At 53.9% G+C, this 115,343-nt stretch carries 104 protein-coding genes and 1 pseudogene (1 of these 105 only partly in view); 70 read left to right on the top strand and 35 right to left on the bottom strand.

Annotated elements, in window-relative coordinates; all coding sequences use genetic code 11:
- Nucleotides 1–10 carry the beginning of a cob(I)yrinic acid a,c-diamide adenosyltransferase gene (cobO, locus tag L3069_RS12010; RefSeq protein WP_023300262.1) on the bottom strand. 581 nt of this gene lie to the left of the window's left edge, so the window shows 10 of its 591 coding nt (coding positions 1–10); its start codon is at nucleotides 8–10; its stop codon lies off the left edge, out of view.
- The gene (locus L3069_RS12005; protein ID WP_022648324.1) at nucleotides 7–768 is read right to left on the bottom strand and encodes a YciK family oxidoreductase; all 762 of its coding nucleotides are present in this window, start codon (nucleotides 766–768) and stop codon (nucleotides 7–9) included. The genes cobO and L3069_RS12005 overlap by 4 nt, the downstream gene beginning before the upstream one ends.
- 252 nt (nucleotides 769–1,020) lie before the next feature.
- On the opposite strand from L3069_RS12005, the gene sohB reads away from it, so the two are divergent.
- Nucleotides 1,021–2,067: a protease SohB gene (gene sohB / locus L3069_RS12000; RefSeq protein ID WP_038416163.1), complete on the top strand. Its 1,047-nt coding sequence runs from the start codon at nucleotides 1,021–1,023 to the stop codon at nucleotides 2,065–2,067.
- A 35-nt stretch (nucleotides 2,068–2,102) separates the two neighbouring features.
- Here the strand turns inward: sohB and L3069_RS11995 are convergent, their stop codons facing one another.
- Nucleotides 2,103–2,354, bottom strand: coding sequence for a YciN family protein (locus L3069_RS11995; protein ID WP_003856804.1), 252 nt, complete (start codon nucleotides 2,352–2,354; stop codon nucleotides 2,103–2,105).
- Between the two features lie 398 nt (nucleotides 2,355–2,752).
- On the opposite strand from L3069_RS11995, the gene topA reads away from it, so the two are divergent.
- The 6 genes from topA (at nucleotide 2,753) to acnA (ending at nucleotide 10,238) form a co-directional block, all read left to right on the top strand.
- A complete protein-coding gene (gene topA / locus L3069_RS11990; protein ID WP_022648322.1) occupies nucleotides 2,753–5,350 on the top strand; it encodes a type I DNA topoisomerase in 2,598 nt (865 codons plus the stop codon).
- 186 nt (nucleotides 5,351–5,536) lie between these two features.
- The gene (cysB, locus tag L3069_RS11985; protein WP_006810844.1) at nucleotides 5,537–6,511 is read left to right on the top strand and encodes an HTH-type transcriptional regulator CysB; all 975 of its coding nucleotides are present in this window, start codon (nucleotides 5,537–5,539) and stop codon (nucleotides 6,509–6,511) included.
- A gap of 336 nt (nucleotides 6,512–6,847) precedes the next feature.
- Nucleotides 6,848–6,988: a YmiA family putative membrane protein gene (locus L3069_RS11980; RefSeq protein ID WP_096168876.1), complete on the top strand. Its 141-nt coding sequence runs from the start codon at nucleotides 6,848–6,850 to the stop codon at nucleotides 6,986–6,988.
- Nucleotides 6,989–6,996: 8 nt separating this feature from the next.
- Nucleotides 6,997–7,161 (top strand): hypothetical protein, encoded by a 165-nt coding sequence (locus L3069_RS11975; RefSeq protein ID WP_162181317.1) that lies wholly within the window; start codon nucleotides 6,997–6,999, stop codon nucleotides 7,159–7,161.
- 137 nt (nucleotides 7,162–7,298) lie between these two features.
- Nucleotides 7,299–7,397 carry a small membrane protein YmiC gene (ymiC, locus tag L3069_RS11970; RefSeq protein WP_038417037.1) on the top strand — a complete coding sequence of 33 codons (99 nt, stop codon included), beginning with the start codon at nucleotides 7,299–7,301 and terminating at the stop codon, nucleotides 7,395–7,397.
- Nucleotides 7,398–7,562: 165 nt separating this feature from the next.
- Complete coding sequence (acnA, locus tag L3069_RS11965; protein WP_023306390.1) at nucleotides 7,563–10,238, top strand: aconitate hydratase AcnA; 2,676 nt, start codon at nucleotides 7,563–7,565, stop codon at nucleotides 10,236–10,238.
- A gap of 36 nt (nucleotides 10,239–10,274) precedes the next feature.
- On the opposite strand, the gene ribA is transcribed toward acnA, so the two are convergent.
- Nucleotides 10,275–10,865: a GTP cyclohydrolase II gene (ribA, locus tag L3069_RS11960; RefSeq protein WP_013096372.1), complete on the bottom strand. Its 591-nt coding sequence runs from the start codon at nucleotides 10,863–10,865 to the stop codon at nucleotides 10,275–10,277.
- Nucleotides 10,866–11,062: 197 nt separating this feature from the next.
- Here ribA and pgpB point away from each other — a divergent pair, with 197 nt between their 5' ends.
- The 5 genes from pgpB (at nucleotide 11,063) to yciH (ending at nucleotide 14,713) form a co-directional block, all read left to right on the top strand.
- Nucleotides 11,063–11,830: a phosphatidylglycerophosphatase B gene (gene pgpB, locus L3069_RS11955; protein ID WP_032622464.1), complete on the top strand. Its 768-nt coding sequence runs from the start codon at nucleotides 11,063–11,065 to the stop codon at nucleotides 11,828–11,830.
- 148 nt (nucleotides 11,831–11,978) lie between these two features.
- Nucleotides 11,979–12,287, top strand: a complete 309-nt coding sequence (locus tag L3069_RS11950) for a LapA family protein (RefSeq protein ID WP_006810839.1) — start codon at nucleotides 11,979–11,981, stop codon at nucleotides 12,285–12,287.
- A gap of 6 nt (nucleotides 12,288–12,293) precedes the next feature.
- Nucleotides 12,294–13,463: a lipopolysaccharide assembly protein LapB gene (gene lapB / locus L3069_RS11945; RefSeq protein WP_038416162.1), complete on the top strand. Its 1,170-nt coding sequence runs from the start codon at nucleotides 12,294–12,296 to the stop codon at nucleotides 13,461–13,463.
- Nucleotides 13,464–13,647: 184 nt separating this feature from the next.
- The gene (gene pyrF / locus L3069_RS11940; RefSeq protein ID WP_038416161.1) at nucleotides 13,648–14,394 is read left to right on the top strand and encodes an orotidine-5'-phosphate decarboxylase; all 747 of its coding nucleotides are present in this window, start codon (nucleotides 13,648–13,650) and stop codon (nucleotides 14,392–14,394) included.
- On the top strand, nucleotides 14,387–14,713 hold the full coding sequence (gene yciH, locus L3069_RS11935; protein ID WP_038416160.1) for a stress response translation initiation inhibitor YciH: 327 nt from the start codon (nucleotides 14,387–14,389) through the stop codon (nucleotides 14,711–14,713). Before pyrF ends, yciH begins: the two co-directional genes overlap by 8 nt.
- Nucleotides 14,714–14,817: 104 nt before the next feature.
- Here the strand turns inward: yciH and osmB are convergent, their stop codons facing one another.
- The 3 genes from osmB to L3069_RS11920 all read right to left on the bottom strand — a co-directional run bounded on the left by osmB (nucleotide 14,818) and on the right by L3069_RS11920 (nucleotide 16,270).
- Nucleotides 14,818–15,036, bottom strand: a complete 219-nt coding sequence (gene osmB, locus L3069_RS11930; RefSeq protein ID WP_003856823.1) for an osmotically-inducible lipoprotein OsmB — start codon at nucleotides 15,034–15,036, stop codon at nucleotides 14,818–14,820.
- Between the two features lie 240 nt (nucleotides 15,037–15,276).
- Complete coding sequence (locus tag L3069_RS11925; protein ID WP_038416159.1) at nucleotides 15,277–16,050, bottom strand: DNA-binding transcriptional regulator YciT; 774 nt, start codon at nucleotides 16,048–16,050, stop codon at nucleotides 15,277–15,279.
- 37 nt (nucleotides 16,051–16,087) lie between these two features.
- Nucleotides 16,088–16,270 carry a hypothetical protein gene (locus L3069_RS11920; protein WP_022648315.1) on the bottom strand — a complete coding sequence of 61 codons (183 nt, stop codon included), beginning with the start codon at nucleotides 16,268–16,270 and terminating at the stop codon, nucleotides 16,088–16,090.
- A 191-nt stretch (nucleotides 16,271–16,461) separates the two neighbouring features.
- On the opposite strand from L3069_RS11920, the gene L3069_RS11915 reads away from it, so the two are divergent.
- Nucleotides 16,462–17,331, top strand: a complete 870-nt coding sequence (locus L3069_RS11915) for a crotonase/enoyl-CoA hydratase family protein (protein WP_022648314.1) — start codon at nucleotides 16,462–16,464, stop codon at nucleotides 17,329–17,331.
- Here the strand turns inward: L3069_RS11915 and pdeR are convergent.
- From pdeR to L3069_RS11890, 5 genes are all read right to left on the bottom strand, one after another.
- Entirely contained in the window at nucleotides 17,328–19,316 is a 1,989-nt protein-coding gene (pdeR, locus tag L3069_RS11910) for a cyclic di-GMP phosphodiesterase (RefSeq protein WP_100167836.1), read from the bottom strand. The two genes, L3069_RS11915 and pdeR, sit on opposite strands and share 4 nt — an antisense overlap.
- 206 nt (nucleotides 19,317–19,522) lie before the next feature.
- Complete coding sequence (locus L3069_RS11905) at nucleotides 19,523–21,457, bottom strand: exoribonuclease II (protein ID WP_038416157.1); 1,935 nt, start codon at nucleotides 21,455–21,457, stop codon at nucleotides 19,523–19,525.
- Nucleotides 21,458–21,545: 88 nt separating this feature from the next.
- The gene (locus tag L3069_RS11900; RefSeq protein ID WP_038416156.1) at nucleotides 21,546–22,532 is read right to left on the bottom strand and encodes a CMD domain-containing protein; all 987 of its coding nucleotides are present in this window, start codon (nucleotides 22,530–22,532) and stop codon (nucleotides 21,546–21,548) included.
- A gap of 153 nt (nucleotides 22,533–22,685) precedes the next feature.
- Nucleotides 22,686–23,474, bottom strand: a complete 789-nt coding sequence (gene fabI, locus L3069_RS11895; RefSeq protein WP_003856831.1) for an enoyl-ACP reductase FabI — start codon at nucleotides 23,472–23,474, stop codon at nucleotides 22,686–22,688.
- A 281-nt stretch (nucleotides 23,475–23,755) separates the two neighbouring features.
- Nucleotides 23,756–24,157 (bottom strand): RidA family protein, encoded by a 402-nt coding sequence (locus tag L3069_RS11890; protein WP_038416155.1) that lies wholly within the window; start codon nucleotides 24,155–24,157, stop codon nucleotides 23,756–23,758.
- Nucleotides 24,158–24,290: 133 nt separating this feature from the next.
- Between L3069_RS11890 and L3069_RS11885 the strand changes: the two genes are divergently transcribed.
- A complete protein-coding gene (locus L3069_RS11885; protein WP_022648309.1) occupies nucleotides 24,291–24,881 on the top strand; it encodes a TetR/AcrR family transcriptional regulator in 591 nt (196 codons plus the stop codon).
- Here L3069_RS11885 and sapF read toward each other — a convergent pair.
- The 6 genes from sapF to pspF all read right to left on the bottom strand — a co-directional run bounded on the left by sapF (nucleotide 24,878) and on the right by pspF (nucleotide 31,238).
- Nucleotides 24,878–25,684 carry a putrescine export ABC transporter ATP-binding protein SapF gene (sapF, locus tag L3069_RS11880; protein ID WP_003856838.1) on the bottom strand — a complete coding sequence of 269 codons (807 nt, stop codon included), beginning with the start codon at nucleotides 25,682–25,684 and terminating at the stop codon, nucleotides 24,878–24,880. The genes L3069_RS11885 and sapF overlap by 4 nt on opposite strands.
- A gap of 1 nt (nucleotide 25,685) precedes the next feature.
- Nucleotides 25,686–26,678 carry a putrescine export ABC transporter ATP-binding protein SapD gene (sapD, locus tag L3069_RS11875; RefSeq protein ID WP_003856840.1) on the bottom strand — a complete coding sequence of 331 codons (993 nt, stop codon included), beginning with the start codon at nucleotides 26,676–26,678 and terminating at the stop codon, nucleotides 25,686–25,688.
- Nucleotides 26,678–27,568, bottom strand: coding sequence for a putrescine export ABC transporter permease SapC (sapC, locus tag L3069_RS11870; protein WP_003856843.1), 891 nt, complete (start codon nucleotides 27,566–27,568; stop codon nucleotides 26,678–26,680). Before sapC ends, sapD begins: the two co-directional genes overlap by 1 nt.
- Nucleotides 27,555–28,520, bottom strand: coding sequence for a putrescine export ABC transporter permease SapB (gene sapB, locus L3069_RS11865; RefSeq protein WP_038416154.1), 966 nt, complete (start codon nucleotides 28,518–28,520; stop codon nucleotides 27,555–27,557). The genes sapC and sapB overlap by 14 nt, the downstream gene beginning before the upstream one ends.
- On the bottom strand, nucleotides 28,517–30,157 hold the full coding sequence (gene sapA, locus L3069_RS11860; RefSeq protein WP_022648307.1) for an ABC transporter substrate-binding protein SapA: 1,641 nt from the start codon (nucleotides 30,155–30,157) through the stop codon (nucleotides 28,517–28,519). The genes sapB and sapA overlap by 4 nt, the downstream gene beginning before the upstream one ends.
- A gap of 88 nt (nucleotides 30,158–30,245) precedes the next feature.
- On the bottom strand, nucleotides 30,246–31,238 hold the full coding sequence (pspF, locus tag L3069_RS11855; RefSeq protein ID WP_162882544.1) for a phage shock protein operon transcriptional activator: 993 nt from the start codon (nucleotides 31,236–31,238) through the stop codon (nucleotides 30,246–30,248).
- A 151-nt stretch (nucleotides 31,239–31,389) separates the two neighbouring features.
- On the opposite strand from pspF, the gene pspA reads away from it, so the two are divergent.
- The 15 genes from pspA to L3069_RS11780 all read left to right on the top strand — a co-directional run bounded on the left by pspA (nucleotide 31,390) and on the right by L3069_RS11780 (nucleotide 45,810).
- Complete coding sequence (gene pspA / locus L3069_RS11850) at nucleotides 31,390–32,058, top strand: phage shock protein PspA (RefSeq protein WP_022651342.1); 669 nt, start codon at nucleotides 31,390–31,392, stop codon at nucleotides 32,056–32,058.
- Between the two features lie 49 nt (nucleotides 32,059–32,107).
- A complete protein-coding gene (gene pspB, locus L3069_RS11845; RefSeq protein WP_022648304.1) occupies nucleotides 32,108–32,332 on the top strand; it encodes an envelope stress response membrane protein PspB in 225 nt (74 codons plus the stop codon).
- Entirely contained in the window at nucleotides 32,332–32,691 is a 360-nt protein-coding gene (gene pspC, locus L3069_RS11840; RefSeq protein WP_006810819.1) for an envelope stress response membrane protein PspC, read from the top strand. Before pspB ends, pspC begins: the two co-directional genes overlap by 1 nt.
- A 12-nt stretch (nucleotides 32,692–32,703) precedes the next feature.
- The gene (pspD, locus tag L3069_RS11835) at nucleotides 32,704–32,928 is read left to right on the top strand and encodes a phage shock protein PspD (RefSeq protein ID WP_006810818.1); all 225 of its coding nucleotides are present in this window, start codon (nucleotides 32,704–32,706) and stop codon (nucleotides 32,926–32,928) included.
- Nucleotides 32,929–33,112: 184 nt separating this feature from the next.
- The gene (locus tag L3069_RS11830) at nucleotides 33,113–34,810 is read left to right on the top strand and encodes a sugar phosphorylase (RefSeq protein WP_038416153.1); all 1,698 of its coding nucleotides are present in this window, start codon (nucleotides 33,113–33,115) and stop codon (nucleotides 34,808–34,810) included.
- A 13-nt stretch (nucleotides 34,811–34,823) separates the two neighbouring features.
- Nucleotides 34,824–36,116 (top strand): ABC transporter substrate-binding protein, encoded by a 1,293-nt coding sequence (locus L3069_RS11825; RefSeq protein WP_023300247.1) that lies wholly within the window; start codon nucleotides 34,824–34,826, stop codon nucleotides 36,114–36,116.
- Between the two features lie 21 nt (nucleotides 36,117–36,137).
- Nucleotides 36,138–37,019: a carbohydrate ABC transporter permease gene (locus L3069_RS11820; protein WP_022648300.1), complete on the top strand. Its 882-nt coding sequence runs from the start codon at nucleotides 36,138–36,140 to the stop codon at nucleotides 37,017–37,019.
- A complete protein-coding gene (locus tag L3069_RS11815) occupies nucleotides 37,006–37,848 on the top strand; it encodes a carbohydrate ABC transporter permease (protein ID WP_003856865.1) in 843 nt (280 codons plus the stop codon). The genes L3069_RS11820 and L3069_RS11815 overlap by 14 nt, the downstream gene beginning before the upstream one ends.
- A gap of 28 nt (nucleotides 37,849–37,876) precedes the next feature.
- On the top strand, nucleotides 37,877–38,929 hold the full coding sequence (locus L3069_RS11810) for a zinc-binding alcohol dehydrogenase (RefSeq protein ID WP_015570403.1): 1,053 nt from the start codon (nucleotides 37,877–37,879) through the stop codon (nucleotides 38,927–38,929).
- A 17-nt stretch (nucleotides 38,930–38,946) separates the two neighbouring features.
- Complete coding sequence (locus L3069_RS11805; protein WP_023300245.1) at nucleotides 38,947–39,735, top strand: sugar phosphate isomerase/epimerase; 789 nt, start codon at nucleotides 38,947–38,949, stop codon at nucleotides 39,733–39,735.
- Nucleotides 39,736–39,746: 11 nt separating this feature from the next.
- Nucleotides 39,747–40,805 carry a Gfo/Idh/MocA family protein gene (locus L3069_RS11800; RefSeq protein WP_088581801.1) on the top strand — a complete coding sequence of 353 codons (1,059 nt, stop codon included), beginning with the start codon at nucleotides 39,747–39,749 and terminating at the stop codon, nucleotides 40,803–40,805.
- The gene (locus L3069_RS11795; protein WP_038416152.1) at nucleotides 40,799–43,078 is read left to right on the top strand and encodes a glycoside hydrolase family 65 protein; all 2,280 of its coding nucleotides are present in this window, start codon (nucleotides 40,799–40,801) and stop codon (nucleotides 43,076–43,078) included. Before L3069_RS11800 ends, L3069_RS11795 begins: the two co-directional genes overlap by 7 nt.
- Nucleotides 43,068–43,733: a beta-phosphoglucomutase gene (pgmB, locus tag L3069_RS11790; RefSeq protein ID WP_038416151.1), complete on the top strand. Its 666-nt coding sequence runs from the start codon at nucleotides 43,068–43,070 to the stop codon at nucleotides 43,731–43,733. Before L3069_RS11795 ends, pgmB begins: the two co-directional genes overlap by 11 nt.
- A 13-nt stretch (nucleotides 43,734–43,746) precedes the next feature.
- Complete coding sequence (locus L3069_RS11785; RefSeq protein ID WP_022648294.1) at nucleotides 43,747–44,829, top strand: ABC transporter ATP-binding protein; 1,083 nt, start codon at nucleotides 43,747–43,749, stop codon at nucleotides 44,827–44,829.
- A gap of 66 nt (nucleotides 44,830–44,895) precedes the next feature.
- Nucleotides 44,896–45,810: an OmpG family monomeric porin gene (locus tag L3069_RS11780; protein ID WP_038416150.1), complete on the top strand. Its 915-nt coding sequence runs from the start codon at nucleotides 44,896–44,898 to the stop codon at nucleotides 45,808–45,810.
- A 33-nt stretch (nucleotides 45,811–45,843) separates the two neighbouring features.
- On the opposite strand, the gene L3069_RS11775 is transcribed toward L3069_RS11780, so the two are convergent.
- Entirely contained in the window at nucleotides 45,844–46,854 is a 1,011-nt protein-coding gene (locus L3069_RS11775; protein WP_058646460.1) for a LacI family DNA-binding transcriptional regulator, read from the bottom strand.
- A gap of 155 nt (nucleotides 46,855–47,009) precedes the next feature.
- Here L3069_RS11775 and L3069_RS11770 point away from each other — a divergent pair, with 155 nt between their 5' ends.
- From L3069_RS11770 to tyrR, 3 genes are all read left to right on the top strand, one after another.
- Nucleotides 47,010–48,407 carry a YcjX family protein gene (locus L3069_RS11770; protein ID WP_038416148.1) on the top strand — a complete coding sequence of 466 codons (1,398 nt, stop codon included), beginning with the start codon at nucleotides 47,010–47,012 and terminating at the stop codon, nucleotides 48,405–48,407.
- The gene (locus L3069_RS11765) at nucleotides 48,404–49,456 is read left to right on the top strand and encodes a YcjF family protein (RefSeq protein WP_023306373.1); all 1,053 of its coding nucleotides are present in this window, start codon (nucleotides 48,404–48,406) and stop codon (nucleotides 49,454–49,456) included. Before L3069_RS11770 ends, L3069_RS11765 begins: the two co-directional genes overlap by 4 nt.
- Nucleotides 49,457–49,567: 111 nt before the next feature.
- Nucleotides 49,568–51,109, top strand: coding sequence for a transcriptional regulator TyrR (gene tyrR, locus L3069_RS11760; protein ID WP_023300239.1), 1,542 nt, complete (start codon nucleotides 49,568–49,570; stop codon nucleotides 51,107–51,109).
- Between the two features lie 34 nt (nucleotides 51,110–51,143).
- On the opposite strand, the gene tpx is transcribed toward tyrR, so the two are convergent.
- Complete coding sequence (tpx, locus tag L3069_RS11755) at nucleotides 51,144–51,650, bottom strand: thiol peroxidase (RefSeq protein ID WP_003856889.1); 507 nt, start codon at nucleotides 51,648–51,650, stop codon at nucleotides 51,144–51,146.
- Between the two features lie 106 nt (nucleotides 51,651–51,756).
- Between tpx and ycjG the strand changes: the two genes are divergently transcribed.
- Nucleotides 51,757–52,722: an L-Ala-D/L-Glu epimerase gene (ycjG, locus tag L3069_RS11750; protein WP_038416147.1), complete on the top strand. Its 966-nt coding sequence runs from the start codon at nucleotides 51,757–51,759 to the stop codon at nucleotides 52,720–52,722.
- On the opposite strand, the gene mpaA is transcribed toward ycjG, so the two are convergent.
- A complete protein-coding gene (gene mpaA / locus L3069_RS11745; protein ID WP_022648287.1) occupies nucleotides 52,713–53,426 on the bottom strand; it encodes a murein tripeptide amidase MpaA in 714 nt (237 codons plus the stop codon). The two genes, ycjG and mpaA, sit on opposite strands and share 10 nt — an antisense overlap.
- Nucleotides 53,427–53,609: 183 nt before the next feature.
- On the opposite strand from mpaA, the gene L3069_RS11740 reads away from it, so the two are divergent.
- The 27 genes from L3069_RS11740 (at nucleotide 53,610) to dbpA (ending at nucleotide 90,074) form a co-directional block, all read left to right on the top strand.
- Nucleotides 53,610–55,226 (top strand): ABC transporter substrate-binding protein, encoded by a 1,617-nt coding sequence (locus tag L3069_RS11740; RefSeq protein WP_022648286.1) that lies wholly within the window; start codon nucleotides 53,610–53,612, stop codon nucleotides 55,224–55,226.
- A gap of 611 nt (nucleotides 55,227–55,837) precedes the next feature.
- Nucleotides 55,838–56,329 carry a type VI secretion system contractile sheath small subunit gene (gene tssB, locus L3069_RS11735; protein ID WP_023300236.1) on the top strand — a complete coding sequence of 164 codons (492 nt, stop codon included), beginning with the start codon at nucleotides 55,838–55,840 and terminating at the stop codon, nucleotides 56,327–56,329.
- A 34-nt stretch (nucleotides 56,330–56,363) separates the two neighbouring features.
- Entirely contained in the window at nucleotides 56,364–57,905 is a 1,542-nt protein-coding gene (gene tssC / locus L3069_RS11730; protein WP_072202206.1) for a type VI secretion system contractile sheath large subunit, read from the top strand.
- A 15-nt stretch (nucleotides 57,906–57,920) separates the two neighbouring features.
- Nucleotides 57,921–59,261, top strand: coding sequence for a type VI secretion system baseplate subunit TssK (gene tssK / locus L3069_RS11725; RefSeq protein WP_022648283.1), 1,341 nt, complete (start codon nucleotides 57,921–57,923; stop codon nucleotides 59,259–59,261).
- Nucleotides 59,258–59,947 (top strand): type VI secretion system protein TssL, short form, encoded by a 690-nt coding sequence (tssL, locus tag L3069_RS11720; protein WP_100167871.1) that lies wholly within the window; start codon nucleotides 59,258–59,260, stop codon nucleotides 59,945–59,947. The genes tssK and tssL overlap by 4 nt, the downstream gene beginning before the upstream one ends.
- The gene (locus tag L3069_RS11715; protein ID WP_038416146.1) at nucleotides 59,944–61,650 is read left to right on the top strand and encodes an OmpA family protein; all 1,707 of its coding nucleotides are present in this window, start codon (nucleotides 59,944–59,946) and stop codon (nucleotides 61,648–61,650) included. The genes tssL and L3069_RS11715 overlap by 4 nt, the downstream gene beginning before the upstream one ends.
- 5 nt (nucleotides 61,651–61,655) lie before the next feature.
- Nucleotides 61,656–62,147 carry a type VI secretion system effector Hcp gene (gene hcp, locus L3069_RS11710; RefSeq protein ID WP_009653685.1) on the top strand — a complete coding sequence of 164 codons (492 nt, stop codon included), beginning with the start codon at nucleotides 61,656–61,658 and terminating at the stop codon, nucleotides 62,145–62,147.
- A 172-nt stretch (nucleotides 62,148–62,319) separates the two neighbouring features.
- Nucleotides 62,320–64,965, top strand: coding sequence for a type VI secretion system ATPase TssH (gene tssH / locus L3069_RS11705; protein WP_038416144.1), 2,646 nt, complete (start codon nucleotides 62,320–62,322; stop codon nucleotides 64,963–64,965).
- On the top strand, nucleotides 64,962–67,334 hold the full coding sequence (locus L3069_RS11700; protein WP_038416143.1) for a type VI secretion system Vgr family protein: 2,373 nt from the start codon (nucleotides 64,962–64,964) through the stop codon (nucleotides 67,332–67,334). Before tssH ends, L3069_RS11700 begins: the two co-directional genes overlap by 4 nt.
- 15 nt (nucleotides 67,335–67,349) lie before the next feature.
- Nucleotides 67,350–67,616, top strand: a complete 267-nt coding sequence (locus L3069_RS11695) for a PAAR domain-containing protein (protein ID WP_038416142.1) — start codon at nucleotides 67,350–67,352, stop codon at nucleotides 67,614–67,616.
- A gap of 46 nt (nucleotides 67,617–67,662) precedes the next feature.
- Complete coding sequence (locus tag L3069_RS11690) at nucleotides 67,663–70,431, top strand: T6SS effector BTH_I2691 family protein (protein ID WP_038416141.1); 2,769 nt, start codon at nucleotides 67,663–67,665, stop codon at nucleotides 70,429–70,431.
- A complete protein-coding gene (locus L3069_RS11685) occupies nucleotides 70,428–71,387 on the top strand; it encodes a putative type VI secretion system effector (RefSeq protein WP_022648276.1) in 960 nt (319 codons plus the stop codon). The genes L3069_RS11690 and L3069_RS11685 overlap by 4 nt, the downstream gene beginning before the upstream one ends.
- Before the next feature lie 293 nt (nucleotides 71,388–71,680).
- Nucleotides 71,681–72,643 (top strand): putative type VI secretion system effector, encoded by a 963-nt coding sequence (locus tag L3069_RS11680; RefSeq protein ID WP_038416140.1) that lies wholly within the window; start codon nucleotides 71,681–71,683, stop codon nucleotides 72,641–72,643.
- A gap of 211 nt (nucleotides 72,644–72,854) precedes the next feature.
- Nucleotides 72,855–73,760 (top strand): DUF4123 domain-containing protein, encoded by a 906-nt coding sequence (locus tag L3069_RS11675; RefSeq protein WP_022648274.1) that lies wholly within the window; start codon nucleotides 72,855–72,857, stop codon nucleotides 73,758–73,760.
- A 51-nt stretch (nucleotides 73,761–73,811) separates the two neighbouring features.
- A complete protein-coding gene (locus L3069_RS11670) occupies nucleotides 73,812–74,987 on the top strand; it encodes a hypothetical protein (protein WP_038416139.1) in 1,176 nt (391 codons plus the stop codon).
- Nucleotides 74,988–75,135: 148 nt separating this feature from the next.
- Complete coding sequence (locus L3069_RS11665) at nucleotides 75,136–78,405, top strand: ImcF-related family protein (RefSeq protein ID WP_063135833.1); 3,270 nt, start codon at nucleotides 75,136–75,138, stop codon at nucleotides 78,403–78,405.
- Complete coding sequence (gene tssA / locus L3069_RS11660; protein WP_038416137.1) at nucleotides 78,405–80,006, top strand: type VI secretion system protein TssA; 1,602 nt, start codon at nucleotides 78,405–78,407, stop codon at nucleotides 80,004–80,006. Before L3069_RS11665 ends, tssA begins: the two co-directional genes overlap by 1 nt.
- A gap of 41 nt (nucleotides 80,007–80,047) precedes the next feature.
- Nucleotides 80,048–81,802 (top strand): type VI secretion system baseplate subunit TssF, encoded by a 1,755-nt coding sequence (gene tssF / locus L3069_RS11655; protein WP_038416136.1) that lies wholly within the window; start codon nucleotides 80,048–80,050, stop codon nucleotides 81,800–81,802.
- Entirely contained in the window at nucleotides 81,766–82,851 is a 1,086-nt protein-coding gene (tssG, locus tag L3069_RS11650) for a type VI secretion system baseplate subunit TssG (protein WP_038416135.1), read from the top strand. The genes tssF and tssG overlap by 37 nt, the downstream gene beginning before the upstream one ends.
- The gene (gene tssJ, locus L3069_RS11645) at nucleotides 82,829–83,374 is read left to right on the top strand and encodes a type VI secretion system lipoprotein TssJ (RefSeq protein ID WP_032624166.1); all 546 of its coding nucleotides are present in this window, start codon (nucleotides 82,829–82,831) and stop codon (nucleotides 83,372–83,374) included. Before tssG ends, tssJ begins: the two co-directional genes overlap by 23 nt.
- Nucleotides 83,374–83,829 carry a type VI secretion system baseplate subunit TssE gene (tssE, locus tag L3069_RS11640; RefSeq protein ID WP_022648267.1) on the top strand — a complete coding sequence of 152 codons (456 nt, stop codon included), beginning with the start codon at nucleotides 83,374–83,376 and terminating at the stop codon, nucleotides 83,827–83,829. The genes tssJ and tssE overlap by 1 nt, the downstream gene beginning before the upstream one ends.
- Nucleotides 83,830–83,852: 23 nt before the next feature.
- On the top strand, nucleotides 83,853–85,184 hold the full coding sequence (locus tag L3069_RS11635; RefSeq protein ID WP_023306366.1) for a VasL domain-containing protein: 1,332 nt from the start codon (nucleotides 83,853–83,855) through the stop codon (nucleotides 85,182–85,184).
- A 25-nt stretch (nucleotides 85,185–85,209) separates the two neighbouring features.
- Nucleotides 85,210–85,698, top strand: a complete 489-nt coding sequence (locus tag L3069_RS11630; protein ID WP_023306365.1) for a hypothetical protein — start codon at nucleotides 85,210–85,212, stop codon at nucleotides 85,696–85,698.
- 312 nt (nucleotides 85,699–86,010) lie between these two features.
- Nucleotides 86,011–87,141, top strand: coding sequence for a methyl-accepting chemotaxis protein (locus tag L3069_RS11625; protein WP_022648264.1), 1,131 nt, complete (start codon nucleotides 86,011–86,013; stop codon nucleotides 87,139–87,141).
- 90 nt (nucleotides 87,142–87,231) lie between these two features.
- Nucleotides 87,232–88,215 (top strand): zinc transporter ZntB, encoded by a 984-nt coding sequence (gene zntB / locus L3069_RS11620; RefSeq protein WP_032624170.1) that lies wholly within the window; start codon nucleotides 87,232–87,234, stop codon nucleotides 88,213–88,215.
- A gap of 281 nt (nucleotides 88,216–88,496) precedes the next feature.
- The gene (locus tag L3069_RS11615) at nucleotides 88,497–88,643 is read left to right on the top strand and encodes a hypothetical protein (RefSeq protein WP_369875049.1); all 147 of its coding nucleotides are present in this window, start codon (nucleotides 88,497–88,499) and stop codon (nucleotides 88,641–88,643) included.
- Nucleotides 88,644–88,700: 57 nt separating this feature from the next.
- Nucleotides 88,701–90,074: an ATP-dependent RNA helicase DbpA gene (gene dbpA / locus L3069_RS11610; protein ID WP_100167646.1), complete on the top strand. Its 1,374-nt coding sequence runs from the start codon at nucleotides 88,701–88,703 to the stop codon at nucleotides 90,072–90,074.
- 43 nt (nucleotides 90,075–90,117) lie between these two features.
- Here dbpA and ttcA read toward each other — a convergent pair whose 3' ends face one another.
- Both ttcA and L3069_RS11600 read right to left on the bottom strand, forming a co-directional pair.
- Nucleotides 90,118–91,053 (bottom strand): tRNA 2-thiocytidine(32) synthetase TtcA, encoded by a 936-nt coding sequence (gene ttcA, locus L3069_RS11605; protein ID WP_001186974.1) that lies wholly within the window; start codon nucleotides 91,051–91,053, stop codon nucleotides 90,118–90,120.
- 48 nt (nucleotides 91,054–91,101) lie between these two features.
- Nucleotides 91,102–91,287, bottom strand: a pseudogene (locus L3069_RS11600) (site-specific integrase); the annotation flags it as partial.
- An 81-nt stretch (nucleotides 91,288–91,368) separates the two neighbouring features.
- On the opposite strand from L3069_RS11600, the gene L3069_RS27390 reads away from it, so the two are divergent.
- From L3069_RS27390 to L3069_RS11590, 3 genes are all read left to right on the top strand, one after another.
- Complete coding sequence (locus L3069_RS27390) at nucleotides 91,369–91,500, top strand: hypothetical protein (protein WP_255409922.1); 132 nt, start codon at nucleotides 91,369–91,371, stop codon at nucleotides 91,498–91,500.
- A 204-nt stretch (nucleotides 91,501–91,704) separates the two neighbouring features.
- The gene (locus tag L3069_RS11595; RefSeq protein ID WP_022648260.1) at nucleotides 91,705–91,902 is read left to right on the top strand and encodes a hypothetical protein; all 198 of its coding nucleotides are present in this window, start codon (nucleotides 91,705–91,707) and stop codon (nucleotides 91,900–91,902) included.
- 3 nt (nucleotides 91,903–91,905) lie between these two features.
- On the top strand, nucleotides 91,906–92,328 hold the full coding sequence (locus tag L3069_RS11590; RefSeq protein WP_023300213.1) for a GFA family protein: 423 nt from the start codon (nucleotides 91,906–91,908) through the stop codon (nucleotides 92,326–92,328).
- Nucleotides 92,329–92,361: 33 nt separating this feature from the next.
- Here the strand turns inward: L3069_RS11590 and ompC are convergent, their stop codons facing one another.
- Entirely contained in the window at nucleotides 92,362–93,489 is a 1,128-nt protein-coding gene (gene ompC / locus L3069_RS11585; RefSeq protein ID WP_022648258.1) for a porin OmpC, read from the bottom strand.
- A gap of 387 nt (nucleotides 93,490–93,876) precedes the next feature.
- Nucleotides 93,877–97,401 (bottom strand): pyruvate:ferredoxin (flavodoxin) oxidoreductase, encoded by a 3,525-nt coding sequence (gene nifJ / locus L3069_RS11580; RefSeq protein WP_038416130.1) that lies wholly within the window; start codon nucleotides 97,399–97,401, stop codon nucleotides 93,877–93,879.
- Between the two features lie 271 nt (nucleotides 97,402–97,672).
- Here nifJ and L3069_RS11575 point away from each other — a divergent pair, with 271 nt between their 5' ends.
- Nucleotides 97,673–97,939, top strand: a complete 267-nt coding sequence (locus L3069_RS11575; protein WP_003856935.1) for a DUF333 domain-containing protein — start codon at nucleotides 97,673–97,675, stop codon at nucleotides 97,937–97,939.
- Between the two features lies 1 nt (nucleotide 97,940).
- On the opposite strand, the gene hslJ is transcribed toward L3069_RS11575, so the two are convergent.
- From hslJ to L3069_RS11555, 4 genes are all read right to left on the bottom strand, one after another.
- Nucleotides 97,941–98,378 carry a heat shock protein HslJ gene (hslJ, locus tag L3069_RS11570; RefSeq protein ID WP_023300211.1) on the bottom strand — a complete coding sequence of 146 codons (438 nt, stop codon included), beginning with the start codon at nucleotides 98,376–98,378 and terminating at the stop codon, nucleotides 97,941–97,943.
- A 124-nt stretch (nucleotides 98,379–98,502) separates the two neighbouring features.
- The gene (locus tag L3069_RS11565; RefSeq protein WP_038416129.1) at nucleotides 98,503–98,631 is read right to left on the bottom strand and encodes a DUF2474 domain-containing protein; all 129 of its coding nucleotides are present in this window, start codon (nucleotides 98,629–98,631) and stop codon (nucleotides 98,503–98,505) included.
- Nucleotides 98,631–99,641 carry a cytochrome d ubiquinol oxidase subunit II gene (cydB, locus tag L3069_RS11560; protein WP_038416128.1) on the bottom strand — a complete coding sequence of 337 codons (1,011 nt, stop codon included), beginning with the start codon at nucleotides 99,639–99,641 and terminating at the stop codon, nucleotides 98,631–98,633. The genes L3069_RS11565 and cydB overlap by 1 nt, the downstream gene beginning before the upstream one ends.
- A 5-nt stretch (nucleotides 99,642–99,646) precedes the next feature.
- Complete coding sequence (locus L3069_RS11555; protein ID WP_038416127.1) at nucleotides 99,647–101,041, bottom strand: cytochrome ubiquinol oxidase subunit I; 1,395 nt, start codon at nucleotides 101,039–101,041, stop codon at nucleotides 99,647–99,649.
- 393 nt (nucleotides 101,042–101,434) lie between these two features.
- On the opposite strand from L3069_RS11555, the gene L3069_RS11550 reads away from it, so the two are divergent.
- The 3 genes from L3069_RS11550 (at nucleotide 101,435) to patD (ending at nucleotide 104,694) form a co-directional block, all read left to right on the top strand.
- Nucleotides 101,435–101,623, top strand: coding sequence for a hypothetical protein (locus L3069_RS11550; protein ID WP_017693360.1), 189 nt, complete (start codon nucleotides 101,435–101,437; stop codon nucleotides 101,621–101,623).
- Nucleotides 101,624–101,705: 82 nt separating this feature from the next.
- Nucleotides 101,706–103,130, top strand: a complete 1,425-nt coding sequence (locus tag L3069_RS11545) for a PLP-dependent aminotransferase family protein (RefSeq protein WP_038416126.1) — start codon at nucleotides 101,706–101,708, stop codon at nucleotides 103,128–103,130.
- A gap of 139 nt (nucleotides 103,131–103,269) precedes the next feature.
- Nucleotides 103,270–104,694 (top strand): aminobutyraldehyde dehydrogenase, encoded by a 1,425-nt coding sequence (patD, locus tag L3069_RS11540; protein WP_100167647.1) that lies wholly within the window; start codon nucleotides 103,270–103,272, stop codon nucleotides 104,692–104,694.
- A 35-nt stretch (nucleotides 104,695–104,729) separates the two neighbouring features.
- On the opposite strand, the gene L3069_RS11535 is transcribed toward patD, so the two are convergent.
- Genes L3069_RS11535 through L3069_RS11525 form a run of 3 tightly spaced genes read right to left on the bottom strand, consistent with a single transcriptional unit; the run spans nucleotide 104,730 to nucleotide 105,623 of the window.
- Nucleotides 104,730–104,912 (bottom strand): DUF1869 domain-containing protein, encoded by a 183-nt coding sequence (locus tag L3069_RS11535; RefSeq protein ID WP_003856955.1) that lies wholly within the window; start codon nucleotides 104,910–104,912, stop codon nucleotides 104,730–104,732.
- Nucleotides 104,913–104,915: 3 nt separating this feature from the next.
- On the bottom strand, nucleotides 104,916–105,269 hold the full coding sequence (locus tag L3069_RS11530) for a DUF1971 domain-containing protein (RefSeq protein ID WP_003856958.1): 354 nt from the start codon (nucleotides 105,267–105,269) through the stop codon (nucleotides 104,916–104,918).
- A gap of 27 nt (nucleotides 105,270–105,296) precedes the next feature.
- The gene (locus tag L3069_RS11525; RefSeq protein ID WP_022648249.1) at nucleotides 105,297–105,623 is read right to left on the bottom strand and encodes a DUF1971 domain-containing protein; all 327 of its coding nucleotides are present in this window, start codon (nucleotides 105,621–105,623) and stop codon (nucleotides 105,297–105,299) included.
- 243 nt (nucleotides 105,624–105,866) lie between these two features.
- On the opposite strand from L3069_RS11525, the gene L3069_RS11520 reads away from it, so the two are divergent.
- Together L3069_RS11520 and L3069_RS11515 are read left to right on the top strand one after the other, a co-directional pair.
- Entirely contained in the window at nucleotides 105,867–106,040 is a 174-nt protein-coding gene (locus tag L3069_RS11520; protein WP_003856960.1) for a GhoT/OrtT family toxin, read from the top strand.
- An 86-nt stretch (nucleotides 106,041–106,126) separates the two neighbouring features.
- Entirely contained in the window at nucleotides 106,127–106,885 is a 759-nt protein-coding gene (locus tag L3069_RS11515) for an alpha/beta fold hydrolase (RefSeq protein WP_023306286.1), read from the top strand.
- A 33-nt stretch (nucleotides 106,886–106,918) separates the two neighbouring features.
- Here L3069_RS11515 and L3069_RS11510 read toward each other — a convergent pair whose 3' ends face one another.
- Genes L3069_RS11510 through L3069_RS11500 form a run of 3 tightly spaced genes read right to left on the bottom strand, consistent with a single transcriptional unit; the run spans nucleotide 106,919 to nucleotide 113,395 of the window.
- Nucleotides 106,919–109,093 carry a virulence factor SrfC family protein gene (locus tag L3069_RS11510; RefSeq protein ID WP_100167648.1) on the bottom strand — a complete coding sequence of 725 codons (2,175 nt, stop codon included), beginning with the start codon at nucleotides 109,091–109,093 and terminating at the stop codon, nucleotides 106,919–106,921.
- Nucleotides 109,090–112,071, bottom strand: coding sequence for a virulence factor SrfB (locus tag L3069_RS11505; RefSeq protein ID WP_038416123.1), 2,982 nt, complete (start codon nucleotides 112,069–112,071; stop codon nucleotides 109,090–109,092). The genes L3069_RS11510 and L3069_RS11505 overlap by 4 nt, the downstream gene beginning before the upstream one ends.
- A gap of 4 nt (nucleotides 112,072–112,075) precedes the next feature.
- Nucleotides 112,076–113,395: an SrfA family protein gene (locus L3069_RS11500; protein WP_038416122.1), complete on the bottom strand. Its 1,320-nt coding sequence runs from the start codon at nucleotides 113,393–113,395 to the stop codon at nucleotides 112,076–112,078.
- Nucleotides 113,396–113,677: 282 nt separating this feature from the next.
- On the opposite strand from L3069_RS11500, the gene L3069_RS11495 reads away from it, so the two are divergent.
- Nucleotides 113,678–115,276: an ABC transporter substrate-binding protein gene (locus L3069_RS11495; RefSeq protein ID WP_038416121.1), complete on the top strand. Its 1,599-nt coding sequence runs from the start codon at nucleotides 113,678–113,680 to the stop codon at nucleotides 115,274–115,276.
- Nucleotides 115,277–115,343 lie beyond the last annotated feature (67 nt).

Genomic DNA, 115,343 nt, shown 5'->3' with positions numbered 1-115,343 from the left:
CTTCACTCATTGCGATATCCCCGGTTTGCGGCCTGGCTGAGCATCGAATGTCATTCCGGTTTTACGACGGCTGTCGTCACCCATCAGCCACAGATAAAGAGGCATAATATCGGCCGGGGTTTTAAGCTTTTGCGGATCTTCTGTCGGGAACGCGCTGGCACGCATTTTAGTGCGCGTACCGCCAGGGTTAATACAGTTAACCCGCAGATGGCGGTTTTGATACTCTTCGGCCAGCACCTGCATCATTCCTTCGGTGGCAAATTTTGAGGCGGCGTAAGCCCCCCAGTTCGCACGACCCTGACGCCCCACGCTGGAGGAGGTAAACACCAGCGAACCGGAATCTGAGTTAAGTAATAAAGGAAGCAAGGCCTGGGTCAGGAAAAACGTCCCGTTGACGTTAACCTGCATCACCTGCTGCCAAATCTCCGGATCCTGTTCATCCATCGGGCGCACTTCGCCCAGTAACCCCGCGTTGTGCAGTACGCCGTCCAGACGCGAATAATGCGTACTAATGCGCTGGGCAAGGGCCTGACATGACGCTGACGTACAGGTCAGCAGATCGAGCGTATACCAGGGCGTGGGGGTACCGCCGGCGTTTTCGATTTCACGGGCAACGGCTTTGAGCTTTTCTTCATTACGTCCCAGCAGAATAAGGCTCGCACCGTATTCAGAATAAGTCAGCGCCGCTTCGCGACCAATCCCGTCGCTGGCACCGGTAACCAGAATGATGCGGTTCTGTAGAAGGTTTTTTTGTGGCTGATAATGCACGGTGGCTCCTCAGGCGCATTGGGCGTGACTTGCACCTTTATTTATGACTTTTCGGCTTTATGCCCGAAACCGCGTCAGAATTCAATCAGTCTACAGGACAGAACGCTGGGAAATTAACAATTTGCAAAGATTTAAACCAGAAACGTGGGATTCCTGAAGCCGCCTCGCAGAGCTAATGTCCAGAGCGAGACGCCTGCGCAGGGCTGTTGTACACTGGCGTGAAAGATTCGTGGTTAAATCAAGGTGGAACGCGTGGAATTACTTTCTCAGTATGGGTTGTTTTTGGCCAAAATCGCGACGGTGGTTATTGCTGTCGCGGTGATTGCCGTCCTGATTGTCAACCTGACGCAGCGTAAGCGTCAGCGTGGTGAGTTACGCATTACCCGCCTGAGCGAGCAGTATAAAGAGATGCGGGAAGAGATGTCTCTGGCGCTGCTTGACGATCATCAACAGAAGCTGTGGCTAAAAGCCCAGAAGAAAAAACATAAGCAGGACGCCAAAGCCGCGAAGGCGAAAGCTAAGCTCGCCACGCCACAGGCTGACGCAAAACCGCGCGTCTATGTGCTCGATTTTAAAGGTAGCATGGATGCGCATGAAGTCTCCTCTCTGCGTGAGGAAGTGACAGCGGTGCTGGCCGTGGCGACAGCCCAGGATCAGGTGGTGGTACGCCTTGAAAGCCCGGGCGGCGTAGTGCATGGGTATGGACTGGCGGCTTCGCAGTTACAACGTCTGCGGGATAAACAGATCCCGCTCACCGTGGCGGTAGATAAGGTCGCGGCGAGTGGCGGCTATATGATGGCGTGCGTGGCGGATAAAATCGTCGCAGCACCGTTCTCCATTATCGGCTCGATTGGGGTGGTTGCGCAGATCCCTAACTTCAATCGTTTCCTGAAAAATAAAGAGATCGACATCGAATTGCATACGGCGGGTCAGTACAAACGTACGCTGACGCTGCTCGGCGAAAATACCGAAGAGGGACGGCAGAAGTTCCGGGAAGATCTGAACGAAACCCACCATCTGTTCAAGGATTTCGTGCACCGCATGCGCCCAACGCTGGACATTGAGCAGGTGGCTACGGGCGAACACTGGTACGGCACGCAGGCGCAGGAGAAAGGGCTGGTGGATGAAGTGGGTACCAGCGACGACCTCCTGCTCAACCTGATGGAAGGCCGTGAGCTGGTGGGGGTGCGCTTCACCCGACGTAAGCGCCTGCTCGACCGTTTAACCAATAGTGCGGCAGAAAGCGCGGATCGCCTGCTGCTACGCTGGTTGCAGCGCGGACAAAAGCCGCTGCTGTAAAGAAAAACGCGAGGCAGATGCCTCGCGTTTTCGTTTTAATCGACCAGGTGGTACTTCTCTGAGAGGGTATGCGCCAGGTATTTAAACATGTTAAACACGGCGGTGCTTTTCGGGGTTGGTAACCCTTGTTCATCAAGGAAGTATTCACCGCTGAACACCAGCACGCCATTACGTTGTTCCACGCCAGTCGCTTCAATCCCCGCCAGGGTGTCTTCATGGTCGCGAATGAGTTTGTTTGCTTCGATAAGCAGTGAAGCTCGGTCAATGGGTTGGGTCGTATTCTGCATATTCCACTCCTTAAACAGTGACAATAGTCTACGCCTGGGTCGCTTCGGGGGCAAATTTTCCCTGCTATCCGCGGGTATAAGGAACAGGGGCTGGCTGGCGGGATTTGCTTTTGCATGCTAATAAAGTTGCGTAACGAATTTTATCAGGTACAGTGTGCGCTTTCGTCATTCTGGCAACAGAATTGCTTGACATTCGACCGGGAATTCGTCACGAATGAACTTTGATGTGAGAAAAATACCCGAAAACTCAATGACCTGGATGTCGCCATACTGACGTTCGGTAAGACAAAGGGGTTGATATCCCCTGACGACGTCGCAATATCAATGGCTCGTCGTCAGCGGAAGGGAAATCAACGTGCGGCGTATTCCTGGAAGAATTAAATTAGGTAAAGGTGAATATGGGTAAAGCTCTCGTCATCGTTGAGTCCCCGGCAAAAGCCAAAACGATCAATAAATATCTGGGCAATGACTACGTGGTTAAGTCCAGCGTTGGTCACATTCGCGATTTGCCGACAAGTGGCTCAGCCAGCAAAAAGAGCGCAGACTCTACCTCCACCAAAGGGGCTAAAAAGCCTAAAAAGGATGAACGTAGCGCGCTTGTCAACCGCATGGGTGTTAACCCATGGCACAACTGGGATGCACAATACGAAGTGCTGCCAGGCAAAGAAAAAGTCGTTAACGAGCTGAAACAGCTTGCTGAAAAAGCAGACCACATTTATCTCGCAACCGACCTTGACCGCGAAGGGGAGGCCATCGCATGGCACCTGCGGGAAGTGATTGGGGGTGATGACAAACGCTACAGCCGTGTAGTGTTTAACGAAATTACAAAGAATGCGATTCGTCAGGCGTTTGAAAAGCCGGGTGAACTGAATATCGACCGTGTTAACGCTCAGCAGGCGCGTCGCTTTATGGACCGCGTTGTAGGCTACATGGTTTCGCCGTTGCTGTGGAAAAAGGTCGCTCGCGGCCTGTCTGCGGGACGTGTGCAGTCTGTGGCTGTTCGTCTTGTTGTCGAACGTGAACGCGAGATCAAAGCGTTTGTCCCGGAAGAGTTCTGGGAAGTGGATGCGAATGTCACCACGCCGGGCGGCGATGCGCTGCCGTTGCAGGTGAGCCACCACAACGACAAACCGTTCCGTCCTGAAAATCGCGATCAGACCATGGCCGCCGTAGCGCTGCTGGAAAAAGCGCGTTATCAGGTGCTGGATCGTGAAGACAAACCGACCAGCAGCAAGCCTGGCGCACCGTTTATCACGTCAACGCTTCAGCAGGCGGCAAGTACGCGTCTGGGTTACGGCGTGAAGAAAACCATGATGATGGCCCAGCGTTTGTATGAAGCGGGTTACATCACCTACATGCGTACTGACTCCACCAACCTGAGCCAGGACGCTGTCAGCATGGTGCGTGGCTATATCGAGGACAACTTCGGTAAGAAATACCTGCCGGACAGTCCTAATCAGTACGCCAGCAAAGAGAATTCTCAGGAAGCGCACGAAGCGATCCGTCCTTCTGACGTTTCCGTTCTGGCGGAATCTCTTAAAGATATGGAAGCGGACGCCCAGAAGCTGTATCAGCTGATCTGGCGCCAGTTCGTGGCCTGCCAGATGACGCCAGCGAAATACGACTCCACTACGCTGACCGTTGGCGCGGGTGATTTCCGCCTGAAAGCGCGCGGCCGCATTCTGCGTTTCGACGGCTGGACAAAAGTGATGCCTGCGCTGCGTAAAGGTGATGAAGACAGAACGCTGCCTTCCGTCAACAAAGGCGACGAGCTGTCGCTGGTTGATCTGGTACCGGCTCAGCACTTCACCAAGCCGCCTGCGCGTTTCAGCGAAGCGTCGCTGGTAAAAGAGCTGGAAAAACGCGGCATCGGTCGCCCGTCTACCTATGCGTCAATCATTTCGACCATTCAGGATCGTGGATACGTTCGCGTTGAGAACCGTCGTTTCTATGCTGAAAAAATGGGTGAGATTGTTACCGACCGTCTGGAAGCTAACTTCCGTGAGTTGATGAACTATGACTTCACCGCGCAGATGGAGGACAGTCTCGATGAGGTTGCCAGCCATAAGGCCGAGTGGAAGAAAGTTCTCGACAGCTTCTTCAGCGATTTTACCAACCAGCTTGAGAAAGCTGAGAAAGATCCTGAAGAGGGCGGCATGCTGCCTAACCAGATGGTACTGACCAGCATCGACTGCCCAACCTGTGGCCGTAAAATGGGGATCCGTACCGCAACCACGGGCGTGTTCCTCGGCTGTTCTGGTTATGCGCTGTCGCCGAAAGAGCGTTGCAAAACCACTATCAACCTCGTGCCGGAGAACGAAGTTCTCAACGTGCTGGAAGGTGACGATGCGGAGACCAACGCACTGCGCGCCAAGCGCCGCTGTAAGAAATGCGGCACGGCGATGGACAGCTACCTGATCGATCCAAAACGTAAACTGCACGTTTGCGGTAATAACCCAACCTGCGACGGTTATGAGATCGAAGAAGGTGAGTTCCGCATTAAGGGCTATGACGGTCCGATCGTTGAGTGTGAGAAATGTGGTTCCGAAATGCACCTGAAAATGGGACGCTTCGGTAAGTACATGGCATGTACCAACGACGACTGTAAAAACACGCGTAAGATCCTGCGTAACGGTGAAGTTGCGCCGCCGAAGGAAGATCCGGTTCCGCTTCCTGAGCTGCCGTGCGAGAAGTCAGATGCGTATTTCGTGCTGCGTGACGGCGCTGCTGGGGTATTCCTGGCGGCCAACACCTTCCCGAAATCGCGCGAAACCCGTGCGCCGCTGGTAGAAGAGCTGTACCGCTTCCGCGACCGTCTGCCGGAGAAACTGCGTTACCTGGCCGATGCGCCACAGCAGGATCCGGAAGGCAATAAAACCGTGGTGCGCTTCAGCCGTAAAACGAAGCAGCAGTACGTGGCGGCAGAGAAAGAGGGTAAAGCGACCGGTTGGTCAGCCTTCTTTGTCGACGGGAAATGGGTTGAAGGTAAAAAATAATCTTCACTTACCGTAACTTACCTTTGAAAGGGCCGGACTTCCGGCCCTTTTTTATTACGTTGTTATTATTTTTTGTTCCGTACTATACAGCCTGGCTATAAATGATATAGTGGTTATAGTTAACCCGTTTCTTATTATCAAATCGTATTAAGCGATTGACGCATGCGCTAAATCGGATGGTCTGGCATGAAATTACAGCAGCTTCGCTATATCGTTGAGGTCGTCAATCATAACCTCAATGTCTCTTCCACCGCAGAAGGTCTTTATACCTCGCAGCCTGGCATCAGTAAGCAGGTGCGTATGCTGGAGGATGAATTAGGTATTCAGATATTTGCCCGCAGCGGTAAGCACCTGACCCAGGTCACGCCGGCAGGGCAGGAAATCATTCGCATCGCACGAGAAGTGCTTTCCAAAGTCGACGCCATTAAATCCGTCGCCGGGGAACATACCTGGCCGGATAAAGGCTCCCTTTATATTGCCACCACGCACACGCAGGCGCGTTATGCGCTTCCCGGGGTGATCAAAGGTTTCATCGAACGCTATCCCCGCGTTTCCCTGCATATGCATCAGGGCTCACCGACGCAAATCGCAGAGGCCGTGTCTAAAGGCAATGCCGATTTTGCCATCGCGACGGAAGCTCTTCATCTGTACGATGATCTGGTCATGCTCCCGTGCTACCACTGGAACCGCTCTATTGTCGTGACCCCCGATCATCCGCTGGCGGGGAAGGGCGAAGTGACAATCGAAGAGCTGGCGCAATACCCGCTGGTTACCTATACGTTCGGATTTACGGGCCGTTCTGAGCTAGACACCGCCTTTAACCGCGCCGGATTAACGCCACGGATCGTCTTCACTGCAACGGATGCGGACGTCATTAAAACGTACGTGCGTCTGGGTCTGGGCGTAGGCGTTATTGCCAGCATGGCGGTGGATCCTGTATCAGACCCGGATCTGGTGCGTCTGGACGCGCATGATATCTTCAGCCACAGCACCACCAAGATAGGTTTTCGTCGCAGCACGTTCCTTCGCAGCTATATGTATGATTTTATTCAGCGCTTCGCACCGCATTTAACGCGTGACGTGGTCGACACCGCCGTGGCATTACGCTCCAATGAAGACATCGAAGAGATGTTTAAAGACATCAAACTTCCTGCCAAATAATTACACCCGGTATCTTTCTCTTCTGGAAAGATACCGGTTTCCCCCTTTAAATCTAAATTAGAATTAACCTCATCTGCGCCTACTGTCATATATCGTCATAACCCATTTGATGAATAGGGTTTTACTGTCGCAAATTTGCGACAAAAGTAGAAACTAATTTACAGGTGTGCAAATTATTCTTTTCAATTATTTATTTCTGGTCAAAAGATTGAATTTTCCCAGGCTCAGATTCGTAAATTCACTGGCTTTTCGGCTAAAGTTTCTTTAGGATTTATCTCATCAGATGATTACTTGTGCCAATTGTTTGGTCTCTAAATGATAAGCGATATCGATTGTATGAGGTTAGCAATGCCGTCAGGAAGTGAAGAACCGCAAAGGGATCCCGCGCTTAAGCGTAAAGCCTGGCTGGCGGTCTTTCTCGGCTCTGCCCTGTTCTGGGTGGTTGTTGCTCTTCTCGTCTGGAAATATTGGGGTTGAATATGGTCATGACGGTGCGTACTGACGCGAGAAAAGAGATGTGTCAGCTTCGTGACAATGCTCACAAAGCGCGTAAGGCGCCAGCAACCAGCGTGCCAGCCTCCTGGCAACTGACGCCACAGCAGCAGGCCTTTATTGATGTGTTCGCAGAAGACGAACCCAAAAAACAATAATTTTGATTTTTGCGTAATGATGCAAATAGTCTGAATAAAGACTGTGCACTTTTGTACTCCTTAATAAATACACATCAGCAATATAGAACGAGGGCAGACCTCGCATCCTTAAATAATTAAAGTCTGGTGTCCCTATGATGAATAACATGACAACCGTAAAATACTGGTCATGGCTCGGCGTATTCTCAACGTCGATCCTCTTCTGGTGTCAGCTCCTCTGGCTGGCCTTACACTAAATCGTAAAACCTCGCCACGGCGGGGTTTTTTGTTTAATCCCTCGCGTTGGACCATTCCTAAATTTATCAATTTGGGTTGTTATCAAAACGTTACGACATCTTTGTGTTATCTTTAATTACAGCCCTGATGATTGTCAGGACATCCCTGTTTTTAAGGAGGAGCTTATGTCGTTAACCCTACGCGAAGCCAGTAAGGACACATTACAGGCGGAAAATAAAACCTGGCGCTACTACAGCTTACCGCTGGCTGCCAGGACGCTTGGGGACATTTCGCGGTTACCCAAGTCGTTGAAAGTACTACTGGAAAACCTCTTGCGCTGGCAAGATGGCGACTCGGTTACCGAGGAGGATATCCAGGCTCTGGCAGGGTGGCTGAAAAATGCTCACGCAGACAAAGAAATTGCCTACCGCCCGGCCAGGGTATTGATGCAGGATTTCACCGGCGTGCCGGCGGTTGTGGACTTGGCCGCCATGCGTGAAGCTGTTAAGCGTCTCGGGGGCGATACGGCTAAGGTGAACCCGCTCTCACCGGTAGACCTCGTCATCGACCACTCCGTCACCGTCGATCACTTCGGCGACGACGATGCTTTCGGTGAAAACGTCCGTCTGGAGATGGAACGTAACCATGAACGCTATGTCTTCCTCAAATGGGGTCAGCAGGCGTTCAGCCGTTTCAGCGTTGTTCCACCGGGTACCGGCATTTGTCACCAGGTCAACCTGGAATATCTCGGCAAAGCCGTCTGGAGTGAATTGCAGGATAAAGAGTGGGTGGCTTACCCGGATACGCTGGTGGGCACCGATTCACACACGACCATGATTAACGGCCTTGGCGTTCTGGGCTGGGGCGTCGGTGGTATTGAAGCGGAAGCGGCCATGCTCGGCCAGCCGGTATCGATGCTCATTCCCGATGTGGTGGGCTTTAAGTTGACCGGTAAATTGTCCGAAGGCATTACCGCCACGGATCTGGTTCTGACGGTCACCCAGATGCTGCGTAAGCATGGCGTGGTGGGTAAATTCGTTGAATTTTATGGTGATGGTCTGGATTCACTGCCGCTGGCGGACCGGGCCACCATCGCCAACATGGCGCCGGAATATGGTGCGACCTGCGGCTTTTTCCCGATTGATAGCGTTACGCTGGAGTATATGCGCCTCAGTGGTCGCAGCGAGGAGCAGGTGGCGCTCGTAGAGGCCTACACCAAAGCGCAGGGCATGTGGCGTAACCCGGGTGACGAGCCGGTATTTACCAGCACGCTGGAACTGGATATGGGCACCGTTGAGGCAAGCCTCGCAGGGCCGAAACGACCGCAGGACCGCGTCGCCCTGAGCAACGTTCCGAAAGCCTTTGCCGCCAGCAATGAGCTGGAGGTTAACGCCGCGCAAAAAGATCACCGTCCTGTGGACTATGTTCTGAACGGGCATCAGTATCAGCTCCCTGACGGCGCCGTGGTGATCGCCGCTATCACCTCCTGTACCAACACGTCCAACCCGAGTGTGTTAATGGCTGCCGGGCTGCTGGCAAAAAAAGCGGTAGAACTGGGACTCAAGCCACAGCCGTGGGTTAAGGCGTCCCTGGCGCCTGGTTCGAAAGTGGTTTCCGATTACCTGGCGCAGGCCAGACTCACGCCGTACCTCGACGAGTTGGGCTTTAACCTGGTGGGCTACGGCTGTACGACCTGCATCGGTAACTCTGGTCCACTGCCTGAGCCTATTGAAGTGGCGATCAAGCAGGGTGATTTGACCGTTGGCGCGGTACTTTCCGGTAACCGAAACTTTGAGGGGCGTATTCATCCGCTGGTGAAAACCAACTGGCTGGCCTCGCCGCCGCTGGTTGTAGCCTATGCTCTGGCCGGAAACATGAACATTAACCTGGCGACCGATCCGATTGGTCACGATCGCAAAAATGAACCTGTCTATCTGAAAGACATCTGGCCATCATCGCGTGAAATTGCGCGCGCGGTAGAGAAAGTTTCCACTGAGATGTTCCGCAAAGAGTATGCGGAAGTGTTCGAAGGTACAGCGGAATGGAAAGCGATCGACGTGGTGGGTTCCGATACCTATGACTGGCAGGATGATTCCACCTATATTCGCCTGTCGCCCTTCTTCGATGAGATGCTGGCGGAGCCTGCACCGCTGAAAGACATTCACGGCGCGCGCATTCTGGCGATGCTGGGCGATTCCGTCACCACTGACCATATCTCACCAGCGGGGAGCATCAAAGCGGACAGTCCGGCAGGTCGGTATCTGCAAAGCCGTGGCGTGGAACGTCGCGATTTTAACTCCTACGGTTCGCGCCGTGGTAACCACGAAGTGATGATGCGCGGGACATTTGCCAACATCCGCATTCGTAATGAAATGGTCCCGGGCGTGGAAGGGGGCATGACGCGCCACCTGCCAGATACAGAGGTCATTTCAATTTATGACGCAGCCATGAAGTATCAGCAGGAGGGTACGCCGCTGGCCGTTATTGCCGGTAAAGAGTACGGCTCTGGTTCCAGTCGCGACTGGGCGGCTAAAGGTCCACGTCTGCTCGGGGTTCGCGTGGTGATTGCCGAATCCTTTGAACGTATCCACCGCTCAAACCTGATCGGGATGGGGATCCTGCCGCTGGAGTTCCCGCAGGGCATAACGCGTAAAACGCTGGGTCTGACCGGGGAAGAGCAGATTGATATCAGCGGTCTGCAAAATCTGCAACCGGGTAAAACCGTTCCGGTGAAGTTAACGCGGGCAGATGGTACAACAGAAGTGCTGGATTGTCGGTGTCGTATTGATACGGCAACAGAGCTAACCTATTACCAGAATGACGGCATTTTACATTATGTGATTCGTAAAATGCTGGACTGATAATCTCGCCCGGCAGAAGTGCCGGGCGTTTTGCGTTTACTCGCTCAGCAGGTGCCCCATCTTTGCAGCTTTGGTATCGAGGTAGTGCGCGTTTTTCGGATTGCGGCCAACAATCAGCGGCACGCGTTCAACGATATTGATGCCCGCTTCAGTGAGGATCTCCACTTTTTTCGGGTTATTGGTCAACAGACGCACTTCGTCCACGCCCAGCAGCTTGAACATATCTGCGCAGAGGGTGAAATCGCGCTCGTCAGCAGCAAAGCCGAGCTGATGGTTTGCTTCGACGGTATCATAGCCCTGATCCTGCAACGCGTAGGCGCGGATTTTATTCAGCAGACCGATATTGCGTCCTTCCTGGCGGTGATACAGCAGCACGCCACGTCCTTCCTCTGCGATATGAGAAAGAGCGGCTTCGAGCTGGAAACCGCAGTCACAGCGCAGGCTGAAGAGCGCGTCACCGGTCAGACACTCAGAATGAACGCGGGACAGTACCGGCGTCTGCCCCGAAATGTCACCGTATACCAGGGCGACGTGATCTTGTCCGGTTGCCAGTTCTTCAAAACCCACCATCAGGAAATCGCCCCATGGGGTTGGCAGTTTGGCTTCTGCCACACGTTTAAGCTGCATGTGATTCTCCATACCAGGCTGACACGTTTCGTGCCTTTGCCCCATTTTGCTTTCTGTATTGGACTATTTTGCCACAAGCCCGGCTACTTCACCTAATCACCACCACGCTATACGGACGTTAAACGCACGATCCGACATATCCACCAGAAGGTGGAAATTCAGTTATGATTGTGGTGCTTAGTGAAAAAGGAGAGGACATGCTTTCAATTGCCAGACGCACGGCCGCAGGCGCCGCCGTATTGCTTGTTATACCCCTGATCGTTTGGTTCTCCGGCTGGATGTGGAAGCCCGGACAAAACGAGACGTGGCTGAAAGCCTTATACTGGATAACTGAGACGGTCACCCAGCCTTGGGGGATTATAACGCACGTGCTGCTCTGTGCCTGGTTCCTGTGGTGCCTGCGCTTTCGTCTTCGCGCGGCGCTGGTATTATTTGCCATTCTCGGAGGCGCCATTCTTGTCGGGCAGGGGGTGAAGTCGTGGGTGAAAGATCGCGTGCAGGAACCCCGTCCCTTTGTTATCTGGCTGGAAAAAACGCACCATATTCCGGTAGATGAGTTCTACACTTTAAAGCGTAAGGATCGCGGGGCGTTGGTGAAAGAACAGCTTGCGGAACAGCAGGATATCCCGACATTTTTACGCAAACACTGGCAAAAAGAGACCGGCTTTGCGTTTCCTTCAGGACATACGATGTTTGCTGCCAGCTGGGCGCTACTCGGCGTGGGGCTGCTTTGGCCACGTCGACGTACCCTCACGATTGCGATTTTGCTGGTCTGGGCGACAGGCGTAATGGGCAGCCGGATGCTGCTGGGGATGCACTGGCCGCGTGATTTGGTGGTGGCTACGCTGATTTCGTGGGTACTGGTTACGCTGGCGACCTGGCTTGCACAACGTTTTTGTGGGCCTCTGACGCCACCGCAGGAAGAGAAGGAAGAAATAGCCGAAAGGGAGTCAGGCGGAACCTGAAGCTTGATATTCCGCATTTTGACCATAAATCCATGAAGGGCGCATTACTTTTTCCGTTTCGCGCCCGCCACTAAAATGGTAGCTTATAAGGCTGATTGCCGTGAGTTGAACACGCTTTATACGCTCGAACCACATAACGGGAAGTCATGTGAAATATTTACTCATTTTCTTACTGGTGTTGGCGATTTTTGTCATTTCAGTCACATTGGGCGCGCAAAACGATCAACAGGTAAGTTTCAACTATCTGCTGGCGCAGGGCGAGTACCGGGTGTCGAGCCTGCTGGCTGTGTTATTCGCAGCGGGTTTTGTCATCGGCTGGCTTGTATGTGGCCTGTTCTGGCTTAAGGTTCGTGTTTCCCTTGTTCGCGCTGAACGTAAAATTAAACGACTTGAACATCAACTTACGCCTGCGACTGACATTCCGGCGAGCTCTGGTGTGCCGGTAGTCAAGGAATAATCGAATATGCTGGAGTTGTTGTTTCTGCTTTTGCCTGTCGCCGCAGCCTATGGCTGGTATATGGGCCGCAGAAGCGCGCAACAAACAAAACAGGATGAAGCAAACCGACTCTCCCGTGACTACGTTGCGGGGGTGAACTTCCTGCTGAGCAATCAGCAGGATAAAGCGGTCGATCTGTTCCTCGACATGCTCAAAGAGGATACCGGCACCGTAGAGGCGCATCTCACCCTGGGAAACCTGTTCCGCTCGCGCGGAGAGGTTGACCGTGCCATCCGTATCCACCAGACCCTGATGGAAAGCGCATCGTTGACCTATGAGCAACGGTTGCTGGCCGTGCAGCAGTTGGGCAGAGATTACATGGCGGCGGGCCTGTACGATCGCGCAGAAGATATGTTCTCTCAGCTGGTGGATGAGACCGATTTCCGTATCGGTGCGCTTCAGCAACTTCTGCAAATCTACCAGGCAACCAGCGACTGGCAAAAAGCGATTGATACCGCCGAACGGCTGGTCAAACTCGGCAAAGACAAACAGCGCATCGAAATTGCCCATTTTTACTGCGAGCTGGCCCTTCAGCAAATGGGTAGCGATGACATGGATAAGGCCATGGCATTGCTAAAAAAAGGCGCCGCGGCCGATCGCAACAGCGCCCGCATCTCGATAATGATGGGGCGGGTCTTTATGGCTAATGGTGATTACGCCAAAGCCGTGGAAAGCCTGCTTCGCGTTATCGATCAGGACAAAGAGCTGGTCAGCGAAACACTGGAAATGCTGCAAACCTGCTATCAGCAGTTAGGTAAGCAGGACGAGTGGGTTGCATTCCTGCGCCGCTGTGTTGAAGAAAACACCGGTGCCACAGCCGAGCTGATGCTGTCGGATGTCGTCGAAGAGCACGAAGGGAGTGATACCGCCCAGGTATACATTACCCGTCAGTTGCAGCGCCATCCGACGATGCGCGTCTTCCACAAGCTGATGGATTATCATCTTAACGATGCAGAAGAAGGGCGCGCTAAAGAGAGCCTGATGGTGCTGCGAGACATGGTCGGTGAACAGGTGCGGAGCAAGCCGCGCTATCGCTGCCAGAAATGCGGCTTCACCGCCTATTCGCTCTACTGGCATTGCCCTTCCTGCCGGGCCTGGTCCACCATCAAGCCAATTCGTGGTCTGGACGGGCAGTGATTTTTTAAAACACTCCATTTTAGTTACAACATACTAAAGTGTGCATTATTTCTTTCAGCACCGTGCGGTCTGTGGTTCAGCAGGAAAAGCATTCGATTCTGTTCATTTACCCCGAGGGCAGGTAGAATGCACGCCGTTTATCTGTTCCGCGCCGCTGCGCGCCCATAGACGAAAAGGGCTGGTCATGACGTCTGTTACTTCCTCCACTTCCCGCGTAGTTACCGATTCTCCTGTAGTTGTTGCTCTGGATTACAATAACCGTGACGCCGCACTGGCCTTTGTTGATGGTATTGATCCCCGGGATTGCCGTCTTAAAGTAGGCAAAGAGATGTTTACGCTGTTCGGTCCGCAAATCGTCCGCGATCTGCACCAGCGTGGTTTCGACGTTTTCCTCGACCTGAAATTCCACGATATTCCGAATACCACTGCCCACGCCGTTGCTGCGGCGGCTGAACTGGGTGTGTGGATGGTTAACGTTCATGCCTCCGGTGGGGCACGTATGATGACGGCTGCGCGCGAAGCGCTGGTGCCGTTTGGCAATGACGCTCCGCTTCTTATCGCCGTCACCGTGCTGACCAGTATGGATGAATCTGACCTTCGTGACCTGGGTGTGACGTTGTCACCTGCCGAACATGCGGAGCGTCTGGCGCGCCTCACGCAACAGTGTGGGCTTGATGGCGTGGTCTGTTCAGCTCAGGAGGCGGTTCGCTTCAAATCTGAGTTAGGCCGCGAATTTAAACTGGTGACGCCAGGTATCCGTCCGGCAGGCAGCGAGTCAGGGGATCAGCGACGCATCATGACGCCAGAGCAGGCGCTGAGCGCGGGGGTAGACTATATGGTAATTGGTCGCCCGGTGACGCAATCCGCTCATCCGGCAGAGACTCTGAAAGCGATTAATGCATCACTGAAAAAGGGGGGGCATAATGCGTGATGCCAACACTCGTCTGGTCTATTCAACAGATACCGGGCGCATTGAAGAGCCAAAAGAGAAAGCTGAACGTCCGAAAGGCGATGGAATCGTGCGTATTCAGCGCCAGACCAGTGGCAGAAAAGGGAAAGGCGTTTGCCTTGTCACCGGCATTGATCTGGATGATGCAGAGCTGGTAAAGCTCGCCGCTGAGCTTAAAAAGAAATGCGGATGCGGTGGGGCACTAAAAGACGGCATAATTGAGATTCAGGGCGATAAACGGGATTTAATTAAAACGCTCCTGGAAGCCAAAGGTATGAAAGTCAAACTGGCGGGCGGTTAAAATAAATGAGCCACGGACATTGCCGTGGCTCTTTTTTTTACGTGCGTAAGTCAGACCTGAAAATACAAAATATATTATTATACCGGTGAGAGCCGTTATGGTGATTATTTGCCCACCTGGTGACCGATAATACCACCTACGGCAGCACCACCTAATGTACCCAGCGTACTACCATCCGTTAATACTGCACCACCAAGCGCACCAGCACCGGCACCAATCGCGGTGTTACGGTCACGTTTAGACCAGTTAGAGCAAGCGCTCAGAGACATTGCTACAGTGATTGCCAGAACAGCGGCGGCTAATTTTTTGCTGGTAAAGGTCATAATACTTTCTCCTGAATTATCGATTCACGGAAAGGAATGCACTTTAAGTATAGACAATATCCATACTTAAATTCTGTTCCCGTGAAAGCTGGTCGCGCAGGCGTTACATCATCACGCAGGTGATAGTCACTTCCTGTTATATCGCTAAAATTAATTTTACGTGTTTAGAACAGTTTCAACAGGTAAAAACTCTTAAAGGAAGGGTCGGAATACTCTCAGAGAAAGGTTTAAGTGCGCCCATTATTCGGGCGCAGCAGGATAATCAGGCCGTTTTTTCACAATATCGACAGTCAGGCCGTCTTGTTCTAATTGCTGGCGATATTCATCGCGTAAACGCTCATCCGTGATCACACGGCTGAAGCGCGAAGCCGGACCCATCGTATAAGGGTGTACGGCGCCAAACTTAGAGCTATCGGTCAGCACAATCGCTTCACACTCTTTGGCGAGTACGGCGTTCACCACGTCTGAACGCATCATGTCGCGACCGGTAAAACCGGTGTCGGGCTGCCAGCCGTCAATGCCAATGAATGCCTTACTGAAGTGAACCTGCTGAACATATTGACGCGTTAATGGCCCCACCATGCTTTCGCTTTTCTTCTGGTAAATGCCGCCCAGCAGAATGACCTCGCAGCGAGTTTCCTTCAACAGATGGGCGATATAGCTGCTTACGGTAATGATGGTAACGTCTTTTTGATCGGCAAGCGTGCGCGCCAGAAGGGCGTTACTGCTGCCATTTTCAATAAAGACGGTCTCACCGTTATTCACTAAGGATGCAGCAAACTCCGCCAGTTCCCGCTTGAGCGCAAAATTGTTCATCATGCGGGTTTCAACGTCGTCGCTGTCCAGTGGAACGGCATATCCGTGCGCACGCCGCAGGTAGCTCTGTTTTTCCAGAAGATTCAGATCCTGACGAATGGTGACTTCAGAAACGCCGGTAGCTTTAGCGAGATCGACTACGCTTACGCGTCCCTGATCGATCACCATCTGCAAAATGATTTGTTGTCGGGAATTCATAGCATCCATTTAAAAGGCAAGGGCGAAAACGACGTGGTTACACTTCCCACGGGGCTTTTGGTTGAGTGGATTCTGATGCGTTATCAGTGCCGTTCTCAGCCAGCAGTTCAGACTTGAGGATCTCAAGATTACGGATAGCAGAGTGATAATCGCCCGCGACAAGAATATCCAGCACAGTATCAATACGCTGTGCCACGGCTGTTGCATCAATGTTAGACATAAGCTCACCCTGAAGCGAAAAGTTAATATTATCAATGATGCAGAAAATTGATTCAAAAGAGAAGGTAAAAAATGCAATAACCAAAGTTCATAAATGAAAGTGACAAATTTAACCCCCGTATGCTGCGGGTTGTAGGGGTGGATTAGTCTAAAACTGCGCGCAACGCGCTTTTTTATAAGAGGAATTCGACTATGACAGTTATCAACCAGACAACCTGCACACTGTTTACTGATGCTGAACGATTCACTCAACTGGCGGCTTATTATGAGGCCGAACGGCGCACGGTGTGGATGATGTTACGTGCCACGCCACGGCCTTGCTTCAATCATGCGCTGATCGAGGAGATCATGAATCTCTCCTGGCTGGTTCGCCAGTCCGGATATGTCGTTGATTTTTGGGTCACCGGATCGCTGGTCCCTGACATCTACAATACCGGCGGTGATTTACAATTCTTCGTTGAGTGCATCAAAAACAACCGACGCGAAGCGTTACGCGCCTATGCCCGGGCCTGTGTGGACTGCGTTCATGCCGCCTCACGAGGGTTCGATACCGGTGCTGTCACGCTGGCGATGGTGGAAGGAAGCGCGTTAGGGGGCGGGTTTGAAGCCGCGCTGGCGCATCATTTCATTCTGGCCCAGCGCGATGCCCGATTAGGCTTTCCGGAAATCGCGTTCAATCTGTTCCCTGGCATGGGCGGTTATTCACTGGTGGCGCGTCGTGCCGGCATGAAAATGGCAGAGGCGCTGATCTATAAAGGTGAGTCGCATACGGCGGAATGGTATGAACAGCACGGTCTTGTGGATCTCTTATTCGAGCCGTTACAGAGCTATGTTTCGGTACGGACGTTTATCGACACGCTACAGCCGAAGCTGAATGGCGTAAGGGCCATGCTGCGCGCGCGTACGCGTGTTCTGCCACTTCCGCGAAGCGAGTTGATGGACATTACCGAGGATTGGGTGGATGCCGCCTTCTGTCTTGAACCGAAGGATATCGCCTACATGGAGCGGCTGGTTATGCTGCAAAATCGCCATCAGGCGACGGGCTTACGCAAAGCCAGCTAACGGACATTCCTGGCCTGATAGCGCTTTAGCCATCGCTCGAATGCGGCTGCGGGCATGGGCTTAGCAAAAAGAAAACCCTGCCGTTCGTTGACGCCATTCTTCGTCAGAAAGGCGTCTTCTTTTGCACTCTCCACCCCTTCAGCAATGACCTGCAGATTCAACGCCTGTGCCACGGCGACTATCGCGCGCACGAGCGACTGTGAAATGGACTGCTTATGGATATCCCGGACGAAGGACTGGTCAAGCTTGATGGCGTCGATAGGGAAGCGCGCCAGCTGCGACAGGGAAGAGTACCCCGTACCAAAGTCATCAAGGTGAATTTGCGCCCCCAGGCGGCTAAATTGCTGGATCACTGACAGGGCCAGCTCTTCATTTTCGATGAGACAGCTTTCGGTCAATTCCACGTCAATCGGGCAGTATTCAAAATTCAGGTCTTTCAGCGCCTGCTTCAGGTCACTGAAGATGGTCTGGTCCGCCAGCTGACGGGCGGAGACGTTGACCGCAACGCGCAGGTTGATCCCTTTGTCGCGCCATTTTGCCACCTGGCGCACCACATCGAGCATAACCCAGCGGCCAAGGGGCACTATCAGCCCTGACTCTTCCGCATAGGAGATAAATTCCATCGGCGGGATCAGGCCACGCTCTGGTGACTGCCAGCGCACCAGCGCCTCCAGACTTCTGACTTCGCCGCGCCAGGTCATTTTTGGCTGGTAATGAATTAACAGCTGATCGTTATCCAGCGCTTTACGCAGGTTGGTATCCAGCCACAGATATTCAAATACGCGCTGGTTCATCTCTGGCGAGAAGACGCAGAATTTACCCCGGCCATTTTCCTTGGCGGTGTACATGGCGGTGTCGGCATTGCGAATGACGCTTTCCCGATCGTTACCGTGCTGGGGCGCAAGCGCGATACCAAGCGAGCAGCCAGTGTAAACCTCTATCTGCCCGATGCGGAAAGGCTGCCGCAGTCGGGTCAGAATGCGCGACGCCATAGCTTCCAGCGCGCCCTGCGAGGTATCGGTGGCCATCACGATAAACTCATCCCCACCCAGGCGCGCCAGGGTTTGTCCGTCGTCCAGGCAACTCAGGATCGCCAGCGCAACGGCCTGTAGCAGCTGGTCGCCAAACATATGCCCATAGGCATCGTTCACTTTTTTAAAGTTATCCAGATCGAGATAAACCACGCCCACCTGCGTTTCACCCCGGGAGGTGATGGCGTCGGAGATCAGCTCATGGATGGCATTTCGGTTAGGCAAACCGGTAATCGTATCCGTATTGGCGAGAACGCGCAGGCGCTCCTGGGCCCGGCGCTCTTCCGTGATGTCGGTACCTGAACAGATGAGGAAAATTTCATTTTTCCCGCTGCCGCTGTGAACGAATTTATTTCTGAAGAGAAACAGGCGTTGCCCCTTGCGGGTCTTGATCCAGCGTTCGACTTCGTAGGAGCTGCCGTTACGAAAAAAACCGGTGATGTTGCGTTTTGAGGCCGCGGCTTCGCTGCGGCTCATGAACAGTTTAAACACGTTTTGCCCGATGACTTCCTGTTCCTTCAGGCCCGTATATTCTTCACTTAAACGGTTGAAGCGCTGAATATTCCCGTTCTGGTCGAGGATGACAATTACGGAGTTAGCTTCGGACACCACCTGTTCGGCGAAGGAGAGTCCCTGCGCCAGATCGCGCGCCACGGAAGGCGTGTCGTTCCATGCTGATGCCGTTCCCGCCCACTCATTTTTGTTAATTTTACGACCGACAAGATGGACGGGAACGTCCACACCATACAAGGGAAGGGTCATGGCAATGCTGGACGTGATAACGGTGAGCTGGCGAATCAGAGCGGCCTGCTCATCGTCCAGCGCAACCACCTGAACGATTTCAGCGCTTTCACTGGCAGCAAGATGCAGAGCATTGCTGTCTGCTGTTAGTCGCCACCAGGGGCTATGCGTACCCATGTAACGAAACAGCAAATTCTGCTCCAGATCGTCCATCCCGTTTTCTCCCGCGGCTGCTGAGTAGCGCACAAATTATTCATTTGCAGTCGACTATGACGGCTCTTTTTACTGTAGATAATTCTGGCGAAATGTGGCGGTAGGAAACAGAAAAGTGTGAGAAAAAACGATGATTTTGCGAGAGATAATACTGGGGAGAACTCCCGGCCATCCCTGAACGGAACGGCCGGGAGTCTACGCGGTTATCAGGCGACAGGGCGCGCGATAATGCTGCGGGTTTCCATGCGGACTTCAGCGATGTTTACATCAATCACGTCAGTGACTTTGTAAACCGTTTCGCCTTTAATTTGCACGGTCCCGTTTTCCTGGCTACAAACCAGTTCGTCGCGAACGGCATGCAGGAACGGGGCAGGAATAAAGGCAACGGCGCCATTATCCACCAGACGCACGCGCATACCGCCGCGGCTGATGTCAATGATTTCAGCCGGGAAACGGGTGTCAGTCCCTGCCTTATCATTCAGGAAACGCGCGTACAACCAGTCGCCTACATCACGCTCCGCCATACGGTTCAGACGGCGACGCTCTGCCATCTGCAACGTAGTCTCATCCTGTGGCCGGGCAACAGATTCCACTTTGATGATCGCTTTCAGCAGACGATGGTTAACCATGTCGCCGTACTTACGGATCGGGGAGGTCCAGGTGGCGTAAGCCTCAAGACCGAGACCGAAGTGCGGGCCTGGCTCCGTGCTGATTTCCGCAAAGGACTGGAAGCGGCGAATGCGGCTGTCAAGGAAACCTGACGGCTGTGCGTCCAGCTCGCGGCGCAGCTTGCAGAAGCCTGGCAGGGTCAGCACCTCTTCCGGATCGACGTGGACGTCATGGGTTTTGAGCAGGGCGGCCAGCGCTTCGGTGTTAGCCGGGTCAAAGCCGGTGTGCACGTTGTAAATGCCAAAGCCTAACTTGTCGCGCAGCACGCGTGCGGCGCAAATGTTGGCGGAGATCATCGCTTCTTCAACGATACGGTTGGCAATACGGCGTGGCTCGGCGACGATGTTGAGCACTTCGCCTTTTTCCCCCAGCACAAAGCGGTAGTCCGGGCGGTCCTTAAATACCAGGGCGTGGGTCTGGCGCCACTCACTGCGGCTCTGGCAGACGCGATGCAGCAGACGAATTTGCGCAGCGATATTATCGGATTCAGGCTTCCAGCTGCCGGTATTTTCCAGCCAGTCGGACACGTTGTCATAAGCCAGTTTGGCTTTGGATTCGATGGTGGCGGCGAAGAATTCGATATCTTCTTCAATGGTACCGTCAGCCGCGATGGTCATGCGGCAGGCCAGTACCGGACGCACTTCATGGGGACGCAGGGAGCAGAGATCGTCGGAAAGCTCGCGCGGCAGCATCGGGATGTTGAAGCCCGGCAGGTAGTTGGTGAACGAACGCACTTTGGCCATTTCGTCCAGCTTGCTGCCTTCGACAATCCATGCGGTAGGGTCGGCGATGGCAACGGTCAGATGCATTTTGCCATCCGCTGCCTCTTCGGCATACAGCGCATCGTCCATATCCTCGGTGCTGGCGCTGTCGATGGTGACAAAGTCCAGCGCTGTCAGATCGCGACGCTCAAGACCTTCGTCCTGCATTTTGGTCGCTACGCCATCCGGCGCTTCTTTTTCGAGGTTGTGGCGCGCCAGCGTCACCCACCATGGGACGAAATGGTCGTCGCCAAAGGTGATGAACTGGGTCAGCTCGGCGTAGAAACCGCGATCGCCTTTTAAAGGATGACGGCGCATTTCGGCAACCGCCCAGTCACCCTCGACAAAGTCATGCTCAACGCCACGCGCGGCGCGGCAAGGGATGGCATCTTTCAGGAGAGGATGATCCGGTACGATAGAAAGACGATCATCTTTTTTATGCACTTTCCCGACAAAGCGGGTCAGGAAAGGTTCGATCAGTGCTTCCGGCTCGGCAGACTCTCGTTCCTTTTCGGTATGAATAACGGCCGAAATGCGGTCGCCATGCATCACTTTCTTCATCTGAGGAGGCGGAATGAAGTAGCTCTTCTGTCCGTCAACTTCAAGAAAGCCAAAGCCCTTTTCCGTGGCTTTTACGACCCCTTCTGCACGGGGCGTCTGGGAATGTAGTTGCTGTTTAAGCTGCGCTAGCAGCGGGTTGTCCTGAAACATAATGTTCTATTTTCGTAGCCATTGAGCGGCTGACAGTTTTACGCGATTCTCACTGCTACAGCAAGCGCTCTTTAGGTAAAGCGTGTGGTTATTCCTCTTTGCCAAGCGCCACGCGAAGACGGTCCAGCCAGCCATTAAAAGCGCCGTGGGTTAACAGGTTAATTGCCTTGCCCGGCGGGATACCGGCCTCCGTGAGAGGCGTTAACTGGGCGGCGCTAAAACGATCGGGAGACGTAAGCAGCAGCGCATGGGCGGCTGAGAGCGATGCAGATGGCTGGGCTTCGCTTTGTGGGTGGTTAACCAGTATCTCGCCCGTCAGATTCAGCAGCATCGGCTCATGACAGAGAACCGGCGTGAGCGCTGAAAGCGCAGGTTCGGCCTGCCAGCGTGAGAGCGCCTCAAGTTGAACCGCACTGGCATATTTTAGTTCGACTACGGGCTGGGTGGCTGTCCATCGGGTAAAGCTCAGCGGTAGTGTATGGGGCTGAATGTGGTGTCCCGGTAGCCAGCGTACCGGATGGCCAAGCAGCGCCTGAAACACTGCAACCGCCCGCGCCTGAAAACCAGTAAAGCCGATGATCTGGTTGATAAGCACAATGTCATACGTTGTCAGTCCCACCTCATCAAGCTGAGTTTGCGCTTTATCGTCAATGACGTCCGGAGAGCTCGCCAGCTGGCGGGCATACTGAGTGATTTCTGCAAGGCGTCGATTGCTTTCCCGGGAAGAGTCGGGGCCCGGAAGGGGGGCGAGGAGCGCCGCGTAGTGGTTACAGAGCCGCTGGACGCCACACACCTGGGAAACCGTCAACGCCGTGCTCAGTCTGTCGTAGGCGCTAAGCGTGTGCAGACGGTTTACGGGAGTATCGAGCGGGAATAAGAGGCGGCACAAGGTTCGGGCTGGCGTAAGCCACCCACAACAGCTTGCGGCAATGTCGTCAGGCAGGGCTAAATCGAGCAAAAAACGATCGTCGACGTTAGCGGCTTCAGGCACCAGCGGCAGAACGTCCGTCTGCGAATGATTCGACTGGGTTTCGTGATACCAGTGGCCTTTGCCGGAAAAACGGCGTTGTTCCATGGGCGTTCCTTGATCTCAAAATGGCGATCAATATCCTGGCGTAAGGCGGATGAGGGGAAAAATATTGTTAGGTGATAACAAATAGCAGAACGGAATAACGAAGTGCGGGGAGGGGAGAAAACTCTCTTCCCAGGCGGGAAGAGAGTAACAGACTTATTTGATTTCCAGCTCGTTCATGGCAGCGATGTTGAAGCCGCCGTCCACGTGAACCACTTCGCCGGAGATACCTGCGGAAAGGTCAGAGCACAGGAATGCCGCAGAGTTACCCACATCTTCGATGGTAACGGTACGACGAATCGGGGTAACCGCTTCGCAATGTGCCAGCATTTTACGGAAATCTTTGATACCGGAAGCGGCCAGAGTACGGATTGGACCCGCAGAAATTGCGTTAACACGCACGCCTTCAGGACCCATTGCGTTCGCCATATAGCGCACGTTGGCTTCCAGAGACGCTTTCGCCAGACCCATAACGTTGTAGTTAGGAATAGCGCGTTCTGCGCCCAGGTAGGACAGGGTCAGCAGGGCGGCGCCCGGGTTCAGCATCGCGCGGCAGGATTTTGCCATCGCAACGAAGCTGTAGGAGCTGATGTCATGGGCGATTTTGAAGCCATCACGGGTAACCGCGTTCACGTAATCGCCGTCCAGCTGGTCGCCCGGAGCGAAGCCGATGGAGTGAACGAAACCGTCGAATTTCGGCCATGCTTTAGCCAGTTCAGCAAACATGCCATCAATGCTTTCGTCTTGTGCAACGTCACATTCCAGAACAATGCTGGAACCCAGCTGCGCGGCAAATTCTTCAACACGGCCTTTCAGCTTGTCGTTCTGGTAGGTGAACGCCAGCTCAGCGCCTTCGCGATGCATAGCCTGTGCGATGCCGTATGCGATGGACAGTTTGCTGGCAACGCCAGTTACCAGAATGCGCTTACCGGAAAGAAAACCCATAGCTTTAATCCTTATATTCATTGCTTATTTTGCCTTGTAATTCATAGCGTTACAGGCAGTATTTCAAAATCATTCGAAATTAGCTCGAAATTATAGCCCACTCACAGCCCCTTGTGTCACGATATTTCTCGCTCACGTGCCGTGACTGGGCGCACGAAAGACGTTGAACTGACTCTTTATCAGGCTATTTCGTGTGTATTCCAGCAGTATATCACCGGGGGCTGGGTTCGCCTCATCCAACCAGAGGTTGGCCAGAAGCTTCACGCTAAGACGGCCGGATATTAATTCGCTGGCGAGGGGATTCGGGCAATAACCTTAATTTCAAAATCAAATCCGGCCAGCCAGTTAACGCCGATAGCCGTCCAGTTTGGGTAAGGTGGCTGCGGAAACGCCAGTTTTTTCACCTCCATGATGACGGGGAACTGGTTTTCTGGATCGGTATGAAACGTCGTGACATCAATCAGATCGTCAAAAGTGCATCCTGCGGCGGCCAAAGTCGCGTGTAAATTATCGAATGCCAACTGCACCTGAGCGGCGAAATCAGGCTCAGGCGTGCCATCGCTGCGGCTGCCGACCTGACCGGAAACAAATAACAGATCGCCAGAGCGAATGGCAGCCGAATAGCCATGCTCATCATAAAGGGCATGTCGATTGGCAGGGAAGACAGGATTACGTGGATGCATGGCATTTCCTTTTCTGTCAGAGGCGTTGTTGTGGTTACTTAAGAGAAGTAACATACGCAATGTATGTGAAAAAAATGTAATTCACATACGCCGCGTATGTCAAATTAAAAATATCGCTTTTATAGGAAGTTCTATGGCTACAAAACGTCGTGCTGAAACAGCTCAGGAAAATCGCGAAAAATTGATTCATGCGGCGCGAAAGGCGTTTGCTGAGAAAGGCTTTGCTGCAGCGTCGATGGATGAACTGACGGCAAGCGTGGGGTTAACGCGCGGTGCGCTGTATCATAATTTCAGAGATAAGAAAGGGTTACTGGCGGCGGTGGTCGCGCAGATAGACAGCGAAATGGCGGGCAACGCGAAAGCCGTTGCCGCGGCCACAGACGATGATTGGGAGAGACTGCTGGCGGAAGGCATCGCCTACATCAACATGGCGCTCGTTCCGGAAGTTCAGCGTATCGTGCTTCTTGACGGTCCGGCCGTTCTGGGCGATCCGGCGCAATGGCCCAGCCAGAACAGCTGTCTTGAGTCGACCCGCCAGACCATCGAAAAATTAATCGAACGCAACGTGCTTAAAAAAATGGATGCGAAAGTCGCAGCCCATCTGTTGAACGGCGTTGCGCTGAATGCTGCCTTGATGATTGCCGCGAGTGACGAGCCGCAGAAGACGCTGCCGCATGCCATCGAGGTGTTTACTCTGCTGGCAAGCGGGTTACGCAACGGCTAACGATCTTTCCGCCACGCATCGGCCGTCAATGCTTCACCAAAGTGTCCGGCAATCAGGCGTTTTGTCAGGTCGTGGAGCGGGGAGGCCAGCACGTCAGCGGTACTGCCGCGCTCAACGACTTCACCCTGGTGCATCACCAGCACCTGATCGCTGATGTGCTTCATCATGCCCAGGTGCTGAGTCACGTAGATATACGATATCCCCTGCTTTTCCTGTAGCTCCAGCATCAGGTTGATGAGTTGCGAACGCATCGACATGTCCAGCGACGCCAGCGCTTCGTCGGCGATAATGACCTTCGGGCGCAGGATCAGCGCGCGGGCCAGTCCGAGACGCTGTTTTTGGCCCGGGGCCAGCATGTGGGGGTAATAGCTGACATGGTCGGGCAGGAGACCTACCAGACGCAGGGTTTCGACAATACGTTTGCGACGCGCTTCCGGCTCCAGGTCGGTATTCAACCGCAGCGGGAAATCCAGGATCTGCGAAATACGCTGGCGCGGGTTGAGGGACGTTGACGGATCCTGAAAAATCATCCGAATGCGCTGGCTGCGGAAAGAGTAGTCACCAAATTCCAGAGGATGATCGTCAATCAGTATTTCACCGCCGCTTGGCTCAACCATACCCGCGAGCATTTTTGCCAGGGTCGATTTGCCCGAGCCGTTTTCACCGATAATCGCCAGCGTCTGCTTTTCGCGCAGCGTAAAACTCAGCGGTTTAACCGCCTCGACGGTCTGACGGTGAAACAGGCCGGTGCGATAGCGAAAGGTCTTACTCAGGTTACGCACTTCCAGTAAGGTTTCGACCATTTCACTCTCTCTCCATGTTCAGCGGGAAATGACAGGCAAACAGATGATTTTTCGGCCCTGTCAGGCGCGGTGTTTCAATGCATTTACGCTGAGCATACGGGCAACGCGGACCCAGACGGCAGCCAATGGGTAGCGATTCCAGCAGCGGTATCGCGCCAGGCAGAGTATTCAGACGGCTCTTGTGTGGCATTGCGCTGCCAAAATCAGGGATCGCCCTGATCAGCGCCTGCGTGTAGGGATGATGCGGCGTCGTCACCAGGTCTTCACTTGGCGCGGTTTCTACCGTTTGTCCGCAATACATCACGTCAATTTTATCCGCCCACTTGCTCAACATTTGCAGGTCATGGCTGATCAGCAAAATGGTGGTGTTGTTATTCTGGTTCAGACGCGTGAGCAGGCGGAAAATCTGCGCCTGAGTCGTTGGCTCCATCGCGTTCGTCGGTTCGTCCGCAATCAGCAGACGCGGCTGATTGGCCAGGGCGATAGCAATCATCACTTTCTGGCATTCACCGTCGGTCAGTTCGTAGGGGAAACTGCGCATCGCGTCTTTATGGTCTTTGATCCCCACACGATGCAATAGCTCAATGGCACGGCGTTTACGCCAGCCGAAACGCTGCCACCAGCGGCCTTTATAGGTCCAGCCGGGGATATTCTGCATTAGCTGTTTCCCGACGCGCTCGGACGGATCGAGACAGGATTGCGGCTCCTGAAAAATCATCGAGACGTTATGGCCCACCAGTTTACGGCGTTCGCGCGGGGAGAGACGCAACAGATCGATGTCGTCGAAACGCATACGGTCGGCGGTCACCCGCCAGTTGTCCTTCGCCACGCCGCAAATGGCTTTGGCGATTAGACTCTTACCGGAACCCGATTCGCCCACCAGCCCGCGTATTTCGCCCTCTGCGAGCGTAATACTGATGCGATCCACCGCTTTAACCCAGCCTTCGCCCGTTTTAATTTCGATCGTGAGGTTGCGGATATCAAGTAACGGCATTATTGCACCCCCGCATTGATTGCCCGGCGGATCCCGTCGCCAAGCAGGTTAACGAGCAGAACGCTCACCATGATGGCCGCGCCCGGCAGCATGACCGTCCACGGCGCAACGTAAATCAGCTCCAGCGCATCGCCGAGCATTGCGCCCCATTCCGGGGAGGGGAGCTGCGCGCCCAGGTCCAGGAAGCCCAGCGCTGCGATATCCAGAATCGCCATCGACAGGGCGCGGGTGATCTCCGTCACCAGCCCGGCGGCAATGTTAGGCAGCACGGCAAACCACAAAATATTAAACGTGGTGGCACCGTCCAGACGGGCGGCGACGACATATTCTTTCTCCAGTTCGTCGTGAACCAGGCTGTAAACCGATCGCACCATGCGGGGCAGAATGGCCAGCCAGACGGCAAACATCGCATGTGTGAGGTGCGGCCCCGCGAAGGCCACGACGATAATCGCCAGCAACAGCGAAGGAATCGAGAGCAAGGTATCAAGAATATGATTAAGCACGGCAGACCGCAGCCCGTGGGTTGAGCCGGCAAAAATGCCCAGCGCAAGGCCGCATATCGCGGCGGCAAGGGTGACCACGAACGCGCCGCCTACCGTAGGTGCGGCGCCGCTCAGTAAACGACTTAGCACGTCGCGTCCGAGATCATCAGTCCCCAGGAAGAACGAAACCTCCCCGTAACGCGACCACGATGGCGGTAAAAGCTGATAACCAAGGAACTGCTGATCGATGCCATACGGCGCAAACCACGAACCCAAAACACACAGCAACACGAGGCCAATGCAGCCGTAAAAGCCGATCATCGCCGTGGTGTCGCCGTAGAAATTACGCCACACGGTGCGTAGCGCACCAGGCGTGCGCTTTTCGCTGTAGACGTTATCGTAAGGCATACCATTCCTTATGCTTCAACGGGTTGGCCATGGCACCCAAAATATCGGAAATAACGTTAACAATAATGACCAGCGAGCCAATCACCATCACGCCGGCGGAGATCGCCGCGTAATCCTGCTGGCGAATGGCGTTGATCATCCAGCGCCCAAGGCCCGGCCAGCTGAAAACCATCTCGGTGATCATCGCCAGCGTCAGCATGGTTGAGAATTGCAGCCCAAGCCGTGGGATTACCGGCGGCAACGCATTGTGCAGCACATGGCGACGTAGAATCGTCAGGCGAGACAGTCCGCGTGTGGCGGCGGCTTTCACATAGTTTTGATCGAAGACTTCGATAGTGCTGATGCGCATCAGGCGGATCACTTCGGTCGTCGGTGCGACGGCCAGCGTGAGCACTGGCAGCACCATATGGCGCAGGGCGCTCACGATCATTTCGTCGCGCCAGACTGAATCGGAAAGCCAGGCGTCAACGATGGCGAAGCCGCTCACCGTTTGCACGTTATACAGCAGGTCGAAACGGCCAGACACCGGAAGCCAGCCTAACGTCAGTGAGAAGAAGAGGGTAAGCAGCAGCGCCAGCCAGAAAACAGGGATGGAAAAGCCAATTAAGGCAAGCGCGCTGATGAATTTATCCTGCCATTTATTGCGATAAATTCCCGCCAGCATCCCCACCGGGATCCCCGCCATGAGGGCAAAGCCAAAGGCGAGTATACACAGCTCCATGGTGGCCGGGAAAACCATCTTCAGCTGCTCAGAGATGAGCTGTCCGTTGATGCTGGACACGCCAAAATCCCAGTGCAACAGGCCGTTAAACCAGAACAGCCAGGCGTCCCAGAGGGATGAGCCCTGAAGCGGGGCGTGCGGTGTAAAGTAGCTAAGGCTAAAGCCGACAAAGGTCAGGAAGAACAGGGTGACCAGCAGTAACAGCAGCCGCCGCAAGGTAAATATAATCATGGTTTTTTCACCTCTTGTTCTTTCTCACGAGTCACGCCCGCGAAGGAGGCGTTACCAAACGGGCTGAGTACCAGCCCTTTTATATCGTAACGGTAGGCCTGAAGGCGCAGGGAAGAGGCAAGCGGCAACACGGGAAGCTCTCTGGCCAGAATATTTTGCGCTTCATCGTAGGCCTCAATGCGTGAAGCAAGCTGTTGAGATGAGAGGGCTTTTTGCAGCACAGCATCAAATTCCCGGTTACACCAGTGCGCGTAGTTGGTCTGGGAGTTGATCGCCGCACAGCTCAGCAGCGGACGGAAGAAGCTGTCCGGGTCGTTACTGTCGGTAGACCAGCCAGCCAGCGTTAAGTCGTGATTCATGTCCATCAGACGCGCCTCCTGGAAACGGCCTTCGACAGGAACGATGATCACCTTCACGCCCACCTGGGCCATATCTGCCTGCAACAGTTCGGCGGTTTTCAGCGGGCTAGGGTTCCACGCCTGAGAGCTGGTGGGTACCCACAGCTGAAGCGTCAGGTTTTCTGCCCCCAGTGCTTTAAGCTGTTCGCGCGCTTTCGCCGGATTATATTCCGTGATCTTCGCCTCGCCGTCATAGGCCCAGGAGGCGCGGGGCAGAATAGAGGCGGCGGTTTCCGCGGTGCCGTAATAAATCGACTGCATCAGACGCTGATTGTTGATCGCTAACGCCAGCGCATGGCGCACGGCCGGATTATTCAGCGGTGGCTTATCGGTGTTAAACGCCAGATAGGCGATGTTCATTCCCGGGCGTAGGGTCAGGCGCAGGCGGGGGTCGTCGCGCAAAATAGTCAACTGGCTGGCCGCAGGCCACGCAAGGACGTCGCACTCACCGGTCAGCAGTTTGGAGAGGCGGCCTGTTCCACCTGAACCCAGATCGACAATAACCTGCGGCATCAGCGGTTTGCCGCGCCAGAAATGATCGTGTCGTTGCAGGCGAATGTATTGTCCGGCGCGGTACTCAGCTAACTGGAAGGGTCCTGTGCCCACAGGCTCACGATCGAGACGTTCCTGACGATCCTTTTTCGTCAGCTGATCCGCGTATTCGGCTGACATGACGGACGCGTAGTGCGTCGCCAGGTGCCAGAGGAATGAGGCGTCCGGGCGCGTCAGGCGAAACTCAACCGTGCGGTTATCCAGCTTACGAACGCTTTTGACCGTGTCCGCGAATTGCAGACTGTCGAAGTAGGGGAAGTTTCCGCCGTTGACGTTATGCCACGGATGGTTGCGGTTAAAGATGCGCTGGAAGGTGAAAACCACGTCATCCGCGTTGAGCTTGCGGGTTGGGGTAAACCACGGGGTGTGCTGAAAAGCCACATCATCGCGTAGACGGAAGCGGTACGTGGCGCCGTTATCAAGCACTTCCCAACTTTCAGCAAGCTCCGGAACCAGCCGATAGGTATAAGGATCGACGTCGAGCAGGCGATCGTAAATCTGTGCGGCCAGCGTATCAACAATCACGCCGCTCCCCGCCTTTTGCGGGTTAAAGGTATCAACTTGCCCGCTGACGCAATAGACGAAACCACTATCACGAATATCAGGAGGCGCAGTACGATCGGGCGCAGCAAAGGCCAAATTGCTGAACAGACCGAGTGCAAACAGGGATGATAAAACCAGGCGCATAGTTTTTAAGGTTTTTAGATTCGATCTGCAAAGTGTATCGCACTTACGCCTGCTTCGTAAAAATGTCTGGGGGTAAGTGCTGATAATGTCAGCGCATTTGATGTTTTTTGAGCAATGCCCTTAACTGATGGTAGGTCAGACCCAGCAGTTCAGCTGCCCGTTTCTGGTTATATTTCGCCTCTTTCAGGCTCCGTTCCAGCAGTTGCTGCTCCTGCTGATGCTGGAACTGGCGTAAATCGAGCGGCAACGCCGGATCATGCTGGCGCGCCGCCGGAGCAAGGGGCTGTTTAACCTCGCGCCGAAACGGATCGAGAATAATGTTGTCCAGTTCGGTCTCGCTGCTGCCATGACGGTAAACAGACCGTTCCACCACGTTTTTCAGTTCACGGATATTCCCCGGCCAGTGGTAACCGAGCAGGGTCTCGGTGGCCTGTTCGCTGAAGCCCGGAAAGAGCGGCAGTCCCAGTTCCCGGCACATCTGAATGGCAAATTGATCGGCCAGCAGCATGATATCGCTGCGTCGCTCACGCAGCGGCGGCAACTGGACGACATCGAAAGCCAGCCGGTCCAGCAGGTCGGCGCGGAATTTATCTTCTGCCACCATCGCGGGCAGATCGGCGTTAGTGGCGCACACCAGGCGAACGTTAACCTGAAGCGGCTGACTTCCGCCAACGCGTTCCAGTTCGCCATACTCAATGACGCGCAGCAGCTTTTCCTGCACCAGCATTGGCGCGGTCGCCAGCTCGTCGAGAAAGAGCGTTCCGCCGTCGGCACGTTCAAAACGACCGGGGTGCCGTTTTTGTGCGCCAGTAAACGCGCCGGCTTCATGACCGAAAAGCTCCGTGTCGAGCAGATTTTCATTCAGCGCCGCGCAGTTAAGCGAAATAAAAGGCCCGTCCCAGCGGCCAGACAGAAAGTGCAGACGGTTAGCGATAAGTTCTTTACCCGTTCCGCGCTCACCGATAATGAGCACCGGTTTATTCAGCGGCGCCAGGCGCGATACCTGCTCAAGCACTTCCAGGAAGCTGTTTGCCTCGCCAAGCAAATTGTCTTTATATTCAGCCATGATGAAATTAACCACTCCTTAGTGATATTCACCAGGTGAGAATAGCCGCTGGATGGATAAATATCAATCACACCCAGTAAAATCAATAAGATAAAAAGTTGGCATGGGATTTGTATTAACTACTCAGCAGGGCATCGCCCGATAACAGAACTATGAGGATTGAATTATGGGTATTTTTTCTCGTTTTGCCGACATCGTGAACGCCAACATCAACTCGCTGCTGGAGAAAGCAGAAGATCCGCAGAAGCTGGTGCGCCTGATGATTCAGGAGATGGAAGACACGCTGGTTGAAGTACGCTCCACCTCCGCCCGCGCGCTGGCAGAGAAGAAGCAGTTAACGCGTCGTATCGAGCAGGCGACTGCCCAGCTTAACGAGTGGCAGGAAAAAGCTGAACTGGCGCTGCGCAAAGATAAAGAAGATCTGGCCCGCGCTGCGCTGATTGAGAAGCAGAAGCTGACCGATATGGTGGCCACGCTGGAACATGAAGTGACGCTGGTGGATGATACTCTGACGCGTATGAAGAAAGAGATTGGTGAGCTTGAAAACAAACTCAGCGAAACCCGTGCACGTCAACAGGCGCTGGCGCTGCGCCACCAGGCTGCAAGTTCGTCCCGCGACGTGCGTCGCCAGCTGGACAGCGGCAAACTGGATGAAGCGATGGCGCGTTTCGAATCGTTCGAACGTCGTATCGACCACATGGAAGCGGAAGCCGAAAGCCACAGCATCGGTAAGCAGAAAACCCTGGATCAGCAGTTTGCTGACCTGAAAGCCGATGATGAAATTAGCGAGCAGCTGGCGGCGCTGAAAGCCAAAATGAAACAAGACAACCAATAATAAATCCTGCGGCACCTGAGCGTGCCGCATCGCAAGACAAGGAGTACACATGAGCGCGCTTTTTCTGGCAATACCCCTGACAATTTTCGTGCTGTTTGTTCTGCCCATCTGGTTATGGCTGCACTACAGCAACCGCTCTTCTCGCGGGGAGCTGTCGCAAAGCGAGCAACAGCGGCTGGCGCAGCTCTCTTCTGAGGCAAACAAAATGCGCGAACGTATTCAGGCGCTGGAAGCCATCCTGGATGCGGAACACCCGAACTGGAGGGAGCGTTAATGGCTGGACTAAATCTGAATAAAAAACTGTGGCGCATCCCGCAGCAGGGCATGGTTCGGGGCGTTTGCGCCGGGCTGGCACACTATCTGGATGTCCCGGTAAAACTGGTACGTGTGGTCACCGTATTGTCGATTTTCTTTGGCCTGGCCTTTATTACACTGGTGGCTTACATCATTCTGTCGTTTGTACTTGATCCGATGCCGGAAGGTGAGCTGGATGCGGAAAACACGCCAACCAGCAGCGATCTTCTTAACGCGGTGGATGAACAGCTGAGCGCAGGGGAGAAGCGATTGCGCGAGATGGAACGTTATGTCACCTCCGATACCTTTACGCTGAGAAGTCGTTTCCGTCAGCTTTAAGAGAGAACTTACATGAAACAAAACTGGCAACAGGCCGGTCAGAAGGTAAAACCCGGCCTGAAAATCGCAGGTAAACTGGTTCTGATGACGGCGTTACGTTATGGTCCGGCTGGTGTGGCGGGCTGGGCGATCAAGTCTGTTGCCCGTAAGCCGGTCAGAATGTTGCTGGCGGTCGCCCTGGAGCCGCTGTTACAAAAACTGGCAAAACGCGTTTCACGTCGCTACTTTTCACGCTAATCCCGCTCATATAAGCCCTTTCTCGCGCTGAGAGAGGGCATGAATTCCCCCTCTGCTTTTTCTCTTTCTTTGCGGCAGCTCACATTACTGCGTTGCGCTGCTTTGAGAATGCCTTTTTCAGCCCCCAGGTCCGTTGACAGATATTTTTCATGGGAGTAGATTGCCACTCCGTGGGACCGCTACCATGGAAAATAATGTGAACGCAAAAATTAAATACCTTATCAATCATATTTACGGTGAATCATTTTCAGATGCACACCTTGACGTGTTATTAACTAAGCTTCAACAGGCGGCGGTTAATATTACGGAGAAGCGTAAGTCAGGCTGGGATGAAAAAGATGTTGTTCTGATTACCTATGCCGATCAGATCTCCGCGAAAGGGGAGAAAGCATTGCCGGTATTTACCCGGTTCTATAATGAGTGGCTTTCTCGTACTTTTTCTCATGTCCATCTTTTACCTTTCTATCCTTGGTCATCAGATGATGGTTTTTCCGTTATTGATTATCATACCGTTGCACCTGAAACGGGAAACTGGCGCGATGTCGCGGAATTAAAACAGTCAGCCAGCTTAATGTTTGATTTCGTTTGCAATCATATGTCAGCGAAAAGCGAATGGTTTGCTAATTATCTGGCGCAGAAGCCTGGTTATGAAGATTTCTTTATTTCTGTCGACCCGGAAACCGATTTATCCGCGGTGACGCGCCCACGCGCTTTACCGCTGTTGACGCCGTTTACGCTTAATGATGGCAGCGTTCGTCATTTATGGACTACATTCAGCGATGACCAGATCGATCTCAATTTCGCCTCGCCGCAGGTGCTGATTGCAATGGTTGACGTTCTGCTCCATTACCTCATGGAAGGGGCGCGTTATATTCGTCTGGATGCGGTCGGGTTTATGTGGAAAATCCCGGGAACAACCTGCATCCATCTGGAACAAACCCATTGCCTTATCCAGCTGTTCCGCGCCATTACGGACGCCGTGGCACCTGGAACGGTGATCATTACTGAGACAAATGTTCCGCACAAAGACAACATCTCTTACTTCGGTGATGGTGAAAACGAAGCCCAGATGGTCTATCAGTTTTCCTTACCTCCGCTGGTGCTGCATGCCGTTCATCGTCAGGATGTGAAAGCACTTTGCCAATGGGCGGGGTCGCTGGCACTGCCTTCTTCACACACTACATGGTTTAATTTCCTGGCCTCGCATGATGGTATCGGTTTGAATCCGCTGCGCGGCATTCTTCCGGAATCAGAGATCCTCTCGTTGGTCGAAAATCTTCAGCAGGAAGGCGCGCTGGTCAACTGGAAAAATAATCCTGACGGAACGCGAAGCCCTTATGAAATTAATGTCACCTATCTTGATGCGTTAAGTTTACAAGACAGTTCAGATGAGGAACGTATTGCACGGTTCCTCCTCGCGCATGCTGTGTTGTTAAGTTTCCCAGGCGTCCCGGCTGTTTATATTCAGAGCATTCTTGGTTCGCGGAACGATTATGAAGGCGTCGAACGCCTCGGATATAACCGCGCGATTAACCGGAAAAAATACACGGCGGGGCAGCTTGATAGCGAACTGAATAATAAGAAGAGTATTCGCTATCAAATTTATTCTCATTTGAGTGAGCTTATCGCTATTCGTCGCGGCGAGAGGGCGTTCCATCCGGATAGTCAGGCTGCTTTCGACGCAGTGGGTAAACAAATTCTTAAAATTATTCGTGTTGCTGAAAATGGCGAGCGAATTACAGCATTATTTAATTTTAGCAATAAAATGCAGACCGTTTATGAACAAACGCTTTCTGGTAAGGAGTTATTATCAGGACAGGATATTAGCGGTACGGAGCTGATCCTCAATCCATGGCAGGTAATGTGGATTAAAGAAAACTAAAAAGGACCCTAAAATGAAAATGCCAAAAATTGTGCTGTTATCAGCACTGGTTTCGTGCGCCCTGTTATCAGGCTGTAAGGACGATAAAGCATCTCAGGTCACCATTGAGTTTATGCACTCGTCGGTAGAACAGGAGCGTCAGGCCGTTATCACGAAATTGATTGAAAAATTCGAAAAAGAGAACCCGACTATAACGGTGAAACAGGTACCCGTTGAGGAAGATGCCTATAACACCAAGGTTATTACTCTGGCACGTACCGGTGCGCTACCGGAGGTGATAGAGATCAGTCATGACTACGCCAAAGTCATGGATAAAGAGCAATTGCTGGATCGTGACGCCATCGGCCGCGCCGTCAAGGCGGTGGGCGAGGAGACATTTTACGACGGTATTTTACGCGTTGTTCGCACGGAAGATGGCAGCGCATGGACGGGGGTGCCGGTTAGCGCCTGGCTGTCCGGCGTCTGGTATCACAAAGATGCGCTCGCGGCAGCGGGGATCGAGGAACCGCACAACTGGGAACAACTGCTGAAAGCCAGTCAGGCGCTCAACGATCCGGCTAAAAAACATTACGGTATCGCGCTTCCAACCGCAGAAAGCGTCATGACGGAGCAGGCTTTCTCGCAATTTGCTTTGTCAGGAGGGGCCAACGTCTTTGATGCAAACGGCAGCGTGAAAATCGATACCCCTGAGATGTCGAAAGCGCTGGAGTTTTATAGGGCACTGGCCGCGAACACCATGCCGGGCTCGAATGATGTCATGGAGATCAAAGACGCCTTCATGAACGGTTCTGCGCCTATGGCCGTTTACTCTACCTATATCCTGCCCGCGGTCTTCAAAGATGGCAATCCGGCCAACCTGGGGTTCGTTGTCCCGACGGAAAAATCATCAGCCGTGTACGGCATGATCACTTCTTTGACGATCACTACCGGCCAGACCGAAGAGGAAACGCAGGCCGCCGAGAAATTTGTCACCTGGATGGAGCAGGCTCAGAACGCCTCTGATTGGGTCATGATGTCTCCGGGCGCCGCGCTACCGGTCAATAAACTCGTGGTGGGCACTGATTCCTGGAAAAACAACGACGTTATCAAGGCCTTTGGTCAACTGCCTTACGAGCTGATTGCGCAGTTCCCGAACGTCCAGGTGTTTGGTGCCGTGGGCGACAAGAACTTTACCCGCATGGGAGATGTTACCGGGTCCGGCATTATCAGTTCCATGGTGCATAACGTGACGGTGGGACAAAAAGATCTCAATGCGACGTTAAGCAACAGCCAGAAGAAACTGACTGACCTGATATCACAACGATAGGAGCGCTTTGCGAAGGGAATTATGAAGACGTTGTTTTCTGGTCGTTCAGATATGCCTTTCGCCATGCTGCTGTTGGCCCCCAGCCTGATTTTGCTGGGGGGCCTGGTGGCCTGGCCAATGATTTCTAACATTGAAATCAGTTTTTTACGTTTACCGCTGAATCCGCGTATTGATGCGGTGTTCGTCGGTCTGGATAACTACATTCGCATCCTGGGCGATGCTGCGTTCTGGCACTCCCTGTGGATGACGTTCTGGTATACGGCGCTGGTGGTGATCGGCAGCACCGGACTGGGGCTGGCCGTAGCGATCTTCTTTAACCGTGAATTCCGCATGCGGAAAACGGCACGTTCACTGGTGATACTGTCCTATGTGACGCCGTCTATTTCACTGGTATTTGCCTGGAAATACATGTTCAACAACGGCTACGGAATTGTGAACTATCTTGGCGTTGATCTGCTGCATCTCTACGATCAGGCGCCGCTGTGGTTCGATAACCCTGGCAGCAGTTTTGTCCTGGTCGTGCTGTTCGCCATCTGGCGTTACTTCCCGTATGCCTTTATCTCGTTCCTCGCGATTCTACAGACCATTGATAAATCCTTGTACGAAGCGGCAGAGATGGACGGGGCGAATGCCTGGCAGCGTTTTCGTATCGTGACGTTGCCCGCCATCATGCCGGTGCTGGCCACGGTGGTCACGCTGCGCACCATTTGGATGTTCTACATGTTTGCGGATGTTTATCTGCTCACCACCAAGGTCGACATTCTGGGCGTATATCTCTACAAAACCGCCTTTGCGTTCAATGACCTGGGTAAAGCAGCCGCCATTTCCGTTGTGCTGTTTGTGATCATCTTCGCTGTCATTCTGCTGACCAGAAAAAGGGTAAACCTCAATGGCAACAAATAAACGCGTTCTGGGCCGTATCGGTTTTTATCTGGGACTGGCGGTATTCCTGATTATCACGCTGTTTCCGTTTTTTGTGATGCTGATGACATCGTTCAAAAGCGCGAAAGAGGCGATCTCACTGCACCCGACTATCCTGCCGCAGGAGTGGACGTTACAGCACTACATCGACATCTTTAACCCGCTGATTTTCCCGTTTGTGGATTATTTCCGTAACAGCATGGTGGTGTCACTGACCTCCTCTGTCATTGCGGTGTTTCTCGGTACGCTGGGCGCTTATGCGTTATCCAAACTGCGCTTTAAAGGGCGCACGACGATCAATGCGAGCTTCTACACCGTCTATATGTTCTCCGGGATCCTGCTGGTAGTGCCGCTGTTCAAAATCATCACCGCGCTCGGCATTTATGACACCGAGCTGGCGCTGATCATCACCATGGTGACGCAGACGTTGCCGACTGCGGTCTTTATGCTGCGCAGCTATTTCGACACTATCCCGGACGAAATCGAAGAAGCCGCGATGATGGACGGCCTGAACCGCCTGCAAATCATCTTCCGCATCACCGTGCCGCTGGCGATCTCGGGTCTGGTGTCAGTCTTCGTTTACTGCTTCATGGTGGCGTGGAATGACTACCTGTTCGCCTCCATTTTCCTGTCCAGCGCCAGCAACTTCACGTTGCCGGTGGGGCTGAACACGCTCTTCAGTACGCCAGATTACATCTGGGGTCGCATGATGGCGGCATCGCTGGTGACCGCACTGCCCGTTGTCATTATGTATGCCCTGTCTGAACGTTTTATTAAAAGTGGTTTGACCGCCGGCGGCGTAAAGGGCTGAGGCGGCCGATTTTAACAAGGAGTGAGTCATGAAAAAATTAGTTGCGACAGCGCCTCGTGTAGCGGCGCTGGTGGAATACGAAGATCGTCCTGTTGCAGCACATGAAGTGAAGATTCGTGCCCGTTATGGCGCCCCGAAACACGGCACCGAAGTTGTGGATTTCCGCGCGGCAAGCCCGTTCATTGATGAAGAGTTTAACGCCGAGTGGCAGATGTTTACCCCACGTGAAGAGGGGGCAGCACGCGGCATCGAATTTGGTAAATTCCAGCTGGGAAACATGATCGTCGGCGACATCATCGAATGTGGTGCGGACGTAACGGAATACCAGATCGGCGACAGCGTTTGCTGCTACGGTCCATTGCAGGAAACGGTCATCGTCAACGCGGTGAACAACTATAAGCTGCGCAAAATGCCGCAGGGCGCATCCTGGAAAAACGCCGTTTGTTACGATCCGGCTCAGTTCGCCATGAGCGGCGTGCGTGATGCTAACGTCCGCGTAGGGGATTTCGTTGTAGTTGTCGGGCTGGGCGCTATTGGCCAGATTGCGATTCAGCTGGCGAAAAAAGCTGGCGCGTCAGTGGTTATTGGTGTCGATCCTATTGAACATCGCTGTGAGATCGCCCGCCGTCACGGTGCGGACCACTGCCTGAACCCAATCGGTACCGATGTCGGTCTTGAAATTAAGAAACTGACCGGCAAGCAGGGCGCGGATGTGATCATCGAAACCAGCGGCTTTGCAGATGCGCTGCAATCTGCGCTGCGCGGACTCGCCTACGGCGGCACGATCTCTTACGTGGCTTTCGCCAAACCTTTTGCGGCAGGCTTCAACCTGGGCCGCGAAGCACACTTCAACAACGCGAAGATTGTCTTCTCCCGCGCATGCAGTGAACCCAACCCGGATTATCCACGCTGGAGTCGCAAGCGTATTGAAGAGACCTGCTGGGAATTGCTGATGAACGGTTATCTCAATTGTGAAGATCTGATCGACCCGGTCGTCACCTTCACCACCAGCCCGGAAAGCTACATGAAGTATGTCGATCAGCACCCGGAACTCAGTATCAAAATGGGCGTTACTTTTTAAGCTAAGGACAGCAAATCATGAAAATCGCAACACAAAACCAGGCCTTTTTCCCGACCACTATCATGGAAAAATTCAAATACATCAAAGCGATGGGATTTGATGGCTACGAAATAGATGGCCGGCTGCTGGTTGAACATCTCGACGAAGTGAAAGCCGCTATCAAAGCCACCGGTCTGCCGGTTACGACGGCGTGTGGCGGATACGATGGCTGGATCGGGGATTTCATCGAAGAACGCCGCCTGAACGGTCTCCAGCAGATTGAACGCATTCTGGAAGCGCTGGCAGAAGTGGGCGGCAAAGGGATTATCGTCCCGGCTGCCTGGGGGATGTTTACCTTCCGTCTGCCGCCAATGACTTCGCCACGTAGCCTGGATGGCGATCGCAAAGCGGTCAGCGCTTCCCTGCGCTGGCTGGATGAGGTAGCAGCGCGCACCGGTACTACCGTCTACCTGGAGCCGCTGAACCGCTATCAGGATCATATGATCAACACCCTGGCCGACGCGCGTCGTTATATCGAAGAGAACGGCCTGAAGCACGTGCAGATCATCGGTGATTTCTACCACATGAACATTGAAGAAGACTCACTGACGGAAGCGCTGCATCACAACCGCGACCTGCTGGGTCATGTGCACATTGCTGATAACCACCGCTATCAGCCGGGCAGCGGCAGCCTCGATTTCGCCAGCCTGTTCGGTCAGCTGCGTGCTGATAACTATCAGGGTTATGTGGTGTACGAGTGCCGGGTTCGTGCCGACGATCCGGCTCAAGCCTATCAGGACTCACTCAATTACCTGCGTGAATGCTAAGGATGACGAGCGTGATGAGTGCTTCTACACCTTTGCCTCTGCGCGTCGCCATCATTGGCGCCGGGCAGGTTGCAGACAAAGTGCATGCCTCGTATTACGCCACGCGCAGTGATGTTCAAATGGTGGCTGTCATGGACAGCCGCCTTGAGCAGGCACAGGCGTTCGCGGAACGTTATGCCATTCCATCGGCATGGCAGGACGCTCACGAGATGTTGCAGAAAGTAAAACCGGATGTGGTGAGCGTCTGTTCGCCTAACCGGTTCCATTTTGAACATGTGATGGCGGCTCTCGAAGCGGGTTGCCATGTGATGTGTGAAAAGCCGCCGGCAATGACGCCGGAACAGGCCGACCAGATGCGCATCGCGGCGCGCAAGGCAGGAAAAGTCCTTGCGTATGATTTTCATCATCGCTTTGCCCTGGACACCCAGCTCCTGCGCGATGCGGTAATGAACGGCACACTCGGTGAAATTTACTTCACTTCCGCGCAGGCGCTGCGTCGCTGCGGTGTGCCGGGGTGGGGCGTTTTCACCAATAAATCGCTCCAGGGTGGCGGGCCGCTTATCGATATCGGCATTCATATGCTGGATGCTGCGATGTACGTGTTGGGCTTCCCGGCTGTGAAGCGGGTAACCGCACACAGCTTCCAGAGACTGGGGAACCGGAAACACACCGGTCAGTTTGGCGAATGGGATCCTACGCAGTTTACCGTGGAAGATGCCCTGTTTGGCACGATTGAATTCTGCAACGGCGGCGTTCTGCGTCTGGACACCTCCTTTGCGCTTAACATCCGCGAGCAGTCCATCATGAACGTCTCTTTCTGCGGTGATAAGGCAGGCGCAACGCTGTTCCCGGCGCATATCTATAACGACGAAGCCGGTGTTTTAGAAACCCTTATCCATCGTGAAGAGGCGGACGATCAGCGCCATCTGCGCAGTATGGATGCCTTCGTGCGTCATGTGCTCGGAGAGCACGTTATGATCGCTGACGCAGAACAGGGTCTGGTTATACAACAGCTTGTTGCCGCGCTTTATGAATCAGCAGAAACAGGGGAAAGCGTGACATTATGCTGAACGTGTCTGTATTAAACGATCCGGGCTTTTGTCCTCACAGCCTGAACAAATATGCCTCTGTCATGACATGCGGGAATGGCTACATGGGCATTCGCGCTACGCATGAAGAAGATTACACCCAGCAGACCAGAGGCATGTATCTCGCGGGGCTTTATCATTGCGCGGGTCGCAACGAGACTACTGAGCTGGTCAATCTGCCGGATATCACCGGTATTGATGTTGAGCTTGATGGCGTCAATTTCACGCTCCTGTCAGGCGAAATTCTTGAATGGCAGCGCGAGCTGGCCTTTGCTAACGGCGAACTGCATCGCAACGTTGTCTGGCGTGCACCCGACGGGAAACGTTATCGGCTGGAGAGCCGTCGTTTTGTTTCGCTGGACCAGTTGCCCTTAGTGGCAATGCAGTTCTCGATCACACCGCTTGATGGCGACGCTCAGGCCGTGCTGAAAACCGGCATAGATGCGACACAAACGAACAGCGGCAGACAGCATCTGGATGAAATCTCGGTCAGGATCTTTGACCAGCACTACATGCAGGGCGTGTATGAAACGCAGGACCGTGCATCTGAGGTTGTGGTTTCGGCGTATTGCCAGCTCTCGACGAAAAGCGACAGCTGTTTCACCGCCAAAAACCGCCGTCTCAGCGTGCATCATTCGCTGACGATTGTTCGGGGTGACACTGTCACGCTTGAGAAGATCGTCTGGGTGGCTCATCGTAGCGAGAAAGCGCTGTCGCAGGAGTCATTCGCGCGCAACGCGCTGGCCGATCTTAAAGTCTGTGCGGCAAGAGGTTATGAGGCGTTGCTTGAAAGCTCAGCGTATGCCTGGAAAGATGTCTGGCGCGACGCACGTGTGGAAGTGACTTCCACAGAGCAACAGGATCAGCAGGCGCTGGATTACGCCGTCTGGCATCTGACGACAATGACGCCTGCTCATGATGAGCGAAGCAGTATTGCGGCGAAAGGGCTGACGGGTGAGGGGTACAAGGGGCACGTCTTCTGGGATACCGAAATTTTCCTGCTGCCGTTCCATCTGTTTACCCGCCCGCAGATTGCCCGCAGCCTGCTACGCTATCGTTGGCTTAATCTGGCAGGCGCACGGGAAAAAGCGCGCCGTAACGGTTGGCCGGGTGCATTGTTCCCGTGGGAAAGTGCGGCCAGCGGACAGGAAGAGACGCCAGAATTCGCGGCCATTAACATCCGCACCGGGGTTCGCCAGAAGGTGGCTTCCGCACTCGCTGAACATCACATCGTGGCTGATATCGCCTGGGCCGTGGTCGCTTACTGGCAGGCAACACACGACGATGCCTTTATGCGAAATGAGGGGCTGACGCTACTGATGGAAACCGCTTCGTTCTGGATGGGACGCGCGACGGAAATCAATGGTCGTCTTGAGATCCATGACGTGATCGGACCGGATGAATACACCGAGCATGTCAACAACAACGCCTACACCAACTATCTGGCCTGGCACAACGTTGCCTGCGCGCGTCAGTTTATGGCGATGTTTGGCCGTGAAGATGCGCGTTTTACGGAGAATGCCGGGAAGTTCCTGGCGCGCCTGTGGCTGCCAGAGGCCGACGCAGACGGTGTGATCCCGCAGGATGATACCTTCATGGCAAAACCTGCCATCGATCTGAGCCGCTATAAAGCCAAAGCGGGTAAGCAAACCATTCTGCTTGATTACTCTCGCGCGGAAGTGAACGAGATGCAGATCCTGAAGCAGGCCGATGTGGTGATGCTTAACTACCTGCTGCCGGAACGGTTTACGCCGCAGCAATGTGCCGCCAATCTGGCGTTCTACGAGCCACGCACGATTCATGATTCATCCCTGAGTAAAGCCATTCACGGCATTGTGCTCGCACGCTGCGGTGACACCGAGGGGGCGTATGCCTTCTGGCGTGACGGTATCGCCATCGACCTGGGGGACGACCCACACAGCAGTGATGACGGTATTCATGCCGCCGCCACCGGTGCGATCTGGTTGGGCGCTATTCAGGGGTTTGCTGGCCTGCACATTAGCGAAGGGGAGCTGCATCTTGCACCGAAACTGCCTGTTCACTGGCACAAACTCGCCTTCCCGCTGCGGTGGCGGGACGCAACAATGCACATTACCTGTGAAAATGACCAGTTAACCATTGAGACTACCGCACCTGTCACGTTGACGCTGTGGGGTAAAACGCTGCACGTATCAGGGCGAAAAGTCTGCGCGCATAAGGACTTTCTTGCACCTGTTAATGGGACCGCTACCACGGAGGGGCGCCATGACGCTTAACGCTGTTGTATTCGATCTGGACGGGGTGATCACCGATACCGCGCATCTTCACTTTCTGGCCTGGCGCGCCGTGGCGGAGGAGATTGGTATTACCTTCGATGAAGTATTTAACGAACAGCTGAAGGGAATAAGCCGAATGGACTCCCTCCAGCGCATTCTGAAACATGGCGGGAAAGAGGGGATGTTCAGTGACGAGCAGCGCCTGGCGCTGGCGACGAAAAAAAACGCGCTTTACGTCCAGTCGCTGGCATCACTGACGCAGGATTCGCTGCTCCCGGGTATTCGCGACGTGCTGGCGGATATTCGCGCCGCGAAGGTCAAAATTGGGCTGGCATCCGTATCGCTTAATGCCCCTGGGATTTTGCACGCGTTGGGTATTCATCAGGCTTTCGATTTTTGCGCCGATGCTTCGCGCATTTGCCGCTCAAAGCCGGACCCGGAGATCTTCTTTGCAGCCTGTAAAGGACTGAACGTGCGTCCTGAAGAGGCCATTGGTATCGAAGATGCCGCCGCAGGGGTAGATGCGATCAACGCCGCAGGAATGCTGTCGGTCGGGATTGGGCCTGGCCTGAACCATGCGGGATTACAACTTCATTCAACGCAGGAACTGACCTGGGAACGCCTGACGGCGTTCTGGGCATCCCGGGCGTATTGATAAGGAATTAATAATGGCTCAACTGTCTCTGAAACACATTCAGAAAATCTATGATAACCAGGTCCACGTGGTTAAGGATTTCAATCTCGAGATTGAAGATAAAGAATTTATCGTCTTCGTCGGTCCATCGGGCTGTGGGAAATCCACGACGCTGCGAATGATTGCCGGCCTTGAGGAGATCAGCGCAGGTGAACTGATTATTGACGGGGTTTGTATGAATGATGTTCCCGCCAAGTCCCGTGATATCGCAATGGTCTTCCAGAACTATGCGCTCTATCCGCATATGACGGTCTACGACAACATGGCGTTTGGCCTGAAGATGCAAAAAATAGCACCTTCCATCATCGAAGAACGTGTTAGCTGGGCGGCCCAGATCCTGGGTTTACGCGACTATCTCCAGCGTAAACCTGGCGCATTGTCAGGTGGTCAGCGTCAGCGCGTGGCGTTAGGCAGGGCGATAGTGCGTGAAGCAGGGGTCTTCCTGATGGATGAACCGCTGTCAAACCTCGATGCCAAGCTTCGTGTACAGATGCGCGCTGAAATCAGCAAGCTGCACCAGAAGCTCAACACCACCATGATTTACGTGACGCACGATCAGACGGAAGCCATGACGATGGCGACCCGTATTGTGATTTTAAAAGACGGCATCATTCAGCAGGTGGGCGCGCCGAAGCAGGTTTACAACGAGCCGGCGAATATGTTCGTTGCAGGCTTTATTGGTTCACCTGCGATGAACTTCATTCGTGGCGCGATCGACGACCGATACTTCGTGACGGAAACGCTGCGTCTGGAGATCCCGGAGGAGAAGCTGGCCGTACTGAATGCGCAAGGTTACCAGCGCAAAGCGGTCGTCTTTGGGATCCGTCCGGAAGACATTCTCACGCTACAGCGCAGCGGTGAAAACATCGCGGCGAAGATCAGCGTCGCTGAGCTGACTGGGGCAGAATTTATGCTTTATGCCAACGTGGGCGGGCATGAACTGGTTGTCCGTGCGGGAGCGGCGGATGATTACGTTGCAGGAGATAATATCGGCATCCAGTTCGATATGAGTAAGTGCCATTTCTTCGATGCTGATACTGAAGCAGCTATTAGATAAGAAAGGTATTCGCCGGAAATGAAAGTTTCCGGTTTTTTTGTATGTTAATTATAAAGGAATATTTTAATGAGTACTCTACTAAGAAGTGCTGCGCTCGTTCTGTGCGCAGGGGTAAGCTGCGCGCAAGCAACAGAGTCAACCAAACAGTGGGAATTTAATATTGGTGCCATGTATGAAATTGAAAACGTCGAAGGTCAGGGCGACGATAAAGATGGATTATATGAACCTTCCGTGTGGTTTAACGCCACGTATGATGCGTGGACAATTTCACTGGCGATGTATCAGGAAGGCCCGGTTGATTACAGCAGCATGACGCGCGGCACCTATTTCGATCGTCCTGAATTTGAATTACGGTATCGCTTCATTGGCACAGAGGATTTTACGCTGGGTCTTACGGGCGGTTTCCGTAATTATGGATATCATTTTAAAGATGAGCACGGTGCGAAAGACGATAGTGCTAATATGCAGCGCTATAAAATTCAGCCTGACTGGGATGTGAAATTAACAGATGACTGGCGTTTTGGCGGTTGGTTTGCCATGTACCAGTTTGCGAATGACCTGGGAAAAACCGGTTATTCTGACAGCCGCGTCGAAACGGAAACCGGATTTACCTGGACAATAAACGAAACCGTCTCTGCAAAAGTTAACTACTATTTAGAGCGTGGCTTCAATATGGACAGTTCACGTAATAACGGTGAATTCTCCACCCAGGAGATTCGTGCCTATCTGCCTGTTTCATTAGGCCAGACAACGCTTACACCTTACACCCGTCTGGGGCTCGATCGCTGGTCAAACTGGGACTGGCAGGACGATCCAACTCGTGAAGGGCATGACTTCAACCGACTGGGTCTGCTCTATGCTTATGACTTTGCGAATGGCCTTTCCATGACGCTCGAGTATGCCTACGAATGGGAAAATCATGACGAAGGCGAGAGCGACCGCTTCCACTATGCGGGTGTCGGCGTCAATTACGCGTTCTGATGACGTTATACCAGGGGCGTTTGCCCCTGGTTTTTAGCGTAACGAAGCTGCATCTGAAAAATGTGTTTCAACCAATACCTTATGCGGCGCAGGTTTATCCGCAATGCACCTGAACAACAAATCGCAGCTCTCTTCGCCCAGCTTTTTCGTGGGGATATCAAAGCCGCCTGGTGCAGGGGTTAAAATGAGAGATAGCATCGGGTCGCTGTATCCTGCCATTGCGACCTGTTCCGGGATCGCCAGATTTAGCGCATCCGCGGCACGATAAAGACTCAGCAATTTCATGCTGTCAGTCGCAAAAACCGCATCGGGCGGGTTGTCTGAGGAGAGTAGCTGGCAGGCCGCCCGAAGCGCGCTTTCATGGGTATAGCCGCCATCGATAACCCAGGTCGGGTTAATTTCGATACCGTGTTTCTCAAGGCTGAATTTATAACCCGCCAGGCGATCGATAGAGACGTGATAATCGAGCGGGGCATGCAGACAGGCAATTTTGGTGCGGCCATGCGTGATAAACGAGTCTGTTAATATGGCGCTGTCGCGGAAATTATCCGTGTCGACAGAATAGATATTCTGGTAATTTCCTTCCACTTTACCAATGACGACCACGGGCACACCGTATTCATCCAGCGTCGAGAAAAACGACTCGTTCGCCGGCGAGCTTAGCATGATGATGCCTTTGATCATCTTCTGCTTTATTTTACCCACGCATTTTTGCAGATCATCTTCACTGCTTTTGGACGTTTGTAAAATAACATCAAAACCTTCTTCTTCTGCTTTTGCCGTAATGGCATGCAGTACATCTGAGAAAAAGGGATTTCCTGCAGTGGTCTTGGTTGAGCGGGTCGAAATAACCATAATGGCGTCGAAGCCAGAAGAGGTGAGTGCGCGGGCAAGTTTATTAGGTTGGTAATTTAACTCATCTATCGCCTTCAACACCTTTTCACGCGCTTCAGGAGAAATATTCGTTTGTTTATTCAGAACGCGTGACACGGTTGATTTCGAAACGCCAGCAACGCGGGCAATATCATAGATGGTGGGTGACATACACCTTACTCACTCCAGACGGACAGCAATTGCGTCCATCTTACTGGAGAGAAAACGGCAATAGCAATAATTAAGAATTGATAATCAACGATCTGCCCCAATTTACTGTATTCTGAAGTGACTTTGTTCAGGGTTCCAGACAATGAAGGACGGCGATGAAGCGACTTAAAAACGAATTCAATTCTCTGGTGAACCGTGGCCTTGATCGCCATCTGCGTCTTGCCGTAACCGGGCTGAGCCGCAGCGGTAAGACGGCATTCATTACGGCGATGGTCAATCAGCTGTTGAACCTGCATGCTGGGGCGCGCCTGCCACTGCTTAGCGCGGTGCGCGAGGAGCGATTGTTAGGCGTAAAACGCGTACCGCAACGTGATTTTGGCATCCCCCGTTTCACCTATGATGAAGGTCTGGCACAGTTATACGGGGAGCCTCCCGCCTGGCCCACCCCGACGCGTGGCGTGAGCGAAATTCGCCTTGCGCTTCGTTTTCGCTCGAATGAATCCCTGATGCGTCACTTTAAAGAAACGTCCACGCTGTATCTCGAAATTGTGGATTATCCGGGAGAATGGCTGCTCGATTTACCGATGCTGGCGCAGGATTACCTGAGCTGGTCCCGGCAGATGACCGGTCTGTTGCAGGGGCAGCGGGCAGAGTGGTCGACCAAATGGCGCCAGCTTTGCGAAGGGCTGGATCCGCTGGCACCGGCGGATGAAAACCGTCTGGCCGTCATAGCTCAGGCCTGGACGGATTACCTGCATCAGTGCAAGCAGGAGGGGCTGCATTTTATTCAGCCGGGCCGTTTTGTTCTGCCGGGAGATCTAGCCGGTGCTCCCGCGCTACAGTTTTTCCCGTGGCCGGACGTTGACCGCATCGGCGAATCGAAGCTGGCACAGGCAGACAAGACCACCAATGCCGGTATGCTCCGCGAGCGATACAATTATTACTGTGAGAAGGTGGTTAAGAGTTTTTATAAAAATCATTTTTTACGCTTTGACCGCCAGATCGTGCTGGTGGACTGCCTGCAACCCCTCAACAGCGGGCCGCAGGCGTTCAATGATATGCGGCTGGCGCTGACGCAGCTGATGCAAAGTTTTCATTATGGCCAGCGTACGCTGTTTCGCCGTTTATTCTCGCCGGTCATCGACAAGCTGCTGTTTGCCGCCACAAAAGCTGATCATGTGACGGTCGATCAGCACGCCAACATGGTATCCCTGCTGCAACAGCTGGTGCAGGATGCCTGGCAGAACGCGGCGTTCGAAGGGATTAGTATGGATTGTCTGGGTCTGGCGTCCGTACAGGCTACGCAGAGTGGGTTGATTGACGTGAATGGCGAGAAAATTCCGGCCCTGCGGGGCAACCGACTCAGCGACGGTGAGCCGCTCACGGTCTATCCGGGCGAAGTTCCCCCACGTCTGCCGGGCCAGGCTTTCTGGCAAAGCCAGGGTTTTCAGTTCGAAGACTTCCGTCCGCAGAGCATGAACGTTGACCAGCCATTGCCGCATATCCGTCTGGATGCCGCGCTGGAGTTTTTAATTGGAGATAAATTACGATGACGGAACCGTTAAAGCCCCGCATTGATTTTACCGGCCAGCTTGAGCAGTCCCCGCATGAGGCGTTTAAAACAGCGCAAACCTTCAGCGGTCCGCAGGCCGACAACTTTGCTCCCGTGCTGGCAGAGGAGCCGTTGGTTGAAGAGGGGCAGGCGGAAGCGGTCGTTGATGCGGCACTGCGCCCGAAACGCAGCCTGTGGCGTAAGATGGTGACCGCCGGGTTAGCCCTTTTTGGTGTGAGCGTAATTGGTCAGGGCGTGCAGTGGGGCGTCAATGCCTGGCAAACCCAGGACTGGGTAGCGCTGGGGGGATGCGCCGCCGGGGCGTTGATCGTTGGTGCGGGCGTCGGCTCGGTCGTGACCGAGTGGCGTCGCCTCTGGCGTCTGCGTCAGCGTGCGCACGAACGCGATGAAGCGCGGGATCTGCTGCACAGTCACGGCACCGGAAAAGGGCGTGCTTTTTGTGAAAAACTTGCGGCTCAGGCCGGGATAGATCACTCTCACCCGGCGCTTCAGCGCTGGTATGCGGCGATCCACGAAACCCAGAATGACCAGGAAGTGGTCACGCTCTATGCGCACATTGTTCAGCCGGTACTGGATGCGCAGGCTCGTCGTGAGATCAGCCGCTCGGCGGCGGAATCCACCCTGATGATTGCCGTCAGTCCGCTGGCGATGGTGGACATGGCCTTTATCGCCTGGCGCAACCTGCGCCTGATCAACCGCATCGCCAGACTGTATGGCATTGAGCTTGGCTATTACAGCCGACTGCGCCTGTTCAAACTGGTGTTGCTGAATATCGCCTTCGCCGGGGCAAGCGAACTGGTGCGGGAGGTCGGGATGGACTGGATGTCGCAGGATCTTGCGGCGCGTCTCTCTGCCCGGGCGGCGCAGGGGATTGGTGCCGGTCTGCTGACGGCACGCTTAGGAATAAAAGCGATGGAGGTTTGTCGTCCACTCCCCTGGATCGATGGCGATAAGCCGCGGCTGGGGGATTTCCGTCGCGAATTGATTGGTCAGCTTAAAGAGACGCTCAATAAAAAACCTGCTCAGTGAGGTTTCGTTTACTAATCGTGCGGGCTGTCAATATTTGTTGACAGCCACCTTCCCGAATACCGTGATCTGACATATCATTTTACTGTTATTGGCTTAAACGGTGAATTTCCCATGCGTCTGGAAGTCTTTTGTGAGGACCGTCTCGGTCTGACCCGCGAGTTACTCGATCTTCTTGTTTTACGTAGCATTGATTTACGTGGCATAGAGATCGACCCTGTCGGGCGAATTTACCTCAATTTTGCCGAAATTGAATTTAATACATTCAGTAGCCTGATGGCCGAAATCCGCCGTATCGCTGGCGTTACGGATGTACGCACCATCCCCTGGATGCCATCCGAGCGGGAACACCTTGCGCTGAGCGCACTGCTGGAAGCAATGCCGGAGCCGTTTCTCTCTCTCGATCTGAAAAACAAAGTCGAGCGCGTTAACCAGGCCAGTTGCCAGCTGTTTGCGCAGACTCAGGAAAAGCTTATCGGTCATCACGCCACGCAATTGATCCCAGGTTTTAATTTCCAGCGCTGGCTGGACAGCAACCCGCAAAATACCCATAGCGAGCACGTCGTCATCAATGGACAGAATTTCCTGATGGAGATCACGCCGGTCTACCTGAAAGGGGAAAATGCCGCGCGGGTGCTCACCGGCGCGGTAATCATGCTGCGCTCCACGGTGCGCATGGGACGCCAGTTACAGAACCTTTCCAGCCAGGACGTCGGCGCATTCAGCCAGATTATTGCGGTGAGCCCGAAGATGCGTCACGTGCTCGACCAGGCGCGCAAGCTGGCAAATCTTACGGCACCGCTGCTGATTACCGGGGATACCGGTACGGGGAAAGATCTGCTGGCGCATGCTGTGCATATGGCCAGCCCGCGTGCGGCAAAACCGTATCTGGCGCTGAACTGCGCGTCTATTCCTGAAGATGCGGTGGAAAGTGAACTGTTCGGGCATGCGCCGGAAGGCAAAAAAGGCTTCTTTGAACAGGCGAATGGCGGCTCGGTGTTGCTGGACGAGATTGGTGAAATGTCGCCACGCATGCAGGCGAAACTGCTGCGTTTTCTCAATGACGGTACGTTCCGCCGCGTGGGGGAAGATCATGAAGTGCACGTGGATGTACGCGTCATCTGCGCCACCCAGAAAAACCTGGTGGAGCTGGTGCAGAAAGGAGTATTCCGCGAAGATCTCTACTATCGTCTCAACGTTCTGACGCTCAATATTCCGCCGCTGCGCGATTGCCCGCAGGACATCATGCCGTTGACGGAACTGTTCGTCGCCCGTTTTGCCGACGAGCAGGGCGTGCCGCGTCCGAAGCTCTCTGCCGACCTGGGTACCGTGCTGACGCGTTACGGCTGGCCGGGCAATATTCGTCAGCTAAAAAATGCGGTCTATCGCGCATTAACTCAGCTTGAAGGGTATGAACTGCGTCCTCAGGATATTCTGTTGCCGGATTACGATGCCGGGACGGTCTCGGTAGGCGAAGAGGCAATGGAAGGCTCGCTGGATGACATCACCAGCCGTTTCGAGCGTTCGGTGTTAACGCAGCTTTATCGCAGCTATCCGAGCACGCGCAAGCTGGCTAAACGTCTTGGGGTGTCACATACCGCGATTGCGAATAAGCTGCGCGAGTATGGGTTAAATCAGAAGAAGGGTGACGAATAAATAAAAAAGCCTCTTTGCAGAGGCTTTTTTACGTTTAGGCTTTAAGTGCCTCAAGTGCAGCGGTGTAATCCGGTTCGGTAGTGATTTCGTTAACCAGCTCACTGAAAACAACGTTGTCGTTTTCATCGATCACCAGCACCGCACGAGCAGCCAGACCCTTCAGCGCGCCTTCGGAAATGGCAACACCGTATTTTTCCAGGAAATCCGGGCTGCGCAGAGTGGAAAGGGTGATGACGTTGCTCAGGCCTTCAGCGCCGCAGAAACGGGACTGGGCAAACGGCAGGTCAGCAGAAATGCACAGCACTACGGTGTTGTCCATTTCGGTCGCCAGCTGGTTGAATTTACGCACTGATGCAGCACAAACGCCCGTATCGATGCTTGGGAAAATGTTCAGGACTTTACGTTTGCCAGCAAACTGGCTCAGCGTGACGTCAGACAGATCTTTAGCCACCAGAGTAAAAGGCTGTGCTTTGCTGCCAGACTGTGGGATGGAACCTGCAACAGCAACCGGGTTGCCCTGGAAATGAACGAGTTGTGACATAGATATCTTCCTGTTTACAAATAGTTAACGTCGTGGCTAGTGTATGTCATCCGCAGTTAGCACGGCAAACCAATTTTCTGCCTTTCCGGCCTGCAAGGAGTCAGTGATGAGAAGCGTTAAGGTCTATGAAGAAGCCTGGCCATTGCACACCCCGTTTGTGATCTCGCGCGGCAGCCGTAATGAGGCCTGCGTGGTCGTGGTTGAATGTGAAGAGGACGGCGTAAAAGGCGTCGGGGAATGTACCCCTTATCCTCGCTACGGAGAAAGCCTGGCGTCAGTCATGGCGCAAATTATGACGGTGGTGCCCGAGTTGCAGGCGGGCCTGACGCGTGAGGCTCTTCAGCAGAGGTTGCCGGCCGGCGCGGCACGTAACGCGATTGACTGCGCACTCTGGAGTCTGGAAGCGGCGAAACAACAAAAACCGCTACCTTCGCTGCTGGACGTTACGCTGCCGCAATCGATCGTCACCGCGCAAACGGTAGTCATCGGTGAACCAGAGCAAATGGCCGCCAGCGCTCAGGCGTTGTATGCCACCGGTGCAACCTTATTAAAGGTGAAGCTCGACGATCGTCTGATTAGCGAACGCATGGTCGCCATTCGTGCGGCGGTACCTGATGCCACCCTTATCGTCGATGCGAACGAATCATGGCACAGCGAAGGGCTGGCAGCCCGTTGTCAGCTGCTTGCCGATCTGGGCGTTGCCATGCTGGAGCAGCCTCTCCCGGCAGAAGACGATGCCGCGCTGGCGAATTTTATTCATCCGCTTCCCGTCTGTGCAGACGAAAGCTGTCATACCCGTGAGAGCCTGTCAGCCCTCAAGGGCCGCTACGAGATGGTGAACATCAAGCTGGATAAAACGGGTGGGTTAACCGAGGCCCTGTCACTGGCAAAGGATGCGCAGGCGCAAGGCTTTTCCCTGATGCTGGGCTGTATGTTGTGCACGTCCAGAGCGATCGGTGCTGCACTCCCGCTGGTGAACAGCGTGCGTTTTGCCGATCTGGATGGCCCAACCTGGCTGGCGGTTGACGTTTCACCCGCCCTGAGTTTTACCTCCGGCGTACTTCATCTTTGAGGCTGCCAGCGCAGAAGATCTGTCATCGCTCTGAGGTATTTTTCACTCGCTTCATCCGAGGAAATAGGCGGAAACTCTGCAGTGATACAGTGAAGACTGAGGTCCGCGCACCAGCTGCCAAACGACCCGGGCGTTTCATACCCGACGCTGGTTACCAGAGGTAGAGCAAACGCATCCGCCAGCCACTGCCCGAGCGCTGTATGACGAGGATCTTCAATACAGGCGAGGGGATCGTGGAAAGAGACAACCCAGGCCGGGTGGATCTTATGAATAAGCTGGCACAGAGCCTGGGTTTCGGGCTCGGAACCCGGTTTTTCTCCCGTAAGCAGGACCACATCTCGTTCCTGCGCCGAACTGTTCCAGCGATACACCGTTTCACCGGCACGCCAGTTTGCTGCCGGAAAGTTCCTGTTAAGGTCAACGCCTCGTGCATTCGCCCGTAATCCAAGCTGGCATCCGTCCGGGTTGACGGTCAAAATCACATGATGTCGTCGTAAATCGGGGGCCAGCGTACGTAGCGCGCACGAAAGCGTCACGATGGACGAGTTTTCATCGCCATGTGTGCCCGCAATGATTAAGCCGCTAGTGCGATCGGGCTCGGGAGCCGGAAACCAGATCAGTGGGGCGCCTAAAAATGAGCGGCCATAATGTTCAGTCCCGGGCGGGAAGGCGCCGCGTTCCGTTCTTGGTCGGGTGGTTGCCATAATAAACCCTGATGATGAAGTCGCTTCTGGCAGTGTTGTGCAAAACCCGCGCTTAATCAAATAGTTTCCGTCTGTGTGTAAAATTGCCTGACATCAACTTTCCTGAGGAAGCATTTGCATTTCTCCGTTTCGAAACAAATAATTACGCATCTGCCTGTTACCTGACATCATTAAGGGGATCGTATGAAGCATCCTGTTTCGCTTCTTTGCACTGCGCTGTGGCTGTGCGGGTTTTCTTCACTTTCATATGCCGCGGAGGTTCCCAGGGGAACGGAGCTGGCGCAAAAGCAGGAGCTGGTTCGACACATTAAAGATGAACCCGCCTCGCTCGATCCGGCAAAAGCGGTGGGTTTACCCGAGATACAGGTGATCCGCGACCTTTATGAAGGGCTGGTGAATCAGAACGAAAAAGGGGAGCTGGTTCCCGGCGTGGCGACGCGCTGGCAGAGCAACGATAACCGTGTCTGGACGTTTACGTTGCGGGATAACGCGAAGTGGTCTGACGGTACCCCTGTTACGGCACAAGATTTTGTCTACAGCTGGCGTCGTCTGGTTGATCCTAAAACTACGTCACCTTTCGCCTGGTTTGCAGCGCTGGCGGGTATTAATAATGCGCAGGCCATTATTGATGGTAAAGCTGCACCGGAAACGCTCGGCGTGACGGCAGTCGATGCTAAAACTCTGCGCGTGCAGCTGGATAAACCGCTGCCATGGTTCAGCAACCTCACGGCTAGCTTTGCGTTCTATCCTGTTCAAAAGGCAAACGTGGAAAGCGGTAAAGAATGGACGCGCCCTGGCGCGCTCATCGGCAACGGTGCGTATGTGCTGAAAGATCGCGTGGTGAATGAAAAACTGGTGGTTGAGCCGAATACTCACTACTGGGATAACGCCAACACGGTGCTTAAAAAAGTCACCTTTGTGCCAATCAACCAGGAGTCCTCAGCGACCAAACGCTATCTGGCGGGCGATATCGATATTACAGAATCGTTTCCGAAAAACATGTACCAGAAGCTGCTTAAAGATATTCCGGGACAGGTTTATACACCGCCACAGCTTGGGACCTATTACTACGCGTTTAACACACAAAAAGGCCCAACTGCGGATGCCCGCGTACGTCTGGCGCTCAGCATGACTATCGACAGACGTATTATGGCTGAAAAAGTCCTGGGAACCGGTGAGAAACCGGCCTGGCATTTCACTCCCGATGTCACTGCCGGTTTTACACCGGAAATCTCGCCATTTGAGCAGATGTCGCAGCAGGAGCTAAATGCTCAGGCGAAAACGTTATTACAGGCGGCAGGCTATGGTCCCCAGCGCCCGCTGAAATTAACGCTGCTGTACAACACGTCTGAAAACCACCAGAAAATCGCCATTGCCGTCGCATCTATGTGGAAGAAAAATCTGGGTGTTGACGTTAAGTTGCAGAATCAGGAATGGAAGACCTACATCGACAGCCGCAATACCGGGAATTTCGACGTGATCCGTGCGTCGTGGGTAGGGGATTACAATGAGCCGTCGACATTCCTGTCGCTGCTGACGTCCTCTCACACCGGCAACATCTCACGGTTCAACGACCCTGCTTACGATAAGATTATTCATCAGGCGACGCTCGAAACCACTGAAAAAGCGCGTAATGCAGACTACAACATGGCCGAGAAGATCCTCGCCGAGAAAGCGCCGATAGCCCCTATTTATCAATACACCAATGGCCGCCTCATTAAGCCCTGGGTTAAAGGGTATCCGATAAATAACCCAGAGGATGTTGCGTACAGTCGTACAATGTATATTGAAAAGCATTAAAAAACAGGAAAGGCGCTTAAGTGGTTTTGGCAAATAGCTATACATCGCTTAAGCGCCTGAACACACGGTTCATGGTACCTACAGGCTAGTTATTATCAAAATTCCTTTCATAAAAAATCATTTATTCTTTTGATGAATGCTTCGAACGACATCTCTTTTCCAGTTTATTGAAAAGCGTGCAAGCATTTATACATCCTCCATGTAATAGCTTAATTCCTGCTATTTAAAACCTGACTTTTGTCCGATTTAGGATTTTTCCATATTCAGGAGGTTTATTGAATAAGATGATATGTCTCTGCGATTTTGCAGCTGATGCTTAAATCAGCATTGATATAAATCAATTATTCAACGACAGGTGGCAATGAATTCAATATTCTCTATCAAGGCAGACGTTCCTGCTAATCTATTGTGAATAAATGGTTAATACTTTCTGCGTGCCACTTATATCTGGAATTTATAAATACTACTGATTAGTGGAAAATTCTTAAGAAAAATCCATATACAGATCTTTGATCTGAAAAGTTGATCATGAATGGGCTTTTGCTCTAATATGGTTTTGTAAAGACCCGTCACTCACTTAACTCGTATTTCTTGCAAAGAAAGGGACTGCTATGGCCGATTCATTTCAGAATGAGGTGCCCAAGGCACGCATAAATTTAAAACTGGCGTTGCATACAGGCGGCGCGCAGAAGAAAGTCGAACTGCCGCTTAAACTTCTCACTGTCGGTGATTTCAGTAATGGAAAAGAGAATCGTCCATTGTCCGAAAGGAAGAAAATCAACGTCAACAAAAATAACTTTAATAGCGTACTTTCGGAATTTAACCCGGAGGTTAATCTGACGGTGCCTAACACCATGGCTGTCGATGGTTCTGAGGAAAGTATAAAACTGAATTTCTCCGATATTAAGGATTTCGAACCTGAACAGGTTGCCCGCCAGATCCCCCAGCTCCGCGCCATGCTGGCCATGCGTAATTTATTACGCGACCTCAAATCCAATCTTCTTGATAACGCCACTTTCAGAAAAGAACTCGAGAAAATTCTTAAGGACCCGGCGCTGTCTCAGGAATTACGCGACGAAATGAGTGCACTGGCCCCGAAATAAGCGGCATGTGTAATTTAATGGATTAACCGGGAATATGCTGATGTCTGTGAATAGTGAAACCGCCTCCGCGCAGGGGCAGACCATCGTACTGGAAAAAGAGGGCGTTTACGCCTCCCTGTTTGAAAAAATCAACCTGACTCCGGCCTCGAGCCTGGGTGATATCAATGCGTTTCTGGATGATGCCGCGCTTTCTGACGCGCCGGCGGGTGAACGCCTGACGGCGGCGATGCAGGTGTTTATGGACTGCATCCGCAAATCCGGTCAGCCCGTGGAGAAGCTCGACAAAACGCTGATTGACCACCATATCGCCGAACTGGATTTCCAGATCAGCCGTCAGCTGGATGCCGTAATGCATCACCAGGCGTTCCAGAAGGTGGAGTCCCTGTGGCGCGGCCTGAAGCAGCTGGTGGACAACACCGACTACCGCCAGAATGTGAAAACCGAAATTCTGGACGTCTCCAAGGACGACCTGCGCCAGGATTTTGAGGATGCACCGGAACTGATCCAGAGCGGCCTCTACTGGCACACCTATACCGCCGAATACGACACCCCGGGCGGCGAGCCGATTGGCTCAGTGATTTCATCCTATGAATTTGACGCCAGTCCGCAGGATGTGGCGCTGCTGCGCAACATCTCGAAAGTGTCTGCCGCCGCACACATGCCGTTTATTGGCTCTGTCGGCCCGAAATTCTTCCTGAAAGACTCTATGGAAGAGGTTGCTGCGATTAAGGATATCGGCAACTACTTCGACCGCGCTGAATACATCAAGTGGAAATCCTTCCGCGATACTGACGACGCCCGCTACATCGGCCTCGTGATGCCACGCGTGCTGGGGCGTCTGCCGTATGGCCCGGACACCGTACCGGTGCGCAGCTTTAACTACGTTGAGCAGGTGAAAGGCCCGGATCATGAGAAATACCTGTGGACCAGCGCGTCGTTCTCCTTCGCGTCAAACATGGTGAAGAGCTTCATCAATAACGGCTGGTGCGTGCAGATCCGTGGCCCGCAGGCGGGCGGGGCGGTGAAAGATCTGCCTATTCATCTGTACGATTTGGGTACCGGCAACCAGGTGAAAATCCCGTCTGAGGTGATGATCCCGGAGACCCGCGAGTTTGAGTTCGCCAACCTCGGCTTTATTCCGCTCTCGTATTACAAAAACCGCGACTATGCCTGCTTCTTCTCGGCGAACTCCGCGCAGAAACCGGCGCTGTACGACACCGCAGATGCCACGGCCAACAGCCGCATCAACGCCCGTCTGCCATACATCTTCCTGCTGTCGCGTATTGCGCACTATCTGAAGCTCATCCAGCGCGAGAACATCGGCACCACCAAGGACCGCCGTCTGCTGGAGCTGGAGCTGAATACCTGGGTGCGTAGTCTGGTGACGGAAATGACCGATCCGGGCGATGAGTTGCAGGCATCTCATCCGCTGCGTGACGCGAAGGTGGTGGTGGAAGATATCGAAGACAACCCGGGCTTCTTCCGCGTGAAGCTGTTTGCGGTGCCGCACTTCCAGGTGGAAGGCATGGATGTGAACCTGTCTCTGGTGAGCCAGATGCCGAAAGCGAAAGCGTAACGTAAGGCAGGAAGCATGAAAACGGAACAACCGTTATGGGGCAGGGGCCAGATGGTCTCTCCCCAGCACTTCCAGCAACAGGCCGCGTATGCGGCCTGGTCTGCGGAATGCATCGCCCGGTTAGGTCTCTCCCATCCCTGGGGAGTGATTGAAGCCACTTTCGAACCGGATGCACTGAAACTGGGCCGCCTGCAGGCCCGCCATCTGCACATCCGTTTCCCCGACGGGACGCTTATCGACACGGATAATGCTGACGATCTGCCACCGGTTCTCGCGCTGGAGAGTGAATCAAATGAGGTGGTAGTGATGCTCGCGCTTCCGCTGCTGCGCGCGAATGGTGGCAACTGTCTTAAGCCCGATGAGGTAGCCGGGCGTCCTGTTCGCTATCGCCAGCGCTGGCAGGATATCCGCAATACCTTCGGGGACGATACCCGCCAGATTGCGGTAATGCGTCCTGAACTGACGCTGCGGTTTGCACATCAGAACAACAGCGATTACCTGACCTGTCCGGTTGCCCGCCTGCAGCAGGATCTGCAGGGGGCGTGGCAGCCTGATGAGACGTTTCTCCCCCCGCTCCTGGCCATCGAGGGCAGCCGCTGGCTGTTAACCCAGCTCGAACAGCTGATGATCCAGCTACGTGTACGCCTGAGCCGACTGATGGCCATGCGACGGGAAAGTAATGAGCGCATGGCAGACTTTGCCGTGGCCGACGTGTCGCTGTTCTGGTTGCTGAATGCCCTCAACAGCGCTGAGCCCGTGCTGGGGCAGTTTCAGCGCCATCCGCAAAGTCCGCCTGAACGCCTGTATCCGGAGCTAGCCCGCCTGGCGGGCAGCCTGCTGACCTTCTCGCTGGAGCACCAGGTGAGTGCGATCCCGGTCTGGCAGCACGAGCAACTGAATAACGTATTTCCGCCGCTGTTTGATTTACTGGGGGACCTTCTGGAAGCCAGTCTGCCATCGCGGGTGGTGGCGATTGAGCTTGAGCACGATGCCCGGCTGCACTTCTGGCAGGCCCGTCTGCATGATCCGCGTCTGCGTGAAGGGGCGGATTACTACCTCTCCGTGCGTTCAATGGTGCCGGTGGCTCAGCTGCAGGAGCAGTTCCCGCGCCAGTGCAAGGTTGGCAGCCCCGATCATGTCAGAAGTATCGTCAATTCATCGCGGGTGGGCGTGCCGCTGACCCCGCTGCGCCATGTGCCGGCAGCCATTCCGTTACGTCTGGAAAATCAGTATTTCAGTCTTGATGTCTCTCATCCTCAGGCCACTGAAATGCTCCAGGGCGGCACCTGCATGTTTTACGTTCCGGGCATGCTCGGCGAGCCTGAACTCGAACTCTTTGCGGTGCTGAGAACATGAGTGAGCGTAAACGCGGCGCTGCCGCGGCCATTGATATTGATGCCCTGCTGCAGGATACCTGGCTGCAGGTGATCAGCCTGCGTCACGGTCCGAAATTTCAGGATGGAGAAGGGCGCACGCTGTGGGAGCGTTGCATTGCTGATGTCGAACGTGTGCAGCGTGAGCTGAAAGCGGGCGAACTTGATGAAGCCAGCTGCCGGCATATTCTCACCGCACAATGTGCGCTGCTGGATGAGGCGGTTAAGAGTCGCTGTGTGGAGGATGATGCCTGCGTGCAGTGGTATGACATTCCCCTGCAGGGGCACTTCCTTGGCACCATGGACGCCGGTGACACGCTGTGCGATCGGATGCGCGATGTGCTGCGTGAACCGGCTCCTGACCACGCTGTCGTGACCTGCTTCCAGCGGGTCATGATGCTCGGATTCCTCGGCAACTTCCGCTCCCTGAACGATCCTGAGCGGCAGAAACTCATGAATGCACTTAATGAACATGTTGCGCCGTTCAGCTATTCACAACCCCATCCCGTTCTGGCGGAAAGCCATGCCGGACGGGGGATAGGGGGTTGGCTTGCTTCATGGCCCATGCGCATTGGCCTGAGTGTGGTGGTGGTCACCGCATTATGGTGGGGACTGGATTGCTGGCTGGATCAGACACTGCTTACCCTGCTGCCGGGAGCCGTGAAATGAGCCCTGCACAACAGCGCGGGCTTGCGCTCTGGGCTGCCCTGCTGAGTGCAGTGGTCTGCCTGTGGTTTCTGCCAGCATCCCGGCTGGTTTCCGTTCTCGTCCTGCTGGCGGTACTGGGGCTAATCATGGCGTTCTGGGCTGTCGCCTGCCGTCGCGTGCAGCACGATTTCACCCTGTGTCTGGAGGACCTGCCTGAAACCAGTTATTGCCAGCCCGTGGTACTGGTCTGTGGCGATCTGCCGCTTGCCTGGCCGCATCAGTCACCGGTACTTACTGTCACGCAGGGCTGCTGGATCCGTGTGGAGGATCATCTGGAACTGGAGCAGGCCGCCCGTCAGGTACTGTGGTTGCGCCCCGACTGGGGACGTCAGCTGTCAGTGATGGTCAGTGTTTGTCCGCAGCAGCACCCTGACAGTGAACGCCTTACCAGTCGTTTGCTTGCCCTGCGCTGGCAGATTAGTCGGTTGCGTAAAGCAACCGGCCATTCTGTGCCACTGGTTCTGAATGGACAGGTCGGCAGTGCGATGATGAATGACATGCTCTGGCAGACGGCGATCCTGGGGGAAGGGGTAAAGGTCTGGAGTGGGACTTCAGCGCCTGGCTCAGTTGCTGAATGGGTTAATACTGGCGGAACGCCTGCGATGCATCAACAGGTGCTTATGAACAGCCTGATGAGCTGGTTCCAACAGCACGTCCACGCTGTCCTTATGGATGAAAACCCCGATATTCCTGTCATTGAACCTGTTGCGGTTCTGTGGGGATTGGGCCCGATCCTGGCCGGAAGCATGGCCACCTCTGTCTGGACAGCGTGGTTGTCCCGCCATACTGCGATGCAGCAGGTGTCTGGCTGGCAGCCGGCGGGAACGGACAGTACGGTTATTTCCCTGTTCCCGAATTTTGTCCTCCCTTTACTGCCAGAAGGACGAGGCCTGACACCGCATGGACGAACCTGGCGCGGTGCGCTCGGAATCTTCACGTTGGCGACCATTGCTGCACTGCTCAGCAGTGGCTGGAACAACCGCCAGCTGCTGCAACGCGTTAGCTTCGATATTGTCCGTTACAACAGCATCGCCATGGATGATTACGGTCCTAAAGCCAGCGCCGTACAGGTGCTGCGCGAGGATGCGGCGCTGCTGGATGAGCATGCACGCAATGGTGTACCGGCCCGGCTGGGTCTGGGGCTTTATCGGGGGGAACGTCTGCGAATACCGGTGCTGGAAGCGATCCGCTCATATGTGCCACCACCTCCTCCACCAAAGCCTGTGGAAAAGGTCGCGCCGAAAATCATCCGCCTCGACAGCATGTCGCTGTTCGATACCGGCAAATGGGCGCTGAAACCCGCCTCAACAAAGCTGCTGGTGAACTCACTTGTGGGGATCAAGGCGAAACCCGGCTGGCTGATTGTGGTCGCGGGCCATACCGACAGCACCGGGGATGACCAGTCCAATCAGGTGCTGTCCCTGAAGCGTGCGGAGTCGGTGCGCGACTGGATGCGGGACACCGGCGACGTGCCGGAGAGCTGTTTTGCGGTGCAGGGCTACGGTGAAAGCCGACCTGTCGCCACCAACGACACGGCGGAAGGCCGGGCGCTGAACCGCCGTGTCGAAATCAGTCTGGTGCCGCAGGCGAACGCCTGCCAGCTGCCGGGCAACACCCCCGCGTCATCGCAGGATGATGGCGCTGATAACAACTTAACGGAGTAATTAACATGGCAATACCAGTCTATCTGTGGCTGAAGGACGACGGCGGCGCGGACATCAAAGGGTCTGTGGACGTTCAGGATCGTGAAGGCAGCATCGAGGTGGTGGCCCAGGAGCACAACCTGTACATCCCGACCGACAATAACACCGGCAAGCTGACCGGTACCCGTATCCACACCCCGTTCCTGTTCACCAAGGAAATCGATTCGTCCAGCCCGTACCTGTACAAGGCGGTGACCACCGGCCAGACCCTGAAGTCTGCGGAATTTAAGTGGTACAGAATCAATGACGCGGGCCAGGAAGTGGAGTACTTCAACACGAAGCTTGAGAACGTGAAGCTGGTGAAAGTGAATCCGAAGATGCACGACATCAAGGATCCGGCGTTCGAGAAGCACAACCACCTCGAGCAGATTGAACTGCGCTACGAAAAAATCACCTGGACCTACAAGGACGGCAACATCATTCATTCCGATTCCTGGAACGAACGCGCCACCGCGTAAGTCGCATGCGGACAGGGCCCTGTCCGCAGTTTTTTGCACAGCGTCTGTATGCACGGACGCTGTGCAAAGAAAAACACAATCTGCCTGCCCGACCTGATGCGCTTTGGGTTCCTGAATAACAGGGAACAGCGACGGGCGGTAGCGTGTCCGGAACTGATAAAGAGAGAGTCTCATGGAAAATCCCGCCATCCTGTTACGCCGTCTTAACCCTTACTGTGCCCGCGCGATGGAAGGGGCCGCTTCCCTGTGCCAGACCCGCGCCCATGCGGAAATCCTGCCCGAGCACTGGCTGCTGAAGCTGCTGGAGCAGGGTGAGGGCGACCTGACGGTGCTGGCGCGGCGCTACGAATGGGATATGGATACGATATGGCAGGATATGCTGGGTTTTCTGGACAGCCTGCCACGTTCGGTGCGCAGCCGTCCGCAGCTGTCGGACAATGTCCGGGCACTGATGCAGGACGCCTGGCTGCGAGCCTCGCTGTCGGGGGAAGAGCACATCCGCAGCATTCACCTCCTGATGGCCCTGGTGGACAAACCGAAACTGGTGCGCTGCGACGGCCTGTGGCCGCTGCTGACGCTGGCGCAGAGCCAGCTTGAGCACCTGCGGGGGCTTCTGGATGTGCAGTCGGACGAACGCCCGGAGGTGCAGCAGGAAGCGGAGCTTAGGCAGGGCGATGAGGTGGAGTTTGTCGGCCGTCCGGTGAATGCGGATATAAAAGGAGAGCTGAACCCGGCGTTGCAGAATGCGCTGGACAGGTTCACCCTCGACGTCACCGCCCGCGCCCGTGAGGGCAGAATCGACCCGGTCTATGGCCGCGACAATGAAATCCGCCAGATGGTGGACATTCTTTCCCGGCGCCGCAAGAACAACCCGATTCTGGTGGGCGAACCGGGAGTCGGCAAGACCGCGCTCGTGGAAGGACTGGCGCTGCGCATCGCCGAAGGCAATGTGCCGGACGCGCTGAAGCCGGTCTCGGTACGCACCCTTGACCTCGGCCTGTTACAGGCGGGTGCAGGCGTGAAGGGTGAGTTTGAACAGCGCCTGAAAAACATCATCGACGCGGTGCAGCAGTCACCCCTGCCGGTTCTGCTCTTCATTGACGAGGCGCACACCATTATCGGTGCGGGCAACCAGGCGGGGGGCGCCGATGCGGCCAACCTGCTGAAACCGGCACTGGCCCGCGGTGAGCTCAGAACCATCGCCGCCACCACCTGGAGCGAATACAAGCAGTACTTTGAGCGCGACGCCGCGCTGGAGCGTCGTTTCCAGATGGTGAAAGTTGACGAACCGGACGACGACACCGCCTGCCTGATGCTGCGGGGACTCAAGTCACGCTACGCGCAGCATCACGGTGTGCATATTACGGATGAGGCGGTTAAAGCCGCCGTCACGCTCTCCAGACGCTATCTGACCGGACGCCAGCTGCCGGACAAGGCGGTTGACCTGCTGGACACCGCTTCGGCCCGTGTCCGCATGAGCCTGGATACGGTGCCGGAGCCGCTGACCAGGATGAAGGCGCAGCTCACGGCACTAGCCATGGAGAAACAGGCGCTGCTGGAGGATATCGCGGTGGGCAATACCGCCCACGGCGAGCGTCTGGCCGCCATCGGAGAGGAAGAAGTCGGCATCATTTTGCAGCTCGATGAACGGGAAACCCGGTACGGCCAGGAACTGAAACTCACGGAAGAACTGCTTGCCTGCCGCACGGATATCTCCCGTCAGGGGGAAATTGCGGACCTTCAGATGCAGCTTACTGCCGTGCAGCAGAATACCCCGCTGCTGGGGCTGGATGTGGACGCGCGTACCGTCGCCACCGTTATCGCCGACTGGACCGGCGTACCGCTCTCTTCCCTGATGAAGGACGAGCAGACGGAACTGCTGAGTCTTGAGCACAGTCTGGCGAAACGCGTTGTCGGTCAGGACAGTGCGCTGAATGCCATTGCGCAGCGCCTGCGCGCCAGCAAAACCGGTCTGGCACCGGAGAACGGCCCGCAGGGCGTGTTCCTGCTTGTGGGCCCGAGCGGCACCGGCAAGACCGAAACCGCCCTGGCGCTGGCCGATGAACTGTTCGGCGGCGAGAAGTCCCTTATTACTATCAACCTCTCGGAATACCAGGAGCCACACACCGTCTCGCAGCTCAAGGGCTCACCGCCGGGCTACGTGGGTTACGGTCAGGGCGGCATTCTGACCGAAGCCGTCCGTAAGCGCCCGTACAGCGTGGTGTTGCTGGATGAAGTGGAAAAGGCACACCGGGACGTGATGAACCTGTTCTACCAGGTGTTTGACCGGGGCTTCATGCGCGACGGCGAGGGGCGGGAAATTGACTTCCGCAACACGGTGATACTGATGACCTCGAACCTTGGCAGCGACCTTATCATGCAGATGCTGGATGAAAATCCGGTCGCCACCGAAGGCGACCTGCATGAACTGCTGCGTCCTGTCCTGCGGGACCACTTCCAGCCCGCGCTGCTGGCGCGCTTCCAGACGGTGATTTACCGTCAGCTGGCACAGGCAGCGATGCGTACGATTGTCGGCATGAAGCTCGGCCAGGTGAGTCAGCGCCTGGCCCGGCATTACGGCATGAAAACCGCTATAGCAGACAGCCTGTCTGATGCGCTGACCGATGCCTGCCTGCTGCCGGACACCGGGGCGCGCAATATCGACAGCCTGCTGAACCAGCAGATTCTGCCGGTCCTGAGCCAGCAGCTGCTGAGCCAGATGGCGGCGGGAAGGAAGCCGCATACCCTGACGCTTGGCTGGGATGAGGAAGAGGGCATAGTGCTCGAGTTTGACCGGACAGAAGGTGAGCATGCATGAGCAGTAATCTTCCCTTACGATTCAGCCACAGCCATCACCTGCTTTCGGTGAAGGGCTGCGATGCAGGGCTTGATGTGCTGGCTTTTGAGGGCGATGAAGCCCTGAGCACACCGTTCAGCTACCGTACTGAATTCACCAGCGCGGATCATGCCATCAGCAAAGAGATGATGCTGATGAAAGCGGCTTCCCTGACGCTTCAGGCCCCGGTAGACCATGGTTACGGTATCAAAATACAGCAGCCGGTGCGGGTGATTCAGGGCGTGGTGACCGGTTTTGAACGCCTCAGCACGTCAAAAGATGAAACCCGCTACGCCCTGACGCTTGAGCCGCGTCTGGCGCTGCTCGACCGCTCGCACCAGAACGCGATTTACCAGGACATGTCGGTTCCGCAAATCGTGGAAAAAATCCTGCGCGAACGTCACGGCATGCGCGGCCAGGACTTCCTGTTCTCACTGAGTAAAGAGTATCCACGCCGTGAGCAGGTGATGCAGTACGCTGAGGACGACCTGCACTTTATTACCCGCCTGCTGGGTGAGGTCGGTATCTGGTTCCGCTTCACCACCGACACGCGCCTCAACATTGACGTGGTGGAGTTTTACGACAGCCAGCAGGGGTATGAGAAAGGCCTGACGCTGCCGTCGGTACCGCCGTCAGGGCAGCACTCGCAGGGTGTGGACGCGGTGTGGGATATGGAGAGCCGTCATAAGGTGGTCCAGAAGGAGGTCAGCACCCGCGATTACAACTACCGTCAGGCCACGGAGGACATGAACAACCGGGTTGACGCGACCGGCGGGGATACCACCACGTACGGTGATGCCTACCACTGGGCGGATAACTACCTGACGCCGGGCAGCGCGTATGACCGCAACCCGGCAGCGGAGTCCGGGGCGTTTTACGCCCGCATCCGTCATGAGCGCTACCTGAATGGCCAGACGCAGACCGTTGCTTTCACCAGCTGCCCGGCCCTTTCACCGGGTATGCGGCTGAAAGTCACCGGCGGGTACGAAGTGGCGGAGGTGTTTACCCAGGGCGTGGTGGTCACGGCGATGCACAGCCATGCCCGGCGTGATGCAGACTTTTGCGTCAGGTTTGACGGTATCCCGGACAGTGCGGACTTTTGCTTCCGCCCGGCGCCAGGCCGCCGCCCGTTGATGGCCGGCACCTTACCGGCCCGCGTCACCAGCACCACCGAAAATGACACCTACGGGCATATCGACAAGGACGGTCGCTACCGCGTCAATATGCTGTTTGACCGTGAGAACTGGGAGACGGGGTTCGAGAGCCTGTGGGTCCGTCAGTCCCGCCCGTATGCGGGGGACACCTACGGCCTGCACCTGCCGCTGCAGGCAGGCACCGAGGTGGCGATTGGTTTTGAGGACGGCAACCCGGACCGGCCGTACATTGCCGGTGTGCTGCACGACTCGGCGCACGGCGACCACGTTACCATCCGGAACTACAAACGCAACGTCCTGCGGACCCCGGCGAACAACAAAATTCGCCTGGATGATGAACGCGGAAAAGAGCATATCAAGGTCAGCACAGAGTACGGCGGCAAGAGCCAACTGAACCTCGGCCATCTGGTCGACAGCGAAAAACAACAGCGGGGGGAGGGTTTTGAACTCAGAACCGACAGCTGGGGTGCCATCCGGGCGCAGAAAGGACTATTCATCTCGGCGGACGGGCAGGCGAAAGCGCAAGGACTGCAGCGTGAAATGCAAGCTGCGCTCAAAGAACTTGACGCTGCCAGAGAGGTGACTTCTGGATTACGTCACGCTGCTCAAGCAGCCCAGGCGGAATTAGCCGATCTTGAGAAACAAACAACATTAATGAATCAGACGCTTAGCGATCTTAAGCAGCAAGCATTACTTCTGTCTGCCCCTTCAGGAATTGCGCAGGTCACCCCCGCGAGCGTACAAGTTTCGGCGGGGGAAAATCTAATTGTTACTGCTGGTCAACATGCAGACATTAGCATTGCCAAAAAATTAACTCTGGCGGTGGGCGATATTCTGAGCTTATTTGCACACAAACTGGGAATAAAAATGTATGCCTCGGAGGGCAAAGTAGATATTCAGGCACAGTCGGACGCGCTGAATTTATTTGCTAAAGAAAAGCTTTCGGTCGCCAGTTCAGACAACAGCGTTGTCATATCAGCCAAAAAAGAAATCCTTTTGGTTTGTGGGGGGACATTTATACGGTTAAGTGATGCGGGGGTTGAAGTTGGTACTGGCAAAAACGTCACGTTGAAATGTATTGCGGTTCAACAGCAGTCTGCGGCGACGTTAAATTCAACGCTTTCGCTACCTTCTGGCTGCAAACCTGGGGTAATTTCTGCAGCCCAACAGCAAGGGGCTGTGGTGATGCTTAGCTAATACTTGAGGAAAAAGATGACTACAAAATTAGCCGTTTTAGGTGACAGGACGAGTAATGGGAAAATAATTTCTGCAACTGCGAATTATTTTAGTGATGGAAAACAGGTGGCACAAAATAATGACAAAGCCATCTGTACTGTCTGTAGGGGAACATTTCCCATCCTGGCCACTGCAATTGGTATCGTCAGTAATGGCATACTTCTGGTACAGGATCAGGACCGTGTGCTTTGTCTATGTCCCGGCCATAAAGTGATCGCAGGCTCTAATTTTTTCACTGGCTAAATAAGAATTTTTTATCTACAGGCTTAATTAAAAAAAGGATGTGAATATGGCATGCCAGGGGTTATGCACAACGAAAGGCCTGACAGTACTGCCCGTGCGCTATGCTGTTGTGCCAGAAAATATTAATGCCAGTTTACCGGGATGGGCGAATGATGCGCGCATAACAGGGGTAACGCTCGCCAGTAATGAAAAGTACACACTCCGCGCGCTTCGCCAGGGCTACCTTTACGTTTTTTATGAAAAAGGAAAACATGGCATCAATTACTGGCAGTGCTACAGCGTTGCGCCAGACGGCTCACTGTGGCTGCAACAGGTGGCGTCTAATCCTGTACCGGTGGATAAAGCGCTGTGCGAAACGGGCGAGCATATCGCGCAAAACGTCGAGTTCATGAGCATTGAATCCCCGGATAAGTGCGGCAATGTGTGGTTTGCGTTCAGTCAGTATCCGTGGGAGCAGGAAACGCTCGATCGGTATCGCATCAGGCCAGAAGAGCGCAGTGAGAGAATGCAGAAAGTGATGCCTTCGGTGGCGGGAGCTCAGCGCACAAAAACAGGGACCGACGTTACCGGGGCAAGCCTGAATCAGGTACTGGACTATCAGGTGCCTTCTGTTTCTGGTCTTCTGCCTGGTCCGGATGAGGCGAAAGTGGTAAACATCAGCCGTGCATCGTCACTCTGGGATCCGACAGTGGATGATCCCTGGCGGGTCAATAATGATGTGGTGAAACTGCAGTCCAGTCTGTATCCGTGGGCAAAAAACCGCAGTGGCATGGCAGCCGCGACGGTCACGGCCATGGAAAACCGAAGTGAGGGGATGACGCCGTTGCTGCTTCCACTCTGGGATCCGGTGGGGATTGTTCATGAGCTTAACGGCTGGAGCCAGGATGTGCTGGGGCGCCAGGCGCAGTTCCTGCAGGAGCGTGAGCTTGAGTTCGCCACCAAAACAAACCTCGATGCAGTCAGAACGCTGCTGGAAAGCAATGCCGAATCTCTGGAGGACGCGATGCGGAGACGAAGAACTGATGGTCCCATGCTGACAGACGAATATCTGGATTCGCGTCTGCAGGCGCTTGAGAAAAGGTATCAGGGTAAGCCTGATGTGCTGGCACAAATCAGGGCTGATGACAGGTTAGTGAGAAATTGGCATGCGCAGAACGTGACGGCATCATACCCGGAGAGTGTGCTGATGAGTCCACCCGAACCGCTGGCTGCTCACCAGCGACGGGTTGCCGCGATACAGGCTCAGGTCGATAAGGAACTGGCGTTAAATCTGCCTGAACCCTCGCAGGATTTCAGTGGAGTCCGGGCCCGGAGCTGGGCTCCCTATCAGAAAAAGCTCAACGCAACCCGACAGGCGAACTTTGATACCTGCTACACGAGCCTGGTTGATTCGGTTAATGCTATCTTCCAGAAGCGTATCGTCAGCGTGGTGAACTGGCTCAGTGCACCGGTACTGCTGGCAACGCTGGATGATTTCCACTGCGAGGCACAGCGGGCAGGGCTGTTCTACCAGTCAGCGGTGGGGATGTCCATGCACGGGATCAACAGCTGTCCGGCAGGGGCGGCAAAGATAGACGGCTGGTGGAATGAGTACAGCACTAAAAATCGCGGGAATCTGCTGTGGCGGCATGTGGCGGCCAATAACCCGCAGCTAATCAGTGAGCTGGAGCCGTATCTGGCGACGGTGAAAGGGAAAAAGGACGAGGACGTGACGCCTCTGACGGCGACCGCCATGACGGCAGCCCTGATGCAGCAGGTCAGCAATATGAAAAAGCTGGAGGGATATTACCAGAAATCGATGAACAGTGTCGTGAAGGGGCTGAGGGAAAATGCCAGCAAACTGGAAGTACAGCTCTTCAACACGGATGCGTTTATCGTCACGGTGGGAGACAGGGTAAGCCGAATTCTGCGGGTGGATAAGGCAGGCGAGAAGCTGGCGACCACGGCGTTCAGGCTGATATTTATGATAAGGGCGGGAATACCTTCAGAAAAAGTTCACTCGTTAGTGAATGCGTATCTGAAAGATGCCCCGGTGTTACGTCAGACGGTGCTGGCAGGTATACGGCGCAGCGGACGTTTTATGGCGAGCGGGAATGAAGTCGCCGAGATTAAACAGAGAATGAGCAGCAGGCTGGAAGAGCACTTTGCATCAGAAAAGGGCAAGGCCGAATATCGGCTGGCGGGAATAAACAGTCTGTTGCTGGTGCTGAATGCGATGGATTTTATCTACCTGTGCGGACAGGTAAGGGATGAGAAGAAGCCGCTGGCGAGCCTGCTGGCCAGCGGGCTGGCGATGGTGAGTCAGGGGACGTCGGTTATTTTGCCGGCAATAGAAAAAGGTCTGGAAGCGCGTGAGCTTACGGTGGCCTGGGTCAAGGGGGTTGGGGCGGCAGCGGGTGGAACTGCGTCTTTAATTTCGGTGTTTGCTGATGGTGCAAGTACTTACGAAGAGTTGCAAAGCAATCGTTTTTTACTTTCCTCTGTATTGCTTATTAAAACAACAGTTGATGTCCTGGCAGTCACAAAATCAGTCGGTCTTCTGCTGGAACAGTTTAGTCAACCGATAGTTAAAAAAGTAGCTGGGAAAATTACAGGTTTTTTGGCTTGGGAAATTTTAGGGATCCGAATACTTGCAGTACTGATGACCTGGGAAGTGATGGTAGCGATAACTTTGTTACAGGTGGTTGTGACCTGGATATCGGACGATGAGCTTCAGATATGGTGCAGGAAATGTGTATTTGGAACAGCACCGTTCAACCGCAGTGTGGCAGACCAGAATAAAGCCTTGGAAGGGGCGATAAAGGATATTTCATGAATTCAAAAGAGCAGCATCAGATATGCTCCCGTTTTGTTGAGCCAGAAAAATTAGCAGACCTGCGTACAAAGCGAGAGATTGAGATGATGAACGGCAGGCCGTGGACACGTGAGCTTCCGCCGCCGCCGGTATTGCCGCCTTATGGTCCTCTGGAGAAAATATCAGGGAAACTGCAGTCTTTCCGTAGCGAATATTTTCGGGAGTATTTTGATGCAGTTGCCTACCGGACCAGCACGTTGCCGGAGATATCAGATGGCCAGCGCGGAGCTGCCGCCGCTGCAGCGATAGTTGCAGGGAGCCCGGGTGTCGGGGCTGTAATGATGGCTGAAAGCGAGTCTTCGAATGATTCGGCGGAATATGTGCAGGGGATGATTAATGGCCAGCCGTTTCGCGGCTGGGTGGGTGTCACCCGGCTTCAGACTGGCGATGATGTGGACATGATTGTTGAGTGGCAGCATGACCATTATGAGGTCTATGCCATTGCGTTACCGGAAGAGCGGATAGTGTCAGTATGTCCGAAATGTGATATGGGGCATATTGCGCATATGCTGTGGCGCATTAAAAATATGTTCATTCTAATCACCATATTGATGGTGGCTTTTGTTTCTGTATGTGTATTTATCTCTATCTCAAAAGGAAATCCAAATGGTGTCTCTTTATTTGAGAGGTTTTATCTTTTCCTGGTAATGGCTTTTGTGGTGTCCTCTGTAATTTCGGGGTTGATTGCATTCTTTGCATATAAAGCCTGTGCGCCAACACGCTGCAAACTGGCGGAGGAGATATTTCAGTTGCTGCGGATGAGGCGTGTTGCAACAATCAATCTCAATAAAATAACAAAAAAACGTGAGCAACAACTAAAAGATAATGGGAAGTGGTATGAGCCGGGTGATAAAAGCAAACCTGCCTGTCCCAGCGGGAGATTCATTTATTCAGATGAAGGCTGGTTTTACTACTAAATCGGCAGTGAAACAAGCTACTTTCGCTAGTGTTATTAGTCGTGGAATGCTTCTGGTGTGGAATTAATTGCTGAAAAATAAACGGTGGAAATATATTTTGGAGTCAGATCTCTGGCGATTTTGCTGGCCTGGGCAGTGATGGTGGCGATAACTTTGTTACAGGTGGTTGTGACCTGGATATCGGACGACGAGCTTCAGATATGGTGCAGGAAATGCGTATCTGGAACAGCACCGTTCAACCGCAGTGTGGCAGACCAGAATAAAGCCCTAGAAGGGGCGATAAAGGATATTTCATGAATTCAGAAGAGCAATATCAGATATGTTCCCGTTTTGTTAAGCCAGGAAAATTAGCAGACCTGCGTACAAAGCGAGAGATTGAGGTGATGAACGGCAGGCCGTGGACACGTGAGCTTCCGCCGCCGCCGGTATTGCCGCCTTATGGTCCTCTGGAGAAAATATCAGGGAAACTGCAGTCTTTCCGTAGCGATTATTTTCGGGAGTATTTTGATGCAGATGCCTACCGGACCAGCACGTTGCCGGAGATATCAGATGGCCAGCGCGGAGCTGCCGCCGCCGCCGCGATAGTCGCAGGGAGTCCTGGCGTCGGGGCTGCCATTATGGCTGAGAGCGAATCATCAAATGATTCGGCGGAATATGTGCAGGGAGATATTAATGGCAGACCATTTCGCGGCTGGGTGGGCATCACCCGACTTCAGACTGGCGATAATGTGGACATGATTGTTGAGTGGCAGCATGATCATTATGAAGTCTATGCCATTGCGTTACCGGAAGAGCGGATAGTGTCTGTATGTCCGAAATGTGATATGGGGCATATTGCGCATATGCTGTGGCGGATTAAAAACATGTTTATTCTCACGGGGATTTTTTTCTTCTCGGTGCTTTTTGCGGGAGTTCTGAGTGAAGTGATTGAAGATACCTGGAAGGGCCTTGAGTCATTTATCACCACATACTTTTGGTTGTATGTTATAGCATTGTTGGGGGGAGTGGGTCTTTCAGGATTAATTGCATTCTTTGCTTATAAAGCCTGTGCTCCAACACGCTGCAAACTGGCGGAGGAGATATTTCATCTGCTGGGTGTGAAAAATATTAGAACAGTAAACCTCAATAAGGTGACAAAAAAACGTGAGCAACAACTAAAAGACAATGGGAAGTGGCATGAGCCGGGTGATAAAAGTAAGCCTGCCTGTCCCAGTGGGAAATTCATTTATTCAGATGAAGGCTGGTTTTACTACTAGACAGAAAAAGACAGTGTTATTTTGGTTACCCTCGACAGGAAACGAGGTAAGCCAGCATGCCCAATTTTGAAATTTACCTACTCAGGAGGAAATTGCTATCTCTACTGAGAGAGGGAGCGGCTAAATATGAATAAGATAATGATGTTTTATGAAAATCATAAATACAAATTAATTGAAATGTGTTTCTAATATTATTCTGGCAGGGTTGATTATGGATGATAAATTTTTTAACGATATACATGAAGAAATTACCAATGCTGCTTTTGGGAAAAATGGGAAATGTTTTCTGCTGATAGATGCATCTTTAGAACAGTATCATTCAGAACTTTTTTTGCCCGGTATTCTTAGAGAATATAAATCTTATCCTGTTACATTCCGCCAGGAAGAACTTCAGGGGGCTTTACCACTTTACCTTTTCCCTCTTAGTGCCTCCAGCGAGAGAGATGGTCAATTGTTTAAGAATAGTATTTACCATTCATTGAATGAGTTGAAAATAGAAAAACTTGAGTCCGGGGAAGGGCGCAGCGTCTGTGCGTGGATTTCGACGGATTTAACTGGGGAGCAGCTTGCTGAACAGGTCGCTTTGTCCGCCGTACAGTCGATTCAATCAGTTGGTAATATATTACTTCGCTATTACGACCCATCAGTATTTGGTTTGTTAATGTATACGCTAGATAAATGGCAAAAACAACAGCTATTAAGCAATATTAATACATGGTCTTATATTGATGGAGGCGGAATAGCTCAGGTGGTGAATGGTGATGGTAAATGCAAAAAAAAATTAAACTACTCACTTGGATTAACAGAGCAAAATGCATTAGAAATGGGCCGAATTTTAGTTGTTAATTATATTTTGCGAGCATATCGGAAAATGAGAATGCCGCATAAATTTAGTGAGCGTGATGTTATGGGATTATTGCATCCTGCGCTGGATTATTATTATTCAACTTTCTCAACATCCGATAAGGATGTTATTGATTTTGGGCTTGATGTGTTGAGCGCGCAGCGGCTATTTTATCAGGATGAGGTATTTAAGAAGATCTTATTTAGTAATCGCAGTAAAGACCTTCAGTCATACTCAGATATTAAATCCATAATTGACAGTATGGCATGTTAAGAAGTTTTTTCTCTTAAAGAAAATGTGCTGTTAACAATGATGGAGAATGATATGAATTGGCCTGTGCAAATAATCCCTCCAGTCGATAAGATTCCTGGAATTAAATGGAGTAAATGGTTTTTTTCTTTCATAAGTATTTTGTTGATTGTGGTGGTTAGTTGGGTTGGGGCTAAAATTATTTTGCCTGCTGAAGATGATGAGCTTTTGAAATTGCTTACCCTGTTGTTTTTTTCGGTGCCCCTAGCTTTTTCTGTCATAATTTCCGTTAGAATCTATTACCATGGTTTGTGTTTGTCGGCATTCGAAGCAAGAGAGCGCGAAGCAGCATTGGTCAGGAAAGACTGGACTGAATGGGCAAGTAAAAAGTTTTATGTTTCCGCTTATAAACTATTTCTCCCTTCTGCAATATCGCAAACCGATATAGCAATGTCTCATTCGGTTGAAATATATAATAACCAGCGATTGAAACTACGGGGCCATAACGATGATTTATATACTGAAGAACAACTGATTTACGAACTGTTGTCGTCTGTCAGAACAAGGCTGTTACGGTTGAGTGAATCATGTATATTTGATATTATATTTACCTATGATAGTAATTATATTACTTTCTCAATATTTCAAGAGTGTTGGGCTGCGATCGGGTTTGATGAAAATTGCTTGCGTAATTATTACTGTTGGAGTAAAGCATTAGGACAGGGATTTGATACATTATCCAACATCTCAAAAAATCGGGTGTCAATAATAATATCTGCAAACATTGAAACTTTTGTAAAATACCCCCCTGACTCAACAGAGTTCGCTTCAATATTGCTGGTGACTCATCGAGAACAACTCCCTGAAAAAAACAATAATGGTGTGGCTTTGCGACCAATGGTATGCAACAAAAATCTCACCAAACAAGAGGTCATCCACATGATGACTTACCAGTCATATATTCTTAAAACGACAAGAGTACTTTTTAGCAATATGAGTGCAGAGGAAGCTTCAGAAGTTTCGGAGATATTAAGACTCTCATCTTTATCTATGAATGTTGAATGGGAGTGTGAGATAATGCATTTAAATTTGATGCTGGGTAATTTAAATGAGCACCATTTTTGGTTGGTGTTTACTCTGGCCCTTTTCATATCAGAAAAAAATAATGAGCCGGTTTTAATGGTCACTGGCGTTGGTGATGAATACCTTTTAAATGTCATTAAGCCATTTGATAATCGCAAGGAGCATTAAATTGAACACCTCGGCAAAATGGAGAGTGATTGGCCTTGTATCCTGTCTCATTATCTTTGGTGTGCTGACTTTTATAGGATGTTACTACTATGGGGATATCTTTGGATGGGTATCCTCAAAAGAAAAAGTGAGCCTTTGGTTCTTATGCATGTTTTTAATTTCTGTGTTCCTGATGTTGATGAACTTCGGTGTGTGGTTCCATCAAAAAGAGTATCGCTTTCAGCATATCGCGGGAGGGAAGTCCGTCACAGCTAATGTTCTTAATAACTATAAAAAGTCCATTAAAAAGGATCCTGTAAAAGCTCATTTACGCCGACGCTATAGCTTCTTGTGGCAAAACAAGATCCGCCTGCTGTTGATCACCGGCGATGAAGCCGCGATTGAGCAACTGGTACCTGGCCTGCAACAGCAGCAGTGGCTTGAAGGCAACCGCACCGTGCTGATTTACGGTGGCAGCCTGGCATCGGAGCCTGACCGCGAAAAATACATCGCGCTGCGTAAACTGCGCCGCGGGCGTCCGCTGGACGGGATTGTCCGTGTACTGCCTGAGTCACTTAATCTGACCCCACAAATCAGTGACAACGATTTACGCGGCCTGGAAAAAATCAGCGAACTGCTGCGTTATTCCGCTCCGGTCTGGCTGTGGCAACTGTGCAGCAGTCACTGGTCGCAGGGTACGCGTCCTGAGCAGGCGGTAGGCGCAAGCTTTCCACCACGCGCAAAAGAAGATGATGTAATCCGCCAGCTGGAACTGATGCTGCCGGCCCTGCGGGCGCAGGGGATGAGTCAGGTCGCGGAAAACAGCAGCCACGACTTCCTGCTGCGCCTGAGCCAGCACCTGAACGACGGTGCTATTGCCCGCTGGGCTCAGCAGTTGCAGCTATGGCTCTTTGTTTCTCAGCAGCGCGTCCCGCTGCGTGGTCTGATGTTCAGCCTGTCGGAGAAGAAACCTGCCGGAATGTCAGCGGGGACAGCCGACGCTGAGAATTATGGATCACAGCGTCATGCCATGACTCTGCCAGCAACCTGGCAGGGTATTGTTGACGACTGCACCCGCGTACGTGGCCGTCGTGTCGGTATGCCGTGGGAACGAGCGCTGGCCTGGTCACTGATGGCCATCATCAGTGTCTGGGGGGGAGGGATGCTGCTGTCTTTTGCGGTCAACCGCTCACAAATAGTTTCTGTTGCACAGCAGGCTCATGCTCTGGTTGAGCACCCTTCTGTATCGGATTACCAGCTGACGGCCCTGCATGCTTTGCGTAATGATGCCGGTCGCCTGCTGCACCATATTCAGGACGGCGCGCCATGGTATCAGCGCTTTGGTCTTAACCATGATCAGCAATTGCTTGACGCAATGCTGCCCTGGTACGGGGTGGCGAACAACCGTCTGATACGTGATCCGGCAAATGAAGCGCTTAAGCAGAAGCTCATTGCGCTGGTCAATTCGGCACCCAACAGCGACCAGCGGACACAGATGGCGAAACCAGGTTATGACCAGCTGAAAGCCTGGCTGATGATGTCCCGTCCGGATAAAGCTGATGGTGCATTCTACGCGCAAACCATGAAAACTGTGCAGCCGACGCGTTTAGGTATCTCAGCTGGCCTGTGGCAAAGCCTGTCACCGGATTTGTGGGCCTTCTACATCACCGAACTGCCAGCGCAGCCACAGTGGAAAATCACGCCGGATGCGCAACTGGTCAGCCAGAGCCGCCAGGTGTTGTTGCAGCAGATAGGACGGCGCAACGCGGAAAGTACGCTGTACGAGAACATGCTCAAATCCGTACGTCGTAACTTTGCCGATGTGTCTCTGGAGGACATTACTGGCGGTACCGATGCCCGTCGCCTGTTTACCACCGATGAGGTGGTGCCGGGCATGTTCACCCGTCAGGCCTGGGAGGGAGGGATTCAGCAGGCCATTGAGAAAGCGGCAAACTCCCGCCGCGATGAAATCGACTGGGTACTGAGCGACAGCCGGAAAACAGTTTCCTCAGACCTGTCGCCGGAAGCACTGAAAGCACGTCTGACGGAACGCTACTTCACCGACTTTGCCGGTAGCTGGCTGAGCTTCCTCAACAGCCTGCAGCTTAATCCGGCAAACAATATTGCAGACGTCACTGACCAGCTGACGCTGATGAGTGATGTTCGCCAGTCACCGCTGATTGCCCTGATGAACACCCTCGCCTGGCAGGGGCAGGCCGGCCAGAAGAGTGAAGGCCTGTCGGACTCCATCATCAAATCGGCTAAAGACCTGGTAGGCGGGAAGGATAAACCGGTAATTGACCAGTCAGCCTCAGGCCCGCAGGGCCCACTGGATGAAACCTTTGGACCGTTGCTAACACTTATGGGTAAAAACAACGGCAGCAACGTTATGTCGGCTGACAATTCACTGAGCCTGCAAACGTATCTTACCCGTATCACCCGTGTGCGTCTGCGTCTGCAACAGGTCGCCAGCGCCTCTGACCCTCAGGAAATGATGCAGAGCCTGGCGCAGACCGTATTCCAGGGCAAAAGCGTGGACCTGACCGACACCCAGCAGTACGGCAGCCTGATTGCTGCAAGCCTGGGCGAAGAGTGGAGTGGTTTTGGCAGCACCATGTTTGTTCAACCACTGACCCAGGCCTGGGAAACTGTGCTTCAGCCATCGGCAGCGAGCCTGAATGACAAATGGAGTCGTTCCGTGGTGGCGAACTGGCATACGGCATTTGACGGACGTTTCCCATTTGCTGTCAGCAAGAGTGATTCCTCTCTGCCAATGCTGGCTGAGTTTGTGCGTAAGGACAGCGGACGCATTGAGCGCTTCCTGACCACGGAACTCGGCGGTGTGCTGCATAAGGAGGGCAGCCAGTGGGTACCGGATAAGGTCAACAGCCAGGGACTGAACTTTAACCCAGCCTTCCTGCGGGCGATTAATCAGCTCAGCCAGCTATCGGATATCTTGTTTACCGACGGCAGTCAGGGCATCAGCTTTGAACTACAGGCGCGTCCGGTACCGCAGGTGGTAGAAACGCAACTAACTATTGATGGACAAAAGCTACACTACTTCAACCAGATGGCAGACTGGCAGAGCTTCCGCTGGCCTGGTGACACTTACAAGCCCGGAGCCATGCTGACATGGACCACCGTCAATGCGGGTGCACGTCTGTTTGGTGATTACAGCGGAACCTGGGGCTTTATTCGCTGGCTGGATGAAAGTAAGAGAGAGCAGCTTGACCGCAGTCAGTGGATGATGAGTTTTACCGCCCCGGATGGTCGTACCCTACAGTGGGTACTGCGTTCACAACTGGCCAGTGGGCCGCTGGCGTTACTGGCACTGCGGGGCTTCACGCTGCCAGATCAAATATTTAGCGTAGATAGCGCGGCTATGACGCAGGCGCTGATGACCAATACAGAAAAAAGTGACATGGACGGAGTCGAATAATGGACGCTTTGCAGAATCTGGTTGTTGCCTGCCAGGTAGATGAAACCCTGCAGCGACAGCAGGCGCAGTCACGTACCGAAAGCTGGCAGCGCTGGCTTACCCCGATCAGTGAGAACAGTCCTACAGGAGAAGACCCGGGTTATGACGATGATTTCCAGCGTATCCGGGAGGAGGTCAATAAACTTTCCAGTATTGATACCGGGCTGATTTGCCAGCTGGCTGAAAAGGTGTTGAACACTGTGGCCAAAGATGTCCGGGTTGCTACTTACTATTGTTGGGCGCGCTTGCACCAGGACGGTGAAACCGGGTTTGCTGAAGGGCTTGAGCTACTTGCGGGATTACTAACGCGCTATGGAAAGCAGCTTCACCCACAGCGAGAGCGAAGCCGTAAACCAGCACTGGAGTGGCTCGCAGGCTCTCGTCTGCTTGACAGCCTGTTACTCTGGCCAGAAGTGGTACGCGACGATGCCCAGCGTACGACCGGTGCGTTGCTTCTCATCCGAGACAGTCTTGAAACTGAGCCTGAAGCGTCACGTCCAGATCTGAGTGCCCTGTACAGCGCGCTGGGATCCCGCCTGCTGAAAGCTGGGGGCGTGGATGCGGTAATACCCCAGAACGCCAGCAGTAAAACACGCGCGCAGTGGGCATCTCACGCGGCAGAGCAGGACGCGCCAGTGCTGAGCCACATCACGTCCGGTCAGGATTTGCTGGCTCAGGCCCGAACCCTGACGGGATATCTGCGTGAGCAACCTGATGGCTGGCTTGCCGCGCACCGGCTGATGAAAAGTCTGCGTCACGACACGCTGCGATCGATCCCGGCACCGGATGCCGAAGGGAAAACGCGCATCGAACCGCCGCGGGCTGACCAGCGGGCAATGCTCAAACGGCTGTATTTGCAACAGAGCTGGCTGGAGATATTGGAACAAGCGGACAGTACTTTCTCGCGTGGAGCCAATCATCTCTGGCTGGATTTGCAGTGGTACATCCATCAGGCCCTGATTAAATCAGGCCAGGATGTGCTGGCCGATATCATTATCGCTGACCTGAAAGGGCTGCTGCGGCGCCTTCCCGGACTTGAAACGCTGGCCTTCAATGACGGCACACCCTTTGCTGATGAGGTCACGCTGAACTGGATAAACCTGAGCGTGCAGGACGAGATGTCCAACTGGCGGGATGAGCCTGTCAATGCCTTGAGTGAAACTGGCAACGATATTCTGGCCCTTGAACCGGAAGCTTTGGAGAAAGCTGACACGGATGGTCTGGATGCCACACTCCACTGGCTACAAACGCGCCCGGGCACCGACACCACAAAAGACAAATGGTTGGTGCGTCTGCTAATGGCCCGCGTGGCGGAGCAGAAGGGTAAGAATGAGCTGGCTCTGCATCTGCTGGGTGAGCTTGACGGTGCAGCACAGGCCATCACCCTCACGCAATGGACGCCAGCATTGTTGTTTGAAGTGAAATCGCGCCGCCTCAGGCTGCTGCGCATGAAAGCCGCCCGCAGCGAAACCGATAAGTCACGGCTTCAGCCAGAGATGGACCAGCTTCTGGCGGGCCTGATTGCGCTTGACCCGGCAGGCTGTGCGGTGCTTTGCGGGTAAAGCGACTGACATACCTTTAAAACACATTTATTCAGGTTCTTATGGATGATTTAACCCTGCGTTATTACGACGCTGAAATGCGCTACCTGCTGGAAGCCGGCGAAGAATTTGCCCGTGCTCACCCTGAGCAGGCAGCAATGCTCAATCTCGATAAGGCGGGCGCGCGCGACCCGTACGTGGAGCGCCTGTTCGAAGGTTTTGCCTTCCTGATGGGCCGTCTGCGCGAGAAGCTTGACGACGACCTGCCGGAACTGACCGAAGGGCTGGTCAGCCTGTTGTGGCCGCATTACCTGCGCACCATTCCCTCGATGTCGGTGGTGGAGTTCACTCCTGTCTGGCGTGAGATGAAAGAACCGATGCGTATCGCCAGAGGTTTCGAGGTCAATTCGCGGCCGATCGGTGAAAAAGGCACGCGTTGTCGCTACACCACAACTAAAGAGATAACCCTTCAGCCACTGGCGTTGGAGCATGCCCGCCTGTCGACTGATCCTGACGGGCGCTCTGTCATCAGCCTGCGCTTCAGTTGTAGCCATCTTGCTGACTGGAGCCGTGTCGATCTCAGCCAGATTCCGTTCTATTTCAATGCTGACGCACCGCTGGCCTGCGCTATGCATGAAGCCTTTACCATGAATACTGCGTGCCTGTGGCTACGCATGCCGGGTGACACGGACAGAAGGCCGATGGACGGGTATTTCACCGCACTGGGGTTTGGTGATGATGACAGGCTGTGGCCGAAGGGGGACAGCAGTTTCAGCGGTTACCAGTTGCTGCTGGAGTACTTCACCTTTCGCGAGAAATTCATGTTTACGGGGCTGCGCGGGCTGGAGAGCGTGGTCTTTCCGGCTGAGATCCCGTGGTTTGAAATCGACGTGGTGCTGGCGGAGCGCTGGGAGCATGACTTCAGCTTTACCGAAAAGCACCTGCGCCTGAATTGCGTGCCGGTCATTAACCTGTTCCCGCTGGAATCCGATCCGCTGACGCTCAATTCTCTGCAAACCGAATACATGCTGCGCCCGATGCGCGTGCAGGATGGCCATACCGAGATATATACCGTGGATTCGGTGATGTCATCGAGCCAGCACACCTACGTGCCGTTTTCGAGCTTCCGTCATAAGGGAGGAATGATGCGTCATGAAGCACCGGAATATTACTACCACACCCGCGTGCGCCGCGGTCCGTCCGGCCTGCATAACACCTGGCTCATTCTTGGCGGCGAAGCATTTGATAATCATACCGTCCCGGAAGACGAAAGCCTGTCGCTGACGCTCACCGGCACAAACGGTCAACTGCCACGACGTGCGCTGCAAAGCACCGTGCTTGATACGGTGATGAAAACCACTTCGGTCAGCATTGCCGTGCGCAACCTGTGCGCGCCGACGCTACCTTGTTACCCACCGGCGCAGGACCGTTTCCACTGGCGCGTGCTGAGTCACCTTGGCAGCGGATTTCTGTCGATGATGGATAATGCCGACGTGCTGCGCGGTACCCTGGCGCTGTATGAATGGACCGACAGCGAGATGAACCGTCGCCGCCTGGAAGCCATCATTGACGTGAAGCACAGTGAAACCGAACGCTTTGAGCAGGGCTATCTGGTGCGCGGCGTGCAGATTGAGGTGACCCTGGACAGCCATGGCTTTGCCGGGCGCGGTGACATCTGCCTGTTTGGCGAGATGCTGAGTCGTTTCTTTGCGCTCTACACCGACATTTATCTGTTTAACCGACTGATTATCATCCTGCAACCTACCGGAGAGCGCCTGGAATGGGAAGAGAAGCACAATCGCCGTATTCCCGGCTGAGCCCACGGTTGGAAGCCGACCTGCATCGTATGAACTTTTACCGTTTATGCCAGTTATTGGAGAAGCGTAACCCGGGCAGGCCGCTGATGGGCTCGACCAGTCACCCGGGGGATGATCCGGTACGCTTTGCCCCACATCCGGGGATGGGATTTCCGGCCAGTGAGATGAAAGCCGTGGAATATGATGAGGAGGATGACAGCCGGCCACCACTCATCCGCACGACCTTTATGGGAATGTACGGTGTCGACTCACCCTTGCCGACGGCGTATCTCGATGACATCGCTCAGCGTCGGGAAGGGCATGATGCACTACAGGGTTTTCTGGATATCTTCAGTCATCGCATTCTGACGCAGTTTTACCGTATCTGGCGTAAATACTCTTATCCTGCCACCTTTGAACCCGGTGGTACGGACAGCATCTCGCAGTCACTGCTGGGCCTGGTGGGGCTGGGTATTCCCGGCACAGCAGACCACATTGCCACACCGGTATCCCGTTTTCTGGCTTTGCTGGGTGTCCTACAGCAACCGGGCAAAACTCAGGAGGGGATGCAGGCGCTGGTGACTTTGCTGGCCCCGGAAACCACCGTTAAGGTTAGCCCGTACTGCCTGCGGCCGGTGGAAATTGGTCAGCCACTGGGCTTTTACGGTGATGACGATTTTCTGTTGGACGGCAACACACCACTGGGTGACGAAGCGATGGATGCGGGTAGCCAACTGCTGGTTGCGCTTAGGACGGATAATGAACAGGAGGCACAGGGCTGGAAGCCGGACGGTCTGCTGTATCAGGACTTTATGGTGATGCTTCGTGTCTGGCTCGGTTGGCGTTTTAAGGCAAAACTCACCCTGACCACCCGGACCCGACTTCTTGCCGTTCCGCCGCTTGGTGAAGGCCCTTTCTGGCTCGGGATGAACGGCGTGCTGGGGGCTGATGAGGGGGAGTTTACAGACGATATCCCACCGACCTTTACGACGGAACTGGGCTATTACACCGGCCTGAAGCCGGCAATATCACAACAAGGAAACCGACGTGTTACGTACAAGTTCAATTAAACACGCGAGCTTGCTGCCTGCTCTGCTGGCATTCAGCCTGACGGGGTGCGGGGTGACGCAGGGCATCACTGATGGCACCAAATCGGCATTTAACTCCGTGTTCTACAAAAAAATTAAGATGCTGCACCTGGATTTCACGGCGCGTGAAGCGTTAAACACCGATTCCCGCGAAAATAACTCACTCTCCGAGCCGGTGGTAGTCCGCGTCTATCAACTGAAAGACCGTAAAATCTTCGATAAAACGGTTTACCAGCAACTCCTGAAAGATGGCGAAACCATCCTGAAAGCCGACCTGCTGGCGACCCGAGATGTGGTCGTAAAACCGGGTGGTGATACAAATCTTGATATGCCAATGGAAGAAGAAACGCAGTTTGTCGCGGTAGTCGGCCTGTTTCGTCACCCGGACCTGGACAACAATACCTGGAAGCAGGTTCTAAAACGTGAAGATCTCGATCCGGATAAGCCGCGCATTCTGGAGGCCGGGAATAACCACCTGACGTTACAGCCATTGAAGGATGACTGATGCCAAAGGGACATAATACGCCATCGCTGTATGAAATGCTGAGCGGCAATTTCTCAGGTGGCCTGAACCTCAACCAGGTCAGCGAACAGAATCAGGTGATTTTATCAGTACTCGATAACATGCAGCGCATCCTCAACTGCCGCGCTGGTACGCTGGCTCACCTGCCAGACTACGGCCTGCCGGATATGACAAAAATCCTCCAGGGGATGCCCGGAACCGCCCATCAGCTGATCACCACACTGTCGGCCGTGTTGCTGAAATATGAGCCGCGCCTGAATCGAATTAACGTGGTGATGCAGGAACAGATTCAGGCCGGTGAGCTTCGCTACGCCATTGACGCGGAGCTGAAGGGGGTGGGGCTGGTGCGCTACGGCACGGAATTTATGCCCGAGGGCAGGGTATTAATCCGTCATCTGAAACAACAGCAATACCTCGATGCACGAGCCGCCATCTAGTTATTACTCAGGTTAAAACAGTTATGACAATAAATTCTGAACGCCAACTTAAAACCGGCGGGGATCCGCGCACGCTTGCGGATTATGCTGCCTTGCGCGAAGAAATGAACAAGCTCACCCATCCGGCACGCCCGGATGTGAACTGGCAACACGCGGAAACGCTCTGTCTGTCACTGTTCGGGCATAACGGTGTGGAGCTACAAACGGCTGCCTGGTATACGCTCGCCCGTACGCATCTGGCCGGATTGTACGGTATGAATGAGGGGCTTGCGTTACTTGCTGCACTGGTAGCCCGCCAGTGGGGAAACCTCTGGCCACAGCCTGTCCATGCGCGAATCGAAATCCTCAGTGCACTCAGCAAGCGCCTGCAACAGGTAGTACGAACGCTATCGCTGACGTACGCTGACTTAGGGCAGCTGTATCAGTCTGAAGAGCATCTGAGCGCTTTGGGGGAAGTCTTGCAGCGTATGGAACTCAAGCATGCTACTCAGCTTGATGCTCTGCGCACGATGATGCAGAACGCAGCAGTGCGTCTGGAAAACAGCGAAAATACGGACATGAGTCTGCACGGTGACGCATTGGGTGCTACGGAAATTCACCTCGTCGAACCGACTGAGCGTAGTAAATGGGTTTATGTGGTTGAGCCCGAGCCGGTGCTGAACGTTGGGGTGGTTAAAGAACCTCCGGTGTCGATGAAACCCTGGAAGCCATTTGCTGCTGGTATGTTGACCATGCTGGTGGCAGCCAGTGTCGTCGCAGGAGGATGGCAGATGTTGCATGCGCCAGATTCGGCACAAGCGCAGCTAGCCGCGGCTCTGGCCCCTCTACCTCAAGGGCTATCTACAGGGCAATTAGAGGCGCTGCAACAAACGTCACCGTCACCGGAACCGGGGATTGGCAAGACACAACAGCTGTTAGCGCAGCTTTTACAGTTGAAACCAGACTGGGCAGTGAGCTTCGGCGACCGTCTGGTGCAGCAGGCGCTGACGCTGTGGCCGGAAGAGGCCAAACCCCTGGCGCAGCATTGGCAGAAACAGATGAGTATCGCTGCGCTAGCAGATTTAGATCTGAATGGATGGCATCAGGGTATGGCGCAGTTGCAGCAATTGACGAACAAGCTGAACGCACTGGATGAACAGAAGGGGAAGTACATGACGGTGAGTGAACTGAAATCAGACGTGTTTGCCATGTCGCAGTCATTTAGCCAAACCATACCGCTTGAGGAGCAGCTTCGTCTGCTTTCCACTCTACCTGCCGGGCAACCCCGGTCAGCAGCGCAGCAAAACAAGGTCGAACAACATCTTCAGCAGTTGATTGTTAGCTACGCCCTGCTGAAGCACAAAAAAGAACAATAAGACTGGCGAAAAACACGGAGTTAACATGTCAGTAAGAGAGCGTTTTTTTAAGAAAGTGCAGCAGAATAACGTAAATAAACCGATTCATATTAATACGGCTGAAGCCGAAGTCAGGGCTTTTTGTCAGCGGATGGATGATCTTGCACAGCAAATTATTGTTTGGTTTGAGGGTTCTGGTATTGAAGTCCTGTTATCCCAAAAGCATATCACCGATTTGAGTACGGTCGGCTACAGCCTCAGTAGCAGTATATGTCGTTATGTCATCACGACTGTCATTCTGCGAAATGGAGATCGCAGCGTCAGCATTATACCAGAACAGATCATCAGGGGATCAGAGAAGGGGTGTATGACAATGTGCATTAATGCCCCCGGCAGTATATCGGGGGAGAGGATATACCATTTAAGCATGGCGCCTGAAACAGGCTGGTATATTCGTCGCGGACATCAAAGTGTGAAAGAGAATGTTCTCATGACGGAGGACTATTTTTTCCAGTCAGTCGACTGTCTGGCCTGAACGTAAGCCAGCCTGGTGGGAGGTCACGGTAACGTAGTTGATATATATTAACTACGTTAACTTATTAAGCATGACTAAACAATGTTGCCCTACGGTACTCCTTCTTAAATAGGTAAGTGCTAATATTTAAGGGGGGCGGTAACCAAACTACAAGCTGGATTTTTACAGTATATCATGCTTTTTATCTGCCTTAAGCGAAACTATGCAAATCAAACTGCAAAACAACAAACCAACGACGAACGTGAGGACAAAATACTGTGGCAATGCTATAAACCTTAGAGCCCACAAAAATATAAAGTCGTAGGAAAAACTATGCTAAGAAATATTAGTGTCAGAACCTTCATTGTCTATTTCCTTTTATGTGTGTTTTTGGTAAGTGATGGAGTTATAGCGCTATTTTCAGGGAGTTTTTCGCTTTTTATTGCAGTCATTATCGTACAATGTATCGCCTTAATTTTACTCTGGGCGTATATGACAAAATATCTTGTGACGCCGATCAATACTGTGAAAAAAAGTATTGAAGAAGTGACGTCAGGCAATCTCGGCGTGTCGATCCCTGAATTCGGCAACAACTGTGCGGGACGACTGATCCCGGGCATTAATAGTCTCTCCAGCAACATTGCAACGCTGGTCCGTGAGATCCGCGCCTCCTCGCAAACCGCGATGACCCTGTCAGATCAGCTTTCTTCACGCAGCGCGCAGCTTTCCGTTAAAACAGAACAGCAGTCAGCTTCGCTGGTGCAAACGGCAGCCAGCATGGAAGAGATGGCTGCAAGTACAAAAAATAATGCCGACAATACCCGTTTAGCCAGCGAACAGGCGAATATCGCGACGTTGCAGGCGCGTAAAGGCGGAGAGTTAATGGGGCAGGTCGCGAACAATATGCAATCAATTACCGACTGCGCCCAGCAAATGACAGAGATTATCTCGCTGATTGACGGTATCGCTTTTCAGACCAATATTCTGGCGCTTAACGCCGCCGTTGAAGCGGCAAGAGCGGGCGACCATGGAAAAGGATTTTCAGTGGTCGCTGGTGAGGTCAGAAGCCTGGCGCATCGTAGCGCCGAAGCGGCAAAAAATATTAAGTCATTGATTGAAGTCACCAGCCATAACGTGACGCAGGGCGTTAACGTAGTCTCTGAAGCTGAAAAAAACATGCACGACATCGTTACCGGCTCGGGCAACGTGAGCCGATTGATGGATGAAATTTCCGCCTCAACATCGGAACAAGAAAAAGGGATTTCACAAATCACGCTGGCATTGTCAGAGCTGGAACGCGTAACACAGAGCAATGTGTCGATGGTTGAAGAACTCAACGGCTCGTCAGATGTGTTGCGCAATCAGGTGATTGAACTTCAGACACGAACACGTAATTTCCGTCTGAAGAACGAGTACCAGGCTGATAATGCGTTAATAAGCCGCGAATGGGTGGTGAATTCCTGAGCATATTCAGGATGATGCCTCACATAATTATTGCTTAACCCTCGACGAAAGCTAGACTGACACCGAAAGAGATAAATCGGTGGAGGCGCTGTGGAGAGCATTAAAGGGTCTGAAGTTAACGTACCTGACGCGGTTTTTGCATGGGTACTTGATGGACGCGGGGGCGCAAGGCCGCTTGAAGATCAGGATCACATCGACAACGAACACCCATGCTGGCTGCACCTCAACTACACGCACCCGGACAGCGCCGAGTGGCTCGCGTCCACGCCGCTATTGCCCAACAACGTTCGGGATGCGCTGGCGGGAGAAAGTCTCAGACCTCGCGTCAGCCGGATGGGTGAGGGGACGTTAATAACACTGCGTTGCATAAACGGCAGTACGGATGAGCGTCCGGATCAGCTGGTGGCAATGCGTGTCTACATGAATGAACGATTGATTGTTTCCACCCGTCAGCGAAAAGTGCTGGCGCTGGATGACGTCATTAACGATCTGAAAGAGGGCACGGGGCCTACGGATTGCGGAAGCTGGCTGGTGGATGTATGTGATGCGCTGACCGATCATGCCAGCGAGTTTATTGAAGAACTCCACGATAAAATCATCGATCTGGAAGACAACCTGCTCGATCAGCAAATTCCCCCACGTGGTTTTCTGGCGTTGTTGCGAAAACAGCTTATTGTTATGCGCCGTTATATGACCCCGCAGCGCGACGTCTATGCGAGACTGGCCAGCGAACGCATGAGCTGGATGAATGACGATCAGCGTCGCAGAATGCAGGATATTGCTGACCGGCTGGGACGTGGTCTGGACGAAATTGATTCGTGTATCGCCAGAACGGCGGTCATGGCGGATGAGATAGCACAGGTAATGCAGGAGTCATTAGCCAGGAGAACCTATACCATGTCGCTGATGGCGATGGTCTTTTTACCGAGTACGTTCTTAACCGGGTTGTTTGGCGTCAATCTTGGGGGGATCCCCGGCGGTGAATATCACTATGGCTTCACCACGTTTTGCGTCATGTTAGTGGTTTTGATTGGGGGTGTTGCATGGTGGTTGCATCGTAGTAAATGGCTGTAAATTTACGCATTTTCTAATGCTGCGACTGCTTCAAAACGACATTTTAATTGAGCGAAGTCAATAAACTTAGACCATGTTAGGTGCAATATTACTCCCGCAGGTGAATGCAACGTCAAGCGATGGGCGTTGCGCTCCATATTGTCTTACTTCCTTTTTTTGAATTACTGCATAGCACAATTGATTCGTACGACGCCGACTTCATAGTCGGCTTTTTTTTGCCTCCTGTTTATCTGCGTCTACCCTTTAGGGGTAAGCACCCTAATCTGGAGGGAAAGATGAGTATGCTACTTGCCTTGCAACGCCTGAACATATGGCAGTCCGATCCGGTGCCCACCGATCCGACTCCAATTCCCGATCCCATCCCGCGTCCGCAGCCGATGCCGGATCCGCCACCGGACGAAGAACCGATTAAATTGTCGCATCGTTAGCGGAGATCTGCGAGGATACGCGCCATCTGACTGCAATCATTACCATGAGAGTATATTGTGACCGCTTTTTCCACGCTCAACGTTCTGCCTGAAGCCCAACTGACTAACCTGAATGAGTTGGGTTACCTCACTATGACCCCTGTCCAGGCCGCCGCGCTGCCAGCTATCCTTGAAGGCCGGGACGTGCGCGTGCAGGCGAAAACCGGTAGTGGAAAAACGGCTGCATTTGGACTCGGCCTGTTGCAGCATATTGATGCAACCCTGTTTCAGACCCAGTCCCTGATACTCTGCCCGACGCGCGAGCTGGCCGACCAGGTCGCGGGTGAGCTGCGTCGTCTGGCGCGTTTTTTGCCTAACACTAAAATTTTAACGCTCTGCGGCGGACAACCGTTCGGTGCGCAGCGCGATTCCCTTCAACACGCGCCGCATATCATTGTGGCAACGCCGGGCCGTCTGCTCGATCACCTGCAAAAAGGCACCGTTTCACTCGATGCACTGCAAACGCTGGTGATGGATGAAGCTGACCGCATGCTGGATATGGGCTTCAGCGATGCGATTGACGACGTGATCCGCTTTGCGCCCGCCACGCGTCAGACGCTGCTTTTTTCTGCCACCTGGCCAGAGGCGATTGCGGCGATCAGCGGGCGCGTGCAGAAGAACCCGCTGACCATTGAAATCGATACTGTCGATGCATTGCCAGCGATTGAGCAGCAGTTCTTCGAGACGTCGCAGCAGGGCAAAATTCCACTGCTGCAAAAATTGCTTAGCCAACACCAGCCAGCGTCCTGCGTGGTGTTCTGTAATACCAAAAAAGATTGTCAGGCGGTGTGCGATGCCCTGAATGATGCCGGACAGAGCGCATTATCGCTGCATGGCGATCTGGAGCAGCGCGATCGCGATCAGACGCTGGTGCGTTTCGCAAACGGCAGCACTCGCGTGCTGGTTGCAACGGATGTGGCGGCCCGTGGCCTGGATATTAAATCGCTTGAACTGGTGGTAAATTTCGAACTGGCATGGGATCCGGAAGTGCATATCCACCGTATCGGGCGTACCGCGCGTGCGGGTAACAGCGGTCTCGCGATCAGCTTCTGCGCGCCTGAAGAGGCGCAGCGCGCTAATATTCTTGCGGAAATGCAGCAACTGAAACTCAACTGGGTGAATGCCCCCGGTAATATCAGCATCGCTCCGCTGGCAGCGGAAATGGCCACCCTGTGCATCGACGGCGGAAAAAAAGCCAAAATGCGTCCCGGTGACGTTCTGGGGGCGTTAACAGGGGATATCGGTCTCGACGGGGCAGATATTGGCAAGATCACGGTCCATCCTGCACATGTCTATGTAGCGGTTCGCCAGTCGGTTGCGCATAAGGCCTGGAAACAGTTGCAGGGCGGGAAGATTAAAGGGAAAACCTGCCGCGTTCGGCTGCTGAAGTAAGGGAAAAAAGCGTCTCAGAAGCACTGTCTGAGACGCAGTCAGGTTATTTCACTTCCACCACGTTCAGGCGCAGTTCATCGAATTGCGCATCCTCTTCTTCTGGCTGCCAGCCAGCAGGCTGCATCGGGATCTCTTCGCGGTCAAACGCCAGATCCCCGCCATTCACTACCTCTGAACCGTGGTTAATCCCTTTGAAATCGAACAGTTCAACATCGGCGAGGTGCGAAGGCACCACGTTCTGCATGGCGCTGAACATGGTTTCGATGCGGCCCGGATAGCGTTTATCCCAGTCACGCAGCATGTCGCCAATGACCTGACGTTGCAGGTTCGGCTGTGAGCCGCACAGATTGCACGGAATGATAGGGAAGGCTTTGGCCTGAGAGAAACGCTCAATGTCTTTCTCGCGACAGTAGGCGAGTGGGCGGATCACGATGTGTTTGCCGTCGTCACTCATCAGCTTCGGTGGCATTCCCTTCATTTTGCCGCCGTAAAACATATTCAGAAACAGTGTTTGAAGAATGTCGTCCCGGTGATGACCAAGCGCAATCTTAGTGGCGCCCAGTTCGGTTGCGGTGCGGTACAGAATGCCGCGACGCAAACGTGAGCAAAGCGAGCAGGTCGTTTTGCCCTCCGGGATCTTCTCTTTAACAATGCCGTAGGTATTCTCTTCTACGATTTTGTACTCAACGCCCAGGTTCTCAAGGTACTCCGGCAGGATATGCTCCGGGAATCCTGGCTGTTTCTGATCGAGGTTAACCGCGACCAGGGAAAAGTTCACCGGTGCGCTTTGCTGTAGATTGCGCAGGATCTCCAGCATGGTGTAGCTGTCTTTACCGCCCGACAGGCAGACCATGATGCGATCGCCTTCTTCAATCATGTTGAAGTCTGCAATGGCTTCGCCCACGTTACGGCGCAGTCGCTTTTGCAGTTTATTCAGGTTGTACTGTTCTTTCTTGTTAATCTCTTGATTTTGTTGCATCTATTTGTTACTCAGATCTCAAATGGGGCACAGGGTGAGAAAACGATTTCAAAGCGTCAGCTTCGTGTTCATCTCTTCTATCCATGTAGCATAGATTTCATACACCATCTGCGCATTTATGTGCCCCATCTGGTTAGCGATAAAAGACGGGTTTGCGGCTACCGGTAAAAACCAGCATGCGAAAGTGTGTCGTGTATGGTACGGATTGCAGCGCCGAATGCCAGCACGATTTACAAATGAGCCCCTCAAAGAAGTTTGGTTAAGACTAACGGGTTGTCTACACTTACAGCTTACGCAGTAAAAACGGAGGTGAAAATGACTGACCGACCCGTTAATGGTGACCATCCTGATTATAATCCCAGCCCGGATAACCCGGAAAAGGATGGAAGAAAACCGAAAGATGATCCTGGCTCAGCGCCTGAATCAGGCGATAAAGATCCAGAGTAATGACCAGCCGCCTCTACGAAGGCGGTTTTAACACCCATTACGGCCTCTCTATGCGCAACGCTATTCACGATATTCCGATACCCGCTCAGAACCCCCTGTTTTGCCGGACGAGAAGGTGAGATAAAGCACCGACCTCTTCCCCGCGTTCCAGCACGTTTTACAGTTCTCCTGCTACGCTTTTGAGGGGGACAAGGGAGCGCTTCTATGAAAAATAAAGACGAACAGACAGGATTAGTTGGGCTGGCGATTGGTGCCGCCGTTATCGGGCTGGTTTCAGCGCAGAAGATCATCAACCGTGAAAGTATTGTCGATGAGCTGGTGAGGCTCGGCAGGCAAAAGGGGGATGGTGTCGAAGATGAGGTCTTTTTAAAAGCGGCTGAGTTAGTGAGAAAAGGGGTATAAGCGATGGCTGAAATTCGTCATGCACAGTGTCATTGTGGGGCGGTGAAATTTACTGTTGAGCTGACGGACGGCCTGAATACCGCACGGCGATGTAGCTGCTCGTTTTGCAGGATGCGCGGGGCAGTAGTGGTTTCCGCGCCGTTGACGGGTATTAAGGTGACGCAGGGCGCGGACACGCTCACAGAGTACCGTTTCAACACCGGCACGGCGCGCCATTTCTTCTGCTCGGTTTGCGGTATTTACACGTTCCATCAACGACGTTCCAATCCCAATGAATATGGTGTGAATGTCGCCTGTCTGGAAAATGTTACGCCATTCGACTTCCCGGAAGTGGCGGTAATGGATGGGATAAATCACCCTATGGATGGCGACAGCGGGGTAATTGGCTATCTCTCTTTTCGCAAAGAACAGGCGAAACAGAGATAAAATTAGCCCGCAGATCGCTGCGGGCTATCGGGATTAGAACTGGTAAACCAGACCTAACGCTACGATGTCATCCGTACCGATGCCATTGTTTTTGTAGAATGAATCATCTTCATCCAGCAGGTTGATTTTATAATCAACATAGGTGGACATGTTTTTGTTGAAATAGTAGGTAGCACCGACGTCAGCGTATTTCACCAGGTCTTTATCGTCCTGACCATTGCCCAGATCTTTACCTTTGGACTGTAAATAGGAAACAGCCGGACGAAGGCCGAAGTCAAACTGATATTGTGCGGTCACTTCAAAGTTCTGGGTTTTATTTGCAACCGCATCTGCATTGTCGCCGTACGGCGTCATATTGCGGGTTTCGGAATACATTGCAGCCAGGTAAATGTTGTTGGCATCGTATTTGAGGCCTGCGGTCCATGCATCCGCAGTATCACCGCCCGCAGTAGTGTAATTTACCTGATCGTTAGTACGGTCAGATGAAGCATATGCCGCGCCTGCGCTGAAGCCCATGCCGAAATCGTAGGTTGCGGAGATACCGTAACCGTCACCATTTTCATGACGTGTATCACGACCGTTGTTGGTCCCTTCATTAGTAGAGCAGAAATTCTCATCGCAGTTATTACCTTCATTATTACCCTGATACTGCACCGCGAAGTTCAGACCCTGCACCAGACCAAAGAAGTCGGTGTTACGGTAGGTCGCCACGCCGTTTGCACGACCGGTCATAAAGTTATCGGCATAAGTATAAGAGTCGCCACCAAATTCTGGCAGCATATCGGTCCAGCCTTCTACGTCGTACAGGACGCCATAGTTACGGCCGTAATCGAAGGATCCGTAGTCGCCCACCTTCACACCCGCGAAGGCCAGACGCGTCCAGGACTGATTGTCAGAGCCTTCGGTGTTGTTTGCCTGAATGTTGTATTCCCACTGCGCGTAACCGGTCATCATGTCGTTGATTTGGGTTTCACCTTTGAAACCCAGACGCATATAGGTTTGGTCGCCATCTTTTGACGCATCGTCAGAGAAATAATGCAGACCATCTACTTTGCCATACAGATCCAGTTTATTGCCGTCTTTATTATAAATTTCAGCTGCGTGAGCGGCTCCAGCCATTAACAAAGCGGGGATCATCAGTGCCAGTACTTTTCTTTGCATTTTGATTATTCCTTTGCAGTTATTTTTTTATTGCTTAGTGAACTTTCCGGGATGGAAAGCTGTCCCATGCTAAATCACACAGAGGGTTGATGAATAAAATATAATTGTTACGGGTTGAGTAAAATCTAAAGCAAATGATGCGTTTGAAATAACAATTGATGCCGTGAATTAATCGTTATAATCGATACAAAATAAAAATTATTAATTAAGTGGTAAAGAAGGTATTCTCCATGGCGTTATATGCCTTTAAGATTTTTTCATCCATAATTCACGTGAATATTGTTCAGAACGTTGAGGCAATTTTCACCGAACTTCTGGATTAGCCCGGTGCACGTGCATCGGGCTTTTTTATGGCAAAAAAATGCCCGGGCAAGCCGGGCATAACGGTTATTCGCTGGTTGATTTTTCCGCTTTCCCCGCCAGCTGTGCAAGGAAGTCATAACGCTTCTGAAGATCCGCTGCCGCGTCCCTCCATAGCTGCTCTGCTACTTCTGGTTGTTGAGCGTTCAGCCTGCGGAAACGCTGCTCCTGAAGTAAGGTTTCGGCAAGGGCGTCTGAAGGCGGACGTGAATCCAGCGCCAGCGGTAATTTTCCTTCATCGGCACGGCGCGGGTCAAAGCGGTACAGCGGCCAGAAGCCGGTTGCGGTAAGCTGACGCATCTGGTCGTGGCTAAGCGCCAGATCGTAGCCATGCTCCTCACACGGGCTATAGGCGATGATCAGCGACGGGCCAGGATACGCTTCCGCTTCCTGAATGGCTTTCACCGTCTGGTTAAGCTGCGCGCCCAGCGAAATCTGCGCGACGTAGACGTGTCCATACATCATCATGCTGACGCCCAAATCTTTACGCGCCTTTCGTTTGCCATGCTCACCAAATTTCGTGACCGCACCCAGTGGCGTTGCTTTCGAGGCCTGTCCGCCGGTGTTGGAATAACACTGAGTATCAAGCACCAGAATGTTAACGTTTTCGGTGAGGCTCAGGACGTGATCAAGACCACCGAAACCAATATCGTAGGCCCATCCGTCGCCACCGATCAGCCAGATAGATTTTTCAACCAGCGCGTCAGCATCGGTCAGCAGTTGTTCAGCCCCTTCAACACCCTGAAGCGCGTGGCGCAGTTCAGCAACCTGTGCGCGACGAACGTCAGGCTTGGCCTCCGCATGCAGGGCGTCATTCAGCTCTGCCGGGATTTTATCGGCAAACTGTTCCAGCAGACGCATTACGCGGGCGCGGTGCTGATCGACCGTCAGGCGGAATCCCAGACCAAATTCTGCGTTATCCTCAAATAGCGAGTTTGCCCAAGCCGGGCCGCGGCCATACGCGTCGGTGGTATAAGGCGTAGACGGCAAGTTCCCCCCATAGATTGACGAGCAGCCCGTCGCGTTGGCAATCAGCATCCGGTCGCCGTAAAGCTGGGTAAGCAGTTTGATGTACGGCGTTTCACCGCATCCGGAACACGCCCCGGAGTACTCGAAGAGGGGGGTGATGAGCTGCGAGGTACGAATGTCAATGCGTTCCAGCTTGTTGCGATCGATTTCGGGCAGGTCGAGGAAGAAGTCATAATTCACTTTCTCTTCTTCAACATGTTCCAGACGTGACATCATATTAATGGCTTTGATTGAGGGATCCTGACGATCTTTCGCCGGGCACACCTCGACGCACAGGTTACAGCCGGTACAGTCCTCTGGTGCCACCTGAAGAACATATTTCTGGCCACGCATATCACGGGATTTTACATCCAGCGAGTGCAGACTTTCCGGTGCGTCCGCCATCGCTTCTGGCGACACCACTTTGGCGCGAATGGCCGAGTGTGGGCAGGCCGCCACGCAGTGGTTGCACTGGGTGCATAGCTCTTCTTTCCAGATAGGGATCGCTTCGGCAATGTTGCGTTTTTCCCAACGGGTTGTGCCCATCGGCCAGGTGCCATCAGGCGGAAGCGCAGAGACGGGAAGAGTGTCGCCCAACCCGGCAAGCATCGCCGCCGTAACGGTTTTGACGAAATCCGGGGCAGCGTCAGACACCACTGGCGGCCGGTTCGGGCTGCTGGTATTGACCGGCTGCAACGGCACCTCGAACAGCGACTCGCGGGCCAGCGCCAGCGCCTGCCAGTTGCGCTCAACCAGCTCCTGACCTTTGCTGCTGTAGCTTTTGGCTATCGCCCCCTGGAGCTCCATCAGCGCGCTGTCGCCCGGCAGAATATTGGTCAGGTGGAAGAACGCCATCTGCATAACCGTATTGATACGCGCGGCCAGGCCGCACTCGCGGGCGATCTTCGCGGCGTTAATGACATACAGGCGCGCCTGTTTCTGGTTTAGCACCGCCTGGACTTCCTGGGGCAGCCGTGCCCAGACCTCATCGGCGCTATACGGGGTGTTGATCAGGAAAATACCGCCGGGCTTCAGGCGCTCGGCCATCTGGTATTTATCGATAAACTGGAGCTGATGACAGCCAACAAAATCCGCCTGAGAAATCAGGTATGCCGAGCGGATTGGATGTTCGCTGACGCGCAGGTGCGAGACGGTCAACCCGCCCGCTTTTTTGGAATCGTAGACGAAATACCCTTGCGCATACCACGGCGTGGAGTTACCGATAATTTTGATGTTGTTCTTGGTCGCCGAGACGCTGCCGTCGCTGCCCAGACCGTAGAACAGCGCTTCCAGTTTCGCATTCGAGGGCAGGGTGTTTTCCGGCAAAGGGAGAGAAAGGTTAGTCACGTCATCATAAATGCCGACCGTAAAGCGCGGCTTCGGTTTTGCCTCGCGCAGTTCAGCAAATACGGCCAGGACGCACTCCGGCCCGAACTCTTTGGAAGACAAACCATAACGCCCGCCAATGACGCGCGGCAGCGTTTCGCGTTCACCGTGATTAAACGCCTCAGCCAGAGCGGTCATTACATCAAGGTAAAGGGGTTCAGCCTGCGCGCCAGGCTCTTTGGTGCGGTCAAGTACCGCCACGGCACGCGCGCTTTCCGGCAGGGCTGCGAGCAGATGTTTCGCAGAGAATGGACGGTAGAGGCGAACTTTTAGTACGCCAACTTTTTCACCACGCGTAAGAAGCTCATCGACCACCTCTTCGCAGGTGCCGATGGCGGAGCCCATCAGGACGATCACGCGCTCGGCCTGCGGATGACCGTAATATTCAAATGGCTTATATGCGCGACCCGTCGCAGCGGCAAAATCGTCCATCGCCTGTTCGACGTGCTCATATACCGCGTTGTACCACGGGTTTGTCGCCTCGCGGGACTGGAAATAGGTATCCGGGTTGGCAGAGGTACCCCGGATCACCGGATGTTCCGGATTGAGGGCCCGAGCGCGATGGGCATCAATGTCAGCCTGCGGCAGCAGGTTCAGTATGGTGTCATCCGGCAGCGGAACGATTTTATTGATCTCGTGAGAGGTGCGAAAACCATCGAAGAAATGAATAAATGGCACTCGACTTTTCAGCGTGGCGATATGCGAAATCAGCGCGAAGTCCTGTGCTTCCTGCACGCTGCTGGCGCAGAGCATAGCGCAGCCGGTCTGACGCACGGCCATCACGTCTGAGTGGTCGCCAAAAATAGAGAGCGCGTGTGTGGCTACAGTACGTGCGGCGACGTGCAGGACAAACGGCGTTAATTGTCCTGCCAGCTTGTAAAGCGTGGGGATCATCAACAGCAGCCCCTGAGACGAGGTGAACGAGGTCGACAGGGCACCGGTCTGCAACGCACCATGCACGGTAGCAATGGCGCCAGCTTCGGACTGCATCTCAACAACCCGCGGGACATCGCCCCAGACGTTTTTTACCCCATTACCAGCCCAGGCGTCAGCCTGTTCAGCCATCGTGGAGCTTGGGGTGATGGGGTAGATGGCGATAACTTCGCTGGTGCGAAACGCAACAGACGCGACTGCACCATTGCCGTCAATAGTTTGCATAGGACAACACCCTTACATTGCGCAAAAATGAAGGGCCTGTAAAACGACGACAGACCCTGAATATTATCTGTGTATTTTAGCAAAGCTCAGGTTTTACGATTTTCGCTTTTGTGTCCTTGGTATGCGCTGTATCAATGACTGGATGGCTATTCGCGATAAAAAATTGCGAGAAATTGTTACCAGAGCGCATAAATACGCACATCCGCTCTCGACGATGCGGCGCGTGATGCCTATTATGCATAGGTTTCGCTTTAACTATGGGGAGGAAGGTATGCGTTCTGCATTTTGGGTCGGATGTGCCGCGTTACTGTTGTCGGCATGCAGCAATGAACCTGTACAGCAGGCGACAGCGGCACACGTTACGCCAGGTATGCGAGCGGCTATGTCCAGTTCAGGCCAGGCCAACTGCGCAATGATCGGAGGGTCACTCTCCGTTGCCCGTCAGCTCGACGGCTCCGCTATCGGCATGTGCGCGTTGCCAAACGGCAAACGCTGTAGTGAGCAGTCGCTTGCCGTAGGATCGTGCGGGAGTTACTGAGTTATTCAACTCGCTTAAACATTAAAGACTTATTGGCTGTCGCCAGCGTTAACTGGTCTTCGGTCAGGTCTACCTGAGCGCCTGTGCGTAGCATATCGGCGAGGGTCTGATCCAGTTCATTAAGCTGCGGCTCGGTGCAGAGTTTCCGCGTCATTGCCAGCGTTTTGACCGTCAACTCTCCTTCGGACAATTTTCCCTGGCCGTTGAAGCCGTTGCACATTGTGCCGGAGACGGCAATGTTGTTAATCAGGCTGATACTGGGCTGCGCGCTGAACCGAATTTCAGGCTGCGTTTTCAGGCCCTTAACCGCTTTGCCATCAACGTTTTCCAGCACGAAACGGTGATTCTCTAACTGATCGGTCTGAACGGAGGCTTTACCGGGATTAACGCATCCAGCCAGTGCGAGGCTGATTAAACTTACTGCCGCGAGCTTTTTCATTTTTCTTCTCAAACTATCAATGCTGTAAATATTTTTTCAGTGTAACCATACCCGCCAGGGTGTTAATGGGGTTTATCTGAAAGTGCGAGATAAGGACCGGACGGCAACGCACCCGGTGAGTGAATTAGTGCGATGTAAATCCGGCTGCGGCCATCAGCATTTTAAAGAGCATACTTACGCAGGCCAGTGCCAGGACGCTGCCGCCCCAGATGATGGCAAGCCACATCAAACGTTTCCATACAGGTTGTTGCATCAGTGATAACCCTCCCCATGCTGTACTTTTCCGCGAAAAACGTAATAACTCCAGAAGGTGTAGACCAGAATCACAGGAATGATCAACAGTGCGCCCACCAGCATGAAGCCCTGGCTTTGGGCTGGCGCAGCGGCCTGCCAGAGGGTAATGTCCGGCGGGATGATATGCGGCCAGATGCTGATCCCAAGCCCGGTAAAGCCAAGAAAAACCAGCCCTAACGTCATGATAAACGGCAGTGTATGGCTCGCAGGATCGTTCAGGCAGCGCCACTGGCACAGACTCAGGATCGCAACCAGCGCAGGAACGGGCAGCAGATAAAACAGATTCGGCAGCGTAAACCAGCGCGCAGCAATGGCTGGTTGGGCGAGAGGGGTCCATATACTGATTACCGCAATGAATACCAGAAGCAGGAGCAGAAGCACTTTCGATACCTGACGCATCCGCTGTTGCAGGGCATTTTCACTTTTCATTACCAGCCACGTTGATCCTAACAGCGCGTAAGCCACCACAAGACCCGCACCGCAGAAAAGATTGAACGCGGTAAACCAGTCAAACGGACCACCGCTGTAAGCGCGACCGGTGACGCTGAACCCGTGGATGACCGCGCCGACGGTGATGCCCTGGCTGAAGGCCGCCACAATTGACCCGCCAATAAAGGCCTTATCCCAGAACGGACGGTGCGCCGGAGTCGCTTTGAAGCGAAATTCGAAGGCGACGCCACGAAATATAAGCCCGATCAGCATTATTGTCAGTGGAATGGTTAGCGCGTCGATGATCACCGCATAGGCGAGAGGAAAGGCGCCAAACAGGGCCGCACCGCCAAGCACCAGCCAGGTTTCGTTGCCGTCCCAGACGGGAGCCACGCTGTTGACCATTACGTCGCGATCGTCCGCTTTCGGCGTTACCGGAAACAGTATGCCAATCCCCAGATCAAAACCGTCCATCGCGATATACATCAACGTGGCGAAAACGATAATCACGAACCAGATAATGGAAAGATCGATACCCATTACGGTTACTCCTTAAATTCAGTGGTGACGGCGGAAAGCGGACGAGCAGGGCGGCCATCGGATTCAGTCGCGAAGGATTCATAAGGCTGCGGCCCTTTTTTAATCAGACGCACCATATAGCTGTAACCCACGCCGAACACCGCGGTATAAACCACGAAGAAGGCCAGCAAGCTGATGCTCATGTGCAGATCGCCATGTGCGGAAACCGCATCCTTCGTACGCTGTAGCCCATAGACGACCCAGGGCTGGCGGCCGACCTCCGTTGTTACCCATCCGGCGAGGATCGCGATTAGCCCGGACGGCCCCATCAGCAGGGTAAACCACAGGAAGGAACGTGAGGTGTAGAGGCGCTGTTTGTAACGCAGCCAGACCGCCACCATGCCCAGGAAGAGCATCAACATCCCTAAACCGGCCATGATGCGGAAAGACCAAAAGACAATGGTGGCGTTCGGGCGATCGTCTTTTGGGAACTCCTTCAATGCCGGAACCTGTTTATCGAAACTGTGGGTCAGGATAAGGCTGCCGAGAGCGGGAATTTCAAGGCTAAAACGGGTCCGTTCCTGATCCATATCCGGCCAGCCAAACAGCAGCAGTGGAGTAGGCTCACCCGGCGAATTCTCCCAGTGGCCTTCAATGGCGGCTATTTTCGCGGGCTGGTGTTTTAAGGTATTAAGCCCGTGCATATCACCCACCAGTGCCTGAACAGGGGCTACGATCAACGTCATCCACAACGCCATGGAGAACATGGTGCGAATGGCAGGGGTGTTGTTTCCGCGCAGCAAATGCCAGGCCGCGGAGGCTCCGACAAACAGTGCACTGCTGAGAAATGCCGCTATCGACATGTGCAGCAGGCGGTAAGGGAAGGAGGGGTTAAACACCACGGCAAACCAGTCCACCGGAACGACCTGACCGTTGATGATTTCATACCCTTGCGGTGTCTGCATCCAGCTGTTTGACGAGAGGATCCAGAACGTAGACATGAGGGTCCCCAGTGCCACCATGCAGGTCGAAAAGAAGTGCAGCCCCGGCCCGACCTTATTCCAGCCAAACAACATAACCCCGAGGAACCCCGCCTCAAGGAAGAACGCGGTGAGCACTTCATAGGTCAGCAGAGGGCCGGTAATGCTGCCCGCAAACTGCGAAAACCCGCTCCAGTTGGTGCCAAACTGATAAGCCATCACCAGGCCGGAGACCACGCCCATCCCAAAGTTGACGGCGAAGATCTTCGACCAGAAATGGTACAGCGAACGCCAGACGGGGTTTTTTGTTTTCAGCCACAGCCCTTCCAGCACGGCGAGATAGCTCGCCAGGCCAATGGTTATCGCCGGAAAAATAATATGAAAGGATACGGTAAAGGCGAACTGTATTCGCGCAAGATGAAACGCATCTGGACCAAACATGCATTGCCTCAATGTTAAACGGTGTACTGTTATGTTAAAGAGGGGGGGAATGAGATATCAGAAGCAGAAATCGATAATTTATCTATAACAGTTGTGTGAAAAGGTGAACTTTTTCTGGCTGATACAGCTAACAAGTAAGAATAAAAAATTTCTTTTTATGATTATTACGCATTAAACAGCTTGCTTTGTCGCCAGCAACATGCGTTAATGGATTTCTGGTTTTGAATCCAAATAAATATCTGACGTAGTTTTATAAAGCAGTTCTCATCACGTTGTGCCTCTCCGCAGCCTCTCTTGGGTCTTTATCTACATTCCGATTAGTTTTGTATCGAACCAACTTTTGCCTGATCGGCTCATGAGTAATTTACGTTTTTACGTTTACAGGAGAATCCTATGACTTCTTATATCCATTTCCGCTGCCCATGCTGTCATGGCTCGCAGTACCGCACCTCAGCTTTTGATGTGTCTGACAAAAATCCGTTCGGCGCAAAATGCATTTTCTGCAAATCGTCGATGATCACGCTCGACCACCTGGCCGCAGCGCGTTCTGCTCAGAATCACATTACTGAGTACCGCAAGTAATCTACCGCGTTTCCTATAACAGTTAGCAAATTCTTCTCTTTTTCTCCTGCTGATATACACTGTCAGCAATAAGGAGAATCTGATGAAAAAATACCAGCGTCTGGCGCAACAAATTATCTCGCAGATTGAGCTTGGCGTATGGTTGCCGGGCGATAAGCTGCCTTCTCTGCGAGAGCAGGTGGCAAGCAGCGGCATGAGTTTCATGACCGTGGGCCACGCGTATCAGATGCTGGAAAGTCAGGGGCGCATTGTTGCCAGACCGCAGTCAGGCTATTACGTTGCCGCCCGTCCGACCACACACCAGCCAGCACCACCCGCGCAGGTGATGCGCGATGAAGTAGTTGACATCAACACCTATATCTTCGACGTGCTACAGGCCAGCCGCGACCCCTCCGTTGTCCCTTTTGCCTCGGCATTTCCCGATCCGCGCCTATTCCCGCTTCAGCAACTCAACCGCTCGCTGGCTAATGTCAGTAAAACGGCCACGGCCATGAGCGTGATTGAAAACCTGCCGCCGGGTAACGTCGACTTACGTCATGCCATTGCCCGTCGCTACGCTCAGCAGGGGATGAATATCTCCCCGGATGAAATTGTGATCACCGCGGGCGCGCTCGAAGCACTCAACCTTAGTTTGCAGGCTGTCACTGAACCAGGTGACTGGGTTATCGTTGAAAACCCCTGTTTTTATGGCGCACTCCAGGCACTTGAACGTCTGAAACTGAAAGCGCTGTCGGTTGCTACTGACGTGCGTGAGGGCATCGATCTCAGTGCCCTTGAGCAGGCGTTAAATGATTATCCGGTGAAAGCCTGCTGGCTGATGACCAACAGTCAGAACCCGCTCGGCTTCACGCTGAGTGCAGAGAAGAAAGCTCAGCTGGTGGCCTTATTAACCCGGCATAACGTCACGCTGATTGAAGACGATGTTTACAGCGAACTCTACTTTGGCCGCGAAAAGCCGCTTCCGGCAAAGGCATGGGATAAGCAGGATATGACGTTGCACTGCTCCTCATTCTCCAAGTGTCTGGTGGCCGGTTTTCGTATTGGCTGGGTGGCGGCGGGAAAACATGCGCGCCGTATTCAGCAGTTACAGCTGATGAGTACGTTATCCACCAGCTCCCCCATGCAGCTGGCGCTGGTGGATTACCTGGCGACCAAACGTTACGACGCCCACCTTCGTCGCCTGCGGCGCACGCTTGCTGAACGCAAACAGCAGGCCTGGCAATCGCTTTTGCGCCATATGCCTGCTGGCGTCAAAATCCATCATAACGACAGCGGCTACTTTTTATGGCTGGAACTGCCTGAACAGCTGGATGCGGGGCAGTTGAGTGAAAAGGCATTAACTCATCAAATCAGCATTGCGCCCGGCAAAATGTTTTCCACCTCCAATATCTGGACACCGTTTTTCCGTTTCAATACCTCATGGGGATGGGGCGAGCGGGAGGAGCAGGCGGTCGTCCAGCTGGCGGCGTTAATTCGCGAAATGATGCTGCCCCCAGTCACACCTTGATGAAAATTCCTGAAGCGACATGATGCGCGGTCTACCTTTAGTAAGGGAGTGCGGATTGGTGACGTGACGTTGTCACGTATCGACCCGCCAGAACGTGTGCTGACAGCGAAAACTATGTCGATTTCAACAGGACGATGCTATGCAAAATCAACTGCTGATTAATGGTGAACTGGTGACCGGCGAGGGTAAGAAGCAGGCGGTTTACAATCCTGCCACGGGTGAAGTATTGCTGGAGATTGCTGAAGCGTCGGCAGCACAGGTGGACGCTGCCGTCCAGGCTGCCGATCGCGCGTTCACTGAGTGGGGGCAAACGACGCCCAAAACGCGCGCCGAAAGTTTGTTGAAACTGGCTGATGTGATAGAAGCCAACGCTGACGCGTTCGCACAACTGGAGTCGCTAAATTGCGGGAAACCGCTGCACTGTGTCCAGGGAGATGAGATCCCGGCCGTGGTCGATGTGTTTCGCTTCTTTGCCGGGGCCGCCCGCTGCCTGAATGGGCTGGCTGCCGGAGAATACCTCGAAGGACATACCTCGATGATCCGCCGCGACCCGGTTGGCGTTGTCGCCTCTATCGCGCCCTGGAACTATCCTCTGATGATGGCGGCGTGGAAGCTGGCGCCCGCGCTGGCGGCGGGAAACTGCGTCGTCATCAAGCCATCTGAAATCACCCCGTTGACGGCGCTGAAGCTGGCGGAACTGGCGAAAGATATCTTCCCGCCAGGCGTGCTCAACGTGCTGTTTGGTCGCGGCAAAACCGTAGGAGATCCGCTGACCGGGCACGAAAAAGTCCGTATGGTTTCTCTCACCGGCTCTATTGCTACCGGAGAACATATTATCGGGCATACCGCATCTTCAGTTAAACGTACCCATATGGAATTGGGTGGAAAAGCCCCGGTCATTGTCTTTGACGATGCAGATTTGGATGCCGTGGTTGAAGGCGTGCGTACGTTTGGTTTCTACAATGCTGGTCAGGATTGTACCGCAGCCTGTCGTATCTATGCCCAGAAGGGGATTTACTCCGCGCTGGTCGAAAAGCTGGGCGCAGCTGTTACCAGCCTGAAAATGGGCGCGCCGGACGATACATCAACGGAGCTGGGCCCGCTCAGCTCCGCAGCGCATCTTTCCCGCGTTTGCGCTGCCGTGGACGAAGCCCAAGCCCTTGGACATATCCGCGTCGTCACCGGTGGCAGTAAAAGAGAGGGGGCAGGATATTACTTCCAGCCAACGCTACTGGCCGGGGCGAAGCAGGAAGATGCGATCGTCCAGCGCGAAGTGTTTGGCCCGGTGGTCAGCGTGACAGAATTTGAGGATGAAGCGCAGGTGCTGAACTGGGCTAACGATTCGCAATACGGCCTGGCCTCGTCCGTCTGGACAAAAGACGTCGGACGCGCCCATCGCCTCAGCGCACGGTTGCAGTATGGCTGCACCTGGGTCAATACCCATTTTATGCTGGTGAGCGAAATGCCGCACGGCGGAATGAAATTATCCGGTTACGGAAAAGATATGTCGGTCTACGGACTTGAGGATTACACGGTAGTCCGACATGTCATGTTTAAACACTAAACCCTCATGCCCGGCGCAGTGCCGGGCGATTCAGCTTACCAGCCACAGACCTCGTGTTCATTTTCCGTATCGTAGGCGCGAACGGTGTTCACCAGATCCTTCACGACATCTGCCGCGACGTCCGGGATCAACAGCTCCATTGGCGCTTCTGTTTCATAATCCACCGACACGCCGTTGCTGTTATTGGTGACGGTCACGGTATAGGTAGCCTTACCCATTATTTACTCCTTATGCGTGTTGACCACTTTACCGATGCCCGCACCGCTGAGCGTGACGGCAGGATCCGCGAAAAAGTCGATATTAAAATAGGTGTCGTCGGTCAGAAGCTCAATGCGGTGCCATTTTTGCGGTGGCGAGATGCCAAAAGAACCGGCCTCAATGACCACTTCCAGATCGGGCTCGGTGGCGTCGCCATCGGCAAAGCCAAAGTAACGCACCGCACCCTGCATGACGGACAACCGACCGTACACGCCGGCTTTGGTGTTGTGATGGGTAAAAAGCGCTTTTGGGGCGGTCTCTTTATTCCAGAACGGCGTCGAGCGGGTATGAACAAAGTTTTCAGGAATACGTAACATCATAGTTTCCTTCATGTTGGCGGGTGCTTAAAGGGACTTAAGCACCTCAGGTTCAACAAAGAATTCAATATTGAACAGGGTGTCGTCGGTCATCACCTCAATGTGGTGCCATCTCTCTGGCGGGAAAACGCCGAAACGACCCGCTTCAATGACGAGCTCGCTGTCAGGCTCAGGTGTAAATTCATCAGCATAGCCCAGATAACGCACCGCGCCGCGCATCACCGACAGGCGAGGGTAAACGCCCGGCTGCGTGCCCGTATCAAGGTGACGTTTAAAAATGCCGGCGGGGGCCGTTTCTTTGTTCCAGAAAGGCGTGGAACGGGTGTGAATGCAACTCTGCGGAATGCGTAGCATGTTTCCTCCCTTAAAAGCCTGCTTTTATTAGACTGCTTTCTGCAGGGATGGATTTACCAAAAAGTGCATTCTATATGCATCTTATCAATAATAACCGTTTTGCTTTACCCGGCGTTGTTACACAAGGTACTCAGTTGTTATTATCCATAGTATTTAAGTGGTTATGATGTAACGAAAAAACTTGATCTGTGTCAACATATGACGCATATTGCGTGCGGTTATTTTTCGGCTCAGGTAAACAGAATGACGTTGTATCAAAAGATGTTGGTGTTCTACGCAATCATGGCCTCCATCTGCGCATTAATCACCTGGTTCCTGTCTAAAGATCGTAAACGTATTCGCCTGTTGAGCGCATTCCTGGTGGGTTCCACCTGGCCGATGAGCTTTCCTGTTGCCCTGTTGATCTCTCTTTTCTGAAGCACGCTTCCAGAATCGGCATCCAGACATAGCATTCCATACATTGAGGCTGTATAAATATACAGTCCGTCATACATGGAGTGCTTATGAACAGTTTCTATTCACAGCAAGCAGGCTGCACGGTGCGCTGGCAGGATCTTCCCGGTTTCGGTGACCCGGTTGTGTTTATCCACGGGTTGGGCTGTGCATCGTCGTATGAATATCCTCGAATTGTCTGTGATACCCGTTTCGGGGGGCGCAGAGCCATTCTGATCGATCTCCCCGGTAGCGGTTACAGTGACAAACCTGACAACTACCGTTATCGCACAAGTGAACAGGCGCAGGTGGTGGTTGAACTGTTAGACCATCTCGGCCTGGATAGTCTTTGGCTCTATGGTCATAGCATGGGGGGGAGTATCGCGATCGAAACGGCAACGCTGCTAAAGTCACGCGTTAAAGGCCTGATAGTGTCTGAACCCAATTTTCATGCGGGTGGCGGGATGTTCAGCCGGGCAATTGCGGCCCAAACGGAACAACATTTTCTGGAACAGGGCTATGATGACATGCTGCGGGCGGAAACGACGGCGTGGTCTGGAAGCCTTCAAAGCAATGCCCCCTGGGCCGTCTGGCGCGGCGCAACGAGCCTGGTCAAGGGCGTTAAACCCGACTGGGAACACTTGTTTTTGTCATTGAGCTGCCCGGTCATGTTAGTTTTTGGTGAGTGGTCCCTGCCTGATGAAGATTTTAATCGCCTGCAACAAAAAGGCGTTGCTGTAAAAATTATCCCTGATGCGGGCCATTCAATGTCCTGGGAAAACCCGTCAGCGTTGGCTCAGGCTTTGTCTGGCTTCATAAACGGATCATGAAGGGGTAGCCCGCATTGCTGCGGGCTGCAATGATTAAGACAGCAAGGCAGACAAGGCTTTCCGCGCAGCAGGCTTAATGTCATACGGGCACTGATAATCCACATTCTCAATCGCGCGGGTGTAGAGCGCAACCAGCCAGTCATAAACATAGGCTGTCGCCGCGTGAACAGGCTGCTCGCCAAGTCGGGTAAGCCGGGGTGAAGCGCAGCTCACAACTGGCGTCACAAAAATTGGCTGACCTTTGCGGATCCGGCTTGCAGGCCGTTCAGAAACGGGCGTCAGTTCATAGCCAAGCCAACTAATGAAATTGCCTGTCGCGGCATGCAGCTGCGCAGCACTGCTTTTATCTGTTTCTGCAATGCGTTGCAGTTGCAGCGGCAGATCCAGCCGGTAGCTGGTAACGATTAACACATCCGCAATCTGCTGTAATACCTCTGGGTCCAGGCCCAGACGGGCGGCGGCCGCGTCGTTGCGACTCCACTGACGAAGATGGTTAACCCACACGTTATGGGCCAGTCGCGCCTTGTCTTTGGTCTGCAACGTGCCTGGATATTCCGGCGTCTCTTCCGCAAACAGATCGATAACGTCGTTAAACAGGCCGTTGACCTTTTCCTCACGGGGCTGGTGAACCGTCAGCAGCGTCTCAAACGCGTTTAACGGCGGCAGAAGCCCCTCAAGCAGTTCACCATGACGAGCGGCGCTGCCTTGCAGCGTTCGGACCATTTTTTCGGCCTCTGCCCGCCCTGCGCCTGGCTCCTGAGTGAGTGGGGCGACGTATGCGCGCATCAGCGTCGAAAGAGACTGTTGCAACAGCCTTTTCAGCGCGTGGAGACGCTTCTGGCGCTGTGCTGGAAGGGTAGCCTGCGACAGCCATTCAATTACCCGCTGCATGCTGTGGGTATCGAGCGCCTGGAGCGTACCCCAGCGCAGACCCGGCTGGCCCAGCAACTGTTGCACCGCTTCGTCCAGATTCTGCTTTGTGGTAAACCGCGCATCGTGAGGGGTAATGGCCCAGACCAGGCCCGGCAACGCGGACTCTTCCACCGGCTGCGTCTCTTTGACCCAGTTTTGCAGGAGCCTGGCCGTTTTTGCCGTCTGCTGGTGGTGGGCCGTCGCATTGCAGATAACCAGGACATCCGGCTGTATGTGCTGACGATAATGCTCCAGCAACCACAGGCATTTTGCCTGCGTCATCAGCGGCGTGTTTTCCTCAGAAATGGCCGGAATATCAATAATATCTACGTTATCCAGAACGCAGTTTTCAACGGGCAGCACCACTTCGCGGGTCAGGCAGGCCAGCACATCGACGGGCAGGCTAATGGCATTAAGCAACTCGCCGTTATTTACCGGATGAAGCAATGTTTCCTGCGCTTCCGGCACGGTAAAGGCCCCGTGAGTAAGGAAACCTTCACACGGCAGACCAAAACTGTCCACCAGCAGACTCAACGGCGCCGCAAGCGCGCTGGCATGGCTGGTTTGATGCAGCACCTGGGCGAGTTTAAGCCACTGCTGGGTTAACTCCTGCTGCTCACCCCACAGCAGAGACCAGATGCTGGCGCGGGTGCTGAGATCAAGCGAAGGAACCAGCAGGGCAAACTGGTGCCACAGGGCATCATCAATATGCTGCTTAGCGCCGGGTACTACGGTTTGCCAGAACCGGGCAACGGTCGCGACTTCCTGCGCCGTTATTCCCGGCACGCTGTGCGGCTGACGCAGCGTACGCCACTTCTCAAGCCGGGCTTCAATCACCGATTTATCCACCGCACGGATCTGCGGATCCAACGTGGTGCGGGCGATAAACAGCTGTACCAGCTCGGCCTCCGTTACCAGGCTCAGGCGCAGGGGAAACGCATCGTCTGCGACCTCGCTGGTCGCTCTGGTGAAACGCACGGCCATGTTGGTCGGCGCATGCCCGGGGTTAATATGCGAGAAGTAATCAAACGTGCGTTGACCCGGCGTAACGTTCAGCCGTTCGTCGCCGCTGCCGCACAGGGAGGCCAGCAGATGCGCTTTCGCGGCCTGCGAGTGGCCGTATAAGCCGATGCTGCCCTGGCAGACAAGGGCACGTTCGAGGGCCTCTTCACGCGCGCGAGCAGCGTTAAGGCGGGCAAGCAGGGCGTCGGCTTCGTTATCCAGCATCGGGGCGTGCTGTCGCGTCTCGTTGATCCACCCGATTAAGGCCTGAGTGGTGGCAGTCGTCGCAGTCATTTGAGGTATACGCTCCCGCTGTCGATCCAGTAGTGGCTGCCGCTGTGTCGGCGATCGGCCAGAGTATTCAGTTTAAATGTCAGGGCGTCCGGCGGCACTGGCGTGCCGTCCTGTAGCCAGGCATCACTCAGCTCGAAAGATTCCGGCCCCTCCTGCTTATTGCCGCCACGCAGCTTCAGGCGCACGTTCAGTACGCCGTCGCCCGCAATGGCTTTCGCCAGCTCGGCAGAGTTGATGCTCAGGGTATAGAGCGGCGTCGCGGGCCAGCGGGCATTGGCCAGTTGCCGGAAGCCCAGCGTAACGTTGCCGCGCAGCGGGAAGTGCAGACGGGCGTCCAGTTTCGCGCCGGGCTTATCGAGGTCAATATCGTGATACCAGACGTTCTCGTCCCGCAGGCTATTGATGGTGTTATCCAGCACGCCCAGATAGCGCACCGTAGAGTACGCGCCAATATCTGCTGCTTTAAAGTTAAAGCGCGGCAGACGAAGATCCAGCGCCAGGCTACAGAGCATCGCTCCCACCGCAGCGGTGGATTTCGGGTTGCCGATCCGTCCCTGCTGGCTGAACGGATACCATTCATGAACCTGGTATTTATCCAGCCAGACGATGCGGTTGACGGGCACCGGTTGCAGGTGGCGAATCAAGGCCTGAACGCCCGGCAGACAGCCCGGCCGTCCCGTGATAAGCAGGATATCGCAGCTGTAATGAGAGATCGCCTCACATACCGCATGCAGCGGGGCGGCAAGCGTGAACTGACCCGCCAGCATGGCGTCCCGCATCTCCCGGAAGCTGACGTGCAGCGGGACGCTGAACAGATCAAAGTGTTCTGAGCCGGCAGGCAACGCATGGTCGATCGCCTGCTGGAGATAATTCATCACGTTGCGCGTCGGTTTTTGCGCAAGCAGATCGCCAAAGGTGGCATGCAGCCCGGCCAGCGGATCGTCAACATCGCTCGATTCCCACGCCGCCAGGATCGCGTGACCGATCGGCATAAAGAGCTGAAGCGCCGTCTGCTGGCGCAGGACCGCCTGGGTATCGATCCGCCCGGAGTCGCCGAACAGGGATGCCATCAGCTGGGAGGCATCGGCAATGCCGGATTTCTGAAGCTGGGTTTGCAGGGCGGGCAGAACGTAGCGCTGGATCACGTCCAGCAGTGTGTCGTCGCCAGCGACCTTGAACCCTTCGCGGAACAGCAGTTGCGGGGTGATTTTGACGTTATTACCGGTACCATCGTCTAGCTGATAGTGCGTGATGGCCATATCCGTCGTGCCGCCGCCGATATCAATCGAGGCCACGCGCAGAGCGCGCCCCGGCTGGACGCCAGGCTCAGGCGCGCGATCCGGACGGGCAAGGGAGGCGAAAAAGGCCTCGGTCTGGCCACCGAAGTGGGAAATGGCTTCGTTATACAGCCACACCAGCTGGCCGCAGCTGGCCTCGTCCCACTCCATCTGGATCTCAGGGACCGGTACCACGCTTTTTTCCTGCTGCTTGCGGCTGGCAAAATCTTCATCCTGCGGATGCCAGCCCATCGCTTTCCAGACGATGGCGATGGCTTCGAACATGCGGCGGCGGAAAATCTCGCGCTCCTGTTTCGGCATCGCCGAAGGCAGGGTGAGGATCAGCGTTCGCAGCTGGCGGGGAGAGGCCGGGAAGCCGAGCCGCAAGCGGGTGGCTACGCTGTTAATCTGGCCAAGCGCCTGAGCCAGCAGCTCGCAGAGCATGTGCGTCATCAGGGTGCTGCGGCTGTACTGCGGAGAGAACACCGGCAGGCGCTCATCCTGCGGCAGCGTAAAGAGCGGTTCCCCGTCGTCGTTCATCAGGTTCATCAGCGGAAACGCGGTTGCCAGCGGTTCGCGCTGAGTTTTGCTGTTCATCTGGCTAAAGCGCCAGTCCTGCACCACCGGCGTCTCGTCCCACAGATAGCGACGCGGGCTGGAGATACCGCTGTTGCCTTCCGTGCCCAGACGCTGCATCGCCAGCTTACGCGCTTCATCACCCACGCGGACAATGGATGGCCAGACGAACGCATCCTCCCGGCCGCTTTCCACCGAGAAGTGCTGCTTGCCAAAACGCGCTTCGGAAAATTCAAGTCGGCTGGTAAACAGCGGCTCATTCAGGAACTGCGGCTCACTCAGAGATCGTACCTGAAGTTCAGCCGTCTGGCGCAGGCCGTCGTTGGCATCACCATGATCTTCAATAATCACGCCGCAGGTATGGGTGTTGCCTACGTCAAGGATCAGATCGACAGGAATAGCAGGGGTGCTCAGGGTATGGGTGACAAACTTCACTTCCGGCACGGTGAGTTGTTCACCGAGCATGGAGAGCAGGTTGAGCCAGTGCGCCTGATATTCAAAGCTGCGCATGGCCTGATGCAGCTCGCGCTCGGCGCGTTTTTCAACCCCGTCAGCATATTGTGTGAAGGCTTCACGCAGCCAGCCGTCAATCCAGGTCTGGTCGAGGAAACTCTCAACCTCACTGTCGCGCCAGGCGAGGGCGAAACGCGTGCCGTTAAGAATGTCGTTTTCAACCGGCGACAGGGCAGACGTCGCATGCTCCGCAATCTGGCTGTCGAGCGCGACGGTGACCCGGTGCGTATTTCCAGCCGCGTCGGGCGTGGACAGCTTCCGTACCTGGACGCGCGCCCAGTTATCCGGGCCATCAACAAACGTCCGCGGCGGGTTAAAGCGCAGGAAAGGAAGCGGCAGCCAGACACCGTCCAGCACGGTCAGGGAGTCATGCAGTGGAATGGTGCTTTCAGGCTTGACCACTTCCGGCTTCCCGCCATCGGTGGCAGGCAGCGTGTACCGGCCGTTGACCAGGTCAAAATCCAGGCGCAGCAGCGGGCCATTTGCCGTTTTACGCACGAAACGCCCGTTGCTGGCGGTGTCCTGCGGAGTCAGGCCAAAATCGAGAAACTGTACGCCGCTGTTAGCAATCAGCGTCACGCTCTGTTTATAGTCGCAAAGATTAACCAGCATAGGATCAGACACCTGCTTTCTTGAACGTCAGAGGAACGACGGTGTTGGCATCGTAACGTGCGGTGCATTCCGCCACGTCGCTGGCACCTGCCTTACAGGTCACTTCCGGCATCGGATAGCCTGAACCGTCGGTGCAACGAGCGTTTCCGCGCGTTTTGATCAACAGCTCGCCGTTGCTGTGTAATCCGGAAAAGACGTCTACCCGGCAGACAATGTTGTCGCCATGCACTACCCGGGCGAAACCTTTATTGTTCTGGATCTGGTAGCGCAGAGACGGCGGTTTGCCGGTGAGCGGATCCTGCACATCGAGAAACGCGCGCCAGGTGCCGTTCAGGAAGCGCGTTAACCCCGCTTTGACCTGGTTTGCCTCCATCACCATCGCATCTTTCGGTATCGCGGTAATGACCACCGGTTCGGCTGCCGGGGCAGGCGTCTTCACCTTGGGCTCTACCACTTCTGCCTGGTGCAGCGGGAGTTTCAGCTCAAGCGGCTCAACCGTCTTCACGGGGGCCGGAGCAATGGCGACAGGTGCTGGCGCTGCGGTCGGAGCCTGTTTTGGCCAGAGCAGCGGCGTGGCAATGGCTGCAATAATGACGGCGGCAACCGGCAGCAACCACAGGGGGGAGCGACGTTTTTTCTGCACCACCGCTGGTGCGGGCTCTGACGGCACGGTGTTCATGCGCACCGGCTCTGGCGTATACAGCTCATTTTCGGTGATACGCACGGTAGCCACAGGCGTGATAAGCGGCGCGTCGGCCTGCTCGAAGGTCACCACCGGGGCCGGTTCTGGCTCAGGTTCAGGTTCAGGTTCGTTAATCATCACGGGTTCAGGTTCAGGGACCAACGATTCGCGCAGGCAGTCCAGCACGTCGTCGCGCGCGTTTTCGTTAAGACTGACGAAACCCCAGAAGCAGATCACCGGTTTGCCATCCACCAGGAAAACAAAGTTTTCACCGGGAAACTGGAACGCTTTAGAGAGCAGAGATCCAAACAGTTGCTGCGCCATTTTCGGTGACTGAAGGCATTTTTTACTCAGCGACTCCATGCTGGCGAGCGTGTTTTCCAGATAGAGCAGGGCGCGAAAACGATCGTCTTCATCCGCCGCCTTCCAGCTGGAGACGGTTCCCTCAACCGGGGAGTACCAGTCAACGCGATCGCCGCCGTCATTGACCTGAGGAATGGCCAGGCAATCGACGATAGCCTGCTGTTTGCGCAACCGAAGCGCTTCGCGGATTTGCAGCGCTGATTCAAAAACGGCCTGTCCGCCGCCGCCAACGGCCTGAAAATCATCCAGATTACCGCTGCGTAAAAGTGTTTTTGCCACGATTTGGTCCTGTAGACTTCTTCACGCCATTACTTTAGCGAATCAGGTAAGCAAGCAAACGGCGGAGGAGACGACAAAAGGGACGATTTCTTGCGGCATTGATCGTAACGGTTGTGCTTGACGAATAATGGACCTTAAGGCAAATCGGTTTCTGCGGGCTGATGTTAAAACCAGCGAAATGTACGGCTTTAGAATAACCTGATAGTGATTCGTTATTTGTCAGGCCAAAACGTCTGTGCTGTTATTACTGTTCACTATAATAAAACCGAAAGGGTAATAATTATGTTTACAGGGAAAACCGTGCTCGCCCTCGCGCTGAGCGCGCTGCTACCGGCAAGCGCCGCATGGGCGGCAAACAAAGACACCATTATCTACTGCTCCGAGGCGTCGCCGGAGTCGTTTAACCCGCAGATCGCCAGCTCTGGCCCCTCGTTTGTCGCCAGCTCGCAAACGCTGTATAACCGTCTGATTAACTTCGACCCGGTAAAAAACACGCCGGTGCCTTCTCTTGCGGAGTCGTGGACCATTTCGCCAGACGGCAAAACATACACGTTTACCCTGCGTAAAGGGGTGAAATTCAACAGCAATAAATACTTCAAACCGGCCCGTGATTTTAACGCTGATGACGTTATTTTCTCCGTTATGCGTCAGAAAGACCCTAAGCATCCCTATCACAATGTTTCCCAGGGTAATTACGAATACTTTAATGACGTGGGTCTCGACAAGCTCATTCAGGATGTGAAAAAGATCGACGATTATCACGTTCAGTTCACGCTGAGCGAACCCAACGCGGCTTTCCTGGCCGACTGGGGAATGGACTTCGCCTCGATCCTCTCTGCCGAGTACGCGGACGCGATGCTGAAAAAGGGCACGCCTGAAAATGTGGACACCTGGCCAATCGGCACCGGGCCGTATGTGCTTCAGCAGTACAAGGTGGATTCGCTGATCCGCTACGTCGCCAATCCGAACTACTGGGACGGTGAGGTGCCGACCAAACACCTGATCTTCTCCATCACGCCAAACGTTGAGACGCGTCTGGCGAAGCTGCAAACGAACGAGTGTCAGATCATTCCTGCGCCGTCGCCGGTGCAGTTTGAAGCGATCAAGAAAAACAAAGACCTGACGCTGCACTCGGTGGATGCACTGAACGTGGGGTACCTGGCGTTCAACACGGAGAAAAAACCGTTTGATAACGTGCTGGTGCGCCAGGCTCTGAATTACGCGACGGACAAAAAGGCCATTGTGAACGCGGTCTTTATGGGGTCTGGTACGGTCGCTAAATCGCCGATCCCGCCGAACATGCTCGGCTTTAATAAAGACCTGAAGGATTACGGCTACGATCCGCAAAAAGCGAAAGCGCTGCTGAAGCAGGCGGGTCTGGAGAAAGGCGCGGAAGTGACCCTCTGGTCCATGCCGGTTCAGCGTCCGTACAACCCGAACTCCCGACGGATTGCAGAGATGATCCAGGCTGACTGGGCGAAGGTGGGCGTGAAGGCGAAAATCGTCTCTTACGAGTGGGGGGAATATCTCTCCGGCATGCGCAAAGGCGAGCATGATTCCGCGCTGTTCGGCTGGATGTCTGATAACGGCGATCCGGACAACTTCGCCGATGTGCTGCTGGGTTGTAACAGCATCAAAACCGGATCTAACGCCGCGCGCTGGTGTGATAAGGGGTATGATGAGCTGGTGCAAAAGGCCAAACTGACCAGCAACCCGGACGAACGTGCGAAGCTGTATGGCCAGGCACAGGAGATTTTCTACCAGCAGGCACCGTGGATTGCGTTAGCTAACGGCAAAACGTTCTACGCGACCCGCAGCAATGTGACCGGGTACAGCGTAAGCCTGATGGGCAGCGATTTCTCGAAAGCGAAGCTGAACTGATCGTATTTTGCCGGGTGGCGGCTATGCCTTACCCGACCTACGGGTGTCAAATGTAGGCCCGGTAAGC

The sequence above is a fragment of the Enterobacter cloacae complex sp. ECL411 genome, from assembly GCF_021869665.1.
Lineage (GTDB): Bacteria > Pseudomonadota > Gammaproteobacteria > Enterobacterales > Enterobacteriaceae > Enterobacter > Enterobacter intestinihominis.
This window is presented reverse-complemented; position numbering and strand designations above follow the sequence as displayed.

Coding starts and splice junctions, on each gene's coding strand:
- L3069_RS11995 (WP_003856804.1), bottom strand. CDS start 2,354: ATGCAGAATACGACCCAACCCATTGACCGAGCTTCACTGCTTATCGAA.
- topA (WP_022648322.1), top strand. CDS start 2,753: ATGGGTAAAGCTCTCGTCATCGTTGAGTCCCCGGCAAAAGCCAAAACG.
- cysB (WP_006810844.1), top strand. CDS start 5,537: ATGAAATTACAGCAGCTTCGCTATATCGTTGAGGTCGTCAATCATAAC.
- L3069_RS11980 (WP_096168876.1), top strand. CDS start 6,848: ATGAGGTTAGCAATGCCGTCAGGAAGTGAAGAACCGCAAAGGGATCCC.
- L3069_RS11975 (WP_162181317.1), top strand. CDS start 6,997: ATGACGGTGCGTACTGACGCGAGAAAAGAGATGTGTCAGCTTCGTGAC.
- ymiC (WP_038417037.1), top strand. CDS start 7,299: ATGAATAACATGACAACCGTAAAATACTGGTCATGGCTCGGCGTATTC.
- acnA (WP_023306390.1), top strand. CDS start 7,563: ATGTCGTTAACCCTACGCGAAGCCAGTAAGGACACATTACAGGCGGAA.
- ribA (WP_013096372.1), bottom strand. CDS start 10,865: ATGCAGCTTAAACGTGTGGCAGAAGCCAAACTGCCAACCCCATGGGGC.
- pgpB (WP_032622464.1), top strand. CDS start 11,063: ATGCTTTCAATTGCCAGACGCACGGCCGCAGGCGCCGCCGTATTGCTT.
- lapB (WP_038416162.1), top strand. CDS start 12,294: ATGCTGGAGTTGTTGTTTCTGCTTTTGCCTGTCGCCGCAGCCTATGGC.
- pyrF (WP_038416161.1), top strand. CDS start 13,648: ATGACGTCTGTTACTTCCTCCACTTCCCGCGTAGTTACCGATTCTCCT.
- yciH (WP_038416160.1), top strand. CDS start 14,387: ATGCGTGATGCCAACACTCGTCTGGTCTATTCAACAGATACCGGGCGC.
- osmB (WP_003856823.1), bottom strand. CDS start 15,036: ATGACCTTTACCAGCAAAAAATTAGCCGCCGCTGTTCTGGCAATCACT.
- L3069_RS11925 (WP_038416159.1), bottom strand. CDS start 16,050: ATGAATTCCCGACAACAAATCATTTTGCAGATGGTGATCGATCAGGGA.
- L3069_RS11920 (WP_022648315.1), bottom strand. CDS start 16,270: ATGTCTAACATTGATGCAACAGCCGTGGCACAGCGTATTGATACTGTG.
- L3069_RS11915 (WP_022648314.1), top strand. CDS start 16,462: ATGACAGTTATCAACCAGACAACCTGCACACTGTTTACTGATGCTGAA.
- pdeR (WP_100167836.1), bottom strand. CDS start 19,316: ATGGACGATCTGGAGCAGAATTTGCTGTTTCGTTACATGGGTACGCAT.
- L3069_RS11905 (WP_038416157.1), bottom strand. CDS start 21,457: ATGTTTCAGGACAACCCGCTGCTAGCGCAGCTTAAACAGCAACTACAT.
- L3069_RS11900 (WP_038416156.1), bottom strand. CDS start 22,532: ATGGAACAACGCCGTTTTTCCGGCAAAGGCCACTGGTATCACGAAACC.
- fabI (WP_003856831.1), bottom strand. CDS start 23,474: ATGGGTTTTCTTTCCGGTAAGCGCATTCTGGTAACTGGCGTTGCCAGC.
- L3069_RS11890 (WP_038416155.1), bottom strand. CDS start 24,157: ATGCATCCACGTAATCCTGTCTTCCCTGCCAATCGACATGCCCTTTAT.
- L3069_RS11885 (WP_022648309.1), top strand. CDS start 24,291: ATGGCTACAAAACGTCGTGCTGAAACAGCTCAGGAAAATCGCGAAAAA.
- sapF (WP_003856838.1), bottom strand. CDS start 25,684: ATGGTCGAAACCTTACTGGAAGTGCGTAACCTGAGTAAGACCTTTCGC.
- sapD (WP_003856840.1), bottom strand. CDS start 26,678: ATGCCGTTACTTGATATCCGCAACCTCACGATCGAAATTAAAACGGGC.
- sapC (WP_003856843.1), bottom strand. CDS start 27,568: ATGCCTTACGATAACGTCTACAGCGAAAAGCGCACGCCTGGTGCGCTA.
- sapB (WP_038416154.1), bottom strand. CDS start 28,520: ATGATTATATTTACCTTGCGGCGGCTGCTGTTACTGCTGGTCACCCTG.
- sapA (WP_022648307.1), bottom strand. CDS start 30,157: ATGCGCCTGGTTTTATCATCCCTGTTTGCACTCGGTCTGTTCAGCAAT.
- pspA (WP_022651342.1), top strand. CDS start 31,390: ATGGGTATTTTTTCTCGTTTTGCCGACATCGTGAACGCCAACATCAAC.
- pspB (WP_022648304.1), top strand. CDS start 32,108: ATGAGCGCGCTTTTTCTGGCAATACCCCTGACAATTTTCGTGCTGTTT.
- pspC (WP_006810819.1), top strand. CDS start 32,332: ATGGCTGGACTAAATCTGAATAAAAAACTGTGGCGCATCCCGCAGCAG.
- pspD (WP_006810818.1), top strand. CDS start 32,704: ATGAAACAAAACTGGCAACAGGCCGGTCAGAAGGTAAAACCCGGCCTG.
- L3069_RS11830 (WP_038416153.1), top strand. CDS start 33,113: ATGGAAAATAATGTGAACGCAAAAATTAAATACCTTATCAATCATATT.
- L3069_RS11825 (WP_023300247.1), top strand. CDS start 34,824: ATGAAAATGCCAAAAATTGTGCTGTTATCAGCACTGGTTTCGTGCGCC.
- L3069_RS11820 (WP_022648300.1), top strand. CDS start 36,138: ATGAAGACGTTGTTTTCTGGTCGTTCAGATATGCCTTTCGCCATGCTG.
- L3069_RS11815 (WP_003856865.1), top strand. CDS start 37,006: ATGGCAACAAATAAACGCGTTCTGGGCCGTATCGGTTTTTATCTGGGA.
- L3069_RS11810 (WP_015570403.1), top strand. CDS start 37,877: ATGAAAAAATTAGTTGCGACAGCGCCTCGTGTAGCGGCGCTGGTGGAA.
- L3069_RS11805 (WP_023300245.1), top strand. CDS start 38,947: ATGAAAATCGCAACACAAAACCAGGCCTTTTTCCCGACCACTATCATG.
- L3069_RS11795 (WP_038416152.1), top strand. CDS start 40,799: ATGCTGAACGTGTCTGTATTAAACGATCCGGGCTTTTGTCCTCACAGC.
- pgmB (WP_038416151.1), top strand. CDS start 43,068: ATGACGCTTAACGCTGTTGTATTCGATCTGGACGGGGTGATCACCGAT.
- L3069_RS11785 (WP_022648294.1), top strand. CDS start 43,747: ATGGCTCAACTGTCTCTGAAACACATTCAGAAAATCTATGATAACCAG.
- L3069_RS11780 (WP_038416150.1), top strand. CDS start 44,896: ATGAGTACTCTACTAAGAAGTGCTGCGCTCGTTCTGTGCGCAGGGGTA.
- L3069_RS11775 (WP_058646460.1), bottom strand. CDS start 46,854: ATGTCACCCACCATCTATGATATTGCCCGCGTTGCTGGCGTTTCGAAA.
- L3069_RS11770 (WP_038416148.1), top strand. CDS start 47,010: ATGAAGCGACTTAAAAACGAATTCAATTCTCTGGTGAACCGTGGCCTT.
- L3069_RS11765 (WP_023306373.1), top strand. CDS start 48,404: ATGACGGAACCGTTAAAGCCCCGCATTGATTTTACCGGCCAGCTTGAG.
- tyrR (WP_023300239.1), top strand. CDS start 49,568: ATGCGTCTGGAAGTCTTTTGTGAGGACCGTCTCGGTCTGACCCGCGAG.
- tpx (WP_003856889.1), bottom strand. CDS start 51,650: ATGTCACAACTCGTTCATTTCCAGGGCAACCCGGTTGCTGTTGCAGGT.
- ycjG (WP_038416147.1), top strand. CDS start 51,757: ATGAGAAGCGTTAAGGTCTATGAAGAAGCCTGGCCATTGCACACCCCG.
- mpaA (WP_022648287.1), bottom strand. CDS start 53,426: ATGGCAACCACCCGACCAAGAACGGAACGCGGCGCCTTCCCGCCCGGG.
- L3069_RS11740 (WP_022648286.1), top strand. CDS start 53,610: ATGAAGCATCCTGTTTCGCTTCTTTGCACTGCGCTGTGGCTGTGCGGG.
- tssB (WP_023300236.1), top strand. CDS start 55,838: ATGGCCGATTCATTTCAGAATGAGGTGCCCAAGGCACGCATAAATTTA.
- tssC (WP_072202206.1), top strand. CDS start 56,364: ATGCTGATGTCTGTGAATAGTGAAACCGCCTCCGCGCAGGGGCAGACC.
- tssK (WP_022648283.1), top strand. CDS start 57,921: ATGAAAACGGAACAACCGTTATGGGGCAGGGGCCAGATGGTCTCTCCC.
- tssL (WP_100167871.1), top strand. CDS start 59,258: ATGAGTGAGCGTAAACGCGGCGCTGCCGCGGCCATTGATATTGATGCC.
- L3069_RS11715 (WP_038416146.1), top strand. CDS start 59,944: ATGAGCCCTGCACAACAGCGCGGGCTTGCGCTCTGGGCTGCCCTGCTG.
- hcp (WP_009653685.1), top strand. CDS start 61,656: ATGGCAATACCAGTCTATCTGTGGCTGAAGGACGACGGCGGCGCGGAC.
- tssH (WP_038416144.1), top strand. CDS start 62,320: ATGGAAAATCCCGCCATCCTGTTACGCCGTCTTAACCCTTACTGTGCC.
- L3069_RS11700 (WP_038416143.1), top strand. CDS start 64,962: ATGAGCAGTAATCTTCCCTTACGATTCAGCCACAGCCATCACCTGCTT.
- L3069_RS11695 (WP_038416142.1), top strand. CDS start 67,350: ATGACTACAAAATTAGCCGTTTTAGGTGACAGGACGAGTAATGGGAAA.
- L3069_RS11690 (WP_038416141.1), top strand. CDS start 67,663: ATGGCATGCCAGGGGTTATGCACAACGAAAGGCCTGACAGTACTGCCC.
- L3069_RS11685 (WP_022648276.1), top strand. CDS start 70,428: ATGAATTCAAAAGAGCAGCATCAGATATGCTCCCGTTTTGTTGAGCCA.
- L3069_RS11680 (WP_038416140.1), top strand. CDS start 71,681: ATGAATTCAGAAGAGCAATATCAGATATGTTCCCGTTTTGTTAAGCCA.
- L3069_RS11675 (WP_022648274.1), top strand. CDS start 72,855: ATGGATGATAAATTTTTTAACGATATACATGAAGAAATTACCAATGCT.
- L3069_RS11670 (WP_038416139.1), top strand. CDS start 73,812: ATGAATTGGCCTGTGCAAATAATCCCTCCAGTCGATAAGATTCCTGGA.
- L3069_RS11665 (WP_063135833.1), top strand. CDS start 75,136: ATGTTTTTAATTTCTGTGTTCCTGATGTTGATGAACTTCGGTGTGTGG.
- tssA (WP_038416137.1), top strand. CDS start 78,405: ATGGACGCTTTGCAGAATCTGGTTGTTGCCTGCCAGGTAGATGAAACC.
- tssF (WP_038416136.1), top strand. CDS start 80,048: ATGGATGATTTAACCCTGCGTTATTACGACGCTGAAATGCGCTACCTG.
- tssG (WP_038416135.1), top strand. CDS start 81,766: ATGGGAAGAGAAGCACAATCGCCGTATTCCCGGCTGAGCCCACGGTTG.
- tssE (WP_022648267.1), top strand. CDS start 83,374: ATGCCAAAGGGACATAATACGCCATCGCTGTATGAAATGCTGAGCGGC.
- L3069_RS11635 (WP_023306366.1), top strand. CDS start 83,853: ATGACAATAAATTCTGAACGCCAACTTAAAACCGGCGGGGATCCGCGC.
- L3069_RS11630 (WP_023306365.1), top strand. CDS start 85,210: ATGTCAGTAAGAGAGCGTTTTTTTAAGAAAGTGCAGCAGAATAACGTA.
- L3069_RS11625 (WP_022648264.1), top strand. CDS start 86,011: ATGCTAAGAAATATTAGTGTCAGAACCTTCATTGTCTATTTCCTTTTA.
- L3069_RS11615 (WP_369875049.1), top strand. CDS start 88,497: ATGCTACTTGCCTTGCAACGCCTGAACATATGGCAGTCCGATCCGGTG.
- ttcA (WP_001186974.1), bottom strand. CDS start 91,053: ATGCAACAAAATCAAGAGATTAACAAGAAAGAACAGTACAACCTGAAT.
- L3069_RS27390 (WP_255409922.1), top strand. CDS start 91,369: ATGACTGACCGACCCGTTAATGGTGACCATCCTGATTATAATCCCAGC.
- L3069_RS11595 (WP_022648260.1), top strand. CDS start 91,705: ATGAAAAATAAAGACGAACAGACAGGATTAGTTGGGCTGGCGATTGGT.
- L3069_RS11590 (WP_023300213.1), top strand. CDS start 91,906: ATGGCTGAAATTCGTCATGCACAGTGTCATTGTGGGGCGGTGAAATTT.
- ompC (WP_022648258.1), bottom strand. CDS start 93,489: ATGCAAAGAAAAGTACTGGCACTGATGATCCCCGCTTTGTTAATGGCT.
- nifJ (WP_038416130.1), bottom strand. CDS start 97,401: ATGCAAACTATTGACGGCAATGGTGCAGTCGCGTCTGTTGCGTTTCGC.
- L3069_RS11575 (WP_003856935.1), top strand. CDS start 97,673: ATGCGTTCTGCATTTTGGGTCGGATGTGCCGCGTTACTGTTGTCGGCA.
- hslJ (WP_023300211.1), bottom strand. CDS start 98,378: ATGAAAAAGCTCGCGGCAGTAAGTTTAATCAGCCTCGCACTGGCTGGA.
- L3069_RS11565 (WP_038416129.1), bottom strand. CDS start 98,631: ATGCAACAACCTGTATGGAAACGTTTGATGTGGCTTGCCATCATCTGG.
- cydB (WP_038416128.1), bottom strand. CDS start 99,641: ATGGGTATCGATCTTTCCATTATCTGGTTCGTGATTATCGTTTTCGCC.
- L3069_RS11555 (WP_038416127.1), bottom strand. CDS start 101,041: ATGTTTGGTCCAGATGCGTTTCATCTTGCGCGAATACAGTTCGCCTTT.
- L3069_RS11550 (WP_017693360.1), top strand. CDS start 101,435: ATGACTTCTTATATCCATTTCCGCTGCCCATGCTGTCATGGCTCGCAG.
- L3069_RS11545 (WP_038416126.1), top strand. CDS start 101,706: ATGAAAAAATACCAGCGTCTGGCGCAACAAATTATCTCGCAGATTGAG.
- patD (WP_100167647.1), top strand. CDS start 103,270: ATGCAAAATCAACTGCTGATTAATGGTGAACTGGTGACCGGCGAGGGT.
- L3069_RS11535 (WP_003856955.1), bottom strand. CDS start 104,912: ATGGGTAAGGCTACCTATACCGTGACCGTCACCAATAACAGCAACGGC.
- L3069_RS11530 (WP_003856958.1), bottom strand. CDS start 105,269: ATGTTACGTATTCCTGAAAACTTTGTTCATACCCGCTCGACGCCGTTC.
- L3069_RS11525 (WP_022648249.1), bottom strand. CDS start 105,623: ATGCTACGCATTCCGCAGAGTTGCATTCACACCCGTTCCACGCCTTTC.
- L3069_RS11520 (WP_003856960.1), top strand. CDS start 105,867: ATGACGTTGTATCAAAAGATGTTGGTGTTCTACGCAATCATGGCCTCC.
- L3069_RS11515 (WP_023306286.1), top strand. CDS start 106,127: ATGAACAGTTTCTATTCACAGCAAGCAGGCTGCACGGTGCGCTGGCAG.
- L3069_RS11510 (WP_100167648.1), bottom strand. CDS start 109,093: ATGACTGCGACGACTGCCACCACTCAGGCCTTAATCGGGTGGATCAAC.
- L3069_RS11505 (WP_038416123.1), bottom strand. CDS start 112,071: ATGCTGGTTAATCTTTGCGACTATAAACAGAGCGTGACGCTGATTGCT.
- L3069_RS11495 (WP_038416121.1), top strand. CDS start 113,678: ATGTTTACAGGGAAAACCGTGCTCGCCCTCGCGCTGAGCGCGCTGCTA.